Consider the following 115,343-nt stretch of genomic DNA (forward strand, 5'->3'; position numbering starts at 1 on the left):
TGATCACTTTTTCAACCGAAAAGGTATTGGTATCCACTCGGCCAATTTCAGGAATGTTATTTAAAATCGGTACTTGTTTAACGTATTCATTCCAGCTTGCTTCTCTTGCTTGCCAAATGTATTTCGACATGCCAACCACGTGGTCATAAGCTTTCACTGTGCCGATTGCCATATAATCTTCTGGGTAGAAACCGACGATCACTCTTTTGGCGGGGGCATCAAACGTGACTTGGCGATTTAATACATCGGTCACGGTGGTCGTTGCTGCTTGGGCAGTCGCACTGAGGGTGGCGAGTGCGATAAGAATGTATTTCAACATGGCTTTCTATAATTCCTTGTAATAGATAGGTCTATTTAGCGCGAAATGCTTTTCACAATTTGATACAATACTAATTGATGTTGATATTAATTATCAATACTATTCGTCTTTGTGGTCAATTAAGTGCCTTTTATCGGTATCCATAACCGAATAATGGCTCGATTGCTCATAGGATTGGGAAAGTATTTAGGTAAGGTAAATAAATAGATGCAAGCCGATTTGTTATTACAAGCTGTTGCAGAGCAAAGAAAAAGCGAGCGTCGCCGAGTAACCACGATGTTGCTGTTTGTGGCGATATTATTAGGGTCGTTTATCTTTGATATTATGACAGGCCCATCGATGCTCAACGCGTCAAAAGTGTTGTATGCATTGTTGGAATTTATCGGGCTACCTTTTCAAGTTGAGCCCTCCACACAGATCATCGTCACCAACCTTCGCTTGCCGATTGCCCTCATGGCCATTGTGGTTGGTGGTGCGTTGGGGGTTGGCGGGGCAGAAATGCAGACCTTGCTTAATAACTCCATGGCCAGCCCGTATACCTTAGGGATGGCGGCGGCGGCTGGGTTTGGCGCGGCCTTGATGCTTTATATTGGTTCGTTAGGTTTAAACAGTGATTATGCGGTGCCCATCGGGGCGTTTGTATGCTGCATGTTGTCTGCTTGCTTTTTATTTGCATTAGCTTCAATGAGGCATATCAGCTCAGGTCAGTTGATCTTAGCGGGTATTGCATTGTTGTTTTTGTTCCAATCTTTATTGTCATTGGTGCAATTCATCTCATCTCCTGAATTAAGTCAGCAAATCTTATTTTGGTTGTTTGGCAGCTTGTCGAAATCAACTTGGTCGAATTTAGCGATTGTCACGGTAGTGGTGTTCGCAGGAAGCTATTTCTTATTGCAAGATGCGTGGAAATTAACCTCATTAAGGCTCGGAGAAGAGCGCGCTAAAAGTGTTGGCGTGAATGTGGCTAGGTTGAGATTGAAAACCTTATTCATCGTGGCCTTGATGACTGCAACTGTTACCAGTTTTGTCGGAATTATTGGTTTTATCGGTATCGTCGCGCCCAATATTGCCAAAATATTAGTGGGTGAAGATCAACGCTTCTTCTTGCCATTATCTTTCTTAATCGGTGCATTCTTATTATCTACCGCATCGGTGCTATCCAAAATTATTGTGCCCGGCGCACTATTTCCTATCGGGATTGTGACCGCCATTATTGGGGTTCCTTTTTTCTTCTGGCTGATCATTTTTAAGAGAGGTTAAGCATGCTTTCGGTTCAATCTTTAACCACCTCTATCGGTGACTTAACCTTAGCCAATGGATTAAGTTTTGATTTAAAACCTGGTCAAGTGACGGCGATTTTAGGCCCGAATGGCACAGGTAAAAGCTCATTATTGAAAACGCTATTTGGCGATATTAAGCCGGAAAGTGGTGAGATTTCATTTAAAGGCAGCTGCCTGTCAGAGCAATCGTTATCAAAATGGCGTCACCTTTTTGGTTACATGCCGCAAGATATCCATCTCGATGTGAATCTAACGGTGATCGAAGTGGTGTTACTCGGGCGGTTGGATGCGCTCAGTTTATCGTTGAGCGAAGAGGTGTTAAAAGAAGCCATTGGTATTTTAGATAATATTGGCTTAGCCGAGTTGGCAAACCGCGATGTTCGAACCTTAAGTGGTGGGCAACGTCAGATGATTTTATTTGCCCAAGCGTTAATGCGAAAGCCAGAAATCATGATGCTAGACGAACCGGTCAGCGCCCTCGATTTACATTACCAACATGTGCTGCTTGAACACTTATCGTATGAAACGGTGCGTCAACAATATGTCACTGTCATGGTGCTACATGACCTGAATTTGGCCGCTCAATATGCCGATAATTTATTGGTATTAAAAGGTGGAGAACTGGTGAGTGTCGGACATCCAACCCAAGTGTTGACCTCATCATTAATCAAAGACATTTATGATGTGGATGCCAATGTGATCATTGATGATAGCGGAAGACCGTTTGTGAGAACGCTACGCTCAAAAATCCAATGTGTTGCGTAACCTTAAGAGTCTGACTAGTTAATGAAATCTTCACAGTTTTTGAAAGACTGGGCTTTGTTATCGCCCGCCAGTCGCGTTCTCGTTTTTAATGCATTTAGCTTTAATCTTGGTTTTTATATGTTGTTGCCTTATTTGGCACAGCATTTACAAGACCTCGGTTACAGCAGTTGGTATGTCGGCTTGATCATTGGCCTTCGGGTATTGAGTCAGCAAGGTCTGTTTCTGGTTGGCGGCACACTCGGTGATAAATTTGGCTACAAACGTCTGATCTTAATGGGGTGTCTGGTGCGCATTGCAGGATTTTTATTACTTGCGGTGAGCGATGACTTTTCTTTGATTGTATTCGGCGCTTTCCTAACAGGGTTTGCTGGCGCTTTATTTACGCCAAGTAGTCAGGCGTATTTGTCGATTGAATACCCTGATAATGCGGAGCGAAACCGTGTATTTGCGTTACAAAATTTATGTACGGAAATCGGTAAACTCACAGGGCCGGTGATCGGTTTAGCCTTGTTTACGATTAGCTTTAGTGCGGTCGGTTATTGCTCTGCGTTATTGTTTTTCATTCTGTTTATCTTGCAGTGGTACTATTTGCCTCGCGAGCAACAGCATGTGCAAGATACTGCGCCCCAAGCATTTTGGGTAGAATGGTTGGTAATGTTAAAGCACCGTGCTTTTATGCGCTTTGTGTTGGCCGCGTCGGTTTTCCAAATCCTTTTTCATCAGTTGTACTTGTCGATCCCACATGAAGTGAAAGTGCAAACCGGTAACCCTTCGTATACAACGTTGGTCTTTTTAACTTCCTCGATCTTAGGTGTGTTGTTGCAACTACCGATCAGCCGTTGGATTGAAAAGCGCTTAGGTATCGCCAAAGGCATGGGTTATGGCATGGCGATTATGGGATGTTCTTTCCTTGCGTTGAGCGTGCACATTGAAGGCTATCCGGCTTTTTCTTTTATTTTATGTGCAAGCTTGTTGAGTATCGGTTCTATGATGGTGTACCCATTAATTGGCGCACATATTCCACGTTATGCGGAATCTAAAAATATTGCCAGTTACTACGGTTTGTATTCTTGTATTGGCGGTTTTTTTGCGTTTATTGGTAACTGGGGGGCAGGTTGGTTGTTGGGCCTCAATGCCTTTTTATCGATCTGGCTTTGGGTTGGTTTTGCTTTATTAGGGGCTTTGTCAGGGTTGAGCTTATTTAACCAAGTAAAGCACACGTCTGTTGATGACAGCATGGCAACCGAAAAGGCAACCGCAAACTCGAAGTAACTCTGAAAAGTAGGCCTTACAGAATATGGTTACGCACCAGCCCACGTTTAACGTTTTTACATAACTTTCCAAAGCGGCGGATTTCATCAAACTGAGGGATCACGCCGCGTTTTAACGCACTCTCCCAATAAGACAGTTCAGAGTCGACTAACTCCATCAGCTTTTTCGGGCAACCAATGCAATTGCCTTCGGTTCCACAGACGAAAGTCTCTTCTTCATAAAGAGGAAAGGTGGATTTCGCTTCATCAATAATCAATTGCATCGCATCCGTTCGGCTGGGTTTGTGATTCATAATCCCTCCTATTAATGCGGTTATAATATCCCTTTCATCACCAAGGCAACATTGAACTTTGTGGGTAGATTGGGCCATTAATCCCCCAGACCTTAATCTAGATTAAAAATTCCGGCGCCAATCTAAGGTAATATGCCTGCCTACTTTTGCTTGCCTGTCATTTCCCCAATTATTAAGGAGTAGTCGTGACTACTTTATTCGAACCTAGCCAAATCGGCGCTATGACCGTAAAAAACCGCTTCATCAGAAGTGCCACGTGGGAAAACATGGCAACAGAAGATGGCCACATGACGAAGCAGTTATATGCGATTTATGAAGAGTTAGCCAAAGGGGAAGTTGGGCTCATAGTGACTGGCTATGCCAATATTGTTGCAGAGGAAAAACCCAACGCTGGCATGATGGGGATCTACAACGATGACTTTATCGAGGAATATAAAAAACTGACCGATCTCATGCACAGTTACGATGCCAAGATCGTGATGCAAATTGCCTACGGCGGTACTAAGTCGACCTACGATATTGGTGAGCGTGTGATTTTTGCGCCAAGTGATGTGTGTGAAAAAAGCACGCAAACGCAGGGTAAACCGATGACCAAAGAAGAGATCGACTACATTGTTGATGCCTTTGCTCAAGCGAGTTTACGTGCCAAGAAAAGTGGTTTTGATGGTGTTGAGATCCATGCTGCGCACACCTATTTGATCAATCAGTTTTTAAGTCCTTACTACAACCGCCGTGAAGATGAATACGGTGGCAGCTTGGATAACCGTCTACGCTTCTTATTAGAGATTTATCAAGCGACTCGTCAATTAGTAGGCGAGGATTTCCCGATCCTAGTAAAACTGACCGCAACGGAATTTTTTGAAGGTGGCTTAACCTTTGATGAAACACGTATTATTTGTAAAAAGCTGGAAGCGGCTGGAGTCGATGCGATTGTCATGTCGGGTAATGTTCACGGTAAAGCCAGTACCTTAGTTGGTGAAGCTTATGATGGCTACACCTTGAAAGATGAGGGCTATTTCCATGAGTATGGCGATGTGATCAGCCAAGAGGTTAATATTCCGGTGATCACCGTTGGCGGCTTAACCGATATTAATGCCATCGAAGACATCGCAGCGCGTACCAATATTCAATACTTCGCGTTATCTCGTCCGCTGCTGTCTGAGCCAAATCTCATTCAACGCTGGAAAGAAGGCAACCGAGCCCCAGCTGAATGTGAAAGCTGCTCAAAGTGCCGAACCAAGCGTGGTAACTTCTGTATCGTGAATAAAGATCGCAAGCGTCAACTGGCTCGATTGGCGTAGTACACTAGCCAACGTTTATTGAGATGATTGAGCGTCGACGGTAATCAGCGTCGCTCAATCTGATCTTGTCGACCCTCTCACCATTTAACAGCAAACTCACCGTAAACCCCTGTGCATTTTCTTCTCTTAATGTATTCTCGTTAAACGTTCATCAGAAACGCCTTAGCTAGATTGGAGTGAGTCATGCAAAAGATCATCGATTATCTCAAACTCGCGATACTGATATTTGGTGTGTTAATCGGTGTTCAAATTCCCGGTTTCGTTAACCAATATGGTCAAAACTTAGACGCTAGAGTAGCGGAATCATCGCAAGGCTTAGCGCAGTTTCAACAAGATGCCGATCAATACTTTCATGGCAGCCTCGACCAGTTGCTCAAGCATTACGCTCGCAATCAAGATCCTGTCATTGTTGCTGGTGGACAAAGTATTCAAGCGCTTGTCGCCAGAAACCACTTGTTGACCACCGCCAAAGCAGATTTTCATCAATCACTATATAGCCCGTATTGGCAGGTATTCATTCATCCTATTGCGGAGATCCGCGATGAGGTTTGGCAGCATTATCAATACAAAGTGATCCTCAATACCGAAGCGATAAGCATTGGGGTGATATTTGGGTTAGTGGTATTAGCGGTTTCGGAGTTGGTGCTATTTATGTTGTTCTCATTGTTAAAAAGCCTATTTGGTCAGCCGCATAAGGTCACAAGGAGGGGGCGATGATCATTGAACAGGGCACTATTGAAGAGATTCTTGCAATCGATAAGCGTATCCCAGAATTCGATGGCCGTACTACTCGAAATAAGTTGGAATCTCGTTTAGCGGATAAACCACACCTTATTTTGATCGCAAAACTCGAAGGTGAATTAGCCGGCTACAAGGTTGGATATCAACGAAATTCGGGCGAATCAAGTTCAGGTGAATTTTACAGCTGGTTAGGTGGCGTTATACCGCAGTATCGTAACCAAGGTATCGCCACTGCTTTACGGCAATACCAAGAGCAATGGGCGCAACAATCGGGTTATACATCGATAGGGGTGAAATCGATGAACCGTTATCCGAATATGCTGCATTTATTAATATCCAGCGGTTATCAAATCATGGGTTATGAAAGTGGCAATGCCAAAGGTGAAGGCAAGATTGTGTTTTATAAATCGCTGATATGAGGAAATACAACGATATGGGTAATACAATCTTTAAAACTCATTTTGATATCGAGTGAATTTAGAGAGCGGAAGTGTCGCCATTTATGTTGAGTTTCCTGATATAACCAATCGTTATACCTATCTTACTTTAAATCATTATGTTTTCTTTTCGGCTTAAGGTAGTCTGCATATAGAAGTCTATACGGCTATTTGTATGAAAGGGATATTTATGACAATCAAGAAAACCATCACCAAACTCGCGTTACTTTTTCCTTTGGCATTAGGGTTAAGCGCTTGCGGGCAAGAAGAAAAAACAGAAGTCATTCGCGTTGGCGCAACCGTAGGACCACACGCTCAAGTGGTTGAGGCGGTTGCAGAAGAAGCCGCGAAGCAAGGGTTAAAAGTGGAAGTGGTGACATTTTCCGATTACATCACACCAGATGCCGCGCTCGTTGATGGCAGCATCGATTTAAACAGTTATCAGCACCAGCCTTTTTTAAACAACTTTAATGATAACAATAAGAAAGCACACTTAGTGTCTATCGGTCGCTCGATTTTGATGCGCATGGGGATTTATTCAGATAAGTATCAATCACTGGCCGATTTACCTCAAAAAGCGACCATCACTATTCCGAATGATCCAACCAATAGTGGCCGAGCTTTATTGCTATTAGCCGAAGCAAAACTCATTACTTTAAAGCCCGGTTTAGGCTCTAAAGCGACCGTATACGATATTACCGAGAACCCAAAACAGCTTGAGTTTATAGAAATGGATGCCGCGCAATTACCAAGAACCTTAACGGATGCGGATGCTTCGGTGATCACCATGAACTACGTGATGTCTTCAGGGCTCGACCCAAAAAAACAGGGCATCTACTTTGAGCCTAAAGATGCGGAACTGGCGGTAATGATCATCGCCGCACGAGAAGCGGATAAAGATAACCCAACCTATAAAAAGTTTGTTGAAATCTATCACTCACAACCCGTGCGTGATTTCATTCAAACCACCTTTAAAGGCACCATTGAGCCTGCGTTTTAATCGAATATACAATTTAAAAGACGGGTAAAAATAAACGAGCACTTCTGATGGGAGTGCTCGTTTTTGTATTCATAATGGCCAATCAATACCTCACTGCGTTTTACATCACCCCTCATTATTTGTTAAGGTTCGCGCGCATCAAATTCGCGAGAGGGATAAATGAAACTACTGTATAGGCTGGATGAATGGATTTCTCTTCCTGAAAATGAGCAACAAGCTCGACTTCCTCTCTCTGGCAGTAGCCAACTTGATGATGTGTTTGTTCGCTATCAACTGGTGGATTTAAATAAGCCGTTATTGTTTACCTTCTCGCCTTCTGGCACGGATGTGAAAGAGAGAGATTTGCATGACAACTTCTCTCCTTGGGGTTATGAACTAACCCAACAACATCAAGTGAATGTGGTTGCTTTTCAGCACCTTGGAATGAGTAATTGGTTCCGTAGCCCTAATTTGATTTATTTCCTTGAGCAACTTTCGATGTTGCTGACACCTTTCAAACTTCGTTTGGGTTATGGCCTCAGCCGTGGTGGCTTTGCGATTGGTGCTTTTGCCAATTTGCTTAAATTGGATCATGTTCTGTTGTTCTACCCTGTCAGCACCAAAAATCAATCACTGGTGCCGTGGGATGACCGTTCTAGTACGGCACTGGCTCAACAATTTGATTGGCAGGGTGCTTATCATGACCGTGATCTCGGCAATGCTCAGGGTTATATCATTTATGATCCGACCAATGATATTGACAGACTTCATGCCGAGCGTTACCCCAAATTAACCCATTTTACGGTGGTGGGAATGGGGCACGGAATCCACCCAAATAATTTAGACAGGCGAGATTTTTATAATCAGATGGTCGAGCAATTTATTCATCGACAACACATAGATATTTCTCGGTTTGACGAGCAAGTCAAAATCCAGTTTTTAAAAGAGGACTGATCTCCCGTTAATGGGGGAAATACGACATAAATAAATTTAAAACAATTGCTTAAGGCAGTTTAGACGGAGGATAAATGAAGTTACTGTATTGGTTGGATGAATGGTCTGCGCTTGATAAACAAGAGCAACAAGCGAGACTCCCAATAACAGGAGAAGACTTACTAGACGATGTGTTTGTGAAATATCAATTTGTCGATATCAATAAACCACTGTTGTTTACCTTCTCGCCAGCCGGTACCAATGTACAGGAACAAGATTTGCACGCCGATTTCGCGCCTTGGGGTTACAGCCTTGCACATAAACAAGGGGTCAACATTATTGCTTTTCAGCACTTAGGTAAAAGTAATTGGTTCCGTAGTCGTAATTTGATTTTCTTTCTTGAGCAATTGTCGAGCTTACTTACTCCGTTTGAATCACGGTTAGGCTATGGTTTGAGTCGTGGTGGCTTCGCCATTGGGGCTTTCGCAAAATTATTGCAACTCAACCAAGTCTTATTGTTTCATCCCGTTAGTACCAAAAATAAAACCTTAGCGCCTTGGGATGATCGCTCAAGTACCGACATCGCGCAGCAGTTTGATTGGCAAGGGGATTATCACGATTTGGATCTGGGAGAGGCGGAAGGCTATATTATTTATGATCCGACCAATGAAATCGATCGTTTGCATGCCAAGCGATACCCACAGCTGACGCATTTACGAGTGTTCGGCATGGGGCATGGCACTCACGCCACCTATCTAAATAAGTTTGGTTTTTATAAGCAAGTGGCGGTGGATTTTATTCGCCATCAACAAATCGATATTGGTCAATTTCGCCATCAAACCAAAACCTTGCGCTTAAAAGAAGAATATTACGACACCCTCAATAAAGCGAATGCCAACTCATCCCATCGCTTAGGCTTATTGAGCACCGCGCACAATGTGTTGATTGATGAGAAGAAGGCGCACGTAAAAGAGCATAAAAAGACCATTGATATTCAGCCACTGGTGGATATTGCAATTAAACATCAACAAGATAATCCGCAAGATGCGGTCCAGCTATTAGAGCTTGCTCAGCAGATTGCCCCTGATAATGTGTTGGTTGAGCATAAGTTGCAGCAGTTATCTTAAAGATATTGGGTTGCATTGTTATCCAGTAGATGTAAAAAAGTGAGCTTATCTAAGGCTCGCTTTTTTACATTAGCTTAGGCGTATTTTTGTTATCGATAACAGTTTTGTTTCCATGAGTAGGGGCCTGATTCTGCTACTTTGCTATCTTGATGATTGAAATGAAGTCATTTTTTATAGGCCCCTCAAGATTCAAAAATGGTTCACACCCTTCTTACCCTTAAACCAACATTCCATACCCGATCTGAGCAGCGCGTGGTACTCTCATCACATATTCGTTGAATTGCGCCTGTTCGCGACAAAGCACCGCATACTAGACGTGACGATGAGTTACTGTTGGTTGGAGTAGATAAAAATGAACGTGGATAAAGCAAAAAAACGCATTGCGAAGATGGTTAAAAAAGGCTTTAAAGGATACCCACAAATTACATTAGAATATTTTGGAGCGAGTGCTGATTGCGCCACAGAGGTTGTGGTTGGTTTTACTCTAGAGGAAGGTGCAACCGTTCAAGAGCAGCGTTTTTCCAGTGAGACCGACGTGCGAGAGCATGAAGTGATCCAATCGGCGTTGGTTAAGATTATTGAGCGTGCCGATGCGAAATCGGTGATGGAAGCGGAAGGGGTGTCAGTTCAAGTTAAGTAGCGCAGAGAATACGGCTTAGAGCAATAAAATGGAGCCACCGATTTGTCGACTTTCTCTTTTTATTGAAGTGAAAATAGCGTCGGTGGCTCAATGGTATTTGGAGTGTGATTAGGCTTCTAGAATAGCTTGAAGTTCGGTTAATGAACTCACGGTGTAGTGTGGGTTAATACCATCGGTTGCCGCAGCGCCGTGATGGTTTAACCAACAAGTTTCAATACCAAAATTGATGCCGCCAAGAATATCGGAATGCAGGTTATCACCCACCATCAACACTTTTGATTTACATGGATTGCCCGCGCGTTGTAGGGCATGCTCAAAAATGATGCGGTCTGGTTTGGCGGTGCCCACTTCTTCTGAAATGATCACTTGGTCAACATAGCTATCCATGCCGGTACGAGCCAATCGAATCGCTTGTAAATCGGTAAATCCGTTGGTGATAATGCCAACTTTCGCCTTGCCTGTAATCGCTTCCATTAACTCTTTAGCACCGGGTAGCACCGCACAAATGTCGGCCATCGCTTCTAAAAAGGCAGAGTTGAGTTCCGCTGGCGTAGTATTAAGTCGCTGCGCCCATGAATCAAAGCGAGTGTGCTTAAGTTCATCGGCGGTGATGTCGCCATTTTGATAATCCACCCAAAGCGGCTTATTCACTTCTTGGTAGGTGGCAAAATCTTGTTCTGTGAAGTCGACACCTTTGCGTGAAAACATCAGTTGCATGCCCTTGAAGGCGTCAAAATGGAAGAGGGTCTCGTCGGCGTCAAAGAAAATCCAATCGTACTTCATAATTACTTCCTTGAGAGGGGGAGTGGTGTGATTCGGCGTTAGTGTAAAATTTTTTGCTTTGGAAGAAAATCACTTATTCTGTAGGGCTATTTTACAGTTGGCTATTTTTGAATAATAAAGCGCAGAGAAATAAGCCGAGCCCATAGCTAGTGTGAGCCATCAAACTCAACACGCGTGCTCGCCATGGGGTTGGGGTTCGGCTGGCTGCGATGCCAAAACCAAAGCATGGTTGCATGATGAAAAATGGCAATATTAATGTGAGTGTTGAAGTGAACAGTGCTGGCGTCAGGCTAGGGTTGTTTAACCATGCTTGTCCAAAGATGGATACATGCCCGACAACAAACATCACACCAATCAAATAATGTAATGCCCAACCCAGCGCTTTTTCTTTCGGCTTTTTTGGCGTTTGGATGATAGAACGATGCATCAGTTTTCCTTCGGTTAAGCAATAAATCCAACGACCGACGAGCGCATAATTGAGGGGCGGAATACCGAATAAACGTTGCTGTATTAATGCCCAAATATCCATGCAAATGGTTGCTCCTATGCCTAGAACAATGATTGATAAAATACTCATAACGATTTTCCTTATTGGTCATGTGTTCAGTTAAGCTAAACTCAGTCTACAACTTGAAGTTGGCTTTAAGTCAAGGGAGGGAATAATGGATATTGCGGAAGTGTCTCATTTGTCAGGTTTTGCCCCATCAACGCTGAGATATTATGAAAAGTTGGGTTTGATTTATTCCACAGGGCGCAATGGGTTAAGGCGTCAATATTCGCCTAGTGTGTTGAATAAATTAAATATTATTTCGCTAGGACAGATGGCAGGGTTATCACTTTCAGAGGTCGCCATGATGTTTAATACAAAGGATGAGTTGGTCATTAATCGCGAGACTTTGCGACAAAAAGTACACGATATTGATCAGCAAATTATCCGTTTAAAATCGGTGAGGGAGAGTTTACATCATGTGGTGAGTTGCCCGCATGAATCGCATTTAGAGTGCGATTCTTTCCAAGCTTTGCTGAAATCGGCAAGATCTTTGAAGGCATAAAATGAAAAAGGCAGCGCACTACAACGCTGCCTTTATCGTGGAATCACGAGATGCCTCGATTAACTGCTTGGGGTTCCTTGATGATGGGCAATATTTCCCACTTCAAGTAGTGGCGCGACATCAAGATCGGCTGCGTTCATCATTTTTGAAATGCGTTGCACTGAAGAAAGCAGTAATGATTGTTCCCAAGAATCGAGATTTTGGAAACGTTGAATAAAGTGGTCCTGCAACGGTAGTGGCGCTTTTTCAAGTAGCTTCGCACCTTCTTCGGTTAAGTAGGCGTGGACTTTACGTTTATCCAATTGACTACGTTGGCGCTTAACTAAACCGCGCTTTTCGATACGATCGATAATCGTGGTGGCGGTTGCTTGACTCATATTGGTGTTCATTGATAACTGACGAATGGTGACTTCACCAGAATCACGAATTGAACGCATAAGTAGCAACTGTGGGCCGGTTAAACCAAGCTCTTTATTTAATTGTCGTGAATGTAGGTCGATTGCACGAATGATCTGACGAATCGCGATCAGAACTTCTTCATGTTTATCCATGTTGTTGCTCCCATAATGAAGACGTGAAAGTAACCTATCTGTCTTTATTCGCAAAGGGAAAAGTACATTGAGGTATTAAAATGTGGATATTTTACGTTAAGTGTAAATAAGAGATGAAATTTCACTCAAACCATAATTATTGTTTATGTATTTGTGGTTAAATTAAACGCTTAAATATTGACGATATTGTACAAGAATTAAGGGTATATGGAAATGAAGCCAAGGATAAAAATGAAGCTTGTCAGTTTGTGGGCGATGGCCACTTTGACTGGCCTCAAGGTGTCGTTAGTGCATGCGGAGAGTGTGTCGAATATTCCGGTTGTTGCGCCTCTTTATTACAGTGGTACTTTAATAAAAAATAATATTTTAAATCAGTTTGATACGACTATTTCAACGGGAAGAGATGTTACTGCATTTACGATTGCAGGCATGACATTAGATGCTTATATTCTGACACTTCCTCTTGATGTTGAAACCAAAAGTAGAGTAATTAAACGCCTTTCTAACCCTTTTTATAGTATCTCTTTAGGCCACTTCCTCTACGTTTTTTATGATCAATACAGCCGAGCAGAAAACCAAGACCAATTTCGAAAATATTTATTTAATCATTATTCTTCTTCTCAATTAGCAGGCTGGCAGCATTCTCTTTTTCGTCTGGATGAAGAGACATCTAAAATAGCAGAAGAAGAATTAAGCGATGATGTTGAACGCCGTGAAGGGGTGACGATGAATCGTCAGTTTTTCGCGATGTTAGTGAGTATTTATGATGAACTCTTTAATAATGATGATTGGGAATTAGCGAAGTCGTTACCCGATCATTATCAATATCTTACTCACTCACCAAAAGACCTCGCCACTATTGAGCATGTTCAATCTTTATTGATAGGAGAACTTGCGAAATATGCGAACAGCATGCCTCAAGGTGAGATGAAGGCGGCAATGAATGCCATTTTGGACGATGCTCAACCTGCGAATAAAGATAAGGTAAACAATAAAGCGCAAGCATTAACGATCACGTTAATCGATTTTGTTCGTATGAATGTTTTAAAAGCTTATCGTCAATATGTTCAGCCGACACAACGTGCCGACGTTTTCACTGAATGGATGCAAGATAAGCTAGATGAAAACCCTGATGAGTTAATTGCTTATTTACAATCACGACAGAACCGACCAAGAGCCGTTCAAATTGTCGTTGATGGTTTAAGCCAAGGTTTAATGGAAGGATTGTCACAATCTAAAAGTAGCCCTTATTTGCAACAAGCACTCAAGCAAGATCAGGTATTTAAAGATTATAAACCCACGAGTGCGACGGCCAAGCCAGAGCATATACCTCAACATCGTTTTCTGAAGCAATTGACCTCTCAAGGTGAAAATGATCCTAACTATTTACCCTTTTTTAAGCGTTTGTATCAACTACACGGTAATGGCATTGCCAGTGATGGTATTTCATCGACTCCAACAATTAGTGTTCGTAACTTACCCATCGTGAAAACTGGTGCTGCAGTTGCTGGTAAAGGCGGAACAGGGATCCCTAATTTCCATTTTGTAGATAGACAACAAGATCGTGCTTATTACTTTTTTGGTAATGATGCTTTGCAATTGGAACCTTTAACCGAGCAACGTGGTATGAAAACCATGTTCGACCGTTTAAATTATTTGAAAACGATGAACTGTAATGCTCAATATGATTGGAATGCACAACTTAGTTTTGATGCGCTGGTGAATTTAGGGCTTGGTGAATCGATACGCGATTTTGGCGAACAACGTTGCATATTAGAGTTGAAACGAAGAGCGCAAGTTGAAACGGTGGTAGCGGAAAAACGAAAAAACTTAATTAAAGAACTCAAAGCCTACCAAGAGCTGGGTGGTTGGAGAGTGCTGACCAAGATAAGCCAAAAGGGTGTGTTGAATGACCAAATTGCTGAATTAGCCACACTGAATGAGCAAGCTATGCCCGATTACTTGTTAATGTATAACCCATGGCCGGATCATTTTGCTCATTTTAAAGGGCCATTTGGTGATGAAATCATAAGCCCAACGGGAGAGCTTAATCGATTAGACTTCTGGTTAGGGCAACTTGACGACGTTTATCAGCAAGCCGGTATACATCCACAAACATTATGGGGTATGGCTGGAGATCACGGATTGTCTGCGGTTCATTATACGCTGAGCCCAGAAAAAGTAGTCTTGGAAGGTTTGAAAAAACAAGGCGTTGAACTGAAAGTGTTAAAAATTTCCTCAGATGAAGGTGAAGGGCCTAAAATGACTAACGCTTTGAATTACCCGAGTAATAAAGGGGTGGATGTTGTGATCGCATCAACCGCTGGTGGTAATTATATGATGGACTTTTTTAATTCGAAACGAGGATGGAAAGTTCAGCCGCTTTATGAAGAATTGGCCCAGTTTACGCCTATTTCTGGGGGTAAGACGATTAATATGATTGATGAAATCGCATATCGATTACGTGAATCGTTAGATTATTTAGTGGTTCGTGAATCAGATTGCTTACCTGAACATTGCGCAGTGCGTGTGGTGGGCTATCGTCACGGTAAGCTTAAAAATGAAGTGATCACACGTGTTGGCGATCATATTTCTTACCAATCTGCGGATGGAAAAAATGAACCGGAATTATTATCAGTTGCTCATTCTAACCCTTATAAAGCGGCATTAACCAATGAACAAGTGAAACGTAAACAAGTATTGATGCAAACTTGTATGGCGCAGAAAGGTTGTATTCGTTCGCAATGGCGTGAATTAACCGCCATGAGTGCTAGGCCGGATTCGGTGATGCAATTAATCCATTTATATGAGGATGATCGAGCCGGGACGGTGAATTTATTTCCTAAAGATGGGTTTGGATATAATACGTTGGTTCCGGGGCGTCATGCCGGTGAAACGTATTTAGAAAAAGATGCTTTTATTGGGTTTTGGAAAGAGGGTATGCAACCTAAAGTCCGTCTTGGCGCGGTGGATAATGGCTCATTGGCGCCTACTTTATTTGAATATTTGACGGGTAAGCCAGTTGAAGTTGGAGTGGATGGTTGGGGATATCCATCGGTATTAAAGTCTCTTCAACAGTAATTTGTGCAATAAAAAAAAGGTTACCGCGAATGAACCGCGGTAACCTTTTTGAATCTTAATAAAGCTTAAATAGTGTTGGAGAAATTATTTTTCTGCTGCTTTTTTCGCTTGCTCAATCCATGAATCAAATTGGTTTTGATGCGCCTTAATCCAAGCGTTGGCATGGGCTTCAATGTCAGCGGGTTTATTTTGCCCTTTTCTCATCATCATATTCTGTTGGCTAATATCGCCGATGTTGAGTTTCATGATAGAAAACAGTTTGGCTGCCGCTGGATTGGCTTTGGCGAACGCTTTATTGGCGACGATACGCATGGTATTAACTTGGAAGCCATAGTTTTTACCATTCGGTAGCGCGGTATCTTGCTGTAGTCCTTCAGGCATGGCGGAGAAAGGCACTTGTAGCCAAACCACATCTTTGCCTGGCACTAATACGCTGCTGACCCAGTATGGTGTCCAAGTGTAGTACAACACCGGCTGACCGCTTTTATAGCGTGAAATGGTGTCGGCAATTAAGGCGGAGTAGCTGCCTTGACGTTGCGTTACGGTATCTTTTAAACCGTAGGCATCAATTTGGTGGTTGATGATGGATTCCGTTGTCCAGCCCGGTTCACCACCGGTTAAATCGGCTTTGCCATCGCCATCAGAATCAAACAGTTTGGCGAGTTTTGGATCTTTTAGCTGCCCAAGGTTGGTGATGTGGTATTGATCGGCGGTTTTTTTATCGATCAGATAACCTTGCGCCGCGTTGTTGACGTAGACTCCTTTACGATAGAACTTGTCATCGCCACCACCCATTTCGTATTTGTCTTTTTGTTGTGGGTCCCAGTTAACCGCTAGGTAGGTGGCATCACCATTGGCTATCGAGGTGAAAGCGACGTTGTAGTCGACCTCTTTGGTGGGTTTGACGGTGTAGCCCAGCTTTTCCATGGCTTTATTTACGAGCAATGTTTGAAAGGTTTCTTCTGCGATGGTTGATTGTACCGGTTGTACGGTGATCCCTTCGCCCGGTAGATCGCTTGCAAAAGCAGACAATGAAATACTACTTGTCGCCAGCATAGCCATTGAAAGGGTTTTCGCTATCTTTTTCATCCGTGATGTCTCTATGTTTTTTTAATTTATATTGATATAAGAAAAGCTGCCAAGATAGGCAGCTTGATAGGCTTAATTTGAGCGCTGATTATTGAGCGGCAGCTTTAGCTTCGGCTACCCAAGCATCAAACTTATTTTGGTGTGCTTTAATCCAAGCGTTGGCGTGAGATTCAATATCTGCAGGTTTGTTTTGACCTTTTTGCATCATTAAGTTTTCGGCACTGATGTCGTTAATATTCATCTTCATGATGGCAAATAATTTAGCCGCAGCTGGGTTTTCTTCCGCAAATTTTTTGTTGGCAATAATGTGCATGGCATTCATCTGGAAGCCATAGTTTTTACCATTCGGTAATGTGGTATCGATATCGCTACGATCACCTGGTAGTGAAGAGTGCGGCACTTCTAACCATACAACGTCTTTGCCGGGAACCAATACACCACTTACCCAGTATGGCGTCCAAGTGTAGTAAAGCACTGGATCGCCATTTTTATAGCGAGAAATGGTATCGGCGATAATCGCAGCGTAGTTACCTTGGTTGTTATCTACGGTCGCTTCTAAGCCAAAGTCTTTTAACTGATGGGCGACCACGGCTTCACAACCCCAACCTGGGTTACAACCGGTTAAATCGGCTTTACCGTTACCGTTGCTATCAAATAGCTTGGCCAGTTTAGGATCTTTTAATTGACCAATATTGGTGATGCCGTATTTATCGGCGGTCTTTTTATCAATTAAGTAACCTTGAGCCGCACCGGTAACATAAGTGCCTTGGCGATAAAATTTATCATCGCCGCCAGCTTGCTTGTATTTGTTGTCGTGCAGTGGAGCCCAGTTAACCGCTAAGAAGGTCGCATCACCATTGGCGATCGAGGTGTAACCGACGTTGTAATCGACTTCTTTAATCGGTTTAACATCGTAACCCAGCTTTTCCAGTGCCTTATCCACCACTAAGGTTTGAAAGGTTTCTTCCGCAACCGTGGATTGGATTGGCTGAACGCTAACGCCTTCTCCGGGTAGCGTTTCGGCATTCACTGCAAACGAAGTCGCAGAGGCCAGTAAGGTCGTCGTAAGTAAAGTTTTCATCCGTGTTGTTTTCATCATTTCTCCTATGATTTCTTTTTTACGCGTAAGTGTGTAGGACGTTATTGTGAGCGCTAGAGCGTGGTTGCCCCAGATTAAGAAGCCTTCATTTCATTCGATTTTTTGGGTGTGCCTTTGATGAGTCTATAGATCAATGACACTGGGCCTGTTTCATACCAACGAGTCTTTTTATCGCGTGAAGCAATACCGATGGTTTGGGTTAAGCGGTCTAACAAAATTGCTAGGATCACAATGCCTAAGCCGCCGACAGCAGCCAGACCCATGTCTAATCGGCCGATACCACGCAGAACCATTTGACCTAAACCACCTACGGCAATCATGGAGGCAATCACGACCATTGACAGCGAAAGCATTAAGGTTTGGTTTACCCCAGCCATAATGGTTGGCGTCGCCAGTGGTAATTGAATGCGATACAGCATTTGTTTTGGGCTCGCACCAAAGGAATGACCGGCTTCGATAAGCTCTTCAGGCACTTGTTGAATACCTAAAATGGTTAAACGTACGATAGGCGGTAAGGCGAAAATAATCGTTACCACCACGCCCGGCACGTTACCAATACCAAACAGCATCACGATAGGCACTAAATAGACAAAGGCCGGTGTGGTTTGCATGGCATCAAGTACAGGCCTAATAATTCGGGCTGCGGACTGACTGCGTGCTAACCATATCCCCATCGGAAGGCCAATTAATAAGCAGAAAAAGACGGAGGTCAGAACCAGCGCTAACGTCACCATCGCTTCAGACCAGGCACCAATAAACCCAATGACGGCTAAAGAGACTAAGGTCGCAAAGCCCATTTTTTTGCCTGCGAATTGCCATGCAATCAACACCAATAAGCCAATCATAATCAGCGAGGGCGTTGAGACTAACGCGGTTTGAAACGAGGTTAAGATAAAATCAATCGGTACTCGTATCGCTTGGAAGAGCGGTCGCCCATGAGCAACCAGCCAATTCAACCCACTTTCTACCCAGTGATCAAATGGGATCACTGCATCTTTGAATGGGTGCGCCCAGTTGATGCTGTGTTCAACCGGTTGGCTTGGCGTATTGCTTAACCATGAGGTTGTACTTTCTGCTGAACTGGCCGTTGCCCACGGATCACTTGATGTGGTTGTCGTGGCTGAGGCCCACGGATCGGCAGCCTGTGCTGCACTTACAGTTGTTTCGGTCGTCATAATATTACTCTCTATCTAAAGTTTGAAGCAGGCGAGTTTTGGTGATCACACCGTGATAAGTGCCGTCTTTCGCCACCACGGGAACCCCATACGGGACTTCAGCGACTTGGCTAATCAATTCACTTACCGGAGTATCGGCATCCAGAGAAAGGGTGCCTTCCAATAACGCAGAGCTAAGCGAACGCTTTTCTTTGTAAGCGGCTTTTAGAGAGTCTTGCGACACAATACCTGTGTATTTGTTGGCTTTATCGACCACCACACCATAATCGCGGTCTTGGTCTGATAAAATTTGCAATGCCGCGGCGGGCCCATCGGTTTCGCCTTTTTTAAATACGGCAGCGGGTTTTTTACGGGCAATGTCTTTGGCGGCATAAACATCCGCGACATTCACACCACTGAAGAAAGATTCCACGTAATCGTTAGCCGGATTTTGCAGAATTTCATCGGGCGTACCGACTTGCACTACCACGCCATTTTGCATGATGGCGATACGGTCACCGATACGCATGGCTTCATCTAAATCGTGCGAGATAAAGACGATGGTACGGCGGTCATCGTTTTGTAGTCGAATCAGCTCATCTTGCATTTCTGTTCGGATCAGCGGATCGAGCGCAGAAAAAGCCTCGTCCATTAATAGAATGTCCGGATCGGTAGCTAATGCGCGAGCTAGACCAACACGCTGTTTCATACCACCAGACAATTCATCTGGGTACGATTGACATTGGCTTTCTAACCCAACACGTGCGAGTGCATTACGAGCGGCATCATTACGCTTATCCAAATCAACGCCGGCGAGTTCTAAGCCGAAGGCCGCGTTCTCAATCACACTCATGTGAGGCATTAAAGCGAAGTTTTGGAAAACCATACTGATGTTATTACGGCGTACGTTGCGCAGTTCTTCATCGGAAATCACCGCAATATCTTTACCGTTTAAATAAACATGGCCGCGAGTAGGCTCAATTAAACGATTCAATAAACGTACTAAGGTTGATTTACCTGAACCAGACAGGCCCATGATGACGAAAATTTCGCCTTCGTTAATTGATAGAGAAACATCTTTCACCCCAACCGTCAGTCCGGTTTTGTCAAAAATAGCATCTTTATCAAGGCCTTTTTCAAGGAGAGGAAAAGCTTCTTCTGGTGTTTCTCCAAACACCTTATAGAGGTTTTTTACTTCTAATTTTGTCGTCATTATTTAGCATCCTTGGCTATCATTTTTTACAAAGTCAAAACATCTAACACCCTGTAAATTAGTTAGTACTCTAAACAAAATGTCATCAAATTGCAAAAGTTAGACGAAGTGCACACTCTTATGTAATTAATAACAAGCATGTTTATCATTGTTTGGCAAAACAAGATTTTCGAATGATCGTTTTTATTTATGTTGTTGATTATTAATGGTTTGAGTGTTTATTTTAACTCGGTTTTTGGGGCTGTTATTTAAGTGAATAATTGCAGGTAATTATTTTTGAATAATATGTTTTAACTATTGCAAGGTTGAGTTGAATGTTATGACCTTGAAATTGATTACATCAATAATGGATTTCTTACTGGGTGGCGGTTAATGGCTTGTTAATGCGTGGCTTCAGGTTGGTTTTTTTGAAACCACCTTGATGAATAATTCAGTTTAACTTCAGCGTCGCTTAAGTTTTGTTTCTTACAGTTATTGCATAACCTTGATAGAGGCATGCATTTATGAAAAGACACAACTCACCAACCCTGAATCTTATGGTCATTGATTCTCATCACCCAAGATGGCAAGAAGCGATTGACTATATTGCCTTGCGTTATTGCGAAGCGTTTTCTGCTCATGTGAATCATTTTATGCCCCGTTTTATGGCGTTATCTGATCATGAAAAGATCCTAGCTTTATGCGGGATTCGCTCGGGTAATGAAGGTGAGTTGTTTTTAGAGCAATATCTCGATACTAGTGCGGAAAGCATACTCTCCCAAGTCTTCTCGACTCCAATTCCCCGTGACAAATTAATAGAATTTGGCCAGTTAGCTTCTTTTGCTCAAGGGATGTCTCCTGAGCACTTTTATTTGATGGCATCCACCTTAGTTGAGCAAGGTTTTGAGTGGTGTATTTTTACGGCAACCGATCCACTGTTTCGCTTGATGAAGCGTTTAGGGTTAGAGCCCACCGTTATTACTGAAGCCGACCCGAGCCGCATTTATAACGCCAAGCAGGTGTGGGGGACATATTACGAACATCACCCGAGAATTCTGGCTGGTAATTTAAAGCAAGGGTTAGCGCGTTTGCACGCCATTCATCTTTCAGCCTACCCCCAGCTTGATAATGTCAGTGAGGTGAAATAACTATGAATCCGATCTTATCTGCGATGAAGCATTGGGCGAACACGACGCCTGAAAAATATGCCTTTATTGGCCAGAATGCCAATGGCGGTGTGGAATCCATTAATTACCGTGAACTGATGGTACGAGTCACTCAAGCTGGCTATTTTTTACGCTCGTTAAATACGCAATGTGTGGCGTTAAAAGCGGAAAACAGTTTGGCATGGATGATCATTGATCTGGCATGTCTGTATGAAAATATTTGCATGGTGCCAGTGCCAACCTTCTTTTCCGCCAGCCAGGTTCAGCACGTTTTGGAACAGTCGGGTGCTGATGTCTTGATCGGTGATTGGCCAGACGAAGGCAATGGCAATGAGATTGAAGGATTGAAGGTGTCTACACGTGCTTCTTCCCATCAAAATCAACGCTTAGCGGGCACGTTTAAAATTACCTTTACTTCCGGCTCTACCGGCACGCCTAAAGGGGTGTGTTTGAGTGTGGAGAATCTTAGCAAGGTGACACAATCGCTGGCAGATTCGGTTCAAGTAGGCTCGTCAAAGCACCTGGTGTTCTTACCGCTATCAACCTTATTAGAAAATATCACCGGTATTTATGTGCCTTTGACGTTGGGGGTAGCGTCACTGATTTTTCCTGGAAAAGGAATTGGTTTAAGTGGTTCAAGCCAATTTGATGCTCAGCGATTTGCACAAGCGATAGCTACTTATCAACCTAGCAGCCTAGTGTTAACGCCTGCGTTATTAATGGCGCTGATACAGATTGTGGCTCACCAACCTGATCTCGCAAAAAGCTTAAATTTTGTTGCCGTGGGCGGAGCCCGAGTGGCGGCTCAATTAATACAAAAAGCCCACCAATTATCCATTCCTGCTTATGAAGGTTATGGGTTATCTGAATGCGCTTCAGTCGTGAGCCTCAATACTCCGGCCATGATGAAAGCAGGCACTAGTGGGCAGGTTTTAAATCATGTTCAAGCCAAAGTTTCAAGCGATGGTGAGTTATGGGTAAAAGGGAATATCGCGTTGGGGTATCTGGGCGAACCTTTTGCTGATGAATGGTTGGCAACGGGCGATCTTGCTGAACTGGATAACGGTTTTGTGACGCTAAAAGGACGTAAGAAAAACCAAATCATTACGAGCTTTGGACGCAATATTTCACCTGAATGGATTGAATCAGAAGCTCAGATCTACTTACCGGGTTGCTCAATGATTATTAATGGAGAAGGTCAGGAAGGGCTGACGGCGGTGGTAGTAAACCGATCTGATTTGCTTTCTGGTATTGAGCAATTGAATCTAACTTTACCCGATTATGCTCAGGTAAAACGAGTCGTGGTTTTGGCTCATTTTACGGGACGAAATTGGTTCACTTCCAATGGGCGACCGAAACGGAATGAAGTGGAAAATTGGATACAAACCTATTTAAGCAATCGTGATAGTGCTGCGACGCAACACAATACATTAACGGTTTACAAGGTAGAGGCCTCATCTGATGTCGCTACGCAATGTTAAGGAACAAATGATGACTTTATTTTTTAATACGCTCCAACAACGTACCCAAGAGGCTCAGCAAAAAATGCTGTCGGCACCGGTAATTAAAGCCTGTATGCAGGGCAATATTGACCGCGATATGTACATTCAATTTCTAACACAAGCGTTTCACCATGTTAAGCATACGGTGCCGCTGTTAATGGCATGCGGTAGTCGCCTTTCTTTGGAAAATGAATGGGTTCGTGAAGCGATTGCAGAATATATTGATGAAGAAAAGGGCCACCACGAGTGGATCTTAAATGACATTGCTGCGTGTGGTGGCGATGCGCAAGCGGTGCGTTTTAATCAAGGTTCTGGCCGAGTAGGTGCGCCGATTGAATTGATGGTGTCGTACTTATATCACCAAATTGATCGACATAATCCGATGGCGTTGTTTGGCATGGTGTGGGTACTCGAAGGCACGAGCGTCGGGATTGGCGGCAATATGGCTCAAATGGTTAAGCAATACCTTGATTTGCCGGAACAAGCACTAACGTATTTAACCTCGCATAGTGTGCTTGACCAAGAACATATTCAGTTTTTTGAAACCTTGATGAATAAAGTGACCAATGAAGCGGATCAAGAAGCCATCATCGAGTCGGCTAATATGGTGTACGCCTTATACGGTGAAATGCTGAATAGTTTATATCAAGCGAATTAATCATGGCTAAGGACGAAAGATGGAATTAACCAATAAGTGCATCATGCTGACCGGTGCGTCGGGAGGGATTGGGCAAGCTATTGCGATGTTACTGAGCGCGAAGGGAGTCAAATTGATCTTAGTCTCTCGTAATAAAGAGCGTTTGCAGCAATTAAAAGCTTCTTTAACACGACCTGAACAGCACATTTGTTTAAGCGCAGATATGACCACTGAGCAAGGAATGGAGCAGATCAGTCAGTTGGTTCATCAATACAAGCAAAGTGGTGGCGTCATTGATGCGTTGATTAATGGCGCTGGCAGCAATGAGTTTCAATATTTCGCTCAGCGCTCGGTAAGCTCGCTTGAACAAGAGCTGCGTTTGAATTTGTTATCACCTATTTTGTTGAGTCAGTCTGCATTGGGGTGGTTGCAGCGACCGGGCATTATCTTAAATATAGGTTCGGCTTTTGGTTCGATAGGTTACCCGGGTTATGCCAGTTATTGCGCAGCTAAAGCAGGCATACATCGATTCAGTGAAGCGCTCGACCGTGAAATGGATGGCGCAAATATTCGCGTGTTGTACCTTGCCCCTCGTGCGACTCAAACCGAGATGAATAACGCCACTGTGCGAAGTTTAAATCAGCAACTTGGCAATAAAAGCGATACGCCTGAAACGGTGGCGCAATGTGTCGTTGATATGCTGCAAAAAGAAACCGCGAGCAAATGGATCGGTTGGCCTGAAAAGTTATTTGCTAAGGTCAATCAACTGTTTCCTAAATTGGTGTCTGCGTCGATTCGTAAACAGCAATCGGTTATTCAGCACTTTTTAAATCAGGAATCTTAAGGAGGTAACCATGAAAACTGTTATCGCAACGATGTCTTTATTGGCTCTGTCGGTCGTGGCACCATCTGCCATGGCAGCAACTTCACTATTAGACATTCAGCATCAATGGGCAGATTGTCAGTACAACCAAACCAAAGATGAAGATTTGCAAATAAAGTGCCTGGAAAACACCATTGCGCTGAATCAACAGGCGTTAAAAGCCAAGCCGAATGATCCTGATTTATTAGTATGGTTAGGCATTAACGAAGGCACACTTGCTGGAGTGAAAGGTGGACTAGGTGCGTTATCTCTCGTGAAAGATGCCAAAAAGCAATTTGAGAAAGTGATTGAAGTGGCGCCAAATAGTTTACAAGGTTCGGCTTATACGAGTTTAGGCTCTTTGTATTATAAAGTACCGGGCTGGCCAGTAGGGTTTGGCGATGATGATAAAGCAGAAGAAATGCTGAAAAAAGGGCTCGCAATTAACCCGAATGGCATTGATTCCAATTTCTTTTATGGCGAGTTTTTAGCAGATCAGGGCCGTAAAGAAGAAGCATTAAAATACTTAAATAAAGCGCAACAAGCGCCAGCACGTCCAGATCGTCCTTTAGCCGATAAAGGTAGAAAACAAGACATCGCTAAGGTGTTGGCAACATTAAAATAGCCAGAACAGCAGAGAAGGTTTTGCTGCCAGTGAAAAGATAAGAAAAACGCACATCTTTTGGGATGTGCGTTTTGTTATCGTGGTGTACTCATTACGTCAAATTGGACTTATAAAGTACAGACTTTGGTCCAGCTACCATCGCTGCCAGGGACAGAAGCGGTCCACCATTTTGCTTCATAAACCACACCATCGCTGATGACTTTATCACCTTGGCTGGCATGATCTTGTTGAGGCAATTCAGGGTAAGTGACAAGACCTGTACTATCACACGTTTCATTGCCGCCACCATTTTCACCGCCACCGTTGTTTACCGTAAGGTCTGCAATCGGCAGTTCTGGATGCTCAAACTTAAAGCCGTAGTCCACACCATTAATATTCACGGTGTAGTTGGCAGGGCCTGAGATTGGTAGGTAATAAACCATATCCAGTTCATAAGATTCACCCGCTGGTAGTGCTTTCCAAGACGGCAGAGTAAAGGCTGCACGATGCATCACTCCATCTAAACCTCCCACATTATCGGCGCGAGTATGACCCGAGCTAATGACGGCTAAGCCACCGCCGGATTGGTCTTTGGCGTTATCTGGCGCAGAGGTTGGAATATCGAATTGGAATTCCGTGCCGCCAGGAATATCTTGACCGGTATTGTTGGTAAAGGTGACTTTCGGATTGATCGGGTAGTTCTGATCGCCCACTTTAAAGCCGCCAATGCTAACTGAAATGTCTACCACTTGATCGGGCATAGCACCTGTTGCGACTTTATTGCCGTATGGCGCTGCTGACTTAAACTCATCGTAGATAGTCTTAGTCATGGTATTACCCATGTGGTATTCACCGTTACCGCTCGCACAAGCTTGTTCGGTCGGATCAACATCAGTACGGTTTCCGTTGGCATCTAAGACATAGCAGCTGTAGTCGCCCGCCAGTTCCCAGAACATGATGCCGCCAATACCTTGGTCGATAACGTATTGCGCTTTCGTGGTGATAGACTCTTTATCTTCAGTCGATAAGAAGACTTTTTTCTCTTCATTCCAAAGCCATGGTGCAACCGCGACATCATCGTAGTAACGAGTGTACGTTCCCGTCAGTGCATCCGATGGATCCGTGTCAGGTTTCAAACCATAAGCATCGGCATAAGAACCCCAAATGCCTTTTTCAAGGTTTTTGGCATGCCACATTGGGTTCGAGCCTGCGCCCATTTCATTGCCTTTTGGATCGGTATCGTGCCACATGTTGTCGATACCAATTGCGCCATGGCCACAGTTGTTTTTCTCGCCTTCACCAGTGCCATCAGCACATTCAGATTGGTTTGGTAGCGCTGCTTTACCCCATAAACCATGGTCGCCACCGGTCACGCCTTGCCAACCACGTGTATAGTAAGGCACACCGATATTAATGCGGCCCGCTGGCATTGAGCCACGGAAGTAGTGATAAGCCCAATCGGTATTGAGATACCCAATGCCACCGTAAGCAGCCGTGCCGTAAACATTCCATTGCGCAAGCTCGGAATCTTTACCTGTGTCGTACAAAGCAGCATTGTGGCCAACATGATCGTTCCAAGCACCGTGTAAGTCATAAGACATGATATTGACGTAATCGAGGTACTTAGTCACATCAAAGGTTTCCATGCCGCGTAGTAGGTAACCTGAAGACGGCGCAGCAATGGTGAGCATGTAATATTGATCATCTTGCGCTGAAGCTTTATCGATTTTCTCACGTAATACTTGCATCAACTCTTGGTAAGAAGCCCAAAGGTGAGCACGACGAGGTTCCATGATGTCTTTGTCTAGTGGGTTACCTGCACCAGCCATTGAGGTTGGGTATTCGTAATCAATATCAATACCATCAAATTGATATTTGCGGATCAGTTCAACCGCTGAGTCGGCGAATTTTTCAATTGCCGCGTGGTTAATTGAACCATCGGCATTGGTGGTCATAGTGTAGAAGCCACCATCATTGATACGTGAGCCATCGGCAGCAAAATGCCCGCCCGTTTCAGCCCACCCACCAATGGAAATTAAGGTTTTCACGCCATAGCGTTTTTTGTAAGTGGCGAGTGCACCGAAGTGACCTTTAAAACCAAGTTCAGGATCAACATCGACGCCAGGCCAAGTCTTACCAACGGCAGGGTTTTCAGGATCATTAACATCACCAATATTCACTTTGCCGTCTGAGCCAATGCTAACAAACGCATAGTTGATATGAGTCAGTTGTTCCCATGGGATGTCTTTAACTAGGTATGCCGCTTGTGGATCATCACCCGAGCGCCAACTTGTGAAGTAACCAATCACACGGCGAGGGTGATCCGCGCCCATGATTTCACGGCCTTCTTCATCATAAGCATCACAGTAAGGCACATTCACGCCTTCCGTTTGATACAAACCATCTGGGTGGCAAGTTGAAGCCACTGGTTGATCACTAAGTACTTTTAATGTCGTAGCGGTAGATTCTGTTGCTGCGCCTTCATTATCCGTCGCTTTAGCGATCACTGAAACCGAGCCAGTTTGAGTGGTGGTGTAATTTAGTGTGTATGGCGCCGAAGACACTGTGCCGACTAACGCACCAGCTACATAAAAATCTACCTTATCAATCGTGCCATCAGAATCGGCGGCGGTTGCCGTTAAGGTGACGACTTCACCAACCGTCACACTGCTGCTTGAAAGCCCAACAGAAACGGTTGGCGCTTGGTTGGTCTCTGTTGAAGACGTGGCAATGTCGAGTGTGACTGAGCTTGTTGTGCTGTTGGCGCCTTGGTCATCATAAGCAACAGAACTAAAAGTATGTGAACCAGAAGTGGCCGTCCACGTTGCTGAATAAGGGGCGCTAGTGGCTTGAGCAATCACCGCGCCGTCAACTAAGAAATCGACGCGCGCAACTGTGCCGTCAGAATCGGCAGCGCTGGCCGTTAACGTGACTACATCGCCTTCTGTCAGGCTTGCAGTTGCTAGTGGTGCGGTGAGATCAACCGTTGGCGCTTCATTGGTGACGACATCCGTTGTACAAGAATCGACGAGCGCCCAAGCTCCCCATTCACCAGCATCTTTAGGGCTGTTTCCCTGGGTCCAATATTTGGCACTATAAGCGTTATTATCCTGCTGAACTTGATCGCCGCCTGTATAAACGGTGCCAGCATCCCACTCTTCAAATGTGCTGCAATCGACTGCCGCATAACTGCTAAATGCCATCATGCATGAAGCGGTTAGTGCGCTTAGTCTAAAGGCATTTTTTCCTAACCTGTTTCGACCTGTAGCCATACTCAATTATCCTTAACGTATTGTTATAAAATTAAAATTTATAAATCATCGCTGATGGTGAGAACTTTCATTCTCCTGCGAAACAACTGTAGGATAATTGGCGTAATACACACTTAAATTTTGTGAGAATTCGATAGTGAGTCGAAAAAATGTTCAGTTTTTATGTAATGACGCGTTGAAAATTGTTCCTTAGGGCAAGTTTTGACTTATTCTGACATTTCTATTTATTGAGATAATTCGCTTTTAATCAAAGCCTTAGCATGATTATGTTCTTTTTAATTCCAGTGAACTTAGTGAATAGATCGGAATGAAGTCTTATTGATAGATAGATATTTAATATAAAAATCAGATAGTAAGAGGTATTTATGTTGGTTTTTTTATTGATGTCGTGCGATGAAATTCTCAATGGAATGGGGATAATTTATTGTGTGAAAAATGTACGGGTAACTAATATACTCAAGTGAATTCGGCATCTTGAAGTTACTTGGGTATATTTTAATGAAATGCTATGCCAGCCACTGTTGCAACACTGACTGGCATGGCAGTTTAACTTAAGCCGATAATCTCACCATTTTCATCAATATCTAAACTCATGAAAGCGGGTTTTTCTGGTAAGCCGGGCATGGTCATTACGTTACCGCATAATGCGTAAATAAAACCGGCACCGGCGCATAATTTCAGTTCACGAATATCAACGATAAAATCTTTAGGTGCGCCTTTTACTTGGCTATCCGTCGTAATAGAAAGGGGGGTTTTTGCAAGGCAAACGGCCAGATTGGCAAACCCTTGCTCAGTGAGTCGAAGCAATTGCTGTTGCGCTTGTTCACTCAGATTAATTCGGCTAGCCCCATAACCTTTGATGGCCACTGCTGAGAGTTTATCTTCTAATGTATCCGTTAATTTATAGAGGGGCGTGAAGGTTGAGATCGCACTAGACTCACATTGCGCGATGACTTTTTGAGCCAAATCCAGTGTGCCTTGTCCGCCTTTGGCGAATCCTTCGCTTAATGCGACATCGACCTTGTTGGGTAAAGCGTGTATTAATTCGATGAGCTGTTGGATTTCTTCATCGGTATCTTGGGGGAAACGATTGATCGCCACGACAGCCGGGATACCATATTGATTGACGTTATCTATATGCCATTTTAAGTTAGTAAAACCTGCGATTAGGGCTTGGCTGTCGGGTTGGATCAACGTGTCGGGAATTGCTTGGCCAGGACGGAGATCATATAAGCCCGAATTGGCTTTTAAACCGCGTAAAGTAGCAACGATCACTGCACAATTGGGTGATTTTCCAGACACTTGCGCTTTAATATTGCAAGCTTTTTCAAATCCCATATCCGAACCAAACCCACCTTCAGTAATGGTGTAATCGGCCAGTTTGGTTGCAATGTTGTCGGCAATAATCGAAGAGTTGCCATGCGCAATATTGGCAAAAGGGCCTGAGTGGATCAGCGTTGGTACACCTTCGAGGGTCTGCATTAATGTCGGCTCAATCGCGTCTTTCATACACACCGTCATTGCGCCCGCTACTTGTAGGTCTTCGGTAGTGACTGGCTCGCCATCAAGAGTATAGGCAACCACAATTTGTCCAATACGTTTTCTTAAATCTTGTAGATCTTGCGCGAGTGCCAGAATCGCCATCAGCTCTGATGCTGCTGAAATATCAAAGCCATCGTGACGCTCAAAGCCATTAATGGTTTTACCCGATTCGTTCTGACCGACTGTGATCATTCGTAACGCGCGGTCATTATGATCCATAACACGTTTCCAAGTGACCTGTTGGCTATCTATGCGCAAGGCTTTTAATCCCGAGCGGTGCTCAAAGTCTGCATAACCTAAACGTTCTTCATGGTAGAGGCGGGCATCAATGGCCGCCGCTGCAAGATTATGCGCTGCGGTCACCGCATGAATATCTCCGGTTAAATGCAAGTTGAGCTGATCCATAGGAGCGACTTGAGAATAACCACCTCCAGCCGCACCACCTTTTACGCCAAAAATTGGGCCCATGGAAGGTTGGCGGATACAAGCCATCACAGAACGAGATAGTTTTTGCATGCCTTGGGCAAGCGCGATGGTGGTGACGGTTTTACCTTCACCAAGTGGGGTGGGCGTAATGGCCGTAATGACGACTAACTTTCCTGTTTGAGCATGTTGTAAGCGCTTTACACTCTGTAATGAGACTTTCGCTTTATGCCGACCTTGGCTTTGATATTCAGAAGGTTGTAACCCAGCCTTTTCTGCTATGGCTTGAATAGATTGTAAAGGTGCGGTGCGGCAAATATCGATATCAGATAGCATAAAACTCTCATCAATGGTGTTTAAATAGTTAAGCAATCGATTGCGGTTTGATAATAGCGTTTAATATTTGGCAATAAAAGTAAATATTGGAACTATTGGTCATCACCGGTGAGGCTTGGAGTGATTATATCAATCAAATAGACAAAAGTGGTCTTTGAGCGTCATAAACCCACAATTACGTCAGTATTTCCATATTCCTAAGAATAAAGAAAGGAAATAGTCGGCTTAAGGAGAAGGCTGTTGAAAAAGTAAGCGTATGATTGTTTTTGATGTAATTGTTTTGAGTTCGAAATATATAACCTAATTTTTGCTAACTGATCTATTGGTGCGATGTTTAAAATTAAGCTTTTTATTATGGATATCAATTTATTATCTAAGAAAGTAAATAGATGAATAATGTCCGATTTTAGATGTAATTGCTTGAAAGTATTGAGAGCTTATTGCCTTGAAACAAAGGTATGGGTTGAGTTTTTGTTATGCTTCTGTATCATCAGCGCGCTAAATTTACCGATAATCGTTTCGTTCTCTAAATAATATAGAGCGTGATGTCGATAATGATGACGCTATCTGCTTGGAAGGGATCACCGCAGATATAAATGTTTCTTTGCTGGCTAAATGGTGACATGAAAAAAACAGCAAAGACAAACCGGAGTCAGAATGTCTGATTTAAGCAACACTATTAGTTCAACTTCCCGATCTTTTCCTCTTTCCAATTCTCAATCTGAATCAACCATAGATAAACTGAGTCTCAATAATCCGGCTTTGTGGTACAGCGGCGGCTTTATTTTGCTATTTGTTCTTCTTGCCTTGTTTGATGCTCCCACACTGTCTTGGTTGGTTAATATCGGCTTCACTTGGTCTGCACAAGTGTTTGGTCCTTATTGGCAAGTATTGATGCTAGCGACCTTTTTTATCGCGCTGTATTTGGCGGTTGGGCAAACTGGTCGTGTGGTATTAGGTGGTGATCATGCCCCTGATATGCCTAACTTTCGTTGGACGGCGATTTTATTTTGTACGTTATTAGCTGGTGGCGGTGTTTTTTGGGCGGCAGCCGAACCTATCGCTCATTTTGTTAGCGCTCCGCCGGTGTATGGAGCGACGGATGATCTTCAGCAACGAGCCATTAATGCCTTGTCACAAGCTTTTATGCATTGGGGCTTTTTAGCGTGGGCCATTGTTGGCAGTTTATCGACGATCGTGGTGATGCACCTTCACTATGATAAAGGCTTACCGTTGAAGCCGAGAATTTTGCTTTATCCTGTGCTTGGTGAAAAAGCGCTGAAAGGCCAAATTGGCGCGGCAATTGATGCATGTTGTATTGTTGCGGTCGCAGCGGGAACGATTGGCCCTATTGGCTTTTTAGGCTTACAAATTAGTTACGCATTGAATGAATTATTTGGCGTGCCAGATGGGTTTACTACCCAGTTAATCATTGTGCTCTTTACAATTGTGCTTTACACCTTATCGGCATTAAGTGGACTCAACCGCGGTATGCAAATGCTCAGCCGTTACAATGTGATTTTAGCGGTCGCCTTGATGATTTATATCCTTCTTTTTGGCCCAACAGGGTTTATTTTTGATGGGTATATTCAAGGTGTTGGCACCATGATTAATAACTTTATTCCCATGGCGACTTATCGTGGTGATGAAGCTTGGTTAAGTGGCTGGACGATTTTCTTCTGGGGATGGTTCATCGGTTATGCGCCGATGATGGCGATTTTTGTGGCTCGTATTTCACGTGGTCGCTCTATTCGTGAACTAATTGGTACCATTTGTATTGTGGCACCACTTGTGACTTGTTTCTGGTTCACCATCATCGGTGGCAGTGGCTTGGCATTTGAAATTTCAAATCCAGGTAGTGTCAGTTCGGCCTTCGAAGGGTTTAACTTACCGGGCGCGTTACTTGCTGTTACTCAACAACTGCCAATGCCGATGTTAATGTCGATCTTATTTTTGATATTGACCACTGTGTTTATTATTACAACTGGTGATTCGATGACATACACCATCAGCGTTGTAATGAGTGGTAAGACCGAGCCGAATGCGGGTATTCGTGCCTTTTGGGGAATTATGATGGGGGTAACCGCGATTATCTTGATTTCCTTAGGTTCTGGTGGCGTTTCTGCCTTGCAATCATTTATCGTGATCACTGCTGTGCCAGTATCCTTAATTCTGCTGCCATCATTGTGGAATGCGCCTCAAATGGCCAAGAAAATGGCAAAAGAGCAAGGTTTGATTTAGTCTTTACCATTGAAAATATTCAATATGAATCAAGAGACCAGCCTGAGTGTTGGTCTTTTTTTACTTGTGCCGCAAAATTCACTTCACCTTAATCTGTTCTGCTTAAGTGGCTGGGTGCGAATGCTACAATGACTAAATTTTAAAATATTTACCTCAATATTAAGGAAGATAATGAAGTGAAGAAATTTATGTTGATCCTATTAGTGGGTTTAGCCGTTGGACAATATTTTTCGAATCAAAAAGCTGTTGTGGCAAAAACTGAGTTTATCGAGATGGACAGTCAACCAGTGCCAGTAAATAAAGTTAATAGATATCAATGTGATGGGCGACAATATTGCTCGCAAATGACCTCTTACGATGAAGCTAAGTATTTTATTACTTATTGTCCTGATACCAAAATGGACGGCGATGGTGATGGGGTTCCATGCGAAAGGCAGTTTAATCGCTAGTCGGAAATCATAATATGTAATGGTTATTTTTATTGTCGCGAAAAGCGATAATGAAAAGCCGCCAGATCGATTGCGATCTGGCGGATTTTTTCATGCGCGAGAGAATGGTTTTATTGCTGATGGATTATTTTGCCATCCATTCAATTTGTTCATTTGCGCGAATTGGTACCACGACGTCTGCACCAAATGGCATGGTTGCTGGAACATCCCATGCGGACTTTTCAAGCGTGATGGTATCTGAATTTCGAGCAATACCATAAAAGTCTGGGCCATTGTGGCTGGCAAACGCTTCTAAGTTTTCTAACTTGCCTTCTTTATCAAAGACTTCAGCATATAACTCAACAGCAGCATGGGCAGTGTAAGAGCCAGCACAACCGCATGCGGTTTCTTTTTTGCCTTGTGCGTGCGGCGCAGAATCTGTGCCTAAGAAGAATTTTTTGGAGCCAGAGGTAGCGGCTTCAATTAAGGCTTGCTGATGGCTGCCACGTTTTAAGATCGGTAAACAATAGAAGTGAGGGCGAATGCCGCCAACTAACATGTGATTACGGTTGAATAGCAAGTGGTGAGCGGTGATGGTTGCCGCAACGTTATCACCAGCTTGGTTCACAAACTCAACCGCTTCACGAGTCGTGATGTGCTCTAATACGATTTTAAGGTGTGGGAAGTCATTGACGATAGGTGCAAGCACGGTTTCTAAAAAGGTCTTTTCACGATCGAAGATATCCACATCGTGAGTAGTCACTTCGCCGTGAATCAATAGCAGCATGCCCACTTCAGCCATCGTTTCTAATACTGGATAGATTTTCTTAGCATCAGTGACACCAGAATCTGAGTTTGTTGTCGCGCCAGCAGGGTAGAGTTTACATGCGACCACTTTGCCAGAGGCGTGAGCTTCACGGATATCTTCAGGCGTCGTGTTGTCAGTGAGGTAGAGCGCCATCAGTGGTTCAAAGGTATCGCTGTGGTTATGTGCCATGATGCGTTCGCGATAATCAAGCGCCATTTGTAAGTTGGTTACAGGTGGCACAGTATTAGGCATGATTAACGCACGACCATTGTAGCGGCTAATATCTTTCACGGTATTGGCTAACGCGTCACCATCGCGTAAGTGAACGTGCCAATCATCCGGGCGTGTAATGGTCAAAGTTGTCATGTTCCCACCTCATTAATCAATTCAAAGCTAAAAAGCAAACGCTTTCGTGTGGGTCGGAATGATAGGATAAATATCCTTGTTTTTCACCTTATTTTATCGCTTTAGTACTTATCTCAAGGTCAGTAATTCTGATACTCTTTAAAACAAGTCGCGCAAAATAAAAGATTTAGAAAAGGAAGAGTGATGAGTCAGTCGGAGCATGGAAAATCGGAATTAGAGAAAAAACTCGCCAAAATAGAAGCCACATTAGGATTAGAGCCAATGCAAGATGCGATATTAGATACGATTAATGTTTACCCAGTTAAATCGATTACTGGTGTTGAATTGTCATCTGCGTGGGTAGAAACGCAAGGGTTAGTCTTTGACCGCCGTTTGATGGTAGCGGATATGAATGGCCGTATGGTGACCGCTCGCGAACATCATCAAATGTTGCGCGTAAAATCAGCATTGCACCCACGTGGGTTAGTGCTTACCTACCCAGAAGCCAAAGAGCCACTTGTGTTACGGTTTGATGAGTTTGATATGACTGAAGTCGAATGCACGGTGTGGTCCGATACCTTTACCTCTTATGCTACTCATGAGCAAGCCAATCAATGGTTCAGCTTTATTATGGGTAAGCCGGTTCAATTGCTTTTTACTGGAGAGCAGTCAAACCGTCAGCGTGAAAAAATTCAAACCAATGTCAGTTTTGCCGATGGTTACCCATTGTTGCTGATCAGTCAGGCTTCACTTGATGAATTGAATGCACGTAGCCCACAAGGACTTCAGCATAGTATGGCGCAATTTCGCCCAAATATTGTGGTGTCAGATACCGATGCGTTTGTTGAAGATGGCTGGAAACGTATCCGTATTGGCGAAGTTGAGTTTGAAATTGTGAAACCTTGTATGCGTTGCGTGCTCACCACGGTTAACCCAAAAACTGCCATGCGCAGTGAAAAGAACGAGCCTTTAAATACGTTATCTAAATTTCGCGCAGATGAAACCGGTGGCATTTTCTTTGGTCAGAATGTGGTGGCTAAAAATGAAGGTATGATCCGCGCGGGAGATGTGGTTGAAGTATTGGAAACCAAAGAAAAAGAATATTACCCAGATACCAGCCAAGATGTCGTAGAAGTTGAACCCGTTAAAAAGGTGACGATTAGTATTGATGGTAATGTATTTGAAGGTGACAACCAATCGAGTTTGCTCGAACAAGCAGAAAAAGCGGGCGTTGCTGTTGCAAACAGTTGCCGCTCTGGTTTTTGTGGTACTTGCAAAATGACACTGGAATCCGGCAAGGTCGACCAACCTGACATGCCAGCCTTGTTTCCTGGTGAGATTGATGAAGGCAAAGTGTTGGCGTGTTGTTGTGTACCGAAGTCAGATGTTGAGCTCGTCAGCTGATCACCGTTTATCAATTGAAGCGGTCATTCTCAACCGCTTCACGAGAATCTCTATTCTTTTTCTTATCCTATTTATATTTAAAGAGAGTGGTTTATGACCAAACCCGATATTAAGTTTATTGCCTCCGATATGGATGGCACCTTGCTGGATGAAAATAGCCAATTGGATCCTAAGTTTTATGAAGTCTATGAGAAGCTAGAAGCTAATGGCATCATGTTTGCGGCTGCTTCAGGTCGTCAGTACTACAGCCTGGCTGAAACCTTTGCGCCATTGAAAGCCCGCATGTTCTTTATTGCTGAAAATGGCACTTTAGTGATGCATAAAGGGCAAGAACTTTATAGTTGCACCATCGAACGTTCTGAAATTGACGCGATTGTTAATACTGCCCGAAGTATTGATGGCGCATACCTAGTGTTGTGCGGTAAACGTTCCGCCTATATTGAAACGCAAGATCCTCAAGCGTTAGAAGAGTTCGCGAAATATTACCACCGTTGTGAATCAGTCGAGGATGTCTTAACGGTAGAGGACGATTTCATCAAAGTCGCTATTTGCCATTTCGGTGGTACAGAGTCATTGGTCTTCCCAACCATCAATCAATATTTTGGTGAAACTCATCAAGTGGTGGTTAGTGGAAAAATTTGGTTGGATGTTATGAATGCCAAAGCGTCAAAAGGTGCAGCTATTCAACATCTGCAAAACACGCTTGGTTTTAGTTATGAACAAACTATGAGCTTTGGTGACTACTTCAATGATGTTGAAATGCTGCAACAAAGCTATCATTCTTATGCCGTTGAAAACGCCCATGAAGGCGTTAAGAAGTATGCTCGTTTTACCGCACCAAGTAATAAAGAATCGGGTGTATTGCAGGTAATTGAAAATCTATTTAAATAAATTTGTATGAATTTGAGGTTTTCATATTAATTAATGATTAATTTGAGAGTCGTTAAGTATTTAAAGGCAGATATCGATACAGCGATGTTTGTTTTTTAAGTTATTGTAATTTATGGTTTATTCTGTTTTTCTAGACATGTTATAGCGGTGAGAGTATTTCAATTTGGGGCGATTAATTTTAATCACATATTATTAATAAGGTTTTATTGTCAGTTTTTCGCCCATTATACTTATAATTTTTGAGGATTTTTCCTATATAAGTTAAACGTTAAAATGGACGCTAATTATGTTTAGTTTAAAACCTCAATCTTTTGGTAACGCACTAATAATCGACACCCACCCTTTGGTATTCAATTCTGTATCTACTTTACTTCATTCAATGAATCGATTTGACAATATATTTGTCCATACAGATATCACTAGTCCCCTAAAGTTATTTTCTGAAATTGATATCAATTTTATTATCATGGATATCGAGTTAGGTAGTTTAGACTCCGATGGTTTTGAGTTTTTACGTTTAGCGAGAAACCATGGTTTTTCAGGGAAAATATTGTATTTAACCTCGAATGAAGGAGAAGATTATACATCGATGGCCTATCAAATAGGTGCTAATGGGTGTATCAATCAATTAGAAAAGCTATCGATTATCAGGGATTCAATTGAAAGAATTTGTTTAGGATATTCAGTATTTAAAAGCCATACTCCGAATTCTTTGTACTCTACAGATAATGTTCGTCTTTCTAAGCGCGAAGCTATGGTTTTGGGATATTTGCTTAAAGGGTGTCGAAACACTGAGATTTCTGAACATCTCTCAATTAACCCGAAAACAGTGAGCACTTACAAAATAAGAATTCTTAATAAATATAAAGCTTCATCAATTGTTGAGTTGATGCGGAAAAAAGTCGCGTTAAATTATTCAATCGCATCTGTTGTTGATAGTGATGTGGAGTTGGAAGCTTAAGCTCGCTACTTACCTCAATATATGGTGAGTGATTTATAATCAATATTGTTTGAAGTGCCCACTAAATATTAGTGAGCACTTCAAGTATGTTTATTCTGTATCGATTTTTATCTGTTTCTACGAGCTGATTGCTACTGACTTCTTCAAAGTAACCAGCTTTGGTAATACTAGGCCAGCAATAACAATGGCCACCCCCACTAATTGTAGGCTTGTTACACTTTGCCCCAGTATAAATGACGTTAACATGGCAAAGATTGGCACAAAGTTAAAAAAGAGCGAAGCGGTTGCTGAGCCGAGTTGGCGTATACCATCTAACCATAATAAGTAGCCTGCTACCGTGCCAAATAAACCGATATAAACAACTTCTGTGATACCGATAATAGAGCTATTCCATAATTCTTTTAAAGGATGAACTTCAGGTGTAAGTAAGCACATGCTACCAATAACTACTACACCACTAATCATGCCGATTAAAGTATAAGGGACAACTGGCAGCCACTTACTGATCCCTTGACTGAAATAAGTATACAAACTCCAAGCAATCATGCCTGAAAAAATAAGCTTATCACCATGATTGATTTGTAAGTTTATTAATGTATCTAGATTTCCATTGGTGATCACTAATAAGACGCCAGATAAACTGACCAATAAGCTAAAACATTGCGCTTTCGAGGGTAATGCTCGATGCGCAATACTGGCGATGAGCGAGGTCATTAATGGGCTAAGTGCCATGATCAATGAACCATTGGTTGCGCTGGTATAAGCGAGCCCGGTAAACAACCCAAGGTTTAATCCACCAACACCCACGGCGCTAACTGCAAACACCCACAGCCACTGTTTCGTGGTGAGTAATATTTTAGGGCTACGAATGAGCTTGATATAAACGGTTAGACAACTGGCCGCGATCGCAAATCGCCAAAAAACCAAAGTTAAAGCATGAACTTCATCGAGCGCATTTTTACCTATTGGGAAGGTGCTGCCCCAAAAAAAAGTACAAAGTACCAGTAGAAGTACGGCTTTGGTGGTGCTGGTAAGAGTCATCCATTATTCCTATTGCTTGTCATTTAGGTTCAAGTCTATTAGTTTCAATAAATAGATAAAGAGGCAAAAATAAGACAGGAAATCCCATATATGAAATCTAATTATTCGCTTGATGATCTACGTTATTTTTGTACTGTAGCACGGTTAAAAAGTTTTAAGTTGGCGGCGGATGATTTATCGATCCCTTTGTCCACGTTAAGTCGAAGGATCCAGCAACTAGAACATCATTTACAATTGAGATTGCTTAACCGAGATGCGCACCGTGTCTCTTTAACTAGCATTGGCGAGCTTTATTACCAACGTTCTTATCCATTATTTAATGAGTTAAATGATATTGGTGAGGAGTTGTATGCGGAAAAGCATCACGCAAAAGGCAAAATTCGTGTCAGTGCACCGATTAATGCAGGTACTCAATTTCTACGTACTATTTTTTACGACTTCTTACTTGAATATCCTGATATACAGCTCGATCTCCATTTCTCCAATACCTTAATTGATATTGAAGGCGAAGCGATGGATGTGGTGTTTCGAGTAGGAAATCCTGTGGCGGATAACTGGATTGCTAGGCCACTTAAAGATGTCCATTTTATTTTATGTACGAATCCCAAGCATGACATTGCCGCGATTAAGCAACCGTCGGATTTATGTGGTCAGCCAGTGATCATTTGCCATCCAATGTCTATTTGGCAATTAGTGAATATGCAGAGTGGTCAAGAATATGATTATCAAGCGCTGCAAGGTATTCGATTAGAAGTTGATGAAATTCAAATGCTGACTCACGGTGTTAAAGCCGGCTTAGGGATCGGCTATATTCCGGATTATTATGCGTTGCCTATGATTGAACAGGGCGAGTTGCAGCATGTCTTGCCTGAATGGCGCAGTAAAGTGAGAACGTTATTTTTGTTGTATCGAGATCGGGAACATTTACCGATGCGAGTGCGCTTATTTGTCGAGTTTGTGCTCGCTCGATTTAATTAACGGGCAGTAAAAAGCCCCTCACAACGGGGTTGAGAGGGGCTTGTATCATGTGTAACGTCATTTAATACGATGACGGATCATGGTTTATGACTATTTAAGGTCAAAGCGATCCAGTTCCATCACTTTCGTCCACGTTTTCACAAAGTCTTTGACAAACTTCTCTTTGGCATCGCTTGAGGCATACACTTCAGCAACCGCACGAAGTTGAGAGTTTGAACCAAACACTAGATCTGCACGAGTGGCTTGCCATTTTGCTTCGCCAGTCTTACGGTCTGTGCCTTGGTAGACTTTTTTATCATCACCAACGGCTTTCCATTCGGTGTTCATATCGAGCAGGTTAACAAAGAAGTCATTGCTTAATGTTTCTTTCTTATCGGTGAACACACCGTAATCGGTTTGGTTGTGGTTAGTGCCTAGCATACGTAGACCACCGACAAGTACCGTCATTTCTGGTGCCGTCAATGTCAGCAGTTGCGCTTTATCAACTAATAAAAATTCAGCTGGCGCTTTAGTTTTATCGCTATTGTAGTTACGGAAACCATCGGCAATTGGGTTCAAGTATTCAAATGAATCCACTTCGGTTTGCTCTTGGGTTGCATCAGCACGGCCTGGCGTGAATGGTGCTTCAATCTCAAAGCCTGCATTTTTAGCCGCTTGTTCTACCGCCACGTTACCTGCTAGTACAATTAAGTCAGCAAGAGAAACTTCTTTGCCACCAGATTGCGCTTGGTTAAACGCGGCTTGAATGCCTTCTAGTACCGCAATTACTTTCGCCGTTTGTTGTGGCTGGTTTGCTTCCCAATCTTTCTGTGGAGCAAGGCGAATACGCGCACCATTTACGCCACCACGCATATCAGACCCGCGGAAGGTTGAAGCTGCCGCCCACGCAGTTGAAGCCAGCTCTGATACTGATAGACCAGAATCGAGGATGTTTTTCTTTAATTCTGCTTGATCAGCTTTATCAATCAGAAGGTGCTTCGCTTCTGGGATTGGATCTTGCCAAATCAAATCTTCCGCTGGTACTTCTTGACCTAGGTAACGTGCTTTTGGACCCATATCACGGTGGGTTAGCTTGAACCAAGCACGAGCAAATGCTTCTTGGAACTCAAGTGGATTTTTCAAGAATCGACGAGAGATTTTTTCATACTCAGGGTCGAAACGCAGTGATAGATCGGTGGTGAGCATGCTTGGCTTGTGTTTTTTGCCTGCTTCAAATGCATCCGGCACATTTTCATCGTCTGTTTTAGCAACCCATTGCCAAGCACCTGCAGGGCTTTTCACTAGATCCCATTCGTAATTAAATAGGTTTTCTAAGAAGTAGTAGCTCCATTTGGTTGGTGTTTGAGTCCAAGTGACTTCAAGGCCAGAACCAATCGCATCACCGGCTTTACCTGTACCAAATGTGTTGTGCCAACCTAAACCTTGTTGTTCAATGTCTGCCGCTTCTGGATCGGCGCCTACATTATCCGCATCACCAGCACCATGAGTTTTACCGAAGGTGTGACCACCGGCAATCAAGGCGACGGTTTCTTCATCATTCATTGCCATACGAGCAAAGGTGTCGCGAATATCTGCCGCAGCAAGTAGAGGATCAGGCTTACCACCTGGACCTTCTGGATTTACGTAAATCAAGCCCATTTGCACCGCCGCAAGTGGATCATCTAAATCACGGTCGCCAGAGTAACGCTGGTCATCGGTTAGCCATTCGGTTTCTTTGCCCCAGTACACATCTTGCTCTGGTTCCCAAACATCTTTACGACCGCCAGCAAAGCCAAAGGTTTTGAAGCCCATAGACTCAAGAGCCACGTTACCCGTTAGGATGAACAAGTCAGCCCAAGAGATTTTCTTACCGTATTTTTGTTTGATAGGCCAAATTAAGCGACGTGCTTTATCTAGGTTAACGTTATCTGGCCAGCTGTTCAGTGGTGCGAAACGTTGTTGACCGGTACCACCGCCACCGCGACCGTCTTGCACGCGGTAAGTACCAGCACTGTGCCATGCCATACGGATAAATAGAGGCCCGTAATGGCCGAAATCTGCTGGCCACCATTCTTGAGAATCGGTCATTAAATCATGTAGATCTTTTTTTACTGCTTTTAGGTCAAGGCTAAGGAATTCTTTTTCGTAGTCAAAATCAGGGTCCATCGGATCTGATTTTTGACCCTGTTGATGAAGGACGGAAAGGTCAAGTTGGTTTGGCCACCAATCTTTGTTTTGAGTACCGGTTGCTGCAGTGTTACCACTATTATTTACATTGTTGCTACTGTGGAAAGGGCATTTTGATTCACTAGACATAGGTGTCTCCCTGTAGATTTGAGTAATTTTTTTGTTACATTCAAGTTACGCTTGTTCGTGATTCGTTACCAATCGGAATTATCGATACTATCCATAGATAATTCCGTATTAATGGCAAGGGTTTATAGTTTTTGATATTACATTACGTAAAGTTATGGGTAATGTGACGTATGATTCATCTTTGATATTGTTGTTACCTGCTTTATTTCCACTCATTTAACTCAGATAAAAGGATAGAACCTAAAATATAAAAAACGGCGAATTAATGTCATCTTGAAAAAATAGTCTAAAACCTCAAACAGCTTAGGCATAAATTGGTTACAATAAGCTATCTATTTAATGTTTTGAGATATTCGATGCCATTTTCTACATTGGGATTAAGTCCTTCCATCCTGCAAGCCGTTGCTGAGCAAGGTTATGACAAACCAACTGAGATTCAACGTAAAGCAATTCCTATCATTCTAGATGGAAAAAACTTAATTGCCGCTGCGCAAACCGGTACGGGTAAAACCGCGAGTTTTGTCTTGCCAATTTTAGAGCAGTTGAGCCGCGGTCAAACCCAGCGTAAAAAACGCATTCGAGCTTTAATTCTAGTGCCTACTCGCGAACTTGCTATTCAGGTGAATGAAAATATTCAAGCCTATGGCAAACATCTGAATCTAACCTCGTTGGCGATGTATGGTGGTGTGGATTACGCGCCGCAGAAACAAGCGTTAATCGATGGGGTCGATATTCTGGTGGCAACCCCTGGTCGTTTGATTGATTTATACGGCCAGCATTCTGTGCATTTTGATGAAGTGGAAATGTTGGTATTAGATGAAGCCGACCGTATGTTGGATATGGGCTTTATTGAAGACATTAATAAAATCTTAGCGCGCCTACCTGAAAACATTCAAAACTTGCTGTTTTCTGCGACACTTTCAAACCCCGTTCGTGAGTTAGCCCGCACGGCAATTAGCGATCCTGAAGAAATTGTAATCGCGAAACATCAAGCCTCAAAAGACTCAATCAACCAGTATCTCATTACAGTAGATAAAGATAAAAAGTCAGCCTTGTTGAGTCATTTATTGGCTGAGCGAGACTGGTCTCAAGTGTTGATCTTTATCGGCACAAAGCATGGCGCGGCGAAATTGGTTTCTCAGTTAGAAAAACGCGGCATTGCAGCAGAAGCCATCCACAGTGGGCGTAATCAAGCTTCACGTGCGCGTGTTTTGGATGAGTTCAAACAAGGTAAAGTGAAATATTTAGTGGCAACGGGTGTGGCAGCGCGGGGGATTGATATCGATGATCTACCGTGCGTGATTAACTATGATATGCCTTTCCCCGCCGATGAATATGTTCACCGAATTGGCCGTACTGGCCGTGCCGGCGCCAAAGGTGAAGCGGTGTCTTTAGTCTCGCGCGACGACTTTAAAAACCTATGCATGATTGAAAGCCGCCTTGGTCATTTAATTAAGCGCCAAACCGTGGATGGATTCACGCCACAAAAAGAAGTGCCAATTTCTATTCTTAATTATGTTCCTAAGCATAAGCGCGAAAAGCAACAAGATAGAGACTAGTCAATAGGTTGCTCTAAATACAGACGCTTCACTTTTTTATAAGGCTGTCTCCGATGAGATGTTTTTATATTAAGAGTGGGGCGTTTTTATTTTTCATATTGATATAAATTATTCTGCGAACCATACAGCTCAATCACATTAATTAGCTCAAAGCCGAGTTTTTTCAGTAACCCATTTGATGGCACATTATCTAACATAGTGATGGCTTGTACTGCATTGAGTGAGTGTTGCTTCATTCCTTGTTCTAGTACGGATTTCGCGGCCTCAAAACCATACCCTTTATTACTGTAATTACTCAATAATGCGTAGCCAATATCCGGCAGAGACAACTCTTCTCGTTTGATTAGTCCACACATGCCAATTGGAGTATTGGTGCTCTTTTCTATTACTAAATTTAAGCCAAAGCCGTGAACCTTATAGCTGCGAATCGGGCCTTGAGTTAAGTATTGAATCGCATCATCGAGCGTACGGACTTTTTTATCGCCAATATAACGAAGAAACGAGGGTTGATTTAAGAGTTGAACAATAAATGCGGCGTCATCAAGAGTAAAATGCTGGATGGTAAGATGGTCGGTTTGGCAAATGATGGTCATGAAAGGATTTTTTCCATTTTATAATTAATAAACGACTGGCCACGGAGTGAAACGGAAAGGTTTCTTTTGTCGGTCAATCACTCGTTTACTTTGTTCTGATATTTAGCAATATAGATCTACTTCACTATTTTTAATATTTGTTTTTATTTTATAAATGAATACTAAATCTTTTCTTTGTATCTACCCACAAATTTTCACCGTTAAGTTTCAACGTATTAAGTGATGGCATGTTACTTAATACGTTAAGAGATGTTCATGTCAATGGAAATAAATTATGTGAATTTCTCTCAAATTGAGACTTTTTATATCATTTTAGTTTGACGGTTCTCGATTTCGTGCATAAGTTTAATCAAAGTGAAATATCTTCACGATAAGTAAATATATTTCATTTAAGTGAAAATATCTCAATCTGAAGCTTGCTGATGGAATGACAAGCTGATGGCAGTAGGTTGAATGTTCATAATCCCGCATAAAAAGGAGAATGGGATGAGCAAGTTACAAGCTATGACGAGAAAAATACACCTAGTAACGGCCACTGTAGCACTGTTTATTTTATCGGTTGCTTCGCCTGTATCGGCTGAAACCAAAGCACCGGCTGCATTTAAATGCAAACCTGGAGAAACCTATTACATGAACGTGATGGTTTCAGGGGTCGAATATTGGTTTCCTGTTTATGAAATGATGAAACAAGCTGCCCAATCTATGGGTTGTAAGACGGTTTATACCGGCACACCAGAATACGATGTAAATAAACAGTTGGCCTCTTTTGAGCAAATTTTGGCTAAAAAACCTGCTGGTATTTTACTGCATCCAATGAACCCTGACCCATTTATTGAGCCTATCAACCGAGCAGCGGAAATGGGGATCCCTGTGGTGACATTTGCTGCAGACTCTCCCAATAGTAAACGTGTTTCTTTTATTACCTCTGATAATTATCAAGAAGGTAAGTTTGCTGCGGATGCTGTTGCTGAAGATATGGGAGGAAAAGGTGAATACGCGGTACTAGAAAATCCAGGTCAGGATAACCATGACCGTCGTGTTAGTGCCTTTATCGCGCGTATGGAAGAGAAGTGGCCGGATATGAAGCTAGTTTCTCGTGCTGCGAGTAATACCGATGCGGTTAAGGCGTATAACGCGGTTATGACGATTGCACAAGCTCACCCTAATTTAGGTGCAGTGTTTATGCCAGAAGCTACTTCAGCGATGGGGGCGGCTCAAGCTGGTAAAGAACTTGGTGGGAAAATTCGTATTTTCAATGCCGATGTGAACGCCAAAATACTGGATATGATCAAGCAAGGTGAAATCTTTGGAGCGGTTAATCCAAACCAAGGCATGCAGGGTTATATGGGGATGATGTTGCTATATATGGCAGCTCACCCAAGCATGATTGATCCTATGAATGATCATAAACGCTCCGGCTATAACCCAATGGGGGTTCCCTTTGTGGATAATGGATTTTCCATTGTTACCAAAGATAATGCGGATGACTTCTATTGGGATAAATACCTAGAGAAGCGTGGTACCAAAGGAATTAACGAGTAATTTTATTTGGCTGAGGCCTGATGTATAGGCCTCTTTCATCAATCGTTCATGGAGGAAGTATGGTGGATTTTTCCAATCAAATACCGGTCCTTGAGATTAAAAATGTTACCAAAACCTTTGGCTCAACCGCAGCGTTAAACTCAATCAATTTTGAACTCCTACCTGGTGAAATACATGCAGTGGCGGGGGAAAATGGTGCAGGAAAGTCTACATTGATGAAAATCATCGATGGCATTCATCAACCTGACAGTGGTGAAATATACATTAAAGGCGAAAAAGTGATCGTAAAAAACCCTTTGATTGCACAGCAATTGGGTATTGGATTCGTTCATCAAGAAATCGCTTTATGCACTGATGTTTCAGTGGCTGAAAACATCATGATGGCAAAAATTAACACTTCAACAGGCTGGTTTATTGATTATAAAGCTTTATATAAAGAAGCGTATGAAGCAATTAATCAACTCGCGGACATTGATCCTAAAAAGAAAGTATTAGATTTAACCATTTCGAATCAACAGTTGGTAGAAATTGCTAAGGCACTAGTCCTTGATTGCAAAATTCTGATCCTTGATGAACCAACAGCGGCTCTAACCGACCAAGAAACCGATATATTATTTGCCATCATGCAAAGGCTAAAAGCTCAAGGTATTAGCATTATTTATATTAGTCATCGTATGGCTGAAATCTTTGAACAGTGCGACCGAGTAAGCGTATTTCGTGATGGGTATTATATTGATACCAAAAGAATTTGCGATACCACTCCTCAAGCGATAGTGCAAAGCCTGGTAGGGCGTGAGATTCATAACCTATACCCACCTAAATTTTCTGGATTATTAGAAACGACCCCTGTGATTTTAAATGCGGAACATTTGTCTGATGGTCATCGTTTTAATGATGTGAGTTTTAACGTTTATCAAGGTGAGATTTTGGGCATTGCAGGTCTTATCGGAGCGGGACGTTCTGAAATGGTTCAGGGCTTATGCGGGCTCCGCCAAAAGAGCAGTGGCGTTGTGATGTTCAATGATAAAGCAATCAAGATTAATGGTTATCGAGATGCGATTGAACAGGGAATTGTTTACTTATCCGAAGATCGTAAGGAAGAAGGTTTATTTCTTGAACTGTCTATTTTATCTAATGTATCGGCCTTGAAACTTGAACAAGTGTCAGTACATGGATTGATTAATAAGGATAAAGAGTTTGAACAAGCACAAAAACTTACTAAGCAGCTAAATCTAAAAAGCGGCAGTCTATATCACAAGGTTTCGTCATTAAGCGGTGGTAATCAACAGAAAGTCGCTTTAGCCAAAATCTTATCGGTGAATCCTAAACTCATCATCCTAGATGAACCGACTCGAGGCATTGATGTGGGGGCTAAAACAGAAATCCACCAATTGATTCGAGATCTGGCTAATAAAGGTATTGGCATTATTGTGATTTCTTCGGAGTTGCCTGAAATCATAGGCTTAAGTGACAGAGTGATGGTAATGAGGGAGTCCTATCAGATGGGAACACTGAGCGGAGATCAGATTACTGAGCAGAATATTATGCAATTAGCCTCTGGTGCTGAAAGCTTATTATCCGACGCTGTGCACGCGTAATACAGGAGAAATCATAATGACTATTGAGAATGTATCTACACATAAAACCACGGCACAGAACAAAAAACGATCACTAGGTGAAATGCTGGTTGAGTTTAGCCAGATGAGGGAATTCACCTTACTGCTTATTATAGTAGTGATGTTTATTGGGATGAGTTTTGCGTCTCCTTATTTTCTTACTTGGGCGAATATGAAAGCGATGCTTTTATCGTTTTCAACCGAAGGCATTGTTGTGGTGGGGATGACAATGCTATTGATTGTGGGAGGGATTGATCTGTCGGTTGGGGCGGTGATGTGTTTGGCCATGGTGGTTGCAGGTAAGCTGTTTATGCTTGGCATGAACCCTTGGTTGGCAAGCCTTGCCTCTATCGGTTTTAGCGGCTTTATCGGTTGGTTAATGGGGCTGTGTGTTACTCGGTTAGGATTACATCACTTTATTGTGACCCTAGCGTTTATGGGATTGGCCCGTGGGGCGAGTATGATCATCACTCAGGGCACACCTATTTCTTTATTTACTCTACCAGCTGAGTTTAAGTTTATTGGGCAAGGTACTTTGTTTGGTGTGCCATTTTCAATCATCATTTTCTTTATCGTTATTATTATCAGTGATTTCTTACTCCGTAACGCCAAGGCTTTTCGTAAGATTTTCTATACCGGTAGTAATGAAAAAGCCGCTCAATATTCCGGCGTTAATACCAATAAAATCAAGCTGTATGTAACTGTTCTCTCATCTGCTCTGTGTGGATTGGCTGGAATCATTTATATGTCTAAATTTGGCGCAGCGACGCCGAACTTCGGCGTGGGGTTAGAGTTGAACATTATTGCGGCAGCGGTGATTGGCGGCGCAAGCCTTAAAGGTGGTGAAGGCACGATTTTTGGCGCAATTCTAGGTATTGCACTGCTTAGTGTGGTCTCTAGTTCTTTGATGCTTTTAGATGTGTCGGTGTATTGGCAGGAGTTTATTAAAGGGTTGATCTTACTCGCGGCCGTTGCGGTTGACCATCATATGCATCAGAAATCGAAAGCTAAGGCTTAAGGGGATAGCTTATGCAAACCACAGTGAAAAACCTTGAGGTCTCACGCTTGGTAAGCAAGGTACTGTTCTCTCATTTCAAAGAGAATCGCAGCCAGTCTGATATTTCAAAAAGTTTAGATCTATCGCCCGCTAAGGTGAATCGAATTATTCGTCAGGCTCGCGAAGAAGGCTTGGTCGAAATTATCCTCAATATTCCTCATATAGGTGTGATGGAGCTTGAGAAAGAATTGGTTACCAATACAGGACTCAGCAAGGCGGTTCTATGTCCATCTTATTCTGAGCCTGCAAGTTCAAGCGTTATTCAAATTGCATCTGTAGCAGCTGAATTTTTGCAAGATACGTTACGAAAAAATGATGTCATTTGTATTAGTGGAGGCAAAGCCTTAGCTAGCATAGTGGAAGTGATTAAGCCTAGTAAAGGCATGAATATTACCGTGCTCCCTGCAACGGGTGGTGTGCAAGGTCGACACTTTACCGACGTGAATTATTTGGCGTCGAAGCTAGCCGAGAAATTGGATGGAGAATCTATGCAGATACACGCACCTCTGTTTGCAGATACTCAGTCTGAAAGAGACTTGTTGATCAATATGCGGGCGACAAAGGAAGTGTTAGATATGGCTCGTCATGCGGATATTGCTTTGGCCGGTATCGGTGCTGTCGCTAAAGGAGATGAAAGTTACTTCGATTTGCGTCATTGGGCTAAAAATGAAAAATCTTTAGTGGCTGAAAGCCAATGTCGCGGTGAGGTTTTTGCTCACATTTTTGATCAAGATGGCATGGGGTGTATTGAAGCTCTAAACAATAAGTTAGTTGGATTAACACTTGAAGAGTTGAGCAATATTCCTGTCAGTATTGGAGTAGCAGCGGGTGCCGATAAAGTGGCGCCTATTACTGGGGCATTACGTGGTGGCTTTTTAAATACTCTGATTACCGATGAGTTAACCGCAAAACATGTACTTGATATGTATTAACTTTTTATCATTTAAATTAAAAGGAAACACTTATGAATAATAGACAGTTAGGTTTATCTGGAATTGACGCATCCGTTATTGGTTTAGGTACTTGGGCTATGGGCGGCTGGATGTGGGGCGGCACAAATGAAAAAGAAGCGGTTGCGGCGATACAAGAATCGATAACAAGTGGGGTTTCTTTGATTGATACCGCGCCAGCATACGGTCTTGGTTGCTCTGAAGAGTTAGTTGGTAAGGCAATTAAGGGCAACCGAGATAAGGTTATTCTCACCACTAAATGTGGCCTTGCTTGGCATACCAACAAGGGGAATCACTTTTTTGATGAAGAAGGGCAAGCGGTTCATCGTTATTTAGGTCGTGAATCTATCCAATATGAATTAGAGCAAAGCTTACGTCGTTTAGGCACTGATTATATCGATTTGTATATTACTCATTGGCAAGATCCAATGACTCCCATTGAAGAGACCATGTCTGCTTTAATGGAGCTTAAGCAACAAGGGAAAATCCGTGCAATTGGCATTAGTAACGCTAGCCTTGATGATCTTAAGTGCTATCAGCTGTTCGGAACGGTTGATGCAATACAAGAAAAGTACAACATGATTGAGAGAGATATTGAGCAAAGTCTATTGCCACATGCCCGTGATACTCAAGTGTCTTGTTTGAGCTACTCATCTTTAGCGCTAGGTTTATTGAGCGGAAAAATTACTGCAGAGCGCAGTTTTGAGGGGGATGATCAACGTTTATCTAACCCGCTCTTTTCACAAAGTAACCGCCAAAAAGTGCAGGATTTCTGTCAATCGGTTGCACCTATAGCACAGGATTACCACATCACAGTAGCCCAATTAGTCATTGCTTGGACTCTCGCACAACCCGGTATTACCTATGCTTTGTGTGGCGCGCGTAATCCTATTCAAGCGGCTGAAAATGCTCGAGCGGGAGAAGTGAATTTAACCGCCATCGATGTAGAAGCCATCAATAAACAAGCGCTTAAGCATCTAGGACAGTTACAACTAGATTAATGCTTTTCCTACACACAAAACAGAAGGGGAACCATATGTTAAATGATGGAAAACCGCAGCGTTTACCCCACGATCAATCTTTTGATGTTGTGATTATTGGTGGTGGGATAAACGGAATTAGTGTGTATCGGGAATTGTCACTACAGGGAGTAAAGGTTCTTTTGGTGGAGAAAGAGGACTTTTGTAGCAAAGCCAGTGGAGCTTTATCTCGAATGATTCATGGAGGGTTGAGGTACCTAGAAAATGGGGAGTTTGATCTGGTGAAAGAATCATTAGCAGAGCGAAATCGTTTGTTGATGAATGCACCTCACTATGTGCAGCCACTTGTGACGACTATTCCTATTTTCTCGCGTTGGTCAGGTTTAGTGTATGCGTTGTTTAATTTTACAGGGCTGATGAATAAGCCAAGCCGTCGTGGGGCTTTAGTGGTTAAGCTGGGGCTGTGGTTTTATGATTTTTTTACCCGTCACGACCAGCGATTACCTAAGCATTGCTTTTTTTCACAGCATAAGACATTAGCGCGTTGGCCAATGTTCGACGCTTCGGTTAAGTGCAGCGCCGATTATTATGATGCTTGGATTAGTTCGCCAGAGCGGCTTGCCTTGGAGTTATTACAGGACACGCAGGGAGGGCAACAAAACAGTGACAGTATGGCATGTAACTATACTGAGTTACTCGCTCGTGATGGCAATCGTTTTAGCTTACGTGATTGTTTAAGCGGTGAAACGGTTCAAGTGTCAGCAGACAAACTGGTGAATGCTACCGGGGCTTGGATTGATAAAACCAATGATCGTATCGGGTTACAGTCTGGCTATTTGCAGGGCACTAAAGGATCACACATCATCGTTAAACATAACGATCTTTTTGCCCAGTTAAACGGTCATATGGTGTTTTATGAGAATGCTGAGGGACGAGTGTGCATACTGTTTCCCTACTACGACAAAGTGTTAATTGGTTCTACCGACATTCCAGTTTCCGACCCTGATAATATCACCTGCACTGAGGATGAAATCAATTATATGTTTGATTCACTTAAGGCTATTTTTCCTAGTTTGGTGATCCATCGAGAAGACATTGTGTATCAATTTAGTGGTGTTCGACCCTTACCATCGGTTCAAACTTCCACAACTGGGCAGATCCCTCGCAGTCATTCTCTGAAAGTTGATGATAGTGAAGATGGTCGCGTGCGAACCTATTCGCTCATTGGAGGTAAATGGACCACATTCCGCGCTTTTGGTGAAGAGGTGGCTGATCAAATCTTATCTGACATGCAGCGCCAGCGTCATATTTCAACGGCCGAACGCGCTATTGGAGGCGGGTATAACTTCCCTCAAACGGAAGCAGAGCATCGAGTATTTATCCAAAATTTACAGCTGACATTTTCGCTCAGTGAAATACAGGCGCAACGAATGTTTCAGCGCTACGGCACTGGCTGCTTAGCGATATTGACTTTTATGGTGCAAAGTGAGGATTGTTTGTGCGTGAGCTTGCCTGATTATACTCAACGCGAATTACTGTATTTAATTGAAAATGAAGCAGTTTGTAAAACCTTAGACTTACTACAACGCCGCACATCGATCGCAATACAGGGGCGAATAACGCAAGAAGTGTTGCTTGAACTGACGCAATTAGTTGCAGCCACGTTAGGCTGGAATGAGCAACAAACCAAAAACGATCTGGCCAACAGCTGTCAACTATTGAGATTACATCACGGCTTAGATTTTAATTTAGATCACATTGAGAAGCTTAGAGCTGCAACCTTAAGTGATATCTATGTTTACCAATAAAGGGAGTTTCAAGAGTATGTATATCAGCAAAAAAGTTAGGATGAATCGGTTATTTAACAATGGTCGCTGCTTAGACGTGGCACTTGATCATGGCGTTTGTAATGAACCCTCTTTTCTGGACGGTTTGGAAAACATGGGGTCAGTGGTAAGCCAGTTGGTCGAGGCAAAGCCCGATGCGATTCAGATGAATTATGGGCAAAGTGATTTGCTACAAACGGTGGATGGTAAAGATAAACCGGCACTTGTGATGCGAGTCGATATGGGAAATCCATATAACATTATTCGCCATCGTCATATGTGGGCGGTTATGCAAAATGATCAAGAGCCGATTCTGCAAGCCCTGCAAATGGATGCTGCGTGTGTGGTGGTGAACTTATTTATGCTGCCGGATGAACCTGATCTATTTCGTCAGTGTGTGGTGAATATAAGTAAAGTGAAAAATGAATGTGATAAATATGGGATGCCGTTGATGATTGAGCCCTTAGTGATGCAGCCAGCCAGCTCTGGTAAAGCATACGCGGTGGATGGCGATGCTGAAAAAATCGTCACCCTAGTGCGTCTGGCACGTGAGATGGGAGCGGATATTATTAAGGCGGACCCGACATCAAACCCACTCGAATTTCATCGTGTTGTTGAGGCTGCGCGTTGTCCGGTATTGGTCCGAGGCGGTGGTAAAGAAGATATAGAGGTCGTATTTAGTAAAGCTCGCCAACTGCTTGATCAAGGCGCGTTGGGTATGGTGTATGGCCGTAATATTTATCAACACCCTAACCCGAGTCAGATCGTGAAGGCCTTCATGGCTATGATACACAATGGTGCCAGTGTGTCGGACGCATTAGCAATTTACCAGCAGTAAATTGTCCTGATGCAAAATGCAGGAGCAGTGAATATTTAAATAAGGAAGGTTAATCATGGAACCATATGTACTGGGCATTGATTGTGGGAATACAGGAATAAAAGTGGCACTTTTTGATTTAGGGGGGCATGAGGTGGCTGCTCTGGGCGATAAAGTGCCATCGGATTTTTCTGAGCCAGGTTTTGTTCAGTGCAATATGGTTGCACTTTGGCAGCAATGTGGGCGCTTAATACATCAATTACTCACACAGCTTAAAGTGAAGCCTGATCAAGTGATTGCGGTGGGATGTAGTGGGCATGGTAATGGTTTGTATTTATTAGATAATGATCGTCAGCCGTTACTGGCGATAAAGTCATTAGATTGTCGGGCGAATGAATTAACTCAATCCCTAAAGTTGCAGCCAAATTACAATGCTATTCATGAGATGAACCGACAGGGAATTTGGCCAGCTCAATCTGCAACGCTATTAATCTGGCTTAAACAATATGATTCGTCTCTGTATAAGAATATTGGTCAGATATTATTCTGTAAAGATTATTTGAATTTTTGCCTTACTGGAGAAGTCGCGACGGAATATGGCGATTTAAGTGCCTCTGGTCTCTATGATTTTTCTGTTGACGAAGTATCCGATATTTTACTTTCCGAGCTCGATCTTCTAGATATCAAACAAGCAGTACCTAAGGTCTATGAGAGTCAACAGGTTATGGGGCGCGTGAGTAATGAAGTTGCCGTATTGACTGGATTAAGCGAGGGAACGCCGGTTGTTAGCGGTTGTTTTGATATTGTGGCTTGCGCAATAGGCTCTGGTGTTTGGCAAAGCCAATCCGCTTCTGTTATTGCGGGCTCGTGGAGTGTTAATCAAGTGGTGACACAAAGTTTGCCTAGCCGAGATGTTTTTATGGCGTGTCATTTTCCTGAGCAACGTTACTTGGCGATTGAATCAAGCGCGACCTCGGCGTCAAACCTTGAATGGTTTATTTGTGAATTTTTTAAGCAAGAGAAATGCTTAGCAGAGAAGGAGAATAACGATCTTTTCCAGTATCTCAATAGGTTAGTTGCTGATACAGAGGTTACTAAGGACCTCCCATTATTCCACCCTTATCTCTATGGCGGTTGTGATAATCAGCCTGTTCAAGGTAACTTTTTTGGTTTAGCAGGTTGGCATAAAAAATCGGATTTACTGTATGCCGTTTATGAGGGCATTGTGTTTGGTCATTTAGAGCATGTGAGTCAGTTACGTATGACTGGGCAACACATTGAATCTGTGATACTCAGTGGCGGCGCAGCAAGAAGTCAGGTTTGGAGCCAAATGTTTGCAGATATCTTGAATGTAAACATTCAAACTTCTGATTGTACGCAGGCTGGTGCAAGAGGAGCCGCGATGGCGGCGGCAACTGGCGCGGGGTATTTTACTACTCTCCAGATTGCAGTGAATAACATGGCAAAGCTCAACCCTCCACTAATCCCTAACAGTGATAAACGAGAAGTATTCCAGACTCGTTATCAACGCTACCTTGCGGTTTCAGCTGCATTAAAATCGCTTTCCTGAACATAGTTCTTTCCTGTTCGTAGATAGCCTGAGTTTATTTCGTCTTTTCACTATTGGCGATGATTTTTCGATCCCGCGATATCGAAAACCCATCCAACATCTCACATTTAATTTATAATGATATTTTATGTATCGTTATTTGCCTTTTATTCTATATTTACAGGGTGTTTAAGAATATATAAGGATGAAGCAATGACACAAAGAATTGTAATGCCTAGCTTGATGGAGATCGGAGCTGGTGCTTTAGATAAGGTGGCTGACCTTTTGGTTTTGTTGTCCTGCCGCCAGCCTCTCATTATTACCGACCGAGTAATGCTCGAACTCGGCTATGTACACCGTGTTGAAACTGCCTTGGCGTCGCTTGGAATGGAATGTGATGTCTTTTTAGATACGGAGCCAGAACCCACAGAGGCGTCTATTTTATCTTCGGTAGATAAAGTGGTAACAGGTCAATTTGATTGCTTGATTGCGCTTGGTGGGGGCAGTGCTATTGATAGTGCCAAAGCGATTGGGCTGTTGGCTCAACATGGTGGCAGTATGCGCGATTATAAAGTCCCCCATGTAGTGACTGAGCCTATTTTACCTGTCATTGCCATTCCAACCACCGCAGGAACTGGCTCGGAAGTGACGCGGGTTACGATTATTACTGATCAAAATACGGATGAAAAAATGTTATGCATGGGGCCAGGATTAATTCCTCAAGCCGCAATTATTGATTACGAACTAACGTTATCGGTGCCTGCTCGAATAGCGGCTGATACAGGGATAGATGCGCTAACTCATGCGATTGAAGCCTATGTCAGTGGGAAAGCGGGGACATTTTCCGATCAACAAGCGCTTGCGGCTATGCAGCTCATTGCTCCAAACCTTCGTGAGGCGGTCAACACTCCAGGGAGTCATAACGCGAAGGAAAAGCTGATGCTGGGGGCAACTCTCGCCGGTATCGCCTTTTCGAATGCATCTGTGGCACTAGTTCATGGTATGAGCCGACCGATCGGGGCGCACTTCCATGTTCCTCATGGTTTAAGCAACGCTATGCTTCTTCCTGCAATTACCGAGTTCTCTATTCCCTCTAGTATGAAGCGCTACGCTGATTGTGCCCGCGCAATGCAATTGGTTGATTCTAAAGTGGCAGATGAAGAGGCTGTTAAGCATTTAATACTTGAATTAAAACAGTTAAATAAGGATTTGGCTGTACCAGCCATGTCTGAATTTGGTATTAAAAAAGCCAAATATGATTCTCTGCTAGACACTATGGCGGAGCAGGCATTGTCATCGGGGTCACCCAGTAATAACCCTCGTATCCCAAAGAAAGATGAAGTGATCGAATTATATAAAAAGGTATGGAGTTAAGCATGATAGGAAATTATATCAATAATGAATTGGTGCGTGTCACCTCGAATCGTACATTCCCAGTAACCGATCCAGCGACAGGAAAAATAATCGATGATGTAGCCTTGTCTTCGGTGAGTGATACCGAGCAAGCGATTTCAGCTGCGGAGGCCGCGTGGCCTGCATGGGCGAAAATGACGCCTTTAAACCGTTCACGGATTCTGTTTCGTTATAAAGCGTTGATTGAACAAAATATTGATGAGCTTGCTGAGTTAATCAGTCGTGAACACGGAAAAGTGCATAGTGATGCCATTGGAGAATTAACTCGTGGATTAGAGGTGGTCGAGTTTGCTTGCGGTATACCTCACCTGCAAAAGGGGGAGCATAGCAGGAATGTAGGTGGTGACGTAGATTCTCACTCGATGATGATGCCTTTGGGGGTTTGTGCTGGTATCACACCGTTTAATTTTCCTGCCATGGTACCTATGTGGATGTTTCCAATCGCGTTAGCTACCGGGAATACCTTTATCTTGAAGCCCTCAGAAAAAAACCCTTCCGCTTCGTTGAAATTAGCAGAGTTATTAACACAAGCCGGCTTACCTGCTGGGGTATTTAATGTGGTGCAAGGTGATAAAGAGTCGGTGGATGTACTGCTTAGGGATTCACGTGTAAAAGCGGTGAGTTTTGTCGGTTCGACTCCCATTGCTGAATATATTTATTCACAGGGCTCGGCTAATGGAAAACGCGTACAAGCGCTCGGTGGGGCGAAAAATCATATGGTCGTAATGCCTGATGCAGATCTTGAACAAGCTGTAAATGCTTTAATGGGTGCAGCATTTGGCGCAGCTGGTGAGCGTTGTATGGCTATTTCGGTTGTGGTTGCTATTGGTGACGAAGTTGCCGATAAATTGGCTGAAAAATTGACCGCACGTATTCGAGAGTTGCGAGTCGGGCCAGGTTATGGGCAATCTGTTGAAAATGAAATGGGCCCTTTGATCACCGACGAACATATGAAAAAAGTCAGTAGTTATATTGAAAAAGGTGCGGAAGAAGGAGCCACTTTACTGGTGGATGGCCGAGATTGTTCGGTGCCTGGTTATGAAAATGGTTTCTACGTCGGAGGAACGTTATTTGATGATGTTACTCCTGACATGACAATTTATCAGGAAGAAATATTTGGCCCAGTACTATCTATGCTGAGAGCGCAATCATTAGACGAAGCATTAAGTCTTATTAATCAGCATGAGTTTGGTAACGGCACAGCTATTTTTACCGCCGATGGCCAAGCGGCACGTGATTTTTGCGATAACGTTGAAGTGGGTATGGTGGGGGTCAATGTACCAATTCCAGTACCGATGGCATTTCATTCCTTTGGTGGTTGGAAACGCTCATTGTTTGGCCCGCTTCATATGCATGGCAATGATGGCGTTCGCTTCTTTACAAGGATGAAAACGGTCACCACTCGTTGGCCTAAAAATCAGCAACAGCTGGCTGACTTTGTGATGCCAACAATGAAGTAGTTTATTGAATCAGCGGCTTTCTACTCCTAAGGGTAAGGAAGTCGTCATACTAACTAACAAATAGAGCATTTCACTCATATTAAACCCTACTCACTAACTTCGGTTGAGGGGCGTATTTGTTTTAGCCTCGGATAGTTCAATTCTGTACTAGTGAACATAATCATGGAGAGAATTCATGTGTATTATACGGAAGCGAAACAGACGCCATTCAATCTCACAAATTGTACTTGGATTGGTTTTTTTATTGGGACTTAGTACGTCCGTTAGAGCCGTACAAGGCCCAGGATTAGGTAACCTTAACTACAGCAATGGTGAGGCTTACACTCAAGTATCTTATCCATTGGTGGATGATACTACGGGTTTTTTACCACCTGATTATCCTGGCAGTAAACATTATGGTGTTAATACTATGACCATGCTGAATGGCTATATGGTTGGTATTTTTGCACCAGATAGTGGCGGGGGGCCTGGTGGTTGGATTGCCCTCGATGCTTCAAATCCAAGTAATTTATCTTTAGTGACGATGGTCTATGAGCCTGATACTAGTAATCAATACCGAACTGGTGACGGTTTGCGAACAGCTGAATTTCGAGAGCCCCATTCTTTTGGTTTGAGTGAGGGCAACTTAATTGCTATTCAGACCGGTAAAGGGATTGAAATTTGGGATTGGTCTAATGTAAGTAACCCTATTCGCGTATCAAAACTGCCAATTTCAGGTGTAAACTTTGGTGATTATAATAATGTTTCTTGGCAATTATTTTGGCAGGCCCCTTATTTATATGTAGCGCGAGGTAATGCTGGGTTAACGATTGTTGACACTACAAACATTAATAACCCCTCTATCGTTAAAACGATACCCAATTCTCAGCTAGGTGGGTTCAATGTCGGCCCTGTGTTTGTGGTGGGAAATAAAATGTTTTTATCAAGCATGGAAACGACAGCAGGCTTTTCTATCTTAAATTTGGATGATCCTGTAAATCCAACGCTAGAAAAAAGTATTAGTTCTTTACCTGAAAAATATTACGCTTCCTGTTGGGATGGACAATATGCTTTCTTCGGTGCTCGTTCGTCTGCTGACAAATTAAGAATCTATGACACTTCTACCAATCCGATAACTTTAGTTCATGATCAATTGTCAGGTTTTCAAAACCTGTATTGTAACCTACAAGATAATAAGCTTTTCTTGGGGAACCAAAATGATATATCAGTACTGGATATATCCAATCTAAGTAATATTCAAATCTTAGGTACAGGATCATTAAACGCTGCTGGTGGCGATACTGATCATGGACAAGTATTTCCATTTGGCAACATGGTTTGGGTTGGTAATGATCATGGAACAGGCAGCGGGTTAATTGCTCATCAAGCCGGGCCAGATAATACTCCTCCTACGATTGTCAGGTTGAGCCCGGAAATGGATTCGACACTTCAACCACAATCGTCTCGTATTGGTATTGTTTTTTCAGATAGCATATTGATGGAGTCGGTTAATAGCTCGACCTTCACAGTGACACCATTAGGAGGGGGCTCTGCGATTGATGGTACTTACAGTGTCAATTTAGGGTTTGTTAACTTTACACCCAATACCCCATTAGATGCCGACACGATTTATGTGGTTGATCTGGATGGTATTCAAGACTTTTCCGGTAATGCAATGCCTTCTACCAGCTACCGTTTTTCGACGGGATCAGTGGTTGGTCATGATATTGTACTTTCTAGTTCAACTCAGGTCACACTCGGTACTCCTATCACTTTTTCAGCTTCGGCTTCTCCTTTATTAGGGGGGAGCTTAGAATATTCTTGGGATTTTGGTGACGGTACGGCTCCCACCGCATTTTCTAGCAATGGTTCCGTTAGCCACACTTATAATGCTCCGAATCACTGGAATGCGATTGTGACGGTGAGAGAGTCTGGTACGTTGACAACCAGTAAGTCTCAACAACATACCGTTTATAACCCAGTGACAACAACCGCTCCAACGACAGCCAGCACCATTGTGAAAGGCTCAACATTGGTATATGCGGTTAATGAAGATAATGGGACGGTATCTGCTATTGGTCAGACAGCGCCGTTTGCAAAAGTGTGGGAAGCTTCGGTTGGTGAGAAACCTCGTACGTTGGCTATTGCTCCCAATGGGGATATTTGGGTGGCCAATCAAGGTAGTGATAACCTTAAAGTATTGTCTTCAGCCGGCAGTGTTCTCCATACCATTGATTTGCCTCGTGCAAGCCAACCACATGGTGTGGTATTTACGCCAGATGGTAGCGTTGTCTTAGTGTCACTACAGGCCACTGGTGAAGTGGTTAAAATTAACGCTTCAGATAGAAATATTCTTGGGCAGGTCAATGTAGGGCAAAGTGCTCGAGGCATAGCTGTCGATAGTCACTCTTCTACGGCTTTTGTGACTCGTTTTATTTCACCTCAATCTCACGCTGAAGTGGTTGCAGTAGACATTGGTTCAATGTCGGTTGATTTAGTTATCCCATTACAGAAAGACACGACAACGACGGATGGTGAAGATCGTAGCCGTGGGTTGCCGAACTACCTTAACGCCATCACTATTTCGCCAGATGGCCAATATGCTTGGGTACCATCCATCAAAGCTAATGTAGATCGTGGAGAGTTTAACTATGGCGATCCAAGTAAAGCACTAACTTTTGAAACAACACTTCGAGCGATCACTTCTCAAATCAATCTCAATACATTGACAGAAGTGCCTGCCTTGCAATTGGATATTGATGATAGAGCACAGCCAAAAGCCATCGTATTCAGTGAGCTAGGGGATTATGTTTATATTGCATTAGAAGGACAAAATAGCATTGAAATCCGTGATGCTTATACACGCGAGCGGGCGAGTGAGATTGCAGATTCAGGTAAAGCGCCACGAGGTTTAATTAAAGTTGGCGATTTACTGTTTGTGCATAATTTTCTATCAAGAACCATTTCTGTTCATGACTTATCTCCTTTTGAAAATCAAGGAGAAGCTATTGTTAAATTAGCGGATATTTTTCTTGTTTCAAATGAAAAATTGCACCCAAGAGTATTAGCTGGGAAGCAGATTTTCTATGATGCAAGCGACGCTAGAATGACCCGTGACGGTTATATTTCATGTGCTGGTTGTCACGCAGATGGTGACAGTGATAACCGTGTGTGGGATTTTACTGATAGGGGAGAAGGGTTGCGTAATACCATTTCTTTGCTTGGTCGAGTAGGAACAGGAAATGGTAGAGTTCATTGGACAGCTAATTTTGATGAAATTCATGACTTTGAAAATGATATCCGTTTCGAATTTGAAGGGGTTGGTTTTTTAGATGATGCTATTTTTGCACTCACCGTCGATCCTCTCGGTGCGAATAAGGCAGGGTATAGTACGGATTTAGATAATCTTGCACTGTATGTTAGCAGCCTCAACCAGTACCCACGTAGTCCTCTTAGAAGCCAAACGGGTAATCTGACTGCATCGGCGACAGCGGGTAAACTTTTATTTACTCAAAAAGGCTGTGATAGCTGCCATAGTGGTAATTTGTATACCGATAATCAACGTCATGATGTAGGGACAATTCAAGCTTCATCAGGGCAAGGAAACGGAAGCCAACTTGTTGATGTTGGTTTTGATACGCCGACTTTGATTGCTGTGTGGGCAACACCGCCTTACTTTCATAACGGCCAAGCCGCAACCTTAGATGAAGTACTTCAAATCGGTACTCAGCACAGCGTGACAGATTCTAGTGAACGAGCAGATCTGGTTGCATACTTAGAGCAAATTGAGTACGAAGGGCCAGAAATCGTTGTACCAGAACCACCAATTGAAGCCACGGTTGTTTATCTAAGCGATATGACAGAGCTTTCATCAATCAATGGATGGGGTGATTTTGAAAAAGATGCTAGTAATGGCGAATCAGCTTCTGGAGATGGCAACACGATTTCTATTGGGGGAACCCAATATCAGAAAGGGCTAGGTGTGCATGCAGAATCTGAAATAGCGTACGATTTGAGTGGCGGGGATTATGAGCAGTTCAGAGCTTTTATTGGCATGGATGATGAAGTAGGAACCGCTGGCTCTGTTATATTTGAGGTGTGGGTTGATGGTGTATTGAGTTATCAAAGTGGCACCCTGACTGGAGCCGATACCGCTCAATATGTTTCGATTAATCTCAGTCCAAACAACTATGAATTAAAGTTGGTTGTGAACGGTGCAGGTGATGGCGTGGGGAGTGACCATGCGAGTTGGGGAGACGCAAAGCTTATTCAATCCGCAGGGCAAAGTTTATATCATTACTTGAGTGATATGACGGCAACAGGAACCGTGCAAAATGGCTGGGGGCCTATGGAGATAGACAGCAGTAATGGGGAAGAGGGAGCGAATGATGGCAATACAATTAGCATCGGCGGCTCTTTATATAATAAAGGCTTAGGTGTGCATACCAATTCATCAATTACCTATACGCTAATTGCTGGAGAATACGACCAATTTCAAGCAATAATCGGAGTTGATGATGAGGTCGGAAGTAACGGAAGTGTTATCTTTGAAGTTTGGTTGAATGGTAACCGAATCTATCAGAGTGCGGTTATTACTGGTAGTCAAGCTGGGACAACGATCAATATTCCTATTCCCTCTAATATTACGGAATTAGAACTTATTGTGGGATCTGCCGGTGATGGAGATGGATACGATCATGCAGATTGGGCTGAAGCAAGGCTACGAGCAGTGAATTAAATACACATCAATCACATTAGCCCAAACAAGTTTATGTTGTTTGGGCTTTTTATCGGACTGGAATATGGATGAAAGAATATATAAAAAGATGCTGTATTGATTCGGAAAGAGGATATGTATAACCTGATGGTAAGATTAAGTGATGAGTAAACTCATGAATATGAAAAAGACCACCGTTTCAAAAGAGAAAGGCTCAACGATTGAACGTGTCTTGAGAGTAATGTCATACCTCTCTTGTCATGAAGGTGAGTTTACGACAAATGAGCTTGCCGATAAGATGGATTTACCCAAACTCGCGATGGGAAAACTGGTTCATCAATTAAAAGCGTTGGGTATTTTAAACGAAAATTTAAATAGAAAAATTATTGCTGGGCCTGAGTTTCATCAGTTATCTCTTGAAGTTATACGCAATAGTGTTTTTTCTTCACAACGCATAAATATTCTAGAAAAATTAGCTTCTGAAATTGGTGAAACCTGTGGAATATCAGTACCCAATGGCATTGATATGCTGTATCTAGAACGTGTGCAGACTAATTGGCCTTTGCAAGTTAGTTTACCCGTTGGAAGTTATGTACCAATGACTGCTACGGCATCAGGCAAGTTACACTTAGCCAATTTATCGCAAGAGGTGAGACAAGTAATTTTAGATAATATCGCTCTAGATGTGTTCACTGAACATACTATTGTCGATAAGCTGGAACTTGAAAAGGAGCTCTCTATTATTGCTCAGTTAGGCTATGGACGCGATAACAACGAGTTTATTGATGGCATGGCCGCTGTTTCAGTTCCTATTTCATCTAGTGGGTTGCTATTTGGATACTTATTCTGCCACAGTCCTGTTATCCGACACAGCCTGTCTGATTTAGAAGTGTTTATCCCCAAAATGCAGGAAGCGGCGGATGATATTATGTCAGTCATGCTGAATGAAGAGCAAAGTAAATAAATCGCTAAATAGTTAAATGTTGCTGCAATTTTGTACGCGTTTGCTCTAGAACCGGTAAGAAGGTCAGCAACTCATCTAGACTCTTTCGAGTTTTTGGACAGTGGCAAAATAAAGATGCCAGAAATTTACCCTCAGAGGAGTAGATAGGAACTGCTATTGCAACAAGTCCATCGATAAATTCTTCGTTATCAACACTATATTGACGTTGTCTGATTTTCTTAAATTCAGCTTCTAGGCTGATTTTATCTGTTTGTGTGTTTTTAGCATAACGCTGTAGAGGTAATTGGTTTAATAGCTTATTACGTTGTGCTTTTGCTAGTGAGCTTAAAAATAACTTACCACTTGCGGTAGCCCAAATTGGAGGCTTCATTCCTAAAGGCAGTATTATTTTTAGTGGCCAATTGGTTTGGATACGCTCGTGGTATACCATTTCATTTCCATCAGGCAGGGCAAGGCCACAAGTTTCTTCTACGCGCCTTGATAGACCATGCAATATGGCCTGTACACAAGCTCGTTTTTCATTATAACTATGTATATTTAAAGCAATGCGTTTCAGTTCTGTGCCGGGATATATATTGCCTCGATTATCAGTAGAGAGAAAATGCTCTTCATCAAGTTGCTGGGCTAAACGATGATACGTCGGTTTAGGAATTTTGGAATGAAAAATAAGATCCGGCAGTGAAATGGGATGCTGCTGTTGTGCCGTTTGAGTCACTATTTCTACAACACGGCTAACGGCGTTAGCTTTACTTTCCATGTTGGCTTTGTTATCCATATTGATACCTGTTATCCCTGAATTTTTTTGATTATATCTTGTATATCAAATAGCTAAAAGTGCTAGCCTGGGAAGATGTGCTCAACCTTACCTAAAAATGGTGCTGGCATAACCAATGTACTTCCAGAAAGTGGTTGTTCACCTCTAGCTTGGTCGGTCATTCCATACCAAGCGGTGGTAATAAATAACGAATTTAAATTTTCTCCACCAAATGTACAGCGTGTGGCATGCTGTACTGGCAAGTCAATCACATCTAAGCGTTGACCTAGTGGGTTGTAAATACTGATACAACCCTTATTCCAATGGCATACATGTATGTTTCCCATACTATCGGTTGTGAGCCCATCGGGTAAGCCTTGCTGCTCTTCAAATTGAATGAAAACCCTTTTATTTATTACGACTGACCAATCATTGTTCATTTGTAATTCTATAACTTGGCCTCTAAACATGTTTGATATATATGCACGCTTGAGCTTTGCATTGAATGCGATTCCGTTGGCCACGGCATAATTATCATCCAATTGAGTTAGAGTGTGTGTCTTGGCCTGATAGCGATAAATACAGCCATCAGGTCGATCTAGTTGCTGCTCATTCATAGTGCCAAACCAAAGATCACCATTGGGACAATTTACCGCGTCATTAAGTCTAATATGCTCTATACCCTCAGTGGGGTCGAGGATAAATTCAAAGTTTTTAAAGTTAAAATTACATCGATATAATCCGGTTTTGGTTGCTGCTAGCCAGTCTGAATTTTGTGTTGGCGCAATAGCAGTGACTGCAACTGGTACCTTTATTCGTTGATGATGTTGGCTTGGGAAAGAATATTGATGAATATGAAAACTTTCGGTATCTACCCAAAAAAGCGATTGGTGAGAAGCTAACCAAATAGGAGATTCACCAATTTCAGATAATAGGTGAGTGGCAAAGGGAATAGTTCGATATAGCATTTAATCTCTCATATAAAGACATTTGTTATCAATATAGGAGTTAATTGAGGTTTTAACGAATATTTATGTGATTATTTTTTCCATTTTATAATTAATAAACGACTGGCCACGGAGTGAAACGGATTGCGGCTCTTTAACGACAAACCCAGCATGCTCAAAAAAGGGTTTTGCCGTTACACTGACGTTGGCATATAAACGAGTTAAATGCTGTTTTTTGGCTTGGATGTGAATATGGCTCATTAATGCCCGGCCTACACCACAGCCCTGATATTGATGATGACAGAAAAAGTGATCAATCAGCCCATCAGGTTGTAAATCGGCGTACCCGACAATCTTGTGATTAATTTCTGCAATATAAGGGCAGAGTTGGTTGAGATGAGCAATCCAATCTTTCATATTGATGTCTTCAGATGCCCAAGCTTCCACCTGCGCTTGAGTGTAATCTTGAAGATTCACTTGGCGGATGGTATTGAAAAATAAGTGCCAGAGGGTTTGTGCGTCCTCTGGCTGGTAGGTGCGTATCTTAATCATTCAAATTCCTGAAAATGAAACCTTGCCACTCTTGCTTCGGCCATGGTGCAGTGGGTGGCTTCCATTAGCTCATTTAACGTGATATCTGGATGGTATTGGATTAGTGAGGCGAGTTGAGCAGCTTTGGATTGGGGTTTGTCATTCTGCGCCAGTAAACCCGCTTGCAGTTTGCTGATGAGGTAATCCATGGTTTCATCTTGCTCGGTTTGTATGCGGCTGAGCAACAGCGTCAAGTTTGCTGTGGTGCCGGTGAGCTGCCAATTACGTGAGCGACGAATACGTTTCAGTTCGCAGTGATGATCGAGGGCGATCGCTTTGGCGCGCTTGCAAGTCTCTCCACCAATTCGGTGTATTAATGAAGGAAGGGCAATACAGGGAAGGGTGGGTTGAGTTTTCTTATTCGCCATTAGTGTCGCTTTGTTTGTTCGTTGAAATCATGCTGAGTTTGGCCCCTGCTAGGTTAATCGGTTTGCTGTCTTGCGGGTTATATAGAGCACAGCTATCAAGAGATAAGCAACCGCAGTTAATGCAACTGCCGAGTTGTGTTTGTAATGCCTGTAAGCTTTGGATCTTTTGAGTGAGCTGCTGTTGCCAATGTTGAGCAAGGATTTCCCATTCTTCTTTTTTTGGCGCTCTATGCTTGGGAAGGCAAGCCAATTGTTCGGCAATGTCTTGCAAGGTGAGCCCTACGTTTTGCGCCGCTTTAATGACCGCGATACGACGAAGAATTTGCCGAGGATAACGACGTTGATTACCCGCATTTCGGCTACTGTAAATTAACCCTTTCTGTTCATAAAAATGTAAGGTTGCGACGCTTATCCCTGCTCTTTTGGCAACTTGCCCAACGCTCATATCCATATTTATTACCCTTCATTGGTGCCTGCTGGAAACCTCAGTTTAACTTAAGGTTTATTTAAACGCATGCTTTATACCCAAGTGACTTCAAGATGCAGAATTCAGAGCTATCATCCAAACCTTTAGGCAAGGAAGATTGGCGAAGGAATGTAGGCACCTTTCAAACCAATCTGACGCGGCATAAAGGTTTGAATGAAGCTCCCGAAGGGTAAGTTAAAACAAGCTTTATGCCGCGTTAAATTGACCAGAGATAGAATCACTATGATCATATTCAATTTGCCTTGCCTAAAGCTTGTTTTATTCTTGCTGAAATTCATATCTTGAAGTTACTTGGGTATAGTCATGTAGGTTTTTAACGCTTGGTTAAACACGTTGATTTTTTGCTGTAAGTATTTTCGATGGCTATATACCGCGTTCACTGGGTAGGCCCCAAAATCAAAATCAGGCAGAAGGGTTTGTAAACCTCCGGATTCAATAAAGGGATCGACGGCAAAATCAGGGCTAATGGTAAAGACATTGGCATGAACGGCCAGATAAGCGGATGCCAACGCATTGTTAACCGAGATAGTCGGTTGGATGGTAAAGCGAAAAGTTTCACCGTTTTTGTAGCATTGTCTCAGTTTTGGGCCCTTATGGTTACTGTCATACACCGCGGGAAGCTTGGAAAGATCTTGCGGAATGAGAGGCTCACCGAAATGCTTGATAAAGGCCGTAGAGGCGCACACTTTGAGTGACATGTGGCCAACGGGCACTGCAATTAGATCTGAATCGGCTAAATGACCAATACGAATCGCTAAGTCGTAACCTTCTGAGACAAGGTCAACAAAGCGATCATTTAACACCACATCGATATTAATATCCGGGTGTTGTTGAATAAATTGCGCAATAAATGGCATTAAAACACATTCACCAAAGGTCGTTGGGGCGCTAATTCGTAACCGTCCGGCAATTTGTTGTTGGTCGGTGCGTAATCCAACTTCTACCATCGAAATATCATCTAATATTCGCTTGGCTTGTTCGTAATACGCCTTGCCTGCGTCGGTAAGTTGCAGCCCGCGAGTCGAGCGGTGAATCAACCTAACTTCTAATAAATTTTCAAGCTGAGTGATGTGAGTGCTCATTAACGCTTTGGTTTTTCCAAGATGCTGCGCTGCGGCGGTGTATGAGCCTTTTTCGGCCACATGGACGAAGCTATTCATTAAGTTAAGTTTATCCATGTTTCCTACATCCTGCGATTTTACTGTAAAAAATTATTGAACAATGTGTTTATTATTAGCTGTATTGTCAATTAAACGCAAGTGACGCAAACTCTATTTCATCCAGTCGGGAATGCTCAAAGTGAGTGATCCCTTAACATGTTTGTGAAAGGAGAGAGTATGAAGTTAGCGCCTGTGATGTTTGTTGGTCATGGCTCTCCAATGTTTGCCATTGAGCAAAGTCATGCACGTGATTTACTTGAACAGCATCGAACGGTGTTTGATGGCGTTAAAGCGATTGTGATTGTTTCTGCGCATTGGGTGACCAATGGTTTTACTGGCGTGACGTCAGATAAAGCGCCGCAAACCATTCATGACTTTGGTGGTTTTCCCACACAGTTATATCAATTGGAATATCCGGCATCAGGATCGCCTGAATTAGCGAAGGCAATTCAGAGCTTATTGGAAGCCGACGGTTTGGATGTTCGGTTGCAAGATCAGCGTGGTTTAGACCATGGTGCTTGGGTGCCATTAATGCATTTAGTGCCAAATGCAACTATTCCAGTGGTTCAGGTGTCTATCAATTCGCATGCCTCTGGTGATGATGTTTATCGCCTAGGTGAGCAACTGGGTTGTTTACGTGAACAAGGTATCGCCGTGATTGGGTCAGGGTCGATTACTCACAATTTACGTGATCTTGTTTTGGACTCAAAGCAGGCGGCCGATTATGTGGTGGAATTTGAACAATGGGTTCGGCTGCAAATCACGGAGTGTAATCCACAAGCCTTGCTAGATGCTCCAAACTTACAAGCGCATTTTTTTCGTGCTCATCCTACTCATGAGCATTATCTACCCCTGCTCGTTGCGTTAGGTGCTAGTCGCCATCGTGATCAGGTTTCAGTGATTGAAGGTGGTATTCAGCACCACGCTTTATCAATGGAATCGTATTTGTGGCAGTAACTTTTATTTAGCCTGTTTTATTCATAAGGATATTTTATGTCAGTTTTACAACGTATTTTGCACTCACCAGCGAGCCTAGCGCCACTAATGTTACGTGTACCTGTTGGGGTGATTTTAATGGGGCATGGAGCTCAAAAATTATTTGGTTGGTTTGGCGGAGGTGGCCTTGCTGGCACGGGGCAATTTATGGCGTCATTAGGGTTAAATCCTGGTGAGCTAATGGCCTTTTTAGCTGGTTCTGGTGAGTTTTTCGGTGGCCTATTTCTATTGCTTGGTTTGCTCACCCGCCCAGCAGCCGTGGTGGTTGCTTTTACCATGATCGTTGCGATAGTCAGTGTGCATTTACCAAATGGTTTATTCCTAGCGAACGGTGGCTATGAGTTTGGATTAGCCTTGTTGGCGATGGCGGTGTCACTAGCCGTTTCAGGAGCGGGTTGCTTTGGATTAGATAACCTTCTTGCCAAAAGCTTTAAAGGTAAGTCGTGACAGAATAATATCTGGCAATAGCGCTCCACAAACGAAAATGCTCAGTGAAAAACTGGGCATTTTTTATGTTTACAATATTGTCGATAACCAAAGAAGGCGTACAATGGTTTAATCTAATTTTAAGTCGAGCCGGAAAATGGAACTTACCCAAGCACTACAACAAATCCAACCTTCTTACATTCGTGAAATTCTGATGGATGCGCAAGCCGAAGGCGTGATCTCTTTAGCGGGAGGCCTACCTGATGGCAATACTTTTCCAATAGCCTTAATGGATGAGTCTTTAACCTCTTTGCCTCAAAAGCCCGCTTTATTTCAATATGGTCAAACCGCTGGTTATGGTCCATTGCTGGATTACTTTCGTACACAGTTTCAGCTTCCTGAGCATCATGAATCGTTAGTCTGTACTGGCTCTCAACAAGCCTTAGATTTAATTGCACGCGCATTTGTTAATCCAAATGACAAGGTGGTCATGGAAGCCCCAAGTTATCTAGGTGCGTTGCAAGTGTTTGGATTAGCGCAAGCGAATGTGATCAGTGTCTCCCAACAAGCGGATGGCCCCAATCTTGTTGAACTTGAATCCTGCTTTGCTGAGCAAGCGCCAAAATTGTTTTATGCGGTGCCCGATTTTCATAACCCGACTGGCGTATCGTGGAGCCTGGAAGTCCGTAAAAAAGTCGCGCATTTGTGCCAACAATATGGTGTGACGCTGGTGGAAGATGTGCCTTATCGTGAGCTGCGTTTTATGGGCGAGATGCTACCTCTGGTGTCTAGCTTTTGCCCAGAAAGTGCTTTAGTGCTGCGTTCGTATTCAAAAATTGCGGCACCGGGTATGCGTATGGGCGTTGTGACGGGGAAAGCTGAATGGATCGCACCTCTGGTGAAAGTGAAGCAATGTGCGGATTTACATTCAAGCATTCCAATGCAAGCGGTGTTGCTTGATTTGCTCAACCACCAAAATTTTCCTGCCCACTTAGAAACGTTGCGTGCAATTTATCAAGAACGTTATTTGTGTTTAGCGGAGCAACTGACCGCTAAATTGCCACAAGGCTGTCACTTTAACCCAGTGGAAGGTGGAATGTTTATTTGGCTAACGTTGCCAGAGTGTGATGATTTCGCTTTAGCCAAGGCTGCGCTGCAAAATAAAGTCGCGGTAGTGCCTAGTTCCGTGTTTTATAAACAAGGTGAGAAAGTGACGCCTGCCCTTCGCTTAAACTTTACCAATGCAACTACCGATGAATTAGTCGTGGCAGTAGAACGCTTAGTCGCTGTGATTAAAGCGGAATGTAAAGTGATCTAATTTCACTCGGTAACGTATAACTCTTTTCAAATAAGGCCGAAAACTGAGCGGTATTCGGCCTTTCATCTTTTAATGATTATTTGCAACCTGCCTCATTAATATGATGGCGCTCATTTCACATACCTGCTTCATACTTAATGTCATCAATAATTAATCTTCATTGGTTATTTTCTAATTATTCCTGATTTCAGATAATAACTGCGACATTCATGGAATGGTGTAGAAGAGGAAACCAACTGCTGAAAGTGGTACGCTCTTCTCGCCAAAGAAACAAGCGGACTACCATGAATTATCAGCAGTTGACCGAGGGAAGACGATACCAGATTTCTGCCCTTTTAGAACAGGGAATTTCAATTTCTGAAATTGCCAAAACCGTAAAATGTCACCGCTCAACTCTCTATAGAGAGTTGAGACGATGCGGTACAAAAGAACAATATTCACCAGATACAGCCCAGCAACTATCTAGGGCAAAGCGATTAAACGCATCTAAGTATCGAGTACCGCAACAACGTGTCGAATTTATTGAGTTTTTAATAACGCAAGACTGGAGTCCAGAGCAAATATCTCACGTTCTTACTCGTATTGGAGAAAAAGTCAGTCATGAATGGATTTACCGTTTTATTGCCTGCAATAAACGGCAAGGCGGTAAACTGTTTCGTCATTTACGCCAAGGTCATAAACGCTATAGAAGAGGCAAGAAAGATAAAGCTCCCGCAATAAAAAATGCCATTTCAATAGATGAAAGACCCAAAGATGTCGATAATCGTACACGTTTTGGTGATTGGGAAATTGATACAGTTCTTGGTAAACATGGTACGGGCGCTATTGTCACAATCTTAGAGCGAGCCACACGGTTTTATTTAGTAAAAAAAGTGCCTTCAAAATCAGCAGAAGATGTGACCAGAGCGACGATAGACTTATTACGGCCATACAAACGATTTGTTCATACTATAACGGCCGATAATGGCAGAGAATTTGCGGGTCATATGGAAGTAGCACAAGCCTTAGAAACCGATGTGTATTTTGCTCACCCTTATAGTTCTTGGGAGCGCGGTGCTAATGAAAATGCTAATGGCCTGTTGAGACAATATATCAAGAAAGGAACAGATTTACGGTCGGTGAGTGATGATGAAGTTGAGCGAGCCCAACTTCGGATAAATTATCGTCCAAAGAAGTGTTTAGGGTTCAAGCAACCAGCCGTCATTTTTAGCAAAATGATGTTGGCTGCTTGAAATTACAAATGTCGCAGTTCGGAGTTGAATTTGGGTTTATTCAATTTATTTTTACTTAATAATATTAATATTAAGTTGGTCTTACTTTCATTTTCGATTCCTATTTATTTCATACTAGATTGTTTTTTTATTCGACTAAATTAAATGAGTGATTGTCAAGGTCACGTCAACTTTTATGAAAACATCCGTTAAACGGTAAAAGGAATTATTATGAAAAAAACAGCAATAACACTTGCGATGCTCGGCTTAGCTGCAGCGTCGTCGAATGCATTCGCCGATGGTAATGATACAGCGTCAGTCACACTTACTCATGCGGTGCCATTAGTATGTAATATTGGTTTACTGGCAACCGGTGATACGGACACATCGCTTGGTGAAATCGCAGAATTAAGTGCGGGACATAATAAAATATTAGAGCTGAATAATATTACTGATAAAAATCCACAAACGATCAGTGGGGCGGTAAAGTGTAACTCTAATGATGGCTATAACATTGATGTCAGCCTCGCTAATGGTGGGTTATTTAATAGTGATGGTGGAGATACCATCAGTTATACGCTTACACCTGAGGTTAAGAATGGAACGAGCCTTCAAGCTACCAATGCACCATTTACTTATAGCAGCGGTGCGAACATGAATGGTGTATTTACTTCAGTCTATGATCCAAGTGAACAACAATTCAAACTCATTTTAAAAACAACTGCGGGTGCGTTTGATAATGCAGGTAGTGGTCACTACACCGAAACGATTACCTTTTCTCTTGTCGCTTTATAGTTTTGTAAAATAAAAAGAGGGGGGCTTCCTCCTCTTTATTATTTAAGGTTGCACTATGTTTAAAATAATATTTTTTATTATTACTTCGCTATTTTCTATACCCGTGATCATTGAAGATGCTTGATTTTATCTTTTAACAGGATCATGCTAACAAACATGAAAATAGAATTATCCAACCAGAAGAAGAAACAGCTCGAACGAATGCATGACTCTGCGCGTGATGGTCGAGTGCGCGACCGCATTAAAGCGGTCTTGCTTGCGTCTGAAGGTTGGTCAAATTCTATGATTTCGCAAGCTTTGCGAATTCATGAAACTACCGTTACTCGTCATATCAATGATTACTTGAAATCTGAAAAACTCACACCAGAAAATGGCGGTTCTCAGAGTAAGCTCAATGCAGCGGAAACAATGGCGCTTATTGAGCACCTCGCTGAGAATACTTACTTTCATACTCATCAAATTGTTGATTACGTTCAGTCTGAATTTCAGGTCACCTATACGGTTGCTGGTATGAACAAATGGCTACATCACAATGGTTTTTCTTACAAACAACCTAAAGGTGTTCCTCATAAGTTTAACCCTGAAGCTCAACACGCTTTCATTGAATATTATCGTGAACTGAAACAACGCGGCGAGCCTATCTTATTTATGGATGCTGTGCATCCAAGCCAAGCGACCAAAATCACTTACGGCTGGATCCGTAAAGGTGAAGATAAAGTGATTGAAACCACGGGTAGCCGTACTCGGTTAAATTACATTGGTGCTTTAAACTTAAATAATATTTCAGCCACGGTTGTTGAAAATTACGACACGGTAAACAGTGAGAATATTGCTCGTTTCCTTTGGAAACTTAAGAAAGAACATTACCCATTAGAACAAAAAGTACACATTGTTTTAGATGGTGCAGGCTATCACCGTAGCCAGTTAGTCAAAGACTTTGCAACCATGCTGAATATTGAGCTTCATTATTTGCCTCCTTACAGCCCCAATTTAAACCCAATTGAGCGACTGTGGAAGGTGATGCATGAACATGCAAGAAACAATGTATATTTCCCCACAAAGGCATCCTTTAAGGGTGCCATCGATACATTTTTTGATGTGACTTTACCTGAAGTTGCAAGTTCACTAATGTCTCGAATTAATGATAACTTTCAAGTATTGAAACCTGCAACTTCAAGTTGATTGGGTATATATCAGCTTTAGCTAATGTCATGATCACACCACTTTCAATGGATATAGATATAAAAAAACCAGTATCGAGTTATACCATTGAAAATAAATCTGGTGAGCAACAAACCTATTTGGTTAAAACCTATTATCGGACGATGGATTCGATGGGGCGAGAAATTAATAAAGAAACTAAAGAATTAAGAATTTTCCCGAGCAAAATCATATTGAATCCAAGTCAATCGAAAAGAATTAAAGTGATGTACTTAGGGAAAAAGGCGATACCCGATGAGCGTTCTTATCGAGTGATTTTTGAACCGATCACGGTGGGTGAACAAGAAGGGGTGAAGTTTAATTATAAATTTGTCACTTCCGTATACGTGACACCAGAAAAAGCCGAACATAATCTCGTGGCTAAAATGGATGCCGGTAAGATTTATATTCAAAATCTAGGGAATAAACACGCGGTACTCAATAATTGGGGATTAGTGTTTAACCAAGGTTCTAGTGGTGAAGTGACTTATAAAGATGCACTGCCTACGATTAATATGCTCGCGAAGTCTCATGTAGTGCTTCCCATCAAATCTGGCATTGCTCCACAGAGCGTTAATTCGATTGATATTCTTGAATTTGAAAAATGAAACGCTGGGCTGCTATTGCGTTATTTTGCTTACTTAGTGGGCAAATGAGTGCGTGGGCTGAAGATAGAATCCCAATGCCCATTGATGTTGATCTGCCGACCAAGCGAGTACAAATCACTGCTTACTTATCCAATGAAAACGTGGCAGATTGGCAGCTCGATAGTGGAGAGTTTGTCGATAAAGTTTCCCCTCTTGTTCTAGACAGCATCAAAACCAAACTTGTAAAAGAATTTATGGATACTCGGATTGTCGCAAGTGATCTGAAAAAGCTCGGTTGGAGTGCGAACTTCGATGAAGATATGTTGATCATTACGATTGATATACCGGCAGAACAGCTTGAAGAAATCGACATTCCTTTTGGTGGCTATTCGTCTAAAAAAGCGTACGCCAAAAACGTGCGAATGATTGAGCCAAGCCCCGTCAGTGGGGTGTTCAATTTTTATTATACTCATACCCATAATTTGGATGATACATCGCAATATTCCGATAGCTTAGCGTTGCGTACAGGGATTGCTTTAGGGCCTTTAACCCTTGAAGACGGGCACACTTTCTCTCGAAATAGTATGACAGAGGAAATGCGAATCCAGCGTGATGCTTCTCGTTTAATGTATGATTTACCGAATAATTACGGCTTTATTCAAGTTGGTGATTACTATTCTGATACGCAAATTCAGCAGCTCAATCCGGGTGATATTTTTGGCCTATCCTATTCCTATCAACCTCAATATCTACGTGACTACTATCGCCCTAATTCGGTACCGATTGTTCTAGAATCGACGTCGATTGTGACGATAAAGATCAACGGTGAAGATTTTCGCCGTATTCGTTTAGCTCCGGGACAATATAATTTACGCGATTTGCCGATAGACAATGGCGTGAATGAAGTCGAAGTGAGTTACATCGACCAAGGTGGCTCAGAGGTTGTGAAATATTACAACCTAGTCAATGTCCCCGAGATTTTATTAGCGGGTTCGCTAGAAACGCAGTGGACCGCCGGCTATGTTCAGTATTACAACGACGAAGGCGTTAAAGAGCTTAACGATGAAGTGCCCGCAGCGCAGATGGTGTTGTCGTATGGCTTAACAAGCTGGTGGACAATTTCTCCCAAAGTGGAATGGCAACAAGATGTACAAGATTATAATTTGCTGCATAACTTTGCGGTAGGGGATAACTTTCTCACTTTAGAAACGGGATTAAAGCAAACCCAGGAAAGTGATTTTTATAAAGGAAAAGTGAGCTACTACTTGCCTGAAACCGCTTGGGGCGCATTGAATAACACAAATATCAGTTATGAATATAGCTATCAAGAGCCAATTATTGGTTATCAGACTCAGCAATATATTCGCTTCAGTACTGGGCTCAATTTACCGATGAAAAATGGCTATATGTCATTTAATGGGTATTCTCGCTTTGATGATAACGTCAATGTTGAGAATTCATTAGCGCTGAATACCAGCTATCGATTATGGGATTACTTGAGTTTAGGGCTGAACTTGCGTTGGAAAGAAACCAATGGCGACAGTGAAGAAAGTTTTGCCATTTCTGCCAATATTCCGATCAGTCTTTTTGATCAGCGTTTTAGTGTGTCATCCCGATATGACTCAAACAAAGAGCACAGTGAGAATGCGTTATCGTTTTATCATTATGGTCTTGATCAAAGCTGGCGGGGCACCGTCAATTTACGCGATCAAGAGTATGACGGTGCCGATTTTTATTATAAGAAATATGGCGATTACTTAAACGGTAATATTAGACTCAGCTCCAATAATGAAATTGATACGGAAAATAGAACTCGAGTCGGTAGTGTTGGGTTAGAAACCGGAATTGCGTTTTCTGGTACCAATGTTGCGTGGACATCACCGGTCAGTTCTGGCTTTAGCATTGTGACGTTAGACGATAAAGATGACGATTATCGACTCGTTAAAAATGACTATGGCCGCGTTTCGATTGTGCCGAAAGCGCAAGGTGGCTCAAAGAGCTTGGTCACGGAAGTGAGTAATCGTCGTGAGCGGCTAATCGAAGTCAATACTCGCGAATTGGCCTTTGATAAAGAATTAGAATTTTCACAGTTTGTGGTAAAAGGAGGGTTGCGCCGAGGGTCTAGTGTGAATTTAGAAATGATTAAAGGTTTATTGGTGAGTGGGCAATTAGAGGTTCAAGGCAAGCCTTTAGTCGATGTGGTGGGGGAGTTTGTCTCGGAAGATGGCAGCCGAAGCTTCCCATTTTATACTGGTATGCAAGGCGAGTTTGAGCTCGACATGATCCCTAAAGGACAATATGAACTCAGCTTTTACGATGAACAGTACCAATCTCAAACGGTTTATATTGATGATGCACAATCTGTTGATGGTATGTTTGTGCAATTAGATCCATTAACGGTCAAGGTTCGATAAATTTATCTCTTTCATTACACATGATACTACCCGAACGGTCCATTTTATCCGTCATATAAGGGTAAATGGCATCGTGCCCACCTTTTAGCTTGCACTCTGTTTTTAACATTGATTTTTTTAAATGCTTTATATAAATGAGATTTTATTGTGTGCTCGCTAACAAAAAGTTCATTAGCTATTTCCGTATTACTTTTACCGTTGGATAATAAATTAAGGACGTCAATTTCTCGGCTGGTTAATTCAATTGATGTCGTGGTGATTGGTTTTATCGATTGAAGATAGAGTAGCATTTCAATCAACATCGAACGCGGTATCCAATGTTCCCCTTTTAATACTTTAGTTAAGCCTCTGATGAGTGTTTCTTGATCTTCATAATGAGAAAAGTATCCATACACATTCGGCCACTGTAATAATTTTTGTGCGGAAATACTGTCTTGAGTATTAAGTAGCACCGTGCTGATATTATCTTTAAAACCACGTAAATATAACTCCCATGGCTGATTGGACGTAGGCAAATTGGCGAGATCGACCAAGATCAATGCTGGCTTATTCCAATCATGGTAAGCAAAGGTATGTTGGTTAACAAGTGTGATTGATGGCCCTAAAGACTCAGATAGTAACTCTTTCATTAATTGACTCTGAATACAACTAGTAGAGAGTAGCATGACATCCATGTTCTTCATTATATTCCCTTGGTAATAATAATACATTCATTATATATAGAGCATATATTCTTATTCGCAATTATTTATTAATGATAAAAACACATTCTGATGTTTGCTTTTTGTTTTCAATGTTTAATGTTTAGGGATTTCAAAGGCTTCTATTTTTTACTGTGTTTTTTAATTGTTGGTGACTTGGGGTGTGTTTTTTTGTTAATTTAATTACATATAAACTTAAGTTGATTTTCGTTGTGTTAAAATAAAACTAAAGTGCTATTTGTTGTGTTTCTATTAAACTTTAGTTTCCTTTTTATAATGGTGATAATTAATTAATAATATAATCGTTATATTGAATCATACTTTTTAAATACTTAATTAAAAAAGTATGATTCTTTAAAAGGGAAATTGTGACGGTTAAAATAATGTTTAGATAGCTTCCCCTGCTTCATCTTCTTCCACGATATCGCTTTCTAGACTGGCCTCATAGAGCCATCTCTGTATTGCTGGGCTAGTGATGACTTTTTGTTGATATTGACGTGCCAGATCAGAAAGTGGTATTTGGTAAGTTTGAAAGCGTAGTGCGATGGGTGCATACATGGCATCGACTATCGACCATTTACCAAACAGCCACTCATCTGGATAGTCGTTCATTTGCTGTGACCACATTTGGTCAATTCTGGCGATGTCATTGAGTGCACTTTGACTTAATTCGACATGTCGGGTTGCCCGGCAATTCATTGGCGTTTCGTTACGTAAAGCGGTGAAGCCAGAATGCATTTCACAGGCAATAGCACGGGCTTTGGCTTTTTGACGAGGGTCGGTTGGCCAGGCGCTACCCTCTAAATATTGTTCATTGATGTACTCTAAAATTGCCAGTGAATCCCATACGATTACATCCTCATCCTCTACTTGCTTATCAACTAAAGTTGGGACTTTCGCTGTAGGGGTTATCTTTTCTAGAGTTCGATAAAATTCGGGTTTGAATAAGGGGAGTTTTATTACTTCGATTTTGAGGTCATGCTGAGCAAAGATAAGCCAGCCGCGCAATGACCAACTCGAGTAATTTTGGTTGCCGATATAAAGTTGCATAATCGTTCCTTATTGATGTGTATGTCCGTATGTGGATTTACTGTAAAGGATTGCTTCTTTGATAACGAACGGATAGTTTTGATATCTGGTATTAAAAACATTGATGGATCAAGTGAGTAGGTCAAATGGATATTGATGCACTTCGTAGTTTATTAGCTTTTGTTGAAACTGGCAGTTTTACCCGCGCGGCGAAACAGATTCATCGAACTCAATCGGCATTGAGCGCTCAGATGAAAAAGTTGGAAGAGGAAACCGGGGCGAGTTTATTTACGAAAGATGGCCGCAACCTTGTATTGACGGAAGCAGGGTTGAGTTTAAGTAGCCATGCCAAGCAATTGGTCACCATGCACGATCAAGCCCTGCAGCAATTGAAATCGACCAAAGGTAAGCGCTCGTTAAAGCTTGGTTGCCCTGAAGACTATAATGATACGATTTTGCCGGCTTTTATGGCGACTATTTATGCAGTAGAGCCAAAGTGTTCTGTACATATTTACAGCGAGCCAAGTGTTACATTAAGACAGTGGCTCGATGATGGAAAGCTTGATGCGGCGATTTTAACTCGGCAGCCTAATACAGAAGAAGGCTATTGGTTAACTTCTGATCAAGGTGTTTGGATTGCCTCACATGACTACCAGTTAAACCTAGCTGAAGACGTTCCTTTAGCTTTATTTCAAAGCGATTGTAAATATCATGCAGCGGCGATTGATGGTTTAACAAAGCGAGGCGTTCGTTACCAATTACTCGCTTGTTGTAATACGGCTTCTGCGCAGCGGGGATTAGTGGAACATGGTTTAGCGATCGGTGCGATGGGAAAACTGAGCACTGGCGATAGCGTGAAAATATTACCCGATATGCCACCGTTACCCGCTGTTGATATTGTTCTGTCAGTTTCGGCGAAAGGCCACCCAATCTTACATTCGGAGTTTTTAAATCAACTTGGAAATCTATATACCCAAGTGACCTCAGGTTGAAGAATTTAGAGCTATCATCCAAGTCTTTAGACAAGGAAGATTTGCGAGGGAATGTAAGCACTTTTTGAACAAATCTGACACAACATATACCCGTGATCATTGAAGATGCTTGATTTTATCGTTGAACAGGATCATGCTAGCAAACATGAACATTGAACTTTCCAACCAAAAGAAAAAACAACTCGAACGGATGCACGATTCATCGCGTGACCGTCGAGTATGTGACCGCATTAAAGCTGTCTTACTCGCATCTGAGGGTTGGTCTGTTTCTATGATTTCGCAAGCATTGCGAATTCATCAAACAACGGTGATACGCCATATTAATGATTACCTACAATCTGAAAAATTGAAGCCTGAAAATGGTGGCTCACAAAGTAAACTCAATGCTGCCGAAACTATAGCATTAATTGAGCATCTTACTGACAATACTTATTTTCACACTTACCAGATTGTTGACTACGTTCAGAATCAATTCCAAGTCACTTACACTGTCGCTGGAATGAATAAATGGTTACACCATAATGGCTTTTCCTATAAGCAACCTAAAGGTGTTCCACATAAGTTTAACCCTGAAGCTCAAGGTGCTTTTATTCAATATTATCAAGAGCTGAAGCAACTAAACGAGCCTATTTTATTCTTGGATGCTGTGCATCCAAGTCAAGCGACCAAAATCACTTATGGTTGGCTCCGTAAAGGGCAAGACAAAGTGATTGAAACGACGGGTAGTCGTACACGATTGAACTTTGTCGGTGCTCTGAATCTTGCTGATATCGCTGCAACTGTGACTGAAAGTTATGAAACAATTAATAGTGAAAGTATTGCCCGTTTCTTTTGGAAACTGAAAAAAGAACATTATCCATTAGAGCAAAAGATTCATGTCATTCTCGATGGTGCCGGTTATCACCGAAGTCAGCTGGTAAAAGATTTTGCCCGGATACTCAATATCGAACTGCATTATTTGCCCCCTTACAGTCCAAATTTAAATCCAATAGAACGACTGTGGAAGGTCATGCATGAGCATGCCAGAAATAATGTTTACTTCCCAACAAAAGCATCCTTTAAGGATGCAATAAATCGATTTTTTGATGTGACTTTACCTAAAGTTGCAGACTCACTGACGACTAGAATTAACGATAATTTTCAGGTTATGAAATCTGCATCTTCAAGTTAATTGGGTATAAAGCTTGTTTTATTCTTGTTGAAACTCACATCTTGAAGTTATTTGAGCATATTCAAATTATCTTTCTGAATGATTTTTCTGACTTGGTATCGTAGATAATGATCGACTGGGTTATTATCTTTCTATCTATTCCCAATAAGCATGGATTGTATGTTACTCGAAGGTATTGAAACACTGTTAGTCTTGAGTCATGAGAAAACCATGAGTCGAGTGGGAAGCCAACTTTATATTAGCCAGTCGGCGGTCAGTAAACGTATTGCCTTATTAGAGAAGAAATTAGGCAAGAAGTTGATTGTGCCGGATGGAAGACATGTGCGTTTAACACCGGCGGCAAAAGAACTGATTGCCAGTGTTGAACCGACGTTCCATGAGTTGCAAGGCCGCATCTATGAACAGCATAACTTGGATGACGAGACGGTTATTCGCCTTGATTGTTCAGAAACGTTGGTGGCAGGGTATTTATCTTCGATGATGGGAAAGCATTTTGAAATCGATTCTGCGATTCATATTGGTACTCATCATACTCCGAGAATTGTAGAGCGAGTGCAGTCTGGCAAAGCCACGATTGGATTTTGTGCCGGCGATTTACCAACGCAGCATGGGCTTAAAGTTTTACGCTTGTGCGATGAGCCATTTGTGCTGGTGAGTCAAACCCGATTAGAAGGGCTGCCGAAGCAAATTATTACCAATGATTTAACCAATCCCGCTAACCGCTATCAGTTAGAAGTATTGTTAAAACTTGGTATTTCCCCATTGATGGAGATGGATTCATACACCGCGGCGGCTCAACTTGCCCTGGGAGGCGTTGCACCTGCACTGGTTCCATTATCGATCGTGAAAACGCTAAAAATTGAGGCGAAATATTGCTTTAATTTTGATGAATTAAAACCGTTATTTCGCCCCGTACATTTATGCTGTCGATCGAATACTTACCGCAATGATCGAGTTAAAGCATTGATAGTAGCCATTGCTGATGCTGTTCCCACAGAAGCTTAAGCGCCATGGTCATCGACATAATAATCACTAATGGGCGAACCACTTTTTGCCCATTTCCAAGCACCACTTTTGCCCCTAAACGCGCCCCTAGAAAGTTCCCCACCGCCATCGTTAAGCCTAACTCCCAAATAGGTAGGCCTGCCATGATAAAAAAGGAGAGAGCGGCAATATTGGAGGTGAAATTCAGGATCTTAGTTCGAGCGGTCGCGGCGACTAAGCTGTAGCGACCAATTGCCACGAAACATACCGCAAATATTGAACCCGTACCTGGTCCTAAAAAACCATCATAGAAACCAACACTCGTGCCAATGAGTAGCGCGAACGCAGCTTCAGACAGTTTAGGTTTATCATCGGGTTGTGGGGTCACCGATTTGGCAAATAGAAAGTATCCGGAGATGGCGATGAGGACGATTGGGATAATACTCATCAATAGATCGGGTTTGATGACTTGTACAGCCTCAGCACCAATGGCGGAACCAATGAAAGTGCATGCGATGGATAGCCACATGGATTGCAGCTTAACCGTCCCACTACGAATGAAGTATAAACTGGCAGAGAAGCTACCAAATGAGCTTTGCAGTTTGTTGGTGGCTAAGGCTTGAGCAGGAGGGATGCCAGCTGCAAGTAAGGCGGGTAACGTGAGCAAACCACCACCGCCTGCCATTGCATCAATAAAGCCGGCTAATGCGGCGATGCCGACGAGTAATGCCATGATCTCAAATGAGAGTTCCATTTACTGTCCTTCTGATAATGGAGATTAAATTCGGATTAATAGCGTGAACTATATCACCGAATTTTGAGCCCTATTAGTAAAAGGATGGAATCCCACCTAGTCCTAAAATTCATCAATAAGAATAATCAGTGTTGCAGAGTTTCCAGGATGTCTTCGATTGATAAAGGTCGATAGAAATAATAGCCTTGCAATAGTTGAACCCCTTGCGATAAAAGGTAATCCGCTTGTTCTTTGGTTTCAACGCCTTCAGCCACCATGAGTACATTCATGCTATGCCCTAGATTGATAATGGTGTCCAATACAGGGGAGTTTACGGATTCAATTCCAATGGTGTTGATAAAGCATCGGTCAATTTTTAAGTAGTTAAATTCACTGTTTTGCAAAACTGATAAAGAAGTATACCCAGTACCAAAATCATCAATCGAAACATCCACTCCCATTTGTTGAATTTCTTTTAACACGTTCCGATCATTTTCTTTTAGTAATTGACGTTCCGTAATTTCCACACAAAGCTTAAGTCCTTGTGTTTTATAACGTTGAGCAAAAGTACTTAGCTTGTCTAAACAGGCATCTTGCGATAAATAACTTGGGGGAACGTTAATGCTCATATGTAAATTTTGAGTTTTGTTTTCGTTCCAATCAGAGAGGACGCGCTCTAAAACAAAATCCGTAATATCGTTAATGAGGCCATGTTGCTCTGCAACCGGAATAAAGACATCGGGCCCAATAAATCCTACTCTTGAGCTATTCCAACGGATTAGCGCTTCAATCCCTTTAATTTCGGTTGTCGAGCTATCGATAATAGGTTGGTAAACCAAGAAAAATTCATTGGTTTTTAATGCTTTTTTAATCTTTTCCGCTAATGAGCCTTTGGTTTGGTACCAGTAGGTAATTAGGTGCCATAACATAGATAAGAAAAGCGAAATAGGGATACTAAATAAAATACTGTTAGCGTATAACTCATTTTTTAGCTTTGCGCTGGGTACAATACTGACCTGAATATTTAAATGTGTTGAATGGCTCGTTGTGAGAAATCGGTTCGCTTCAATATGGCTATTTGATGGGTAGATTTCTCCTGAAACCGTCATGACGGATTGTGAAATGCGGTCATCATCATCAAGCCCAAGACGAACATCAATATAACTTTGATCGATAATCGAAATCGCGGATCGGTCAGGATTGTGTTTATCTTGATTGACCACTAATAGACTACGGACCGAGCCTTCATCGTAAGGAATATCAAATAAGTATTCGCCGCTTTTTAGCATACTTGCAGGCATTCGATGCTTAATTTGAGCCAATTCAATTTCTGAACGCTTTGAAGAGCAGACTATCTTACGATCTTTGATGATCACCATTTCTCTTAAAAAGGCCTCAAACAGTAAGTCTTTTTGAATTTGCTGGCAGGTCGCTGCATCATAAAGTGCCTGTAAATTTTCGTCTCTTAACTCATCAACAATGGATTCTATTTGGTTAACATAAGAGTGAGAAATATGCTGTAGATTGAGCTTTAAGGTATGCTCGCCAATTAAAAAGCAGATTAATCCAATGACCGGCAACGGGACCAGAAGGGTAATAATGAATTTTTTTAATGCCTTTGGGCTGAGTTTTGTATTTGGCATTATTGGCAATAATCCTAGCGTTACCAACTTTGGTTGGCGAATAACGTTAACGAGTAAATTGAATTAATACTCTAACACAGTTTATTATTTGTCGGTTTCAATGTTTAAAATTTACCAACTTTTTCACTATGGTCTACACTCTGCCTGATAGCTAATTTGAACCGATTTTTTGTGACTTAATTAAATCAATCAGTTAGCGGGAGGTAGTGATGACAGACCAAGACCGGATTGAAGATCTCGAACATCAAATCTACATTGCCTATGCAGAAGGCGATTATCAACAAGCGAGTCAATTAGAGAAAGCGTTGAAAAAAATACGCGGCCATTCGATGCAACTGCAAGAGCATCAAAGTGAACCATATTCTCTAGAAGGCCATGTGTTTGTTGATGATGACGAGTAAAGGTGACTCGAGTTGAGTCCAGCGATATTTAACATTAAAACATATGAAAATGGTGTGTGGAGTTATCTACACACCATTTTTATTGCCTGTTTTTCTATATCTCATTTAATACCGAGTATCGTTTACTTTGTAAAACGGGTGGGGTTAATCCATTCGAATAATGATAATCATCCGACATTCTTAACTCATGATATAACGATGAGCGTACCACCTTTGAATTGGTCTTTAACGTCGTAATGATCGGCGGATTGATAACATGATTTGCCGCATGGACTGCGGGAATAATTAATGGGCTTCCGCATAAGATAATCATTGCGGTGGTGGCAAGTTCTATATTCGAAAACCCGTGTTTAATGAACATTCACAATCCAAGGAAATTAAGGGGCACGGATTATATCCATTAAAACTCTATGGGTATATATTTAAATGCTAACTTGCATGACCTACTTTCAGTTACTTAGCTATCGTTCTACGTTAGAATAACCTTTTAGTATTTTGACAGTGAAACGGATTATGATTGGCTTAGCGGTATTCTTGTTGGTAGTGACTTTTGTCATTGGTTTACAGCAAATTTTCATGAAACTACTCGGTCCAAGAGTGATCGAAAACCGATTGTCGAAAGGACTATTTTACTTATCCGCCATGGTCGGAACGCCGATTCATGAAGCATCGCATGCATTAGTCGCGCTTATTTTTGGCCATAAAATTCATAAAATAAGCTGGTTCCAAATAGGGAAAGATGGGCGATTAGGTTATGTTGATCATAATTGGAATCAACGCTCATTATATCAATCGATAGGCGTGTTTTTTATTGCTATCGCGCCACTTCTGGCTGGCTTTTCTGTCATAGTGATATTGCAGCATTTCTTAGCCATGCCGACAATTAAGCCGTTTGTTTTGAATGTCGATGTTGCTAATTTTTATACCGTTTCCGCAGCCGCGTTGCATTATTGTGGCTATGTTATTGAAACCTTCATTCACAGCGCACTCTCTTCTCGTCAACACGCATTGACTCTATTGTTAGCTTGTTTGATTTGTTTTCACTGTATTCCGAGTCGAGGTGATTTCAATAATGCCTTGAAAGGATCCGTTATTGTCTTATTTTCCGTCGGCATATTGTGGACGGTTTCTTTTTACTTCAATTTATTTCATCAGCAATGGATGCTCGCAGCCTTTAATTTTTCAATTAATGTGTCAGGTTTCCTATTAGCGACGGCGTTGTTATCGATGGGGTGGTGGCTTATTCTGGTAATTCCCTCTTTATTTTTTAGACGATAATGGAACACCGAGGGTTAGTTTAATAGTTCCGTCATCAAGCGTTCAATATTGCTATTTACTTGAGCTTTAGGACGTATAAAAAAGTAACCTTTCCCTGAGCGTACACTGAACTGACAAGGGGCAATTAACTTACCTAGCTCAATATCAGGTTTTGCTAATACCGTATCTCCGATGGCAATACCAAAGCCTTGAATGGCGGCATTAACGGAAAGGTCTAATGTTGCAAAGTGCTGATTTTTCTTTCCTTGTAATACTGCCCATTCAGGCTGTTCTTGCTCTGTCGCCCATGCTTTTAACCATAATTTCCAGTCTGATTTTCCTGGTGTGGCGTGCAACCATGTTTGGTGTTCTAACCAGCTTGTAGCGATCTCTTCTTGATCCGAAATGATACTAGGCGCGCAAACAGGTGTGAGGATTTCTTCAAATAATAAGTGATGCTGTAAGTGATTATCTTGTTGCGTCATCGTTTTGAGATCGCCATAACCAATCGCAGCATCAAAGGGCTCACTCGTAAAATTAACACTGTGGTTAATGGTAGAGGTGAGCTCCACATCGATCTCAGGGTTTTGTTGTTGAAAGTTCATCAACCTAGGCAACAGCCATGAAGTAATACAGCTCGGCACTTTGAGTTTAATTTTACGTTTGTCATGTGCGATATGTTCAATGGAGTGCTGTAAGTGATTGAGGGTATGCTCAACTAAAGGTAAAAATTCTGTGCCTTTTGACGTCAATGATAAACCGCGGGCATGTCGATGGAATAAGGCAATGCCTAACAGCTGCTCAAGAGAGAGTATTTGCCGACTAACGGCCCCTTGTGTGAGATTGAGCCGATTAGCTGCCGCTGTGAAGTTGAGTTCTTCAGCCGTTACCACAAAGGCGTATAGTGCTTTAGTCGAAGGGAGTCGAGTTAGCATGAGCGTTCCTTGTTCATGAATAGTAATAAAATCAAACAGTCTCAAGCATTGTGATTAGCCATGATTTTTTATCATAGCTAGTATGCTTACTTTTCGTTTCTTATTGCAAGCATTGTTTGTATAGAATCAATGATTAACAGAAAGTGATTATTTATGCTTATATTTAGAATTAAAAATTAAATTTAAGCTGTTTTTTGTTTTGAATATGCATGACGAGAGAGGCGTATGACATCATTAGCAGATAAGTTAGTTCCAGAGTCGGTAAAAAAACTCATACCTTACCAGTCAGCAAGACGCATCGCGCGTGGCATGACCAACAAAGCCGATCACTTGTGGCTGAATGCCAATGAATTAGAGTCATGTTGTCAGTATGGTGACGAGAAACAAGGGGTCAATAGCCACTACAATCGCTATCCAGATTTTTTACCTTCTGATATTGCGGATGCTTACCGTTGTTATTGTGAACAATTTTATTGTGAGGCGATGGATCATCAGTTGAATGACGAGTGTGAAGTCATGGCGGTACGCGGTGCTGATGAAGCGATTGATTTATTAGTTCGCACTTTTTGTCAGCCTGGTAACGATCAAATATTGGTTTGCCCACCGACTTATGGCATGTACGAGTTTTGTGCCGATTCGCTGGGGGTGAAAACGGCCGTCGTACCACTGACGGCTGAATTCCAACTTGACCTTGCTAAAATAGTCACCGAGCTTGAGAAAACGAGCATTGTGTTTTTGTGTTCGCCGAATAATCCAACCGGTAATGTTCTGCAGCAACAAGATTTATTGATATTGCTTGAGCGCACAAAAGATCAGGCATTGGTTGTGGTCGATGAGGCTTATATCGAGTTCGCACCGGAAAGTAGTGTCGTGCATTTAATGGCACAATATCCGCATTTAATTGTCATTCGAACCTTATCGAAAGCATTTGGTTTAGCGGCAATTCGTGTTGGTTTTTTAATCGCAGATCAAAGCGTGATGAGTTATGTCGCGCGTTTAGTGGCGCCATATCCGATTGCCGATCCGAGTGCAGAGATTGCTTTAAAGGCATTAACCTCATCCGGTTTAGCACAGATGCAGGCACAAACTACACATTTGATAGAAATTCGCGATTGGTTTATCAACGAAGTTAGCCAACTTCCAATGGTGGATAAGGTTTACTACTCTTGCACCAACTTTGTTTTAATTCGGTTTAAAGGCCAGACTAATTTTTATGAATACCTATTAAATAAAGGTATTGTGGCCCGTAGTCCAGCGAATGAACCGAGTGTGAAAGGGTGCGTCAGAATTTCCATTGGTTCCGTCAACAGTATGAACAAAACACTACAAGTCTTACAGGAATACCAATAAGCCAAAGCTTGCTAAGTAACGAAAATAGCTAGGATTTAGTTAAATAACAAAAGGATTTATGATGAAAAAATTAATAACGCTTGCAGCCGTATGCTGCGCTATGGTGATGGGTACGGTTCATGCGGCAGATAAAAAAGTTGTCCGTCTTGCTTCCGATTTTACTTATCCTCCTTTTAATTATAAAAATACCGATGGTGAACCTGCTGGGTTTGATATTGAAATTGCGGAAGCTCTGTGTAAAGAAGCGAACTTTAAATGTGTGTGGATCTCTCAAGATTGGGATGGCTTAATCCCAGCATTATTAGCCAGAAAAGCCGATGTGATTATGGCTTCAATGCGGATCACGGAAGAACGTAAAAAGCGCGTTCTGTTTACTCATAAATATTACCAAACGCCAGCTCGCTTTGTCGCAAAAGTGGATGCCGGTTATAAAATGGATAAAGCTGGTTTAACGGGTAAAAATATTGGGGTTCAACTGGGCACAATTCATGATAATTACGTTACCGAGAAGTTCGGTGACGTTGCCAATATCAAACGTTACAAAGGGCAAGATGAAGTTTATCTCGATTTAGAGAGTGGCCGTTTAGATGTTGCCTTCAGTAACGCGGATCAACTACAACTTGCCTTCCTTGATAAGCCATTAGGTAAAGGGTTTGAATTAGCAGGCGAACCGGTGACCGACAAAGCTTATGTTGGAGAAGGCACAGCATTAGCAATGCGTAAGCAAGATACTAAATTAGCGGAAGCGTTTAACCATGCAATTGCTGAAATTCGTGCTAATGGTACTTACAATAAGATTGCCCATAAGTATTTCAATTTTGATATTTATGGTGATTAATAAAAGGCAAAAATAGTTGCGAATAAAAAGCGATGCTTCTTAATAGGAACATCGCTTTTGTATTTTAGATGAAGAGGGGATTAAGCTTCCAACTCTAACTTAAAGGCTCCGTTGCTTGGATGCCATTCAGAGAATTTTAATGGCCGGCCAAAGTAGTAACCTTGTACTTTTTCACATCCCATTTGGTATAACTTGGCACTCATTTCTTTTGTTTCAATCCCTTCTGCAATCAAGGGAACATTGAAATTCCGAGCAAGATTCAATACTGAAGCGATAACCGCCTCATTCTTTTTATTACTAAGCATATCAGAGACAAAACTGCGATCGATTTTAAGCGTATCGAAAGGCAGGTTATGCAAATAAGATAGGCTTGAATAACCTGAACCAAAGTCATCAATCGCGATTGAAATACCGGAGCGTTGTAGCGAGTGTAATACCTTAGCCACATTTTCCATATCGGTTAACATGGTGCTTTCGGTAATCTCAAGGCAAATATTATTATGAGTCAGATGATAACGTTGAACACAATCCAGTAGGTGTTCAGTAAAGTTAGGCTGACAAAATTGCAGCGATGCGATATTGATGTGCAGTTTAAAGTTACGAGGTGCACCACGCTCAATAAAGGTGGCTAATTCCTGACAGGCTTTCTCTATAATCCAACGGCCAAGTGGCACGATGAGACCGGTTTTTTCTGCAATAGCAATAAATTTATCCGGTGGAATAAAGCCTCTTTCTTCGGTTTGCCAACGAATTAAACACTCGGCTTCCACACAATTTTGGCTATCGTCTAAATTGACAATAGGTTGTAACACAAGATGAAATTCCTGATTACGGATCCCGTCACGTAGTTGGTCATGTAAGCGAAGATTATCCATTGACTCATTGTGCATCCATGGTTCAAATATTTCTAGGAAGCCATTACCTTTTTGTTGTGCTTGATGCAGAGCTAAGCTTGCATTCAGTAACGTATTTTGTAGGTTCTCAGAATTCAATTCTTGATGGATCAAACCGATATTACCGGTAAAGACATGATCGTGTTCACGGCTCACATTGAAGAATAAATCTTGTAAGTTTTTCGCTAAGATTTGAATCGTTTGATGACCGTAAACACCCGGAAACGTCGCCGCAAGAATATCAACTCTAACTCGAGATAATGATGTTCCGACGGGGAGTGCATCCCTCAAAATATCAATGAAATCGATTAAGAATTGCTCTGCGTAGGCTTTTCCTAACGTGTTAGCCATGGTTGGGTAATTCGCTAGGCGAATCAGGCCAGACAACTGTCGTTCCGTATACAGATCTTTTTGCGCTAATAGCCCTGCAAAGGTGGGTAGCTTGGTTGAGGCATCTTCTTCAATCAGTTTTTTCTGTGTTTGTAACGCATGATTAATAATGTCTGAAGCATTAATCAACTCTTGTTCTAACTCGGCGATTTCAGGAAAAAGTCGTTTATCCGATTGAGGTAGCCACTTAATGTGCTTGGTTTGACCTAATAAACGCGCTTGTTCGGCAATCGCTTTTAAAGGCGTTAAAAACCGGATTAGCATCCAGGCACAACCCGTTAGACCGAAGCTCACAATGAAGATGATAGTGAGCATCATTGTCTTACTACTTTGCGTAAATAAATGAGAAGGCAATGCCGCTGGAGTAATGGTCAGTAGGTTCCAATTGAGTAGGTGATCGTGATCTGTCAAGGCTCGAGCTTGAACCCAATATTTTGTATTCCCTTGATAGACAGTGTAAGGAATGTTGCCTTTCTGAGGCGTCCAAATATGAGACGGTATTATCTCATTCAATGTTTTAGAGTCTGATAGCTGTGGTAGCGTTACTTTATTGTTATCAAGCGAAAGCGGCGGCATTGTGATGTTAGATAGATAACGAGTATCAGAAGCGGCGACGATTTGCTGTTGGCCAGCAACAATGATGTGTAAGTTGTGATTTTCATCAATACTGTCTAAGTAATGGCTAAGTGTATCAGGATTGATATCAACGTTAATTACCCCAATAAATTGCCCTTGGCGGTTGAACACTGGAGTTCGGTAGGTCATTACTATGCCTTTATCTTCTGATATATGAAGATAAGGAAGAGACCAAAATGGGGTCATTTGTTGGCTTGCTTGAATGAACCAGTCTCTTTTGAGGAGATGGTAATTTTCGACAGTCTTTAACACTGGCGAGGCGTTACTTTCCCCTTGGTACGTGACGAGTTGATACTGATTGTTTGGGGCTGTTTCGATTAAACGAAGACGGTTATTGTCAGAAATTCGGCTGAGGGCAATATAGTCACCCTTGATGGATGCATAGCCAATGCGAGAAATATCATTTTCGCCAGTAAAATCATTTTTTAGTATTTGGCTAAGTTCATCTTTAATGAATTCTGGGCTTAGAATATCTTTGCTTGAAAGGGAACGTGAAAGTAAGGTCGCGGCTTGAAATGGTTTATTGATATAGGCTTCAATTTGTTGACTTGCCAGATCGCTTTTACTGGTGACTAATTGCTTACTCATATCGCCTAAGACATGCTTCATGATCCCATCAAAGAAGCCAGAAAGCAGTAAAATGATCACAAGTTAGCTTACCGCTAACAATGTAATTAGCGAAGCTAAAAGCGAGCATGGGTAGCGCTTTTGAGGCGAAGAATTATGAGTATTTGTGGTCAAAATAAAGCATCAGCAACAAGTCAGTGAAAAGATCGCGAATATTATCGTCTTTAACTTATATAAAAAATGATTCTTATCATTATTTTTAGGGAATAAATGGCTTTATTAATGCGAGGTATTTGTGCGGTGAATCAATATATTTGGGGGATTGTTGGAGGCCCTTATTGATAACATTTTATTTTTATTCAGTTTAATTAACCCCAAACATTTATTTGGGGCTTTATGATCTAGATTTGTATAAAGCTAAGCTAATACAAGATACTCGTTATTTGTCAGCAAAATGATATCTTTCAAGCCAATGTGCATAAGATGGTGGTAAACACCAAGATGGCTTCTCAACGTTTAATGCTTTTGCTAAGCGGTAAGTGTAATGAGGATCCGCTAAATAGGCTTTACCGATCATGACCTGATCCATTTGCTCTTCAGCGACCACACGTTCCGCATCTTCTGGCTTATCAATGCCCCAAGCTGACGCGACAGGTAAGCCTGTTTGCTGGCGGATGCGTTCTGAAATCGGTGCTAAGAATGCTGGCCCCCAAGGCACTTGTGCAGTCGGTGTATTGAAGGCAACACTGACGCTCACCATATCCAGACCATTGGTTTTCATCTTGTTGAGCATATCTACCGATTCTTGCAGCATTGCTTCATCGTTACCATCGAACTCTAGTACGCCTAGACGAATGGTTAATGGTAAATGTTCAGGCCATACTTCACGAACCGCATCGAAGGTTTCTAATAAAAATCGTGCACGACCTTCAGCGTTGCCGCCGTATTCATCGGTACGTTGGTTAGCGTGAGTCGAGAAAAAGCTTTGTGCAAGATAACCATGTGCAAAGTGAATTTCGAGCCACTCAAAACCCGCTTCTAAGGCACGTTTAGCCCCTGCAACGAAATCTTGTTTTACACGCTCAATATCATCTTTGGTCATTTCAGCCGGGACTTTAGGTAAGTTAGCACCAAAGGCAACCGCAGAAGGGGCGATAGTATCCCAACCTTCTGGATTTTCAGTTTCAATATGGTCGTCGCCTTCCCATGGGATATTCGCACTGGCTTTACGTCCGGCATGAGCAATTTGAATACCTGCAACACTGCCACTTTGCTTAATGATTTGAGCCACTTTTGAGAGTTGCTGGGCTTGTTCATCATTCCAAATACCCAAGCATTTTGGCGTAATACGACCTTCAGGAGAAACCGCTGTCGCTTCTACGATCACTAGACCTGCACCGCCACGAGCGAGTCCTGCATAATGAACGTGATGCCAATCATTAGCGACGCCATTAATCGCGCTATATTGACACATTGGTGGTACCGCAATGCGGTTTTTGAGCTCGATGCTTTTCAGCGTTAAAGGTTGGAATAATGCAGACATGATTTTCCTTAGAAATATTAGAATCAAACCAGTATATAGGGATGCTATTCAAATATTCTAATGACTATGTAAGATAATGAATATGATTGGGAGTCATGAAGAAATAACAGTAAAGCAGTATCACTACATATCTCACTAATTTCAGATGTCTAGATTCCTTCAGTCATCTCTTTACCCAAAGATTTGAATGATCTCTCGGAATGTTGCACGTTGACGTCACTTGGATATATCAGGTTAATAAAAGCGAAAAGTGCTCTTAAAATGGGCTATCTTTTTGGAGTTCATTACATATGTCAACGATTGCAAGGGAGAGTCCTGATTTGATAACTTGCTGGTGACGTTGTAGCTGCATTTGATAAAAACTTAAATCGATATCACCATCGGGTTCTGTAATATTCAAAGGTACCATTGCCATTTTTTCGATGAGATTAAGTGACTTAATGCTACTGATGATTAATGGGTCGGTAAATTCATATTCGGAGCCGTCATTATTGAGTTTATTGCGCAGGATAATGAGGTCTTCAATATCGTGATAAATAGCATCGGGTAGCACGCCTAAACCAAATAATAGTTTTAAACGGACCGCGAGATCACCTAGAGGACCTGAATCTTGCAATAAAGGTCCGACAACGGATTGCACAGCAAAATTATCCTTACGAAAAATGCGTTTGATGAGGGCATCAATAGACTCATCAAGTATCTCTACGGTTTGGATAAAGAAACCCCTCACCGTCGGTGCTTGGTTTAATCGTTCCAATATATCTGTTTCGTTTATTTTTTCGCTCATTAGACCATCTAAATTAAGAGGGGGCGGAAAAAGCCCCCGTGATGATTAGAATTAAAGTTGTAAGTAAAGATTTTCGATTTTTTGTACTTCTATGCTGTTTTCATTTAGCCCGGTATAGTGCGCTAATGTTTTTTTAATTCCTTGATCTTCAATTGATTTTTTTAATTCAATTGCCTGAGGGTCGTTATCATTACGATATTTACAAGCCGCTGCAATCCCTTTCAATAAAGTTGTGTTTTCTGTCCCATATTCGATGGTACCAAGTAGTGGTTTTATTAAACGATCATTTGCGCTTAATTTACGAATAGGTTGTCGGCCTACGCGATCAACTTCATCAACAAGGTAAGGGTTAGCAAAACGCTCCAATATTTTTTGGATATAAGCCCCATGCATTTCACGGTCAAACTGGTAGCGCTGAATTAACACTTCACCACTTTCATGCATCGCTTGTTTTACATCAGAGTAAATCTCAGGATCTTCAATGGCTTCACGAATAGTACGATGGCCTTTTAAGCAACCTAAATATGCGGTGATACAATGGCCAGTATTGAGTGTGAATAATTTGCGCTCTACAAAAGCAATTAAGTTATTGGTTTTTTCCATTCCTGCGATATCAGGAATGTCGCCTTTAAATTGGCTTTCATCGACAATCCACTCGCTAAAGCTTTCTACCGTAACTTCAAGTGGGTCATCATTTGCCGCTTCCGCTGGTGGTACAATTCGATCAACGGCAGAGTCGACAAATCCAATTAAAGTGTCTGCTTGAGTATGTAGATTAGGGGATAGGTATTTATAGACTTCACCTTTTAAATGAGTTGTGCCTCTCACCATATTTTCACAAGCAATAATATTTAAAGGCTTTAGATTTCCTGCTTCAAAGCGTTTAGTGATACCTGTTGCGATAGTTTTTGCAATAATATCAAGTACATTAGGGCCAACAGCTGTTGTAACAAGGTCGGTGTGAATGATACGTTCTATGACATCATCACTGGCTGAGTTGACGGCAGTAACATGATTGACGGTATCGATTTGGCATTTTGAGCCTACGACTTTAACTTTATATTCTTGTTTATGGCTGATCTGATCGACAAGTGGTGCATTGACATCAGCAAAAGTCACTTGAACATCTGCGTCAGCTAAAAGTTTTCCTATGAATCCTCGACCAATATTACCTGCACCAAAGTGAACTGCATTTTTCATAATAAATTCCTACGATAAAAATAAAGCTTGTTAGGGAGAGGCCAGGTGCATAGGGTGCTCTGGCCTCGAATCATACAAAGTTACGCCGCTTGGTTACCTTGTAAGATTTCCAATATTTCTTCGACATCAGTAGCCGTTGTTAATCTTTCAATGGCATCAGGATTATCTAAAGCATTGGTTATCGTAGTGATTACTTGAATGTGTTCGTCATTTTTAGCAGCTATACCGATAACAAGTTTGGCGATTTCGCCTTCATCTTCACCGAATTGTACACCACTAGGGTACTGGCAAATGACGATACCAGTTTTTATCACGCGGTCTTTCGCTTCAACGGTTCCATGAGGTACGGCAATAGATTCACCAAGGTAAGTTGGTACCAGTTTTTCACGCTCAAACATGGCATCGACATATTCAGGTTCAGCATAGCCAAGTTCGACTAATTGATTTCCTGCGAAACGGATAGCTTCTTCCTTATTACTTGCAGATAAACTTAAATGAATATTTTTACGTTCAATATTAAAAACAGAAGGGGCTTGTTCTTCAAAGCTCTCATCATTTGCCGCAAGTATAGAAACTTTGATTGCTTGATTATCGTTAGCCGCTTCAGGACGTTGCTTAGCTAATAGCTTGGTCATTAATTGGTTGTACATTTCGCTATCTAAGAAGTTGACCAATGAAATGTGGAAGGCATTAGGTACATGTTTACGAGCACGTTCTGTTAAATCTTTATGAGTGATCACAATATCAACTCCTTCTTGTAAACTATTAATGGCAAGGTTGGTCACTTGAATGTCTAGGCCCGCTTGTTGAATTTTTTTACGTAGCAGGCTGGCGCCCATGGCACTTGATCCCATTCCTGCATCACAAGCGACAATAATGCTACGCACATTTGCCATATCAATTTTGTTGTTTTGGTTGGCTGTTGCGCCCGCACCTTCACCTTTGGCTGAAGCTTTCATGCTTTGCATATTGGCAGTGGCTTTATTTAAGGCAGTTTCATCGCCATCCTCTTCCGTTGTGCGTTGTGATTTCATGAGCAATGCTGCGATGGTAAATGACACGGCAGTGGCGGAAAAAATAGAACATAGAACGCCTAGCATTGAGCTTTTTGGTGCCATTAATAAAATAGCGAAGATAGAGCCCGGAGAAGCAGGGGAAACGATACCAGCGTCAAAGAGTGTGAGAACAAATACCCCTGTCATACCACCCGCAATGGCCGCTATGATTAAACGTGGGTTCATTAGAATATATGGGAAATATATTTCATGGATACCACCAAAGAAGTGGATGATAGAAGCACCACCGGCGGTTTGTTTGGCCGTGCCTTTACCAAAAAACATATAAGCTAAAAGAATACCTAAACCTGGGCCTGGGTTAGATTCAATTAAGAAGAAAATAGACTGACCAGTTTCGGCAGCTTGCTGAATGCCTAATGGTGAGAAAATACCGTGGTTGATGGCATTATTTAAGAATAGGATTTTTGCTGGTTCAACAAAAATAGAGGTTAAAGCAAGTAAGTGAGCATTCACTAAGAAATGAACGCCTGCCGCTAAAGTACTGGAAAGTACTTTAACAAATGGACCAATCAGCATGAAGGCAATAATTGCACAAACCATCCCGATAATGCCGGCTGAGAAGTTGTTTACCAACATTTCAAAGCCACTTTTAATTTTCCCTTCAACGCGCTTATCAAAGGCTTTAATGGCCCAACCGCCCATAGGGCCAACAATCATTGCCCCCATGAACATTGGAATATCGGTTCCAACGATCACACCCATCGTAGTGATTGCACCGACAACAGCACCACGCTCACCACCAACAAGTTTACCACCGGTATAACCTATTAATAAGGGAAGCAAGTAAGTAATCATCGGTCCAACCATAGAGGCTAAGGTCTCGTTTGGAAACCAGCCAGTTGGAATGAATAAGGCAGTAATAAAGCCCCATGCGATAAACGCACCTATGTTGGGCATAACCATGTTAGAGAGGAAACGACCAAAATTTTGTATCTTGATCTTAGCATCAGGTGATATCATAACAACTCCCGTTTGATGTTCTTAATTATTTTGTTGTTGTAAACGGTTCGCTAAAACCGCATTGATTGCTTAGTACCCAATCAATTTACCACACAAATTAATTAATGAACTGATAACGGGTTTTTTGTGATCAGTCTCTCTATTAAGTGTTATTTTTTTTATTTCTACGCGATCTACACTACAAAATTTAGCTGTAATTTTGTTACAAAACTCCAACTTGGCATTTTGATTAAAATAAATGGTGACTCACATCACAATATTACTGTGTGGGGTGGTGATATTTATTGTGATCATTGTCACTAAAATGAACTTAATAAACCTTTCTATAATAATATTAGTGATTTGTGTCACATCTGTTTAATTAATTCAATACTTGAAATAATTCTGTCTATGAATGTTTCATCTATGTGTAATTTAGTGACAAAATATTTAGCGTGAAATCTAGTTTTTATCGATATATACCTAAGAGAATTCAAGGTAAAAAAAATCCCTGCTATTTAAGGAAAAGCAGGGAGTGGCTTATTATGTCCCTTGCGGGCTGATGCGAATCAGAAGCACAATATACTCTGGGTAATAGAAGCTACAGTGTTGTTGGCTACGTTTATTCGCCTAACTGTATTTCTTATTACCTCGAGTATTAAAAATTATAGACCTTGATCACAGTTTTTGATCGTGAAATTTATGTGAACGGACGCTTAGTATTGGTGAAACTTACCGGCTTGATAATCATTAATCGCTTGGTTGATTTCATCCATCGTATTCATAACAAATGGGCCGTAATGCACCACTGGTTCATTGATTGGCTCACCAACAAAGATCAGTAAACCAGCATCACTATTTGCGTGTAATCTTACTTCATCGACACTTTCATCTTGCTCACCAGAAGCGGGAAGTATTGCAAAATCTGATTGCTGTAGCGCTTTACCAGAAACCGTTACCGCACCTTGATATACATAAATCATGGCGTTATGTTGGCTCGGAATGGTCAATGATATTTCACTGTTAGCGTTAGCTTTCCAATCTGCCACGGTGGCCGGTACTCCGGTATCAGTCAATGGGCCTTGCAATGCTTGATTATTGACCACTAAATCGCCTGCCAGAATGCGGAGTAGATTGCCTTCAGCGAGCTGTTTTTCGGTAATCGTTTCCGGTTGAAAATCAAAGTATTTGGCCGGTTGCATTTTGTCGCGTGCCGGTTGGTTTATCCAAATCTGAAAGCCATGTAATTGCCCATCTTCCATAATCGGCATTTCGCTGTGGATCACCCCTTGTCCTGCCGCCATCCATTGTGCACCACCGCTACGCAGTTCACCTACATTGCCCATGTGATCTTTATGCTGGAAGTGTCCATTCATCATATAGGTTAAGGTTTCAATACCACGATGTGGATGAGGTGGAAAACCACCTACATAATCTTTTTTATCGTCAGCTTTTAATTCATCCACCATTAAAAACGGAGAAAAGTGCTTGTTATTAAAACCAGCAACACGTCGGATTTTTACACCATCACCATCCGATGTCGGTTGGGATTGCATTACTAAACGCACTTCACGAAATTGGGTTTGAGACATATTGACCTCAGAGCTTAATAAATAAGGAATAGAGTAATCTTAGTGAAGTCGTTGCTTGCTGTTGAGTATGGGAAATGCATTAAGTTGTTCGAAAAAATTGAATAAGGGTAAGTAATGTTGCTTTTTGTTTCGGCGGTATGCTTGTTGATTCAATTGATTAAATAACATAGTTTATCTATTCATCAATAAAGAAAATGCTGTGGAATGATTCTACAAAAGCATCAAAAGGAATTGCCATGTCTATAAATAAAAAGAACACATTATTGGCTCTTGTGGGCTCGCTGACGATATTCACATCGTTTTGGAGTACTAATGCTAGCGCCGCAAACCAAGAAATTACCGTCGGAGCATTACGTTTTACCAGCCATGCAGCCACGTTTGTTGCGGTTGAAAAAGGTTACTTCAAACAACAAGGTCTAGACGTAAAGTTGAAGTTTTTCCAAGCGGCTCAACCAATGGCGGTGGCGGTCGCCTCTCATGATGTCGATTATGCGGTCACGGCGATGTCAGGAGGCTTAATTTCGCTTGCCGATAAAGGTGCAGTCAAAGTGATTGGTGGTTCTTTATCAGAAGATCCCAACGTCGATGGACAGAAAATCGTGGTATCGAATAAAGCGTTCGATGCTGGGCTGACCGACCCCTCTAAACTCGATGGTAAAACTTGGGCGATTTCTCAAGCGGGCTCGTCATTTCATTATGTAGGTTCTCAAATTGAGCAAAAAGAAGGCATTACACTTAAATTTAAACCGTTGCAAAAAGTAGGGGCGATTATTGGGGCGCTTAAAACTGGACAGGTAGATGCCTGGTCGATTGTTCCTCACATTGCTAAGCCATTAGCCGCCAGCGGAGCCATACATATCATAGGTAATGTTTCTGATTACCTGCCAAACTATCAAGTTACCACCATATTTACGTCTAGCAAGAATGCCTCTGATGAGCGTAAACAGACTCAAGCCTTTTTAACCGCTTTGGCAAAAGGTGCTGCGGATTACAATGCCGCAATGGTTGATAAGACCGCTGGGCCGCAAGCACAAGATGATATGGTGAAATTGATCCATAAGTATATTTATACGGATCGTCCTCTGGAGAAAGCGGCGCCAAGTATTATTAATGGCTCAATGCGTTTAAATACTGATAATTACCTGAATATGGCTTCTTTACAGAATCAATTGGACTGGTTTCAAAAAGAGAAAATGGTTAAAGCGGATATTAAGCTGAGCGACATTGTTGATAGCAGCTATGTCAAAACGGTAGATAGCCAATCAACAGCACAAGAGTAAGGCGAGATTATGAATTTAACCATTGAGAATCTTGGCCACTCGTATGGTGAGATGCCGGTATTAAGTGATATATGTCTTGATATCCCGGCGGGTAAAATTGTGTGCATTGTTGGGCCATCAGGCTGCGGAAAATCAACGTTATTACGCATGATTGGTGGATTAGAGCAAGCTTCATCGGGGCAAGTATTACAAGTCGGCGTACCGCCTAAAGGCTGCTTAAATCCACTTACTTATGTCTTTCAGGATTTTGCACTGCTGCCTTGGCGTACCGTCGAAGGCAATATTAGTGTGGTGCTTGAAGATCATCATCTCTCCAAACAACAGATTGAATCGATTATTACCGATGTTTTAGCTCGTACGAATCTCTCTGATTTTCGTAAAGCCTTGCCGAAACAATTATCGGGTGGGATGAAACAACGAGTTGCTATTGCTCGTGCTTTAGCGGTTAAACCAGCGGTCATGTTAATGGATGAACCTTTGTCAGCTCTAGATAGCCAAACTCGTGAGTTACTGATGGAAGATTTAGTGAACTTATGGACTAAAGAGCCATTTACCGCCGTTTATGTGACGCACAACTTAAATGAAGCGGTGCGTCTAGGGCATAAAATTGTTGTCCTTTCGCGTCGCCCCGGCTGTATTCATGAGGTTGTTGAAATAGAGACACCACTCAATGAGCGACATAGTAGTGATGTTGAGTTAGTCGAAAAGCAGTCTTATCTGTGGAATTTGATGAGAGCGGAAGCGATGGCGGCAGAAGGAGAGTTAGTCCATGGATAAGGTCACAACTCTAACCGGTTCCCAGCATTCGAAGGATCAAGAACAACGTGAACCAGTGCCTTTTCGTGGTGCGGGTTTTGCCCCGCAAGCAAAACCGTGGGTTGGTGTGTTTGTTTTTATTGTTGTGATTGGTTTACTTGAAATAGGCGCTCGAACCGGATTCTTATCCCCTTTAACGGTTCCGAGGCCTTCAAACGTTTGGTATACCTTTGTCGATCTGTATCAAAGCGGGATGTTATGGCAGCAACTTATTCCATCATTAACCCGTCTTGTCGTTGGTGCTTCCATTGGTGTCGTATTGGGCATCAGTGTTGGCATTATGATTGGGCTGTTTTCTCTGGCAAGAGCGGGGCTCGTTCCTTTAATTTCAGCTATTTTTCCTATTCCTAAAATTGCTTTATTGCCTTTATTTGTGATTTGGTTTGGAATCGATGAAGCTTCAAAATATGCCTTAATCGCTTTCGGCACTTTTACGCCTACCGTGGTGGCAACTTACGGCGCGGTAGATAATGTTGATCGTTCTTTAATACGTATGGGGCAAAGCTTTTCTATGTCATGGTTTTCAATCGTGCGTAAAATTGTATTACCCGGTGCAATGCCGGGAATTTTGTCTGGCTTACGAGTGAGCTTAGCGATTGCTATCATTTTATTGGTCGCAGCAGAAATGCTAGGGGCAGAATACGGTATTGGTGCTTATATTTTAGAAGCCGGCTCTTTATATGATTTAGAGCGTTTGTTTACCGGCGTCGCGATTTTATCTCTTTTAGGTGTATTAATAAGTTTTGTTATTGGAAGAATAGAAAAGCGTTTATTAAAATGGCGCTAAGTGGTTAATTCACAATCAATATCGTTATTAAAAAGGCCCCATTTTATTATTAGAATAGGGCCTTTAATCTATTTATTGAACATTGATTAAGTCAAGAATCCATCTTCTATCACCCGCATTTCACCTTCACCTCGGTTAGCCCCATTTAACCAGGTTATTGACGTAATAAACAAATGGGCTTTGGTCGATGAGTGCTGATTTGATTGAGGATATTTATCAAAATAATGATATCTGGATTTTGATATTTTACTCCTCGCAATATTGTCCATCCTTTCAACGGTTTTATTCATATGTGAAAAACATGCAAACATGATCCAGTTACCACTATTTTCCCAGTAGCGGTTTTGTCTATATTTTTAGCGGCTATCTTAATGGCGGGAACCGGATCCATCCTATTAAATGAATACATAGCTTATATCCAGCGCTAGAACGCACAACAACCCGCTGGATGATTCGATTCATTTTACTGTGGTGGGCTCATGATGAGTGTTGAAAAATTTACAATTGGTTTGGATTTTGGCTCCGACTCGGTTCGTGCTTTGTTAGTCAATATCAAAACCGGTCAAGAAGTGGCTTGTGGTGTTCAATATTATCCGCGTTGGATGGAAGGACAGTATTGTCAGCCGGCGGTTTCACAATTTCGTCATCACCCGCAAGACTATATTGATGCAATGACTGCAGCGGTAAAAGAAGCGCTTGCTCAAGTATCTGACGAAGTTCGTAACAGTGTCGTTGGTATCGGTGTGGATACTACAGGTTCAACCACTGCGCCGGTCGATAAAGATGGTAACGTTTTGGCTCTATTGCCAGAATTTGAGCACAACCCTCATGCCATGTTCATTTTGTGGAAAGACCACACTTCCATTCAAAAAGCAGAACTCATCAATAAGCTGGCTCATGGTGGCGACTTCCCTGATTACACTCGTTATGTTGGCGGTATCTACTCTTCTGAGTGGTTCTGGGCAAAAGCGGCTTGGGTGAGCGAGCAAGACGCTGATGTGGCGAAACATGCACATACTTGGGTGGAATTATGTGACTGGATCCCAGCATTAATTTCTGGCAATCAAGCGCCAAACAAATTACGTCGCGGTATTTGCGCCGCTGGGCATAAAGCGCTGTGGCACGATGATTGGAATGGTCTGCCAGCTCAAGATTTCCTATCTGCGATTTCACCGACTTTAGATGGCATTCGTGAGCGCATGTTTACTGAAGTCTATACCTCTGACCAACAAGCCGGCTTATTAAGCGCCGAATGGGCGGAGCGTTTTGGTTTGCCAGTCGGTATTGCGGTTGCGATTGGTGAGTTTGATTGCCACATGGGCGCAGTCGGTGCTGGTGCTGGCGAACATGACCTAGTGAAAGTGATCGGTACTTCAACTTGTGACATTTTGATGGTGAAACCAGAAGATGTAGCAGGCAAAACCATTGAAGGCATTTGTGGTCAGGTAAAAGGCAGCGCATTGCCAAACTTAGTGGCGTTAGAAGCGGGTCAGTCTGCTTTTGGTGATATTTACGCATGGTACAAACGCCTACTAATGTGGCCGATTCAACAATGGGTGAAAACGCACCCAGAAGATCAACATCTACTTGATGGTATTGATGACATTCTTATCCCAATGCTGGCGGATGCAGCGAGCGATCAACCTCAAGCGGAACATTCTCCACTGAGCATGGATTGGCACAATGGTCGTAGAACGCCAATGGCCAACCAACGCTTAAAAGGGGTGATCAGTGGCTTGAATTTAGGCAGCACCTCTCCAGATGTGTTCTACAGCTTAGTGGAATCCACCGCGCATGGTGCAAAAGCGATTATGGATTGCATGGTCACACAAGGCGTTGATGTGAAACGTGTGCTGGCGATTGGCGGTATTGCACAAAAATCATCCTTGGTCATGCAAACCTGCGCCGATGTGATGGGCCGTGATATTGCGGTGGTGGAATCTGATCAATGTTGTGCACTGGGCGCGGCGATTTTTGCGGCAGTGGCAGCCGATGCTCACAGCAGCGTTTCTGAAGCTCAAGCGGCAATGGCGAGCCCAATTCGTCATGTCTATACCCCAGAAAAAGGTGCGGTGGCTTTCTACCAAAATCGTCATCAATCTTACCGTGATTTAGGCCAGCATGTTGAAGCCTTTACTGATGAACAAAAAGGAGCCTAATCATGTCACAGCAACGTCTTCCAGAATTAAGAGAACAAGTATGGCGTGCCAATATGGATCTTCAAGTTCACAACTTGGTGACCTTCACTTGGGGCAACGTATCGGGCATTGACCGTGACACAGGTTTAGTCGCCATTAAACCAAGCGGCGTCGCTTATGAAGATTTGAGCCCAGAGAATATGGTGCTGGTGGATCTTGATGGCAACGTGGTGCAAGGCGATTTAAAACCGTCATCCGATACCGCGACTCACTTAGCGCTATACCGAGCGTTTAAAGACATCGGCGGCATCGTACATACCCATTCTTCTTACGCAACCTCATGGGCACAAGCTGGTGCGGCCATTCCAGCTTTTGGTACCACGCATGCTGATTATTTCTACGGCAATATTCCTTGCGCTCGTGCTCTGACGGAACAAGAAATCAAAAATGAATACGAATTGAATACCGGCAACGTGATTATAGAAACGATCGGTGACACAGATCCGATGGCGATTCCCGGCATTTTAGTTCGCGAACACGCACCGTTTACTTGGGGAACTGACCCACATAACGCGGTACACAATGCCGTAGTGGTAGAAGAAGTCGCCAAAATGGCGTATCGCACCATTACGATTAATCCAAGTACTTTGCCAATTCCGCAGACCTTGTTGGATAAGCACTACCTACGTAAGCACGGAAAAGACGCTTACTACGGACAAAAATAGTATTCCTATTGACTTAATATTTCATCGTTTCATTCAAGCGCAGTACTTAACAAAAAGTCATTGAATGGGACGACACCGAACAAAGACAGAGGCAATTATGACAAACTTAACAACAAACAAATCAGTATGGTTCATCACAGGTTCACAGCATCTCTATGGACCAAAAGTACTTGAGCAAGTCGCTGCCAACAGCCAAGAAATTGTGGCGGGTTTTAATCAAGGAAATGATATTTGTGTCTCTATTGAATGCAAAGACACAGTCAAATCACCAGAAGAAATTTTGAAAGTGTGCCAACAAGCCAATAACGACGAAAACTGTCTTGGTGTGGTACTTTGGATGCATACTTTCTCGCCTGCAAAAATGTGGATTGCCGGTCTGAAACAACTGAATAAACCATTCGTTCATCTACATACTCAATTTAGCGAAGCCCTACCGTGGGAAAGCATTGATATGGCGTACATGAACTTAAACCAAAGTGCTCACGGTGATCGTGAATTTGGTTTCATCGGTACTCGTTTAGGCTTAGATCGCCGCGTTATCGTGGGTCACTGGCAAAAAGAATCGGTACGTAAACAACTCGATCACTGGTGTCGTGCAGCGATTGGCTGGAACGAAAGTAATACACTACGAGTGGCTCGTTTTGGTGACAACATGCGCCAAGTGGCGGTAACCGAAGGCAATAAAGTCAGCTCACAAATTGAGTTTGGTTTTGAAGTTCATGCTTATGGTTTGGGTGAGCTAACAGAAGTCGTTAACGCAGTAGAAGACAGCGCGATCACCGCATTGCTTGAAGAATATCGTTCGACTTACAGCATCGCATCAGAAATTTTTGAAAATGCAGAACAACTTGAAGTATTGAAAAATGAAGCGCGTTTAGAGCTAGGTATGGAGAAATTCCTACAAGATCGCGGCTGCATGGCGTTTGTAAACACCTTTGAAAACCTAACTGGTCTAACGAACCTTCCGGGTTTAGCGACTCAACGCTTAATGGAAAAAGGTTACGGCTACGGCGGTGAGGGGGATTGGAAAACATCCGCTATGGTTCGAATCATCAAAGCGATGGGCCAAGGTCTACCGGGCGGTACGTCTTTCATGGAAGACTACACTTACAACCTAACGGGTGACGGTCAAGTATTGGGCGCACACATGTTAGAAGTCTGTCCAACCATTGCAGCAGAAAAACCATCAGTACAAATTCACCGTCATACCATTGGTAAAACGGATGATGTTGCACGTGCCATCTTTAGCGCTAAAGCCGGCCCTGCATTAGTGGTAACACTGATTGATCTAGGTAACCGCTACCGTATGCTTGTTAACGAAATCGACACGGTTAACCCACCATCGGATCTACCGCACCTTCCAGTTGCACACGCACTTTGGGAGCCTAAGCCGAACCTTGAAGTCTCAGCCGCCGCTTGGATCCATGCGGGGGGCGCACATCACAGCGTTTATACACAAAATGTCACGCTCGATATGCTAGAAGATTTTGCTGAGTTTGCTGGCATCGAGCTTGTTGTGATTGATAGCAACACAACGATTCGCGATTTTAAAACCACACTTAAACACAACAGCATGTTCTACCGTCTAAGCAACGGCATCTAATGAACTTCAGCGCTTATTCCGCAAAAGAGTAAGCGCTTTTTTTATTTTTATATTTTAGGGATCGAGATGAATCAATTACAACAACTACGTGAGTTCACCACTGTGGTGGCCGATACAGGGGATATTCAGGCGATAACGCAATATCAACCACAAGATGCCACCACCAACCCATCATTAATCTTAAAAGCGGCGCAGCTTTCCGATTACCAACCATTGATAGAACAAGCCATCGAATATGCGAAAAGTCAGAGTCAAGATAAGAAAACGCAGATCGAAGATACGTGCGATATGCTGGCAGTCAATATTGGTAAAGAAATCCTAAAAGTCATCCCTGGCCGTATCTCAACTGAAGTGGATGCGTGCCTTTCTTATGATACTGAAGCCAGTATTAAAAAAGCGCGTAAACTGATCAAACTGTACAACGATGCAGGCGTCAGCAATGACCGAATTTTGATTAAATTGGCCTCGACTTGGCAAGGTATTCGCGCGGCTGAGCAGTTAGAAAAAGAAGGCATTCAATGTAACCTGACGCTGTTGTTCTCGTTTGCTCAAGCGCGTGCCTGTGCCGAAGCAGGCGTTTACTTGATTTCGCCATTCGTGGGCCGAATCATGGATTGGTATAAAGCCAAAGAAGGCAAAGCGTTCTCGGCATCAGAAGATCCGGGCGTATTGTCGGTACAGAAAATTTACCATTACTATAAATCTCACGCTTACCCAACGATTGTCATGGGCGCAAGTTTCCGCAATGTTGGGGAAATTTTAGAGCTAGCGGGTTGTGATCGCTTAACCATTAGCCCACAACTGCTGCAAGAGCTTGAGCAAACAGAAGGTAAAATCAGCGCTAAATTGGTAGCAGGATCTGAAACCAAGCCCGCACCACAACCCCTGACCGAAGCGGAATTCCTGTGGGAGCATAACCAAGATCCAATGGCGGTCGAAAAATTGGCGGAAGGTATTCGCAATTTTGCTATCGATCAAGGTACACTCGAAGCGATGATTGCAGAGAAATTGTAAAGATTACTCTTTCAAAACGTTTTACTAAGCCAGTACCGAGTGACTGGCTTTGTTGTATAAAAGGAAGTCTATGACGTACCAATTTTTGGCATTAGATCTTGATGGCACCACACTGCAAAATGATCATACTTTACATCCATTGGTTAAAGAGTATGTGCAGAAAATCAAACATCATTATCCCGTTATGATTGTCACTGGTCGCCATCACACCGCAGCGAAACCTTATTATGATGAGCTCGGGCTAACCACTCCTATTATCTGTTGCAACGGTGTCTATCGCTATGACTACACCAACCATTGTGTGGAAACTGGCATAGCGATTCCCCATGATTTAGCGCAATCCTTTTTAGCTTTAGCGCACCAATATCAACTGCAACTGGTGATGTACACCGAAGACGGTATGGCGTTCTCACACCACGATCCTATTCCTTATATGTTGCCTTTAAAGCAATGGGCACAAAGCTACCCAATAGATCAACGTCCGAATATTTATCAAGTGGAAAGCTTTGAAGCTGAATTGAACAAAACGAACAAAGTGTGGAAGTTCGTCGCTCAAGGCTCAGCGAAAAACTTTCAAGCCTTTTTGCAGCAACCACTGATTGAACAATATTTTTCAGGCTCGCTATCGGGTGAAAATAAAATTGATCTGGCGATGAAAGGGCACAGCAAAGGTAAAGCTTTGATTGATTACCTGGCTACGAAAAATATTGATGAAAAACATGCGGTTGCAGCCGGTGATAACTATAATGACATCTCCATGCTGAGTGTGGTTGGGGGCTCGATTGCCATGCTGCACGCCCATGATGAAGTAAAGAAACATGCTAAAATTATCTGCACCACTGATAATCAGGGTGACGGATTAACACAATTATTAAAACAATATTTTCCGATTAAGAATTAAAACCCATATATAGGGTAATTGCTGCTATGAATTCAACAATGCAAACCGATCCATTAAAACCGGGGTATGATTTTAATGCTCATTTGGTCGCGGGTTTAACGCCAATAGAAAAGGGCGGTGATCTCGATTTTACTATCGATCGTCCTAATGGCATGAAAGGCTTTATCATCAACTTGACGGTTAAAGGCCAAGGTACGGTCTTTCATGGCGATGATGCGTTTGAAGTGCAAGAAGGGGACTTGCTCCTTTTCCCAACCGGAGTACCTCACTATTATCATCGTTCTGAACAAACGGAAGAATGGCACCACCGCTGGATCTATTTCCGCCCACGTGCCTACTGGAATAACCGTCTAAAATGGGAAGAGTGCATCAATGGTGTATTCATTACTAAAGGGGTGCAAATTGACGATCAGGAAAAGCTCAACCAATTGTTTTTACAAATTGAAGCATTGAGTAAAGTTGAAGAGCCTTATGTCGATGAGTTGAGCTTAAACTTGCTTGAGCAAATTTTGATTCGTTGCAAAATGAACCAGCCTAATTTGATTAAAAAGCGCGTCGATCCACGCATCACCGAAGTCGTCAATTATATGGCCAAACACCTTAATGAAGACTTCTCGAACGAACAGCTTGCCGAGCTTATTTGCCTTTCACCTTCCCGCCTAGGGCATTTATTCCGCGATGAGATTGGTATGACCATCACCCAATGGCGTGATGACCAACGTATTAGCCGCGCTAAGCAGCTACTGGTGACATCAAACTATTCGATTAACCAAATTTCACGCCTAATTGGCTATTCTGATCCGCTTTATTTTTCACGGGTATTTAAAAATAAGGCAGGACTTAGCCCGAAACTGTACCGTGAGAAGGTGATGTAGTAATGGGTTTCTAGGGAGAACTATTCGAGATACGAAGTGCCTGAATGGTGAGTCCGATATTATTTATAGAGCCAGTTTGAATGTATGAATTTTTAATGGAGAATTAGACTGATTATCTCTGCATTTTATCCTTTTTAAATATGGGATAAGTCTGACTTTATTAAAGTATTTAGATGTTTAGCTTGCTGGACAGAAAAGCGAGTGGAATGATAGACGGATTTTTCCGTCTATTAAATTGTTAGGAATACGCATGCTGAAATTACAAGACTTATTTGACGGTTTGAACCCTGACTTAGGGTCAGATAAACAAGATTAACCCTACCAGAGGCATATAATGAAATCTGCGGTATTAGTTATTGACGTTCAGTCGATTTTGTTCGATCCAGAACCTCAACCATTTGAATCTCAAGTAGTACTCAAAAAAATTAATGAAGTTACCAGGTTAGCGCGTGCAAAATCAGTTCCAGTCATCTTTATCCAGCACGAACAACCTAAAACTGTTATCGAACATGGGAGTGAAGGTTGGGCTATACAATCTAGTCTGGTAACAAAAAGTGGTGATCATTTTGTGCGTAAGACAACACCAGACTCGTTCTTAGATACTACCCTTCAGAGTCTTTTAAAAAAGCTAGAGGTTGAGAGCTTAGTTGTGTGTGGTTACGCCTCTGAGTTTTGTGTTGATACAACCGTTCGTAGAGCGGCTGGACTTGGGTATCCAGTGACTTTGGTTTCAGATGCCCATACTACGCATGATAAGCCTCATGCTAGTGGTGCTCAAATTCGAGCGCATCATAATGCTACGTTACCTAATATTTCTAGCTTTGGTGTCACGATCGCAGCAGTAGAAGTAGGTAAGCTTTGGGCACAAAACTAACAAGCGACGATGGCGACTTTTTTAGGTTTTCTTGCATCGAGAAAACGTTTATAAATGCTTTAAACACTGGATTACATGCAGGCATCGAAATTATCATTCGAGACACGAGACACGAGACACGAGACACGAGACACGAGACACGAACTACCCTAATGGTGAAAACACAATGACGCATGATGAGTTTAATCAATTTTGTGGCAGCCTTACCGCGTCGACTTACGTCATGCAGTGGAATCATTCTCATGTCTGGAAAGTTGGCGGTAAAGTCTTTGCCATAGGTAGCATCGGTAAGTCAGGTCAGCCAGCATTTACTTTCAAAGCCTCACCCATCAATTTTGATTTTTTAAAACAAGAAGCAGGCTATATTCCCGCCCCTTACTTTGCCAGCAGAGGTATGAAATGGATTCAACAAGTTGAAACCACTGGCGCACTCGATGATGATCTGAAGTACTACTTATCAGAATCTTACCGTTTGGTGTTTGAAGGGTTAACTAAGGCTAAGCGCAGTGAAATAGTTCTAAAGAATCATGAATCTTAATCATCGCTAACCTTAACTTTATACCTTGTGATATTTTTCAGCCTTTTCTTATATGTATTGTCGATAATCTGAAATATATTCCATCTATTTACACTGTAAAATGACGTTATAAATTTCGATTTTGTTTCAATGGCCATCAGCCACAAGAATAAAAATGAAAGGGATAAGGTGTTTTAAACGCTAAACTCAGCATTTAATAGGCGTTTGCCCGCCATATAGAAATTAGGCCCAAGTTATTATTTAAAAGGTTCACTTGGGCTTTGTCTTTTCTGTCAATCAAACATCATATCGATTGGCATTAATTCTCTTTTCCCATTCCCGGTATTGCTCTGATATTGAATGTGTTGGTTGGGTTGTTGCGGGTTGAGTTGAATTCCCCATAGCGGTTCAATGCCATTGACTTGCGTGGCATAACGTATATCACCTATTAATAAGGGATTATCCATCACCAACCAATCATCACTAAACCAGCTAAACCGAGCAATATCATGGTACTGAGTTGAGTTATGGTCGATGGTTGGAAATCTTTTATTTATATTGAATTTAGCAACAGATTGACCGGGATAAACCTTAGTCTTACCCAATAATGAAACTCGAATCGCATTCACGTAATAACGGTCGTTAGCCTCGTAAATTGTGCGCCAGACGAGTAGGTTACCTATGGTTGGCATTGCTTTAATTCGAGTAATGGAATGCTTATTTTGCTGGGCAATTTGCTCAGTGGTTTTTAGTGCTCGATGGTGTTGTAACGCGCCAAAGCTAATATAGAAAGCAAAGAAACTGGCCCCCGCAACCATCCACGTTTTGGATTTTGTAATACAAGTGATGATGATCGCGAGAAGCAAAGGTAGGGTAACCAGCGGGTCAATAATTCCGATGATGTCCCATGCAATTCGTTGGTTCGAAAACGGCCATAACAACTGAGTGCCATAAGTGGTTAAGGCATCGAGTAATCCATGAGTCGCATAACCAATGGTGGCAAACAAGAAGGTTTGTTTAAATGTAATTTGACGATAGACGATAAGCCAAAGCAGCAGCGCAATAATCAAACCACCAAATGGAATGAAGAACAATGAATGGGTAAATTGGCGATGAAACTCCAATGCCAGCAAGGGATCACTACTGGATTTTATTAACACGTCTAAATCCGGTGCTAAGCCTGCCACACAACCCACCTTCGCGGCATGAGTTCGGTATTGTTTGTTGGATACTAGTAATGCAGCACTCGCGCCAAGCACGCCTTGTGATATTGGATCCATATTTCATCCTTTGTCAGTATGCCGATTAAATCATAGCAGCACTCTTTATATTGAAACGTCAAAGTTATGTTTGAATATATTACAAGTAAATCATTACAGGGATGATTTACTTGTAATATAAAAACTTAGTGACAAACTTCACGTTTGTCAGGCTTATGTCAAAAATATGGGTATGTTTATTTGAGGTTTTTCTAAACTATAAGTTCTAATCTTGATTTTAAAGGGAACTTATGATGAGAAAAATATTTATTTATTCTGGCTTGCTAGGGATCTTTGCTTCCCCAGCCACTTTTGCCAATAACCTTGAACCTCATATGTATATGGGGCTGTTATATTCGTATGCTGATGTTAGTGGAAATGTAGAAATTAATAATGAAGAGGCAGACTTCGATAATTCTATGTTAGGTGTTGCTTTAGGATACCAATTCCATAAAAACTTTGCCATAGAAGCTAGAGGTTACGGAAGTGTTAGCGATGATGAGGTTGGTGGCTATAAAGTTAAGGTAAATAATCACTTTAATGTATTGGGGAAAGGTATATTACCGTTAGATGATAATGGATATTTTAGAATTTATGGCCTATTAGGTTTCGGGCAAACAAAAATATCAGTAAGTTCAGATTCAGAGTCGGAAACTGACTTTTTATATGGTGCAGGGATGTCGTTTAGTACTAATAAGCCTATTAGTTTTGATGTCGAATGGGTACGAGCTTTTGATGACGAAAGTTTTGGTATTTCTCACGCAAGTATTAGCGGAGATATGTTTAACCTAAATTTAGTTTATCACTTCAACTAAATCATATTGAGGTGGCGATTTTCGTAGTACCACCTTTATATTTATCTAGAAAACAAAAAAAGGCTGAATGACCACATCATTCAACCTTTGAAGTTTAGGACAGGAGAGGGTTACTCTGCTTTTTTATGTGGTTTGCAAGGATTACCAAAAGCCACCATACCAGCAGGAATATCTTTGGTTACCACACTGCCTGCACCTATCACAGCACCATCGCCAATCGTCACACCGGGTAGAACAATACAGCCACCACCAATCCACACATTGTTGCCGATAGTAATGGGTTCCGCAAAGCCGATATGTTGATTTCGCGCTTCAATTTCTAAGGGGTGATGCGCCGTATACAACTGTGCATTGGGGCCAATGAATACATTGTCTCCAATGGTGATCGGGGCACAATCGAGAATAGCGAAGTTAAAATTGATAAAGACATTGCTACCAATAGTGGTATTGATGCCGTAATCAATGTTCATCGCTTTTTCGATGTGCACATTGTCGCCGACTTTAGCAAAAATCTTTTCGATTAATTCACGTTGTTTGCCTCGCTCACGACGAGGGGTTTGGTTATAAATGGAGGTCAAATCACGAGTGATATCGCGGATTTCAATGAGATCGGCATCATTAATATCATAGCGCTCACCGGCACGCATTTTCTCTAAGGCCGTTGTCATTAGTGCGCCTCAAATTGGTAGCTAGTTTGGTATTGATAGAAGGTTTTTTTCGCAATAAATCGTTTATTTTCTGCTGGCCATTCTGGATGGTTTGGGCAGTCCGGTAAGAACTGAGTTTCAAGAGCAATACCTTGATGATCTTGATATTCACCATCACGAGATGGAGTGCCAGCCAAGAAATTACCACTGTAGAATTGGATGGCAGGCTTATCGGTAAAGACCGACATGCTAACCAGCTTATCTGAGCTCGTGAGCTGTGCGATAGGGCTAATACCATCAGTTAGTTCGCTCGGCAGCGTGAACGCGTGATCATAGCCTTTTGCCATCTTTTGGTCGTCATCTTCTAGAAGGCGTTCTCGAATGGGGTGGGCGGTTTTAAAATCAAAACTGGTGCCATCAACTGGGCGTAATTCACCCGTCGGGATCTGTTGTTGATCCGTGGGTAAATATTCATTGGCCAATAACATGAGATCGTGATCAAGGATGGTTTTACCTGATTCGGCACCGTCTAAATTAAAGTAGGCGTGATTGGTCAAGTTGATTGGGCAATCTTGATCGCACAATGCTGAGTACTCGATGCAGATTTGGTTGTTTTCCGTTAGCGTGTAAGCCACTTCAACGGTGAGACTCCCCGGGAAGCCTTGGTCGCCATCCGGTGAGGTGAGGTTATAGGTAATGTGTGAGTCACTGTGTTCTTTCACTAGCCAGCGCCTTTTATCAAACCCCTCAACGCCGCCATGTAAGCTATTGTCGTTATTATTAATGGTGATTTGGTAATCTTGGTCATTAAGGCTAAATTGCCCTTTGCCAATACGGTTAGCAAAGCGGCCAATGGTGGCGCCTAAAAATGCCGAGTGAGATTGGTAGTCTTCGAGATTTTTCATCCCAAGTAATACTTCACGTTGGCCTTTTGAGGTCGGGACTTGGCAACTTACCCAAGTGGCGCCAATATCCATAAAAGAGGCGGTCATACCTTGGCTATTTTTTAAGGTGTGAACGCGCGCCGGTTGACCATCGGAGAATAGACCCGCTTCTAGTGACGCTTTTAATGAACTTGGAGAGATCAATGTCTCTGGAGAAGAAAGTGTTGTGAGCATAACGGCTCCTTTTTAAATGAGAAAAGGTACTTAGCTGTGATAGTCCAAGTACCTTATGAAAAATTAAATGGCGTCACCAAAGATAGGGAAACCATTTTCCCATTCTAGGCGCTTAATTCGTGTATGTCGGTTGGGATCCCACAATGGGTCGCCTTCAATTTCGGTATAATCACGTGCGTGATACACCAGTAAATCATGACCTTCTTCATCGACTGTGAAGCTATTATGGCCTGGCCCATAGACCTTCTTATCCCAATTGGTTCTAAATACTGGCAGCTCGGCTTTATGCCAACTTGCAGGGTCGAGTAGGTTGCTGTCTTCATTTGCATAGAGCAAACCCATGCAATAGTTTTCATCGGTGGCACTGGCCGAATAAGTCATCCAAAACTTCCCATGACGATGAATGACCGATGGCCCTTCGTTGACCCAAAAACCAATTTGTTCCCATTCAAATTCAGGAATGGTTAAACGTTGCGGTGGTGTTTTGAGCATGGTCGGGGTTTCTAACTCTGCAATATAGAGGTTTGAATTACCTTCTATGCCATTCTCTTTTTGTGCCCACACATAGTAATTGATGCCTTTATGGCTAAATGAGGTGGCATCTAAACAGAAGGTATCCATACCGGTGTCTATTTGGCCTTCAAATACCCATTCATCGGTAATGGGATTAGCGTTGCGGTTGGAAATCGCGTACATGCGGTGCTGAAACAGGCCATCCACAATCTCACGTGAAGGGGCTGCGGCAAAATACACATACCAAGCGTTATCAATAAAGTGCAGCTCTGGTGCCCAAATTAGATCGCTGTATGGACCAACATCCGGTTTATACCAAGCGTTAATTAACTCGCTGGTGGTATTCAATTCTTTAATCGTTTTAGCACGGCGAATCTCAATGCGATCATATTCTGGCACCGATGCGGTGAAGTAATAATAGCCATCGGTGTGTTTATAAATATGTGGATCGGCGCGTTGTTCGATAATTGGGTTTACGAAATCAGTCATACTGCTACCTTAATTCGCGAAATGAGTTACTGGTTTTTTAGTCGGTTTTACATTGCTTAAGTTCTCTTCTACTTCAAGAATGTTGGTGGCGGTGATCTTGTTGTAGAACTTGTCTGTCACTTTATATTTGAACATGAATGCGCCCATTAAGAAGTGGAAGAAGCCAGGAATGATGGTCAGCATCAAAGCAATTCCTGTTAAAGCAAAATCCGATTGAGTTTCATTAGGTACATAGTTAAAGAACGTTAATAACCAACCCACAATCGCACCTGCAATACCCATACCTAATTTTTGGCTAAATGAGATACCACCGAATGCTAGACCTGACACTCGTTTTCCGGTTTTGTATGCGCCGTAGTCTACCGCTTCAGCAATGGCTGACCAGAAGACTGGAGCATGTAAATCTACGACAAAGGATACTAAGAAATACAAAATGAAAGCGAGAGCAAAGTCACCTTGTCCAACGAAGAAATACAACATGGCACTTAATACCAATACCGCGACTTGGCTATAACGGAATAGTTTGATTTTGCAGTACTTCTTGGTAATCCAAGTGGATGCCACCATCGCAAGAATGGCCGCCGTTACTCCGGTTGCGAGGAAGGCTGAGATAGTGCTTGCATCACCACCTAAGTAATATTTTGCGTAGTAAGCCGCAACTGAACCACGGATAACATAACCAATGGTGCCGGTGACACATACTGCGCACAAAATCAGCCATTGGTCATTCTTCATTAAGATTTTAACTTGTTCTTTGAATGACTTTTTATCAACCACGTGTTCAATACGTTCTTTGGTGGTGGCAAAGCAGAATAGGAATAATAGCGTGCCCATTAACCCCATGAGACCCATTGAATATTGGTAGCCTAGTTGTAGGTTGTCTTGGCCCCAAGCCGTTGATAGTTGTGGCACGATAATGGTCACTAAAAATGCCGCAATTTTAGCGAAGAATAAACGGTAGCCGTTCGCCGATAAACGCTCTTTTGGGTCATCGGTTAATACGCTGATCAGTGAAATATAAGGAATGGTTACCGCAGTAAACATCACCGTGACAAAGATATACGTCGCATAAGCGTAAACCAGTTTGGTGTTGTAATCGCCATCGGGTGTGCTGAATGCGAGGTAAACTGAGATGCCAAAAGGAATGGCTAAAAACAGCATATATTGACGGTATCGGCCCCAACGAGAGGTGAATTTATCGGTGATCATGCCCATC

Annotated in this window: 101 protein-coding genes (2 of these 101 cut by a window edge); 63 read left to right on the plus strand and 38 right to left on the minus strand. The window is 42.3% G+C overall.

The window, feature by feature from the left end:
* Window positions 1-319, minus strand: partial view of an ABC transporter substrate-binding protein gene (locus VRUMOI_RS12880; protein WP_089139295.1) — the 5' portion only. It extends 770 nt beyond the left edge of the window; 319 of the gene's 1,089 nt are visible here — the first part of the coding sequence; its start codon is at window positions 317-319; its stop codon lies off the left edge, out of view.
* Window positions 320-526: 207 nt separating this feature from the next.
* On the opposite strand from VRUMOI_RS12880, the gene VRUMOI_RS12885 reads away from it, so the two are divergent.
* The 3 genes from VRUMOI_RS12885 to VRUMOI_RS12895 are packed head-to-tail and all read left to right on the plus strand — an operon-like array spanning window position 527 to window position 3,636.
* Window positions 527-1,579, plus strand: coding sequence for a FecCD family ABC transporter permease (locus VRUMOI_RS12885; RefSeq protein ID WP_089139294.1), 1,053 nt, complete (start codon window positions 527-529; stop codon window positions 1,577-1,579).
* Between the two features lie 2 nt (window positions 1,580-1,581).
* Window positions 1,582-2,364, plus strand: a complete 783-nt coding sequence (locus tag VRUMOI_RS12890) for an ABC transporter ATP-binding protein (RefSeq protein WP_089139293.1) — start codon at window positions 1,582-1,584, stop codon at window positions 2,362-2,364.
* A 21-nt stretch (window positions 2,365-2,385) separates the two neighbouring features.
* Complete coding sequence (locus VRUMOI_RS12895) at window positions 2,386-3,636, plus strand: MFS transporter (RefSeq protein WP_089139292.1); 1,251 nt, start codon at window positions 2,386-2,388, stop codon at window positions 3,634-3,636.
* Window positions 3,637-3,652: 16 nt separating this feature from the next.
* On the opposite strand, the gene VRUMOI_RS12900 is transcribed toward VRUMOI_RS12895, so the two are convergent.
* On the minus strand, window positions 3,653-3,928 hold the full coding sequence (locus VRUMOI_RS12900; RefSeq protein ID WP_089139291.1) for a hypothetical protein: 276 nt from the start codon (window positions 3,926-3,928) through the stop codon (window positions 3,653-3,655).
* Between the two features lie 185 nt (window positions 3,929-4,113).
* Here VRUMOI_RS12900 and VRUMOI_RS12905 point away from each other — a divergent pair, with 185 nt between their 5' ends.
* The 7 genes from VRUMOI_RS12905 (at window position 4,114) to VRUMOI_RS12935 (ending at window position 10,086) form a co-directional block, all read left to right on the plus strand.
* Window positions 4,114-5,229 carry an NADH:flavin oxidoreductase gene (locus VRUMOI_RS12905; protein ID WP_089139290.1) on the plus strand — a complete coding sequence of 372 codons (1,116 nt, stop codon included), beginning with the start codon at window positions 4,114-4,116 and terminating at the stop codon, window positions 5,227-5,229.
* A 183-nt stretch (window positions 5,230-5,412) separates the two neighbouring features.
* Window positions 5,413-5,946, plus strand: a complete 534-nt coding sequence (locus VRUMOI_RS12910) for a DUF2937 family protein (protein ID WP_089139289.1) — start codon at window positions 5,413-5,415, stop codon at window positions 5,944-5,946.
* Complete coding sequence (locus VRUMOI_RS12915; protein ID WP_089139288.1) at window positions 5,943-6,389, plus strand: GNAT family N-acetyltransferase; 447 nt, start codon at window positions 5,943-5,945, stop codon at window positions 6,387-6,389. The genes VRUMOI_RS12910 and VRUMOI_RS12915 overlap by 4 nt, the downstream gene beginning before the upstream one ends.
* A 208-nt stretch (window positions 6,390-6,597) precedes the next feature.
* Entirely contained in the window at window positions 6,598-7,407 is an 810-nt protein-coding gene (locus tag VRUMOI_RS12920; RefSeq protein ID WP_231897541.1) for a MetQ/NlpA family ABC transporter substrate-binding protein, read from the plus strand.
* A gap of 159 nt (window positions 7,408-7,566) precedes the next feature.
* A complete protein-coding gene (locus VRUMOI_RS12925; RefSeq protein WP_089139286.1) occupies window positions 7,567-8,340 on the plus strand; it encodes a cytosolic protein in 774 nt (257 codons plus the stop codon).
* Window positions 8,341-8,414: 74 nt separating this feature from the next.
* Window positions 8,415-9,446: a cytosolic protein gene (locus tag VRUMOI_RS12930; protein WP_089139285.1), complete on the plus strand. Its 1,032-nt coding sequence runs from the start codon at window positions 8,415-8,417 to the stop codon at window positions 9,444-9,446.
* 352 nt (window positions 9,447-9,798) lie between these two features.
* Window positions 9,799-10,086 carry a hypothetical protein gene (locus VRUMOI_RS12935; RefSeq protein ID WP_089139284.1) on the plus strand — a complete coding sequence of 96 codons (288 nt, stop codon included), beginning with the start codon at window positions 9,799-9,801 and terminating at the stop codon, window positions 10,084-10,086.
* A gap of 108 nt (window positions 10,087-10,194) precedes the next feature.
* Here VRUMOI_RS12935 and yjjG read toward each other — a convergent pair whose 3' ends face one another.
* The gene (gene yjjG / locus VRUMOI_RS12940; RefSeq protein ID WP_089139283.1) at window positions 10,195-10,869 is read right to left on the minus strand and encodes a pyrimidine 5'-nucleotidase; all 675 of its coding nucleotides are present in this window, start codon (window positions 10,867-10,869) and stop codon (window positions 10,195-10,197) included.
* A 91-nt stretch (window positions 10,870-10,960) separates the two neighbouring features.
* Window positions 10,961-11,446: a DUF2938 domain-containing protein gene (locus tag VRUMOI_RS12945; protein WP_089139282.1), complete on the minus strand. Its 486-nt coding sequence runs from the start codon at window positions 11,444-11,446 to the stop codon at window positions 10,961-10,963.
* Window positions 11,447-11,531: 85 nt separating this feature from the next.
* On the opposite strand from VRUMOI_RS12945, the gene VRUMOI_RS12950 reads away from it, so the two are divergent.
* On the plus strand, window positions 11,532-11,921 hold the full coding sequence (locus tag VRUMOI_RS12950) for a helix-turn-helix domain-containing protein (protein WP_089139281.1): 390 nt from the start codon (window positions 11,532-11,534) through the stop codon (window positions 11,919-11,921).
* 59 nt (window positions 11,922-11,980) lie between these two features.
* On the opposite strand, the gene VRUMOI_RS12955 is transcribed toward VRUMOI_RS12950, so the two are convergent.
* Entirely contained in the window at window positions 11,981-12,472 is a 492-nt protein-coding gene (locus VRUMOI_RS12955) for a MarR family winged helix-turn-helix transcriptional regulator (protein WP_089139280.1), read from the minus strand.
* A gap of 231 nt (window positions 12,473-12,703) precedes the next feature.
* Between VRUMOI_RS12955 and VRUMOI_RS12960 the strand changes: the two genes are divergently transcribed.
* Entirely contained in the window at window positions 12,704-15,553 is a 2,850-nt protein-coding gene (locus VRUMOI_RS12960) for an alkaline phosphatase family protein (RefSeq protein WP_231897542.1), read from the plus strand.
* A gap of 84 nt (window positions 15,554-15,637) precedes the next feature.
* Here VRUMOI_RS12960 and proX (VRUMOI_RS12965) read toward each other — a convergent pair whose 3' ends face one another.
* From proX (VRUMOI_RS12965) to proV, 4 genes are all read right to left on the minus strand, one after another.
* The gene (gene proX / locus VRUMOI_RS12965; RefSeq protein ID WP_089139278.1) at window positions 15,638-16,642 is read right to left on the minus strand and encodes a glycine betaine/L-proline ABC transporter substrate-binding protein ProX; all 1,005 of its coding nucleotides are present in this window, start codon (window positions 16,640-16,642) and stop codon (window positions 15,638-15,640) included.
* Between the two features lie 88 nt (window positions 16,643-16,730).
* Window positions 16,731-17,723, minus strand: coding sequence for a glycine betaine/L-proline ABC transporter substrate-binding protein ProX (gene proX / locus VRUMOI_RS12970; protein WP_231897572.1), 993 nt, complete (start codon window positions 17,721-17,723; stop codon window positions 16,731-16,733).
* Between the two features lie 92 nt (window positions 17,724-17,815).
* Complete coding sequence (gene proW / locus VRUMOI_RS12975) at window positions 17,816-18,916, minus strand: glycine betaine/L-proline ABC transporter permease ProW (protein WP_089139276.1); 1,101 nt, start codon at window positions 18,914-18,916, stop codon at window positions 17,816-17,818.
* Between the two features lie 4 nt (window positions 18,917-18,920).
* Complete coding sequence (gene proV / locus VRUMOI_RS12980) at window positions 18,921-20,108, minus strand: glycine betaine/L-proline ABC transporter ATP-binding protein ProV (RefSeq protein WP_089139275.1); 1,188 nt, start codon at window positions 20,106-20,108, stop codon at window positions 18,921-18,923.
* A 503-nt stretch (window positions 20,109-20,611) separates the two neighbouring features.
* On the opposite strand from proV, the gene VRUMOI_RS12985 reads away from it, so the two are divergent.
* Genes VRUMOI_RS12985 through VRUMOI_RS13005 form a run of 5 tightly spaced genes read left to right on the plus strand, consistent with a single transcriptional unit; the run spans window position 20,612 to window position 24,879 of the window.
* Window positions 20,612-21,235 carry a thermostable hemolysin gene (locus VRUMOI_RS12985; RefSeq protein ID WP_089139274.1) on the plus strand — a complete coding sequence of 208 codons (624 nt, stop codon included), beginning with the start codon at window positions 20,612-20,614 and terminating at the stop codon, window positions 21,233-21,235.
* Window positions 21,236-21,237: 2 nt separating this feature from the next.
* Window positions 21,238-22,734, plus strand: a complete 1,497-nt coding sequence (locus VRUMOI_RS12990) for an AMP-binding protein (protein WP_089139273.1) — start codon at window positions 21,238-21,240, stop codon at window positions 22,732-22,734.
* Between the two features lie 10 nt (window positions 22,735-22,744).
* Window positions 22,745-23,413 (plus strand): TenA family transcriptional regulator, encoded by a 669-nt coding sequence (locus VRUMOI_RS12995; protein ID WP_089139272.1) that lies wholly within the window; start codon window positions 22,745-22,747, stop codon window positions 23,411-23,413.
* A gap of 19 nt (window positions 23,414-23,432) precedes the next feature.
* A complete protein-coding gene (locus VRUMOI_RS13000; RefSeq protein ID WP_089139271.1) occupies window positions 23,433-24,236 on the plus strand; it encodes an SDR family oxidoreductase in 804 nt (267 codons plus the stop codon).
* A gap of 10 nt (window positions 24,237-24,246) precedes the next feature.
* Window positions 24,247-24,879, plus strand: a complete 633-nt coding sequence (locus VRUMOI_RS13005) for a tetratricopeptide repeat protein (RefSeq protein WP_089139270.1) — start codon at window positions 24,247-24,249, stop codon at window positions 24,877-24,879.
* Between the two features lie 107 nt (window positions 24,880-24,986).
* On the opposite strand, the gene VRUMOI_RS13010 is transcribed toward VRUMOI_RS13005, so the two are convergent.
* Entirely contained in the window at window positions 24,987-28,130 is a 3,144-nt protein-coding gene (locus tag VRUMOI_RS13010) for a chitinase C-terminal domain-containing protein (RefSeq protein WP_089139269.1), read from the minus strand.
* Window positions 28,131-28,676: 546 nt separating this feature from the next.
* The gene (locus VRUMOI_RS13015; RefSeq protein ID WP_089139268.1) at window positions 28,677-30,431 is read right to left on the minus strand and encodes a formate--tetrahydrofolate ligase; all 1,755 of its coding nucleotides are present in this window, start codon (window positions 30,429-30,431) and stop codon (window positions 28,677-28,679) included.
* Between the two features lie 657 nt (window positions 30,432-31,088).
* On the opposite strand from VRUMOI_RS13015, the gene VRUMOI_RS13020 reads away from it, so the two are divergent.
* Both VRUMOI_RS13020 and VRUMOI_RS13025 read left to right on the plus strand, forming a co-directional pair.
* Entirely contained in the window at window positions 31,089-32,672 is a 1,584-nt protein-coding gene (locus VRUMOI_RS13020; protein WP_089139267.1) for a BCCT family transporter, read from the plus strand.
* Between the two features lie 176 nt (window positions 32,673-32,848).
* Window positions 32,849-33,121, plus strand: a complete 273-nt coding sequence (locus VRUMOI_RS13025) for an excalibur calcium-binding domain-containing protein (protein ID WP_231897543.1) — start codon at window positions 32,849-32,851, stop codon at window positions 33,119-33,121.
* A gap of 124 nt (window positions 33,122-33,245) precedes the next feature.
* Here the strand turns inward: VRUMOI_RS13025 and pyrC are convergent, their stop codons facing one another.
* Complete coding sequence (pyrC, locus tag VRUMOI_RS13030) at window positions 33,246-34,274, minus strand: dihydroorotase (protein WP_089139265.1); 1,029 nt, start codon at window positions 34,272-34,274, stop codon at window positions 33,246-33,248.
* A gap of 183 nt (window positions 34,275-34,457) precedes the next feature.
* Here pyrC and VRUMOI_RS13035 point away from each other — a divergent pair, with 183 nt between their 5' ends.
* The 3 genes from VRUMOI_RS13035 (at window position 34,458) to VRUMOI_RS13045 (ending at window position 37,509) form a co-directional block, all read left to right on the plus strand.
* Window positions 34,458-35,657: a YcbX family protein gene (locus VRUMOI_RS13035; RefSeq protein ID WP_089139264.1), complete on the plus strand. Its 1,200-nt coding sequence runs from the start codon at window positions 34,458-34,460 to the stop codon at window positions 35,655-35,657.
* Between the two features lie 93 nt (window positions 35,658-35,750).
* A complete protein-coding gene (locus VRUMOI_RS13040; RefSeq protein ID WP_089139263.1) occupies window positions 35,751-36,548 on the plus strand; it encodes a Cof-type HAD-IIB family hydrolase in 798 nt (265 codons plus the stop codon).
* Window positions 36,549-36,834: 286 nt separating this feature from the next.
* A complete protein-coding gene (locus VRUMOI_RS13045) occupies window positions 36,835-37,509 on the plus strand; it encodes a response regulator transcription factor (protein ID WP_089139262.1) in 675 nt (224 codons plus the stop codon).
* A gap of 117 nt (window positions 37,510-37,626) precedes the next feature.
* Here VRUMOI_RS13045 and VRUMOI_RS13050 read toward each other — a convergent pair whose 3' ends face one another.
* Window positions 37,627-38,550 (minus strand): DMT family transporter, encoded by a 924-nt coding sequence (locus VRUMOI_RS13050; protein WP_089139261.1) that lies wholly within the window; start codon window positions 38,548-38,550, stop codon window positions 37,627-37,629.
* A gap of 90 nt (window positions 38,551-38,640) precedes the next feature.
* Between VRUMOI_RS13050 and VRUMOI_RS13055 the strand changes: the two genes are divergently transcribed.
* The gene (locus VRUMOI_RS13055; RefSeq protein WP_089139260.1) at window positions 38,641-39,528 is read left to right on the plus strand and encodes a LysR family transcriptional regulator; all 888 of its coding nucleotides are present in this window, start codon (window positions 38,641-38,643) and stop codon (window positions 39,526-39,528) included.
* Between the two features lie 90 nt (window positions 39,529-39,618).
* Here the strand turns inward: VRUMOI_RS13055 and katG are convergent, their stop codons facing one another.
* Window positions 39,619-41,823: a catalase/peroxidase HPI gene (katG, locus tag VRUMOI_RS13060; protein WP_089139259.1), complete on the minus strand. Its 2,205-nt coding sequence runs from the start codon at window positions 41,821-41,823 to the stop codon at window positions 39,619-39,621.
* 356 nt (window positions 41,824-42,179) lie between these two features.
* On the opposite strand from katG, the gene VRUMOI_RS13065 reads away from it, so the two are divergent.
* A complete protein-coding gene (locus VRUMOI_RS13065) occupies window positions 42,180-43,382 on the plus strand; it encodes a DEAD/DEAH box helicase (protein WP_089139258.1) in 1,203 nt (400 codons plus the stop codon).
* An 86-nt stretch (window positions 43,383-43,468) separates the two neighbouring features.
* On the opposite strand, the gene VRUMOI_RS13070 is transcribed toward VRUMOI_RS13065, so the two are convergent.
* The gene (locus VRUMOI_RS13070; RefSeq protein ID WP_089139257.1) at window positions 43,469-43,975 is read right to left on the minus strand and encodes a GNAT family N-acetyltransferase; all 507 of its coding nucleotides are present in this window, start codon (window positions 43,973-43,975) and stop codon (window positions 43,469-43,471) included.
* Between the two features lie 486 nt (window positions 43,976-44,461).
* On the opposite strand from VRUMOI_RS13070, the gene VRUMOI_RS13075 reads away from it, so the two are divergent.
* From VRUMOI_RS13075 to VRUMOI_RS13130, 12 genes are all read left to right on the plus strand, one after another.
* Window positions 44,462-45,517: a substrate-binding domain-containing protein gene (locus VRUMOI_RS13075; protein WP_231897544.1), complete on the plus strand. Its 1,056-nt coding sequence runs from the start codon at window positions 44,462-44,464 to the stop codon at window positions 45,515-45,517.
* Between the two features lie 59 nt (window positions 45,518-45,576).
* Entirely contained in the window at window positions 45,577-47,115 is a 1,539-nt protein-coding gene (locus VRUMOI_RS13080) for a sugar ABC transporter ATP-binding protein (RefSeq protein WP_089139256.1), read from the plus strand.
* Between the two features lie 16 nt (window positions 47,116-47,131).
* Entirely contained in the window at window positions 47,132-48,151 is a 1,020-nt protein-coding gene (locus tag VRUMOI_RS13085) for an ABC transporter permease (protein ID WP_174208815.1), read from the plus strand.
* Window positions 48,152-48,162: 11 nt separating this feature from the next.
* Window positions 48,163-49,122 (plus strand): sugar-binding transcriptional regulator, encoded by a 960-nt coding sequence (locus tag VRUMOI_RS13090; protein ID WP_089139255.1) that lies wholly within the window; start codon window positions 48,163-48,165, stop codon window positions 49,120-49,122.
* 32 nt (window positions 49,123-49,154) lie between these two features.
* On the plus strand, window positions 49,155-50,141 hold the full coding sequence (locus VRUMOI_RS13095; protein WP_089139254.1) for an aldo/keto reductase: 987 nt from the start codon (window positions 49,155-49,157) through the stop codon (window positions 50,139-50,141).
* A gap of 35 nt (window positions 50,142-50,176) precedes the next feature.
* Window positions 50,177-51,928, plus strand: a complete 1,752-nt coding sequence (locus VRUMOI_RS13100; RefSeq protein ID WP_162598399.1) for a glycerol-3-phosphate dehydrogenase/oxidase — start codon at window positions 50,177-50,179, stop codon at window positions 51,926-51,928.
* A gap of 16 nt (window positions 51,929-51,944) precedes the next feature.
* The gene (locus VRUMOI_RS13105; protein ID WP_089139252.1) at window positions 51,945-52,784 is read left to right on the plus strand and encodes a class I fructose-bisphosphate aldolase; all 840 of its coding nucleotides are present in this window, start codon (window positions 51,945-51,947) and stop codon (window positions 52,782-52,784) included.
* Window positions 52,785-52,839: 55 nt separating this feature from the next.
* Window positions 52,840-54,333: an FGGY-family carbohydrate kinase gene (locus VRUMOI_RS13110; protein ID WP_089139251.1), complete on the plus strand. Its 1,494-nt coding sequence runs from the start codon at window positions 52,840-52,842 to the stop codon at window positions 54,331-54,333.
* 192 nt (window positions 54,334-54,525) lie between these two features.
* Window positions 54,526-55,686 carry an iron-containing alcohol dehydrogenase gene (locus tag VRUMOI_RS13115; protein WP_089139250.1) on the plus strand — a complete coding sequence of 387 codons (1,161 nt, stop codon included), beginning with the start codon at window positions 54,526-54,528 and terminating at the stop codon, window positions 55,684-55,686.
* Window positions 55,687-55,688: 2 nt separating this feature from the next.
* Window positions 55,689-57,185, plus strand: coding sequence for a CoA-acylating methylmalonate-semialdehyde dehydrogenase (locus VRUMOI_RS13120; RefSeq protein WP_089139249.1), 1,497 nt, complete (start codon window positions 55,689-55,691; stop codon window positions 57,183-57,185).
* A gap of 175 nt (window positions 57,186-57,360) precedes the next feature.
* Window positions 57,361-61,902: an NPCBM/NEW2 domain-containing protein gene (locus VRUMOI_RS13125; RefSeq protein ID WP_089139248.1), complete on the plus strand. Its 4,542-nt coding sequence runs from the start codon at window positions 57,361-57,363 to the stop codon at window positions 61,900-61,902.
* 154 nt (window positions 61,903-62,056) lie between these two features.
* Window positions 62,057-62,845 (plus strand): IclR family transcriptional regulator, encoded by a 789-nt coding sequence (locus VRUMOI_RS13130; RefSeq protein ID WP_231897545.1) that lies wholly within the window; start codon window positions 62,057-62,059, stop codon window positions 62,843-62,845.
* A gap of 4 nt (window positions 62,846-62,849) precedes the next feature.
* Here VRUMOI_RS13130 and VRUMOI_RS13135 read toward each other — a convergent pair whose 3' ends face one another.
* The 6 genes from VRUMOI_RS13135 to VRUMOI_RS13160 all read right to left on the minus strand — a co-directional run bounded on the left by VRUMOI_RS13135 (window position 62,850) and on the right by VRUMOI_RS13160 (window position 67,170).
* Window positions 62,850-63,620 (minus strand): IclR family transcriptional regulator, encoded by a 771-nt coding sequence (locus tag VRUMOI_RS13135; RefSeq protein WP_231897546.1) that lies wholly within the window; start codon window positions 63,618-63,620, stop codon window positions 62,850-62,852.
* Window positions 63,621-63,682: 62 nt separating this feature from the next.
* A complete protein-coding gene (locus VRUMOI_RS13140; RefSeq protein WP_089139247.1) occupies window positions 63,683-64,567 on the minus strand; it encodes an SMP-30/gluconolactonase/LRE family protein in 885 nt (294 codons plus the stop codon).
* Between the two features lie 63 nt (window positions 64,568-64,630).
* Window positions 64,631-65,098 (minus strand): GNAT family N-acetyltransferase, encoded by a 468-nt coding sequence (locus VRUMOI_RS13145; protein ID WP_089139246.1) that lies wholly within the window; start codon window positions 65,096-65,098, stop codon window positions 64,631-64,633.
* Window positions 65,095-65,505: a ribosome recycling factor family protein gene (locus VRUMOI_RS13150; RefSeq protein WP_089139245.1), complete on the minus strand. Its 411-nt coding sequence runs from the start codon at window positions 65,503-65,505 to the stop codon at window positions 65,095-65,097. The genes VRUMOI_RS13145 and VRUMOI_RS13150 overlap by 4 nt, the downstream gene beginning before the upstream one ends.
* Window positions 65,495-65,956: a redox-sensitive transcriptional activator SoxR gene (gene soxR, locus VRUMOI_RS13155; RefSeq protein ID WP_089139244.1), complete on the minus strand. Its 462-nt coding sequence runs from the start codon at window positions 65,954-65,956 to the stop codon at window positions 65,495-65,497. The genes VRUMOI_RS13150 and soxR overlap by 11 nt, the downstream gene beginning before the upstream one ends.
* A 323-nt stretch (window positions 65,957-66,279) precedes the next feature.
* Window positions 66,280-67,170 (minus strand): LysR family transcriptional regulator, encoded by an 891-nt coding sequence (locus VRUMOI_RS13160; protein WP_089139243.1) that lies wholly within the window; start codon window positions 67,168-67,170, stop codon window positions 66,280-66,282.
* Window positions 67,171-67,329: 159 nt separating this feature from the next.
* On the opposite strand from VRUMOI_RS13160, the gene VRUMOI_RS13165 reads away from it, so the two are divergent.
* The 8 genes from VRUMOI_RS13165 (at window position 67,330) to VRUMOI_RS13200 (ending at window position 76,099) form a co-directional block, all read left to right on the plus strand.
* Window positions 67,330-68,109 (plus strand): DODA-type extradiol aromatic ring-opening family dioxygenase, encoded by a 780-nt coding sequence (locus tag VRUMOI_RS13165; RefSeq protein WP_162598400.1) that lies wholly within the window; start codon window positions 67,330-67,332, stop codon window positions 68,107-68,109.
* Between the two features lie 36 nt (window positions 68,110-68,145).
* Window positions 68,146-68,595: a DoxX family protein gene (locus VRUMOI_RS13170; RefSeq protein ID WP_089139241.1), complete on the plus strand. Its 450-nt coding sequence runs from the start codon at window positions 68,146-68,148 to the stop codon at window positions 68,593-68,595.
* Between the two features lie 136 nt (window positions 68,596-68,731).
* Window positions 68,732-69,892, plus strand: a complete 1,161-nt coding sequence (locus VRUMOI_RS13175; protein ID WP_089139240.1) for an aminotransferase-like domain-containing protein — start codon at window positions 68,732-68,734, stop codon at window positions 69,890-69,892.
* Between the two features lie 284 nt (window positions 69,893-70,176).
* Entirely contained in the window at window positions 70,177-71,124 is a 948-nt protein-coding gene (locus tag VRUMOI_RS13180; protein WP_110410617.1) for an IS30 family transposase, read from the plus strand.
* A gap of 210 nt (window positions 71,125-71,334) precedes the next feature.
* Window positions 71,335-71,898 (plus strand): hypothetical protein, encoded by a 564-nt coding sequence (locus VRUMOI_RS13185; RefSeq protein WP_110410667.1) that lies wholly within the window; start codon window positions 71,335-71,337, stop codon window positions 71,896-71,898.
* Between the two features lie 156 nt (window positions 71,899-72,054).
* Window positions 72,055-73,080: an IS630 family transposase gene (locus VRUMOI_RS13190; protein WP_110410610.1), complete on the plus strand. Its 1,026-nt coding sequence runs from the start codon at window positions 72,055-72,057 to the stop codon at window positions 73,078-73,080.
* A gap of 29 nt (window positions 73,081-73,109) precedes the next feature.
* The gene (locus tag VRUMOI_RS13195; protein ID WP_162598401.1) at window positions 73,110-73,706 is read left to right on the plus strand and encodes a fimbrial biogenesis chaperone; all 597 of its coding nucleotides are present in this window, start codon (window positions 73,110-73,112) and stop codon (window positions 73,704-73,706) included.
* On the plus strand, window positions 73,703-76,099 hold the full coding sequence (locus VRUMOI_RS13200; protein WP_110410669.1) for a fimbria/pilus outer membrane usher protein: 2,397 nt from the start codon (window positions 73,703-73,705) through the stop codon (window positions 76,097-76,099). Before VRUMOI_RS13195 ends, VRUMOI_RS13200 begins: the two co-directional genes overlap by 4 nt.
* A 44-nt stretch (window positions 76,100-76,143) precedes the next feature.
* Here VRUMOI_RS13200 and VRUMOI_RS13205 read toward each other — a convergent pair whose 3' ends face one another.
* Complete coding sequence (locus VRUMOI_RS13205) at window positions 76,144-76,782, minus strand: LuxR C-terminal-related transcriptional regulator (RefSeq protein WP_162598402.1); 639 nt, start codon at window positions 76,780-76,782, stop codon at window positions 76,144-76,146.
* Between the two features lie 405 nt (window positions 76,783-77,187).
* Window positions 77,188-77,850: a glutathione S-transferase family protein gene (locus VRUMOI_RS13210; protein ID WP_110410671.1), complete on the minus strand. Its 663-nt coding sequence runs from the start codon at window positions 77,848-77,850 to the stop codon at window positions 77,188-77,190.
* A gap of 125 nt (window positions 77,851-77,975) precedes the next feature.
* On the opposite strand from VRUMOI_RS13210, the gene VRUMOI_RS13215 reads away from it, so the two are divergent.
* The 3 genes from VRUMOI_RS13215 (at window position 77,976) to VRUMOI_RS13225 (ending at window position 80,997) form a co-directional block, all read left to right on the plus strand.
* Window positions 77,976-78,821 carry a LysR family transcriptional regulator gene (locus VRUMOI_RS13215; protein WP_110410672.1) on the plus strand — a complete coding sequence of 282 codons (846 nt, stop codon included), beginning with the start codon at window positions 77,976-77,978 and terminating at the stop codon, window positions 78,819-78,821.
* A gap of 145 nt (window positions 78,822-78,966) precedes the next feature.
* The gene (locus VRUMOI_RS13220; RefSeq protein WP_110410673.1) at window positions 78,967-79,992 is read left to right on the plus strand and encodes an IS630 family transposase; all 1,026 of its coding nucleotides are present in this window, start codon (window positions 78,967-78,969) and stop codon (window positions 79,990-79,992) included.
* 159 nt (window positions 79,993-80,151) lie between these two features.
* On the plus strand, window positions 80,152-80,997 hold the full coding sequence (locus VRUMOI_RS13225; RefSeq protein WP_089138079.1) for a LysR family transcriptional regulator: 846 nt from the start codon (window positions 80,152-80,154) through the stop codon (window positions 80,995-80,997).
* Here the strand turns inward: VRUMOI_RS13225 and VRUMOI_RS13230 are convergent.
* Complete coding sequence (locus VRUMOI_RS13230; protein ID WP_089138080.1) at window positions 80,948-81,730, minus strand: TSUP family transporter; 783 nt, start codon at window positions 81,728-81,730, stop codon at window positions 80,948-80,950. The genes VRUMOI_RS13225 and VRUMOI_RS13230 overlap by 50 nt on opposite strands.
* Window positions 81,731-81,855: 125 nt before the next feature.
* Entirely contained in the window at window positions 81,856-83,352 is a 1,497-nt protein-coding gene (locus VRUMOI_RS13235; RefSeq protein WP_089138081.1) for an EAL domain-containing protein, read from the minus strand.
* Window positions 83,353-83,561: 209 nt separating this feature from the next.
* On the opposite strand from VRUMOI_RS13235, the gene VRUMOI_RS13240 reads away from it, so the two are divergent.
* Window positions 83,562-83,753, plus strand: coding sequence for a hypothetical protein (locus VRUMOI_RS13240; RefSeq protein WP_089138082.1), 192 nt, complete (start codon window positions 83,562-83,564; stop codon window positions 83,751-83,753).
* A 94-nt stretch (window positions 83,754-83,847) separates the two neighbouring features.
* On the opposite strand, the gene VRUMOI_RS13245 is transcribed toward VRUMOI_RS13240, so the two are convergent.
* Complete coding sequence (locus VRUMOI_RS13245) at window positions 83,848-84,114, minus strand: hypothetical protein (protein ID WP_089138083.1); 267 nt, start codon at window positions 84,112-84,114, stop codon at window positions 83,848-83,850.
* 140 nt (window positions 84,115-84,254) lie between these two features.
* Between VRUMOI_RS13245 and VRUMOI_RS13250 the strand changes: the two genes are divergently transcribed.
* Window positions 84,255-85,031, plus strand: a complete 777-nt coding sequence (locus VRUMOI_RS13250) for a hypothetical protein (RefSeq protein WP_162598403.1) — start codon at window positions 84,255-84,257, stop codon at window positions 85,029-85,031.
* A gap of 14 nt (window positions 85,032-85,045) precedes the next feature.
* On the opposite strand, the gene VRUMOI_RS13255 is transcribed toward VRUMOI_RS13250, so the two are convergent.
* Window positions 85,046-85,945, minus strand: a complete 900-nt coding sequence (locus tag VRUMOI_RS13255; RefSeq protein WP_089138085.1) for a LysR substrate-binding domain-containing protein — start codon at window positions 85,943-85,945, stop codon at window positions 85,046-85,048.
* Window positions 85,946-86,170: 225 nt separating this feature from the next.
* Here VRUMOI_RS13255 and hisC point away from each other — a divergent pair, with 225 nt between their 5' ends.
* Window positions 86,171-87,295 carry a histidinol-phosphate transaminase gene (gene hisC / locus VRUMOI_RS13260; RefSeq protein WP_089138086.1) on the plus strand — a complete coding sequence of 375 codons (1,125 nt, stop codon included), beginning with the start codon at window positions 86,171-86,173 and terminating at the stop codon, window positions 87,293-87,295.
* Window positions 87,296-87,356: 61 nt separating this feature from the next.
* The gene (locus VRUMOI_RS13265; protein WP_089138087.1) at window positions 87,357-88,133 is read left to right on the plus strand and encodes an ABC transporter substrate-binding protein; all 777 of its coding nucleotides are present in this window, start codon (window positions 87,357-87,359) and stop codon (window positions 88,131-88,133) included.
* Between the two features lie 80 nt (window positions 88,134-88,213).
* Here VRUMOI_RS13265 and VRUMOI_RS13270 read toward each other — a convergent pair whose 3' ends face one another.
* The 6 genes from VRUMOI_RS13270 to VRUMOI_RS13295 form a co-directional block, all read right to left on the minus strand.
* Complete coding sequence (locus VRUMOI_RS13270) at window positions 88,214-90,700, minus strand: bifunctional diguanylate cyclase/phosphodiesterase (RefSeq protein ID WP_089138088.1); 2,487 nt, start codon at window positions 90,698-90,700, stop codon at window positions 88,214-88,216.
* A 358-nt stretch (window positions 90,701-91,058) separates the two neighbouring features.
* A complete protein-coding gene (locus VRUMOI_RS13275) occupies window positions 91,059-92,162 on the minus strand; it encodes an NADH:flavin oxidoreductase/NADH oxidase (protein WP_089138089.1) in 1,104 nt (367 codons plus the stop codon).
* A 256-nt stretch (window positions 92,163-92,418) separates the two neighbouring features.
* Window positions 92,419-92,949: an MltR family transcriptional regulator gene (locus VRUMOI_RS13280; RefSeq protein WP_089138090.1), complete on the minus strand. Its 531-nt coding sequence runs from the start codon at window positions 92,947-92,949 to the stop codon at window positions 92,419-92,421.
* 51 nt (window positions 92,950-93,000) lie between these two features.
* Complete coding sequence (locus tag VRUMOI_RS13285) at window positions 93,001-94,149, minus strand: mannitol-1-phosphate 5-dehydrogenase (protein WP_089138091.1); 1,149 nt, start codon at window positions 94,147-94,149, stop codon at window positions 93,001-93,003.
* Between the two features lie 80 nt (window positions 94,150-94,229).
* Window positions 94,230-96,185, minus strand: coding sequence for a PTS mannitol transporter subunit IICBA (locus tag VRUMOI_RS13290; protein WP_089138092.1), 1,956 nt, complete (start codon window positions 96,183-96,185; stop codon window positions 94,230-94,232).
* A gap of 695 nt (window positions 96,186-96,880) precedes the next feature.
* Window positions 96,881-97,756 carry a pirin family protein gene (locus VRUMOI_RS13295; RefSeq protein WP_089138093.1) on the minus strand — a complete coding sequence of 292 codons (876 nt, stop codon included), beginning with the start codon at window positions 97,754-97,756 and terminating at the stop codon, window positions 96,881-96,883.
* A gap of 236 nt (window positions 97,757-97,992) precedes the next feature.
* Here VRUMOI_RS13295 and VRUMOI_RS13300 point away from each other — a divergent pair, with 236 nt between their 5' ends.
* The 11 genes from VRUMOI_RS13300 to VRUMOI_RS13350 all read left to right on the plus strand — a co-directional run bounded on the left by VRUMOI_RS13300 (window position 97,993) and on the right by VRUMOI_RS13350 (window position 109,307).
* The gene (locus VRUMOI_RS13300) at window positions 97,993-99,036 is read left to right on the plus strand and encodes an ABC transporter substrate-binding protein (RefSeq protein ID WP_089138094.1); all 1,044 of its coding nucleotides are present in this window, start codon (window positions 97,993-97,995) and stop codon (window positions 99,034-99,036) included.
* Between the two features lie 9 nt (window positions 99,037-99,045).
* The gene (locus VRUMOI_RS13305; RefSeq protein ID WP_089138095.1) at window positions 99,046-99,813 is read left to right on the plus strand and encodes an ABC transporter ATP-binding protein; all 768 of its coding nucleotides are present in this window, start codon (window positions 99,046-99,048) and stop codon (window positions 99,811-99,813) included.
* Window positions 99,806-100,639 (plus strand): ABC transporter permease, encoded by an 834-nt coding sequence (locus VRUMOI_RS13310; RefSeq protein ID WP_089138096.1) that lies wholly within the window; start codon window positions 99,806-99,808, stop codon window positions 100,637-100,639. Before VRUMOI_RS13305 ends, VRUMOI_RS13310 begins: the two co-directional genes overlap by 8 nt.
* Before the next feature lie 482 nt (window positions 100,640-101,121).
* Window positions 101,122-102,798: a ribulokinase gene (locus VRUMOI_RS13315; protein WP_089138145.1), complete on the plus strand. Its 1,677-nt coding sequence runs from the start codon at window positions 101,122-101,124 to the stop codon at window positions 102,796-102,798.
* 2 nt (window positions 102,799-102,800) lie between these two features.
* Entirely contained in the window at window positions 102,801-103,502 is a 702-nt protein-coding gene (locus tag VRUMOI_RS13320; RefSeq protein WP_089138097.1) for an L-ribulose-5-phosphate 4-epimerase, read from the plus strand.
* A gap of 97 nt (window positions 103,503-103,599) precedes the next feature.
* Window positions 103,600-105,105 carry an L-arabinose isomerase gene (gene araA, locus VRUMOI_RS13325; RefSeq protein ID WP_089138098.1) on the plus strand — a complete coding sequence of 502 codons (1,506 nt, stop codon included), beginning with the start codon at window positions 103,600-103,602 and terminating at the stop codon, window positions 105,103-105,105.
* A gap of 66 nt (window positions 105,106-105,171) precedes the next feature.
* Window positions 105,172-106,119: a transaldolase gene (gene tal, locus VRUMOI_RS13330; RefSeq protein WP_089138099.1), complete on the plus strand. Its 948-nt coding sequence runs from the start codon at window positions 105,172-105,174 to the stop codon at window positions 106,117-106,119.
* 70 nt (window positions 106,120-106,189) lie between these two features.
* Complete coding sequence (locus VRUMOI_RS13335) at window positions 106,190-107,020, plus strand: Cof-type HAD-IIB family hydrolase (RefSeq protein ID WP_089138100.1); 831 nt, start codon at window positions 106,190-106,192, stop codon at window positions 107,018-107,020.
* A gap of 26 nt (window positions 107,021-107,046) precedes the next feature.
* On the plus strand, window positions 107,047-107,895 hold the full coding sequence (gene araC / locus VRUMOI_RS13340; protein WP_231897547.1) for an arabinose operon transcriptional regulator AraC: 849 nt from the start codon (window positions 107,047-107,049) through the stop codon (window positions 107,893-107,895).
* Window positions 107,896-108,229: 334 nt separating this feature from the next.
* Window positions 108,230-108,769, plus strand: a complete 540-nt coding sequence (locus VRUMOI_RS13345) for a cysteine hydrolase family protein (protein ID WP_089138102.1) — start codon at window positions 108,230-108,232, stop codon at window positions 108,767-108,769.
* 166 nt (window positions 108,770-108,935) lie between these two features.
* Window positions 108,936-109,307, plus strand: coding sequence for an MmcQ/YjbR family DNA-binding protein (locus VRUMOI_RS13350; RefSeq protein WP_089138103.1), 372 nt, complete (start codon window positions 108,936-108,938; stop codon window positions 109,305-109,307).
* Window positions 109,308-109,579: 272 nt separating this feature from the next.
* Here VRUMOI_RS13350 and VRUMOI_RS13355 read toward each other — a convergent pair whose 3' ends face one another.
* On the minus strand, window positions 109,580-110,566 hold the full coding sequence (locus tag VRUMOI_RS13355) for a metal-dependent hydrolase (RefSeq protein WP_089138104.1): 987 nt from the start codon (window positions 110,564-110,566) through the stop codon (window positions 109,580-109,582).
* Window positions 110,567-110,796: 230 nt separating this feature from the next.
* Between VRUMOI_RS13355 and VRUMOI_RS13360 the strand changes: the two genes are divergently transcribed.
* Window positions 110,797-111,360 (plus strand): porin family protein, encoded by a 564-nt coding sequence (locus VRUMOI_RS13360; protein WP_089138105.1) that lies wholly within the window; start codon window positions 110,797-110,799, stop codon window positions 111,358-111,360.
* A 110-nt stretch (window positions 111,361-111,470) separates the two neighbouring features.
* On the opposite strand, the gene VRUMOI_RS13365 is transcribed toward VRUMOI_RS13360, so the two are convergent.
* The 4 genes from VRUMOI_RS13365 to VRUMOI_RS13380 all read right to left on the minus strand — a co-directional run.
* Window positions 111,471-112,028, minus strand: coding sequence for a sugar O-acetyltransferase (locus tag VRUMOI_RS13365; RefSeq protein ID WP_197712967.1), 558 nt, complete (start codon window positions 112,026-112,028; stop codon window positions 111,471-111,473).
* A complete protein-coding gene (gene galM, locus VRUMOI_RS13370) occupies window positions 112,028-113,125 on the minus strand; it encodes a galactose-1-epimerase (protein ID WP_089138106.1) in 1,098 nt (365 codons plus the stop codon). The genes VRUMOI_RS13365 and galM overlap by 1 nt, the downstream gene beginning before the upstream one ends.
* A gap of 63 nt (window positions 113,126-113,188) precedes the next feature.
* The gene (locus tag VRUMOI_RS13375) at window positions 113,189-114,127 is read right to left on the minus strand and encodes a glycoside hydrolase family 43 protein (RefSeq protein ID WP_089138107.1); all 939 of its coding nucleotides are present in this window, start codon (window positions 114,125-114,127) and stop codon (window positions 113,189-113,191) included.
* Between the two features lie 9 nt (window positions 114,128-114,136).
* Window positions 114,137-115,343, minus strand: the 3' portion of a protein-coding gene (locus VRUMOI_RS13380) for an MFS transporter (protein ID WP_089138108.1). The gene runs 191 nt beyond the window's last position; the window shows 1,207 of its 1,398 coding nt (coding positions 192-1,398); the start codon falls outside the window, past its right edge — the gene reads right to left on this strand; its stop codon occupies window positions 114,137-114,139.

The organism is Vibrio rumoiensis (assembly GCF_002218045.2).
GTDB lineage: Bacteria > Pseudomonadota > Gammaproteobacteria > Enterobacterales > Vibrionaceae > Vibrio > Vibrio rumoiensis.

What these genes read in the sequence shown, in the direction of transcription:
- VRUMOI_RS12885 (WP_089139294.1), top strand. Translation starts at nt 527, where the DNA reads ATGCAAGCCGATTTGTTATTACAAGCTGTTGCAGAGCAAAGAAAAAGC.
- VRUMOI_RS12890 (WP_089139293.1), top strand. Translation starts at nt 1,582, where the DNA reads ATGCTTTCGGTTCAATCTTTAACCACCTCTATCGGTGACTTAACCTTA.
- VRUMOI_RS12895 (WP_089139292.1), top strand. Translation starts at nt 2,386, where the DNA reads ATGAAATCTTCACAGTTTTTGAAAGACTGGGCTTTGTTATCGCCCGCC.
- VRUMOI_RS12900 (WP_089139291.1), bottom strand. Translation starts at nt 3,928, where the DNA reads ATGAATCACAAACCCAGCCGAACGGATGCGATGCAATTGATTATTGAT.
- VRUMOI_RS12910 (WP_089139289.1), top strand. Translation starts at nt 5,413, where the DNA reads ATGCAAAAGATCATCGATTATCTCAAACTCGCGATACTGATATTTGGT.
- VRUMOI_RS12915 (WP_089139288.1), top strand. Translation starts at nt 5,943, where the DNA reads ATGATCATTGAACAGGGCACTATTGAAGAGATTCTTGCAATCGATAAG.
- VRUMOI_RS12920 (WP_231897541.1), top strand. Translation starts at nt 6,598, where the DNA reads ATGACAATCAAGAAAACCATCACCAAACTCGCGTTACTTTTTCCTTTG.
- VRUMOI_RS12925 (WP_089139286.1), top strand. Translation starts at nt 7,567, where the DNA reads ATGAAACTACTGTATAGGCTGGATGAATGGATTTCTCTTCCTGAAAAT.
- VRUMOI_RS12930 (WP_089139285.1), top strand. Translation starts at nt 8,415, where the DNA reads ATGAAGTTACTGTATTGGTTGGATGAATGGTCTGCGCTTGATAAACAA.
- VRUMOI_RS12935 (WP_089139284.1), top strand. Translation starts at nt 9,799, where the DNA reads ATGAACGTGGATAAAGCAAAAAAACGCATTGCGAAGATGGTTAAAAAA.
- yjjG (WP_089139283.1), bottom strand. Translation starts at nt 10,869, where the DNA reads ATGAAGTACGATTGGATTTTCTTTGACGCCGACGAGACCCTCTTCCAT.
- VRUMOI_RS12945 (WP_089139282.1), bottom strand. Translation starts at nt 11,446, where the DNA reads ATGAGTATTTTATCAATCATTGTTCTAGGCATAGGAGCAACCATTTGC.
- VRUMOI_RS12950 (WP_089139281.1), top strand. Translation starts at nt 11,532, where the DNA reads ATGGATATTGCGGAAGTGTCTCATTTGTCAGGTTTTGCCCCATCAACG.
- VRUMOI_RS12955 (WP_089139280.1), bottom strand. Translation starts at nt 12,472, where the DNA reads ATGGATAAACATGAAGAAGTTCTGATCGCGATTCGTCAGATCATTCGT.
- VRUMOI_RS12960 (WP_231897542.1), top strand. Translation starts at nt 12,704, where the DNA reads ATGAAGCTTGTCAGTTTGTGGGCGATGGCCACTTTGACTGGCCTCAAG.
- proX (WP_089139278.1), bottom strand. Translation starts at nt 16,642, where the DNA reads ATGAAAAAGATAGCGAAAACCCTTTCAATGGCTATGCTGGCGACAAGT.
- proX (WP_231897572.1), bottom strand. Translation starts at nt 17,723, where the DNA reads ATGAAAACTTTACTTACGACGACCTTACTGGCCTCTGCGACTTCGTTT.
- proW (WP_089139276.1), bottom strand. Translation starts at nt 18,916, where the DNA reads ATGACGACCGAAACAACTGTAAGTGCAGCACAGGCTGCCGATCCGTGG.
- proV (WP_089139275.1), bottom strand. Translation starts at nt 20,108, where the DNA reads ATGACGACAAAATTAGAAGTAAAAAACCTCTATAAGGTGTTTGGAGAA.
- VRUMOI_RS12985 (WP_089139274.1), top strand. Translation starts at nt 20,612, where the DNA reads ATGAAAAGACACAACTCACCAACCCTGAATCTTATGGTCATTGATTCT.
- VRUMOI_RS12990 (WP_089139273.1), top strand. Translation starts at nt 21,238, where the DNA reads ATGAATCCGATCTTATCTGCGATGAAGCATTGGGCGAACACGACGCCT.
- VRUMOI_RS12995 (WP_089139272.1), top strand. Translation starts at nt 22,745, where the DNA reads ATGACTTTATTTTTTAATACGCTCCAACAACGTACCCAAGAGGCTCAG.
- VRUMOI_RS13000 (WP_089139271.1), top strand. Translation starts at nt 23,433, where the DNA reads ATGGAATTAACCAATAAGTGCATCATGCTGACCGGTGCGTCGGGAGGG.
- VRUMOI_RS13005 (WP_089139270.1), top strand. Translation starts at nt 24,247, where the DNA reads ATGAAAACTGTTATCGCAACGATGTCTTTATTGGCTCTGTCGGTCGTG.
- VRUMOI_RS13010 (WP_089139269.1), bottom strand. Translation starts at nt 28,130, where the DNA reads ATGGCTACAGGTCGAAACAGGTTAGGAAAAAATGCCTTTAGACTAAGC.
- VRUMOI_RS13015 (WP_089139268.1), bottom strand. Translation starts at nt 30,431, where the DNA reads ATGCTATCTGATATCGATATTTGCCGCACCGCACCTTTACAATCTATT.
- VRUMOI_RS13020 (WP_089139267.1), top strand. Translation starts at nt 31,089, where the DNA reads ATGTCTGATTTAAGCAACACTATTAGTTCAACTTCCCGATCTTTTCCT.
- pyrC (WP_089139265.1), bottom strand. Translation starts at nt 34,274, where the DNA reads ATGACAACTTTGACCATTACACGCCCGGATGATTGGCACGTTCACTTA.
- VRUMOI_RS13035 (WP_089139264.1), top strand. Translation starts at nt 34,458, where the DNA reads ATGAGTCAGTCGGAGCATGGAAAATCGGAATTAGAGAAAAAACTCGCC.
- VRUMOI_RS13040 (WP_089139263.1), top strand. Translation starts at nt 35,751, where the DNA reads ATGACCAAACCCGATATTAAGTTTATTGCCTCCGATATGGATGGCACC.
- VRUMOI_RS13045 (WP_089139262.1), top strand. Translation starts at nt 36,835, where the DNA reads ATGTTTAGTTTAAAACCTCAATCTTTTGGTAACGCACTAATAATCGAC.
- VRUMOI_RS13050 (WP_089139261.1), bottom strand. Translation starts at nt 38,550, where the DNA reads ATGACTCTTACCAGCACCACCAAAGCCGTACTTCTACTGGTACTTTGT.
- VRUMOI_RS13055 (WP_089139260.1), top strand. Translation starts at nt 38,641, where the DNA reads ATGAAATCTAATTATTCGCTTGATGATCTACGTTATTTTTGTACTGTA.
- katG (WP_089139259.1), bottom strand. Translation starts at nt 41,823, where the DNA reads ATGTCTAGTGAATCAAAATGCCCTTTCCACAGTAGCAACAATGTAAAT.
- VRUMOI_RS13065 (WP_089139258.1), top strand. Translation starts at nt 42,180, where the DNA reads ATGCCATTTTCTACATTGGGATTAAGTCCTTCCATCCTGCAAGCCGTT.
- VRUMOI_RS13070 (WP_089139257.1), bottom strand. Translation starts at nt 43,975, where the DNA reads ATGACCATCATTTGCCAAACCGACCATCTTACCATCCAGCATTTTACT.
- VRUMOI_RS13075 (WP_231897544.1), top strand. Translation starts at nt 44,462, where the DNA reads ATGAGCAAGTTACAAGCTATGACGAGAAAAATACACCTAGTAACGGCC.
- VRUMOI_RS13080 (WP_089139256.1), top strand. Translation starts at nt 45,577, where the DNA reads ATGGTGGATTTTTCCAATCAAATACCGGTCCTTGAGATTAAAAATGTT.
- VRUMOI_RS13085 (WP_174208815.1), top strand. Translation starts at nt 47,132, where the DNA reads ATGACTATTGAGAATGTATCTACACATAAAACCACGGCACAGAACAAA.
- VRUMOI_RS13090 (WP_089139255.1), top strand. Translation starts at nt 48,163, where the DNA reads ATGCAAACCACAGTGAAAAACCTTGAGGTCTCACGCTTGGTAAGCAAG.
- VRUMOI_RS13095 (WP_089139254.1), top strand. Translation starts at nt 49,155, where the DNA reads ATGAATAATAGACAGTTAGGTTTATCTGGAATTGACGCATCCGTTATT.
- VRUMOI_RS13100 (WP_162598399.1), top strand. Translation starts at nt 50,177, where the DNA reads ATGTTAAATGATGGAAAACCGCAGCGTTTACCCCACGATCAATCTTTT.
- VRUMOI_RS13105 (WP_089139252.1), top strand. Translation starts at nt 51,945, where the DNA reads ATGTATATCAGCAAAAAAGTTAGGATGAATCGGTTATTTAACAATGGT.
- VRUMOI_RS13110 (WP_089139251.1), top strand. Translation starts at nt 52,840, where the DNA reads ATGGAACCATATGTACTGGGCATTGATTGTGGGAATACAGGAATAAAA.
- VRUMOI_RS13115 (WP_089139250.1), top strand. Translation starts at nt 54,526, where the DNA reads ATGACACAAAGAATTGTAATGCCTAGCTTGATGGAGATCGGAGCTGGT.
- VRUMOI_RS13120 (WP_089139249.1), top strand. Translation starts at nt 55,689, where the DNA reads ATGATAGGAAATTATATCAATAATGAATTGGTGCGTGTCACCTCGAAT.
- VRUMOI_RS13125 (WP_089139248.1), top strand. Translation starts at nt 57,361, where the DNA reads ATGTGTATTATACGGAAGCGAAACAGACGCCATTCAATCTCACAAATT.
- VRUMOI_RS13130 (WP_231897545.1), top strand. Translation starts at nt 62,057, where the DNA reads ATGAATATGAAAAAGACCACCGTTTCAAAAGAGAAAGGCTCAACGATT.
- VRUMOI_RS13135 (WP_231897546.1), bottom strand. Translation starts at nt 63,620, where the DNA reads ATGGATAACAAAGCCAACATGGAAAGTAAAGCTAACGCCGTTAGCCGT.
- VRUMOI_RS13140 (WP_089139247.1), bottom strand. Translation starts at nt 64,567, where the DNA reads ATGCTATATCGAACTATTCCCTTTGCCACTCACCTATTATCTGAAATT.
- VRUMOI_RS13145 (WP_089139246.1), bottom strand. Translation starts at nt 65,098, where the DNA reads ATGATTAAGATACGCACCTACCAGCCAGAGGACGCACAAACCCTCTGG.
- VRUMOI_RS13150 (WP_089139245.1), bottom strand. Translation starts at nt 65,505, where the DNA reads ATGGCGAATAAGAAAACTCAACCCACCCTTCCCTGTATTGCCCTTCCT.
- soxR (WP_089139244.1), bottom strand. Translation starts at nt 65,956, where the DNA reads ATGGATATGAGCGTTGGGCAAGTTGCCAAAAGAGCAGGGATAAGCGTC.
- VRUMOI_RS13160 (WP_089139243.1), bottom strand. Translation starts at nt 67,170, where the DNA reads ATGGATAAACTTAACTTAATGAATAGCTTCGTCCATGTGGCCGAAAAA.
- VRUMOI_RS13165 (WP_162598400.1), top strand. Translation starts at nt 67,330, where the DNA reads ATGAAGTTAGCGCCTGTGATGTTTGTTGGTCATGGCTCTCCAATGTTT.
- VRUMOI_RS13170 (WP_089139241.1), top strand. Translation starts at nt 68,146, where the DNA reads ATGTCAGTTTTACAACGTATTTTGCACTCACCAGCGAGCCTAGCGCCA.
- VRUMOI_RS13175 (WP_089139240.1), top strand. Translation starts at nt 68,732, where the DNA reads ATGGAACTTACCCAAGCACTACAACAAATCCAACCTTCTTACATTCGT.
- VRUMOI_RS13180 (WP_110410617.1), top strand. Translation starts at nt 70,177, where the DNA reads ATGAATTATCAGCAGTTGACCGAGGGAAGACGATACCAGATTTCTGCC.
- VRUMOI_RS13185 (WP_110410667.1), top strand. Translation starts at nt 71,335, where the DNA reads ATGAAAAAAACAGCAATAACACTTGCGATGCTCGGCTTAGCTGCAGCG.
- VRUMOI_RS13190 (WP_110410610.1), top strand. Translation starts at nt 72,055, where the DNA reads ATGAAAATAGAATTATCCAACCAGAAGAAGAAACAGCTCGAACGAATG.
- VRUMOI_RS13195 (WP_162598401.1), top strand. Translation starts at nt 73,110, where the DNA reads ATGATCACACCACTTTCAATGGATATAGATATAAAAAAACCAGTATCG.
- VRUMOI_RS13200 (WP_110410669.1), top strand. Translation starts at nt 73,703, where the DNA reads ATGAAACGCTGGGCTGCTATTGCGTTATTTTGCTTACTTAGTGGGCAA.
- VRUMOI_RS13205 (WP_162598402.1), bottom strand. Translation starts at nt 76,782, where the DNA reads ATGAAGAACATGGATGTCATGCTACTCTCTACTAGTTGTATTCAGAGT.
- VRUMOI_RS13210 (WP_110410671.1), bottom strand. Translation starts at nt 77,850, where the DNA reads ATGCAACTTTATATCGGCAACCAAAATTACTCGAGTTGGTCATTGCGC.
- VRUMOI_RS13215 (WP_110410672.1), top strand. Translation starts at nt 77,976, where the DNA reads ATGGATATTGATGCACTTCGTAGTTTATTAGCTTTTGTTGAAACTGGC.
- VRUMOI_RS13220 (WP_110410673.1), top strand. Translation starts at nt 78,967, where the DNA reads ATGAACATTGAACTTTCCAACCAAAAGAAAAAACAACTCGAACGGATG.
- VRUMOI_RS13225 (WP_089138079.1), top strand. Translation starts at nt 80,152, where the DNA reads ATGTTACTCGAAGGTATTGAAACACTGTTAGTCTTGAGTCATGAGAAA.
- VRUMOI_RS13230 (WP_089138080.1), bottom strand. Translation starts at nt 81,730, where the DNA reads ATGGAACTCTCATTTGAGATCATGGCATTACTCGTCGGCATCGCCGCA.
- VRUMOI_RS13235 (WP_089138081.1), bottom strand. Translation starts at nt 83,352, where the DNA reads ATGCCAAATACAAAACTCAGCCCAAAGGCATTAAAAAAATTCATTATT.
- VRUMOI_RS13240 (WP_089138082.1), top strand. Translation starts at nt 83,562, where the DNA reads ATGACAGACCAAGACCGGATTGAAGATCTCGAACATCAAATCTACATT.
- VRUMOI_RS13245 (WP_089138083.1), bottom strand. Translation starts at nt 84,114, where the DNA reads ATGTTCATTAAACACGGGTTTTCGAATATAGAACTTGCCACCACCGCA.
- VRUMOI_RS13255 (WP_089138085.1), bottom strand. Translation starts at nt 85,945, where the DNA reads ATGCTAACTCGACTCCCTTCGACTAAAGCACTATACGCCTTTGTGGTA.
- hisC (WP_089138086.1), top strand. Translation starts at nt 86,171, where the DNA reads ATGACATCATTAGCAGATAAGTTAGTTCCAGAGTCGGTAAAAAAACTC.
- VRUMOI_RS13265 (WP_089138087.1), top strand. Translation starts at nt 87,357, where the DNA reads ATGAAAAAATTAATAACGCTTGCAGCCGTATGCTGCGCTATGGTGATG.
- VRUMOI_RS13275 (WP_089138089.1), bottom strand. Translation starts at nt 92,162, where the DNA reads ATGTCTGCATTATTCCAACCTTTAACGCTGAAAAGCATCGAGCTCAAA.
- VRUMOI_RS13280 (WP_089138090.1), bottom strand. Translation starts at nt 92,949, where the DNA reads ATGAGCGAAAAAATAAACGAAACAGATATATTGGAACGATTAAACCAA.
- VRUMOI_RS13285 (WP_089138091.1), bottom strand. Translation starts at nt 94,149, where the DNA reads ATGAAAAATGCAGTTCACTTTGGTGCAGGTAATATTGGTCGAGGATTC.
- VRUMOI_RS13290 (WP_089138092.1), bottom strand. Translation starts at nt 96,185, where the DNA reads ATGATATCACCTGATGCTAAGATCAAGATACAAAATTTTGGTCGTTTC.
- VRUMOI_RS13295 (WP_089138093.1), bottom strand. Translation starts at nt 97,756, where the DNA reads ATGTCTCAAACCCAATTTCGTGAAGTGCGTTTAGTAATGCAATCCCAA.
- VRUMOI_RS13300 (WP_089138094.1), top strand. Translation starts at nt 97,993, where the DNA reads ATGTCTATAAATAAAAAGAACACATTATTGGCTCTTGTGGGCTCGCTG.
- VRUMOI_RS13305 (WP_089138095.1), top strand. Translation starts at nt 99,046, where the DNA reads ATGAATTTAACCATTGAGAATCTTGGCCACTCGTATGGTGAGATGCCG.
- VRUMOI_RS13310 (WP_089138096.1), top strand. Translation starts at nt 99,806, where the DNA reads ATGGATAAGGTCACAACTCTAACCGGTTCCCAGCATTCGAAGGATCAA.
- VRUMOI_RS13315 (WP_089138145.1), top strand. Translation starts at nt 101,122, where the DNA reads ATGAGTGTTGAAAAATTTACAATTGGTTTGGATTTTGGCTCCGACTCG.
- VRUMOI_RS13320 (WP_089138097.1), top strand. Translation starts at nt 102,801, where the DNA reads ATGTCACAGCAACGTCTTCCAGAATTAAGAGAACAAGTATGGCGTGCC.
- araA (WP_089138098.1), top strand. Translation starts at nt 103,600, where the DNA reads ATGACAAACTTAACAACAAACAAATCAGTATGGTTCATCACAGGTTCA.
- tal (WP_089138099.1), top strand. Translation starts at nt 105,172, where the DNA reads ATGAATCAATTACAACAACTACGTGAGTTCACCACTGTGGTGGCCGAT.
- VRUMOI_RS13335 (WP_089138100.1), top strand. Translation starts at nt 106,190, where the DNA reads ATGACGTACCAATTTTTGGCATTAGATCTTGATGGCACCACACTGCAA.
- araC (WP_231897547.1), top strand. Translation starts at nt 107,047, where the DNA reads ATGAATTCAACAATGCAAACCGATCCATTAAAACCGGGGTATGATTTT.
- VRUMOI_RS13345 (WP_089138102.1), top strand. Translation starts at nt 108,230, where the DNA reads ATGAAATCTGCGGTATTAGTTATTGACGTTCAGTCGATTTTGTTCGAT.
- VRUMOI_RS13350 (WP_089138103.1), top strand. Translation starts at nt 108,936, where the DNA reads ATGACGCATGATGAGTTTAATCAATTTTGTGGCAGCCTTACCGCGTCG.
- VRUMOI_RS13355 (WP_089138104.1), bottom strand. Translation starts at nt 110,566, where the DNA reads ATGGATCCAATATCACAAGGCGTGCTTGGCGCGAGTGCTGCATTACTA.
- VRUMOI_RS13360 (WP_089138105.1), top strand. Translation starts at nt 110,797, where the DNA reads ATGATGAGAAAAATATTTATTTATTCTGGCTTGCTAGGGATCTTTGCT.
- VRUMOI_RS13365 (WP_197712967.1), bottom strand. Translation starts at nt 112,028, where the DNA reads ATGACAACGGCCTTAGAGAAAATGCGTGCCGGTGAGCGCTATGATATT.
- galM (WP_089138106.1), bottom strand. Translation starts at nt 113,125, where the DNA reads ATGCTCACAACACTTTCTTCTCCAGAGACATTGATCTCTCCAAGTTCA.
- VRUMOI_RS13375 (WP_089138107.1), bottom strand. Translation starts at nt 114,127, where the DNA reads ATGACTGATTTCGTAAACCCAATTATCGAACAACGCGCCGATCCACAT.